78 protein-coding genes and 1 tRNA gene are annotated in these 87,500 nt (G+C 61.4%); 39 read left to right on the top strand and 40 right to left on the bottom strand.

Annotation, left to right across the window (positions count from 1 at the left end; genetic code table 11):
• Positions 1-184: 184 nt before the first annotated feature.
• A complete protein-coding gene (tyrS, locus tag AC07VG_RS30820; RefSeq protein WP_495022400.1) occupies positions 185-1,384 on the bottom strand; it encodes a tyrosine--tRNA ligase in 1,200 nt (399 codons plus the stop codon).
• A gap of 209 nt (positions 1,385-1,593) precedes the next feature.
• On the opposite strand from tyrS, the gene AC07VG_RS30815 reads away from it, so the two are divergent.
• On the top strand, positions 1,594-3,006 hold the full coding sequence (locus AC07VG_RS30815) for a peptidoglycan DD-metalloendopeptidase family protein (RefSeq protein WP_495003425.1): 1,413 nt from the start codon (positions 1,594-1,596) through the stop codon (positions 3,004-3,006).
• A 6-nt stretch (positions 3,007-3,012) separates the two neighbouring features.
• Entirely contained in the window at positions 3,013-4,101 is a 1,089-nt protein-coding gene (locus tag AC07VG_RS30810) for an anhydro-N-acetylmuramic acid kinase (protein ID WP_495003424.1), read from the top strand.
• A gap of 55 nt (positions 4,102-4,156) precedes the next feature.
• Here the strand turns inward: AC07VG_RS30810 and erpA are convergent, their stop codons facing one another.
• Positions 4,157-4,507, bottom strand: coding sequence for an iron-sulfur cluster insertion protein ErpA (gene erpA, locus AC07VG_RS30805; protein ID WP_007906865.1), 351 nt, complete (start codon positions 4,505-4,507; stop codon positions 4,157-4,159).
• Positions 4,508-4,744: 237 nt separating this feature from the next.
• Positions 4,745-5,779: an N-acetyl-gamma-glutamyl-phosphate reductase gene (gene argC, locus AC07VG_RS30800; RefSeq protein WP_495003423.1), complete on the bottom strand. Its 1,035-nt coding sequence runs from the start codon at positions 5,777-5,779 to the stop codon at positions 4,745-4,747.
• Between the two features lie 134 nt (positions 5,780-5,913).
• Here argC and hemJ point away from each other — a divergent pair, with 134 nt between their 5' ends.
• The 6 genes from hemJ to coq7 all read left to right on the top strand — a co-directional run bounded on the left by hemJ (position 5,914) and on the right by coq7 (position 10,500).
• The gene (hemJ, locus tag AC07VG_RS30795) at positions 5,914-6,342 is read left to right on the top strand and encodes a protoporphyrinogen oxidase HemJ (RefSeq protein WP_495003422.1); all 429 of its coding nucleotides are present in this window, start codon (positions 5,914-5,916) and stop codon (positions 6,340-6,342) included.
• 35 nt (positions 6,343-6,377) lie between these two features.
• Positions 6,378-7,349, top strand: a complete 972-nt coding sequence (locus tag AC07VG_RS30790) for an NAD(P)H-dependent flavin oxidoreductase (protein WP_495003421.1) — start codon at positions 6,378-6,380, stop codon at positions 7,347-7,349.
• A gap of 57 nt (positions 7,350-7,406) precedes the next feature.
• Positions 7,407-8,372: a DUF805 domain-containing protein gene (locus AC07VG_RS30785; protein ID WP_495003420.1), complete on the top strand. Its 966-nt coding sequence runs from the start codon at positions 7,407-7,409 to the stop codon at positions 8,370-8,372.
• Positions 8,373-8,432: 60 nt separating this feature from the next.
• Positions 8,433-9,221 carry an SDR family NAD(P)-dependent oxidoreductase gene (locus AC07VG_RS30780; RefSeq protein ID WP_495003419.1) on the top strand — a complete coding sequence of 263 codons (789 nt, stop codon included), beginning with the start codon at positions 8,433-8,435 and terminating at the stop codon, positions 9,219-9,221.
• Between the two features lie 63 nt (positions 9,222-9,284).
• The gene (locus tag AC07VG_RS30775; RefSeq protein WP_495003418.1) at positions 9,285-9,623 is read left to right on the top strand and encodes a histidine triad nucleotide-binding protein; all 339 of its coding nucleotides are present in this window, start codon (positions 9,285-9,287) and stop codon (positions 9,621-9,623) included.
• A gap of 229 nt (positions 9,624-9,852) precedes the next feature.
• The gene (gene coq7, locus AC07VG_RS30770; protein WP_495003417.1) at positions 9,853-10,500 is read left to right on the top strand and encodes a 2-polyprenyl-3-methyl-6-methoxy-1,4-benzoquinone monooxygenase; all 648 of its coding nucleotides are present in this window, start codon (positions 9,853-9,855) and stop codon (positions 10,498-10,500) included.
• A gap of 76 nt (positions 10,501-10,576) precedes the next feature.
• Here the strand turns inward: coq7 and speD are convergent, their stop codons facing one another.
• Complete coding sequence (gene speD, locus AC07VG_RS30765) at positions 10,577-11,371, bottom strand: adenosylmethionine decarboxylase (RefSeq protein ID WP_495022399.1); 795 nt, start codon at positions 11,369-11,371, stop codon at positions 10,577-10,579.
• A 242-nt stretch (positions 11,372-11,613) separates the two neighbouring features.
• Positions 11,614-12,036 carry an OsmC family protein gene (locus AC07VG_RS30760; protein WP_121135108.1) on the bottom strand — a complete coding sequence of 141 codons (423 nt, stop codon included), beginning with the start codon at positions 12,034-12,036 and terminating at the stop codon, positions 11,614-11,616.
• A gap of 221 nt (positions 12,037-12,257) precedes the next feature.
• Here AC07VG_RS30760 and crp point away from each other — a divergent pair, with 221 nt between their 5' ends.
• On the top strand, positions 12,258-12,908 hold the full coding sequence (crp, locus tag AC07VG_RS30755) for a cAMP-activated global transcriptional regulator CRP (RefSeq protein ID WP_495003415.1): 651 nt from the start codon (positions 12,258-12,260) through the stop codon (positions 12,906-12,908).
• Here the strand turns inward: crp and AC07VG_RS30750 are convergent.
• The 14 genes from AC07VG_RS30750 to AC07VG_RS30685 all read right to left on the bottom strand — a co-directional run bounded on the left by AC07VG_RS30750 (position 12,905) and on the right by AC07VG_RS30685 (position 28,784).
• Entirely contained in the window at positions 12,905-13,606 is a 702-nt protein-coding gene (locus tag AC07VG_RS30750) for a lipoate--protein ligase family protein (RefSeq protein ID WP_495003414.1), read from the bottom strand. The genes crp and AC07VG_RS30750 overlap by 4 nt on opposite strands.
• Before the next feature lie 27 nt (positions 13,607-13,633).
• Positions 13,634-14,473: an indole-3-glycerol phosphate synthase TrpC gene (trpC, locus tag AC07VG_RS30745; RefSeq protein ID WP_495003413.1), complete on the bottom strand. Its 840-nt coding sequence runs from the start codon at positions 14,471-14,473 to the stop codon at positions 13,634-13,636.
• Positions 14,470-15,519: an anthranilate phosphoribosyltransferase gene (trpD, locus tag AC07VG_RS30740; protein WP_495003412.1), complete on the bottom strand. Its 1,050-nt coding sequence runs from the start codon at positions 15,517-15,519 to the stop codon at positions 14,470-14,472. Before trpD ends, trpC begins: the two co-directional genes overlap by 4 nt.
• Before the next feature lie 9 nt (positions 15,520-15,528).
• Complete coding sequence (locus AC07VG_RS30735) at positions 15,529-16,122, bottom strand: aminodeoxychorismate/anthranilate synthase component II (protein ID WP_495003411.1); 594 nt, start codon at positions 16,120-16,122, stop codon at positions 15,529-15,531.
• Between the two features lie 13 nt (positions 16,123-16,135).
• Positions 16,136-17,623, bottom strand: coding sequence for an anthranilate synthase component I (gene trpE, locus AC07VG_RS30730; protein WP_495022398.1), 1,488 nt, complete (start codon positions 17,621-17,623; stop codon positions 16,136-16,138).
• Positions 17,624-17,693: 70 nt separating this feature from the next.
• A complete protein-coding gene (locus AC07VG_RS30725; protein WP_495003409.1) occupies positions 17,694-18,512 on the bottom strand; it encodes a phosphoglycolate phosphatase in 819 nt (272 codons plus the stop codon).
• Positions 18,509-19,183: a ribulose-phosphate 3-epimerase gene (gene rpe / locus AC07VG_RS30720; protein WP_495022397.1), complete on the bottom strand. Its 675-nt coding sequence runs from the start codon at positions 19,181-19,183 to the stop codon at positions 18,509-18,511. Before rpe ends, AC07VG_RS30725 begins: the two co-directional genes overlap by 4 nt.
• A gap of 117 nt (positions 19,184-19,300) precedes the next feature.
• Positions 19,301-20,449: an iron-containing alcohol dehydrogenase gene (locus tag AC07VG_RS30715; protein ID WP_495003407.1), complete on the bottom strand. Its 1,149-nt coding sequence runs from the start codon at positions 20,447-20,449 to the stop codon at positions 19,301-19,303.
• Positions 20,450-20,679: 230 nt separating this feature from the next.
• The gene (locus tag AC07VG_RS30710; RefSeq protein ID WP_191489633.1) at positions 20,680-21,504 is read right to left on the bottom strand and encodes an ABC transporter permease; all 825 of its coding nucleotides are present in this window, start codon (positions 21,502-21,504) and stop codon (positions 20,680-20,682) included.
• A 12-nt stretch (positions 21,505-21,516) separates the two neighbouring features.
• Positions 21,517-22,764 (bottom strand): ABC transporter permease, encoded by a 1,248-nt coding sequence (locus AC07VG_RS30705; protein ID WP_248795378.1) that lies wholly within the window; start codon positions 22,762-22,764, stop codon positions 21,517-21,519.
• Positions 22,765-23,022: 258 nt separating this feature from the next.
• Complete coding sequence (locus AC07VG_RS30700; RefSeq protein ID WP_495003406.1) at positions 23,023-24,063, bottom strand: ABC transporter substrate-binding protein; 1,041 nt, start codon at positions 24,061-24,063, stop codon at positions 23,023-23,025.
• A gap of 69 nt (positions 24,064-24,132) precedes the next feature.
• Positions 24,133-25,257, bottom strand: coding sequence for an ABC transporter ATP-binding protein (locus AC07VG_RS30695; RefSeq protein WP_495003405.1), 1,125 nt, complete (start codon positions 25,255-25,257; stop codon positions 24,133-24,135).
• 353 nt (positions 25,258-25,610) lie between these two features.
• Positions 25,611-26,240, bottom strand: a complete 630-nt coding sequence (locus AC07VG_RS30690) for a response regulator (protein WP_495003404.1) — start codon at positions 26,238-26,240, stop codon at positions 25,611-25,613.
• A gap of 150 nt (positions 26,241-26,390) precedes the next feature.
• Positions 26,391-28,784, bottom strand: a complete 2,394-nt coding sequence (locus tag AC07VG_RS30685) for a PAS domain-containing sensor histidine kinase (RefSeq protein ID WP_495003403.1) — start codon at positions 28,782-28,784, stop codon at positions 26,391-26,393.
• Positions 28,785-28,856: 72 nt separating this feature from the next.
• On the opposite strand from AC07VG_RS30685, the gene AC07VG_RS30680 reads away from it, so the two are divergent.
• Positions 28,857-29,846: an alpha/beta hydrolase family protein gene (locus tag AC07VG_RS30680; RefSeq protein ID WP_495003402.1), complete on the top strand. Its 990-nt coding sequence runs from the start codon at positions 28,857-28,859 to the stop codon at positions 29,844-29,846.
• A 176-nt stretch (positions 29,847-30,022) separates the two neighbouring features.
• Here the strand turns inward: AC07VG_RS30680 and AC07VG_RS30675 are convergent, their stop codons facing one another.
• The 3 genes from AC07VG_RS30675 to AC07VG_RS30665 are packed head-to-tail and all read right to left on the bottom strand — an operon-like array spanning position 30,023 to position 32,489.
• The gene (locus AC07VG_RS30675; protein ID WP_495003401.1) at positions 30,023-30,790 is read right to left on the bottom strand and encodes a TerB family tellurite resistance protein; all 768 of its coding nucleotides are present in this window, start codon (positions 30,788-30,790) and stop codon (positions 30,023-30,025) included.
• A 2-nt stretch (positions 30,791-30,792) separates the two neighbouring features.
• The gene (gene murU, locus AC07VG_RS30670; RefSeq protein ID WP_495022396.1) at positions 30,793-31,467 is read right to left on the bottom strand and encodes an N-acetylmuramate alpha-1-phosphate uridylyltransferase MurU; all 675 of its coding nucleotides are present in this window, start codon (positions 31,465-31,467) and stop codon (positions 30,793-30,795) included.
• On the bottom strand, positions 31,464-32,489 hold the full coding sequence (locus AC07VG_RS30665; protein ID WP_495003399.1) for an aminoglycoside phosphotransferase family protein: 1,026 nt from the start codon (positions 32,487-32,489) through the stop codon (positions 31,464-31,466). Before AC07VG_RS30665 ends, murU begins: the two co-directional genes overlap by 4 nt.
• 130 nt (positions 32,490-32,619) lie before the next feature.
• Here AC07VG_RS30665 and AC07VG_RS30660 point away from each other — a divergent pair, with 130 nt between their 5' ends.
• The 11 genes from AC07VG_RS30660 (at position 32,620) to AC07VG_RS30610 (ending at position 46,755) form a co-directional block, all read left to right on the top strand.
• Positions 32,620-35,430 (top strand): LPS-assembly protein LptD, encoded by a 2,811-nt coding sequence (locus AC07VG_RS30660; protein WP_495022395.1) that lies wholly within the window; start codon positions 32,620-32,622, stop codon positions 35,428-35,430.
• Entirely contained in the window at positions 35,411-36,727 is a 1,317-nt protein-coding gene (locus AC07VG_RS30655; protein ID WP_495003397.1) for a peptidylprolyl isomerase, read from the top strand. Before AC07VG_RS30660 ends, AC07VG_RS30655 begins: the two co-directional genes overlap by 20 nt.
• Complete coding sequence (gene pdxA / locus AC07VG_RS30650; RefSeq protein ID WP_495003396.1) at positions 36,724-37,713, top strand: 4-hydroxythreonine-4-phosphate dehydrogenase PdxA; 990 nt, start codon at positions 36,724-36,726, stop codon at positions 37,711-37,713. The genes AC07VG_RS30655 and pdxA overlap by 4 nt, the downstream gene beginning before the upstream one ends.
• A complete protein-coding gene (rsmA, locus tag AC07VG_RS30645; RefSeq protein WP_495003395.1) occupies positions 37,710-38,528 on the top strand; it encodes a 16S rRNA (adenine(1518)-N(6)/adenine(1519)-N(6))-dimethyltransferase RsmA in 819 nt (272 codons plus the stop codon). The genes pdxA and rsmA overlap by 4 nt, the downstream gene beginning before the upstream one ends.
• Positions 38,529-38,635: 107 nt before the next feature.
• Positions 38,636-39,016, top strand: a complete 381-nt coding sequence (gene apaG, locus AC07VG_RS30640; RefSeq protein ID WP_495003394.1) for a Co2+/Mg2+ efflux facilitator ApaG/CorD — start codon at positions 38,636-38,638, stop codon at positions 39,014-39,016.
• Positions 39,016-39,891, top strand: coding sequence for a symmetrical bis(5'-nucleosyl)-tetraphosphatase (locus AC07VG_RS30635; RefSeq protein ID WP_495003393.1), 876 nt, complete (start codon positions 39,016-39,018; stop codon positions 39,889-39,891). Before apaG ends, AC07VG_RS30635 begins: the two co-directional genes overlap by 1 nt.
• 35 nt (positions 39,892-39,926) lie before the next feature.
• Positions 39,927-40,256: a thiosulfate sulfurtransferase GlpE gene (glpE, locus tag AC07VG_RS30630; RefSeq protein WP_495022394.1), complete on the top strand. Its 330-nt coding sequence runs from the start codon at positions 39,927-39,929 to the stop codon at positions 40,254-40,256.
• Between the two features lie 302 nt (positions 40,257-40,558).
• The gene (locus AC07VG_RS30625; RefSeq protein WP_248803894.1) at positions 40,559-42,481 is read left to right on the top strand and encodes a PrkA family serine protein kinase; all 1,923 of its coding nucleotides are present in this window, start codon (positions 40,559-40,561) and stop codon (positions 42,479-42,481) included.
• Positions 42,482-42,621: 140 nt separating this feature from the next.
• Entirely contained in the window at positions 42,622-43,893 is a 1,272-nt protein-coding gene (locus tag AC07VG_RS30620; protein ID WP_495003391.1) for a YeaH/YhbH family protein, read from the top strand.
• Positions 43,890-45,461 carry a SpoVR family protein gene (locus tag AC07VG_RS30615; RefSeq protein WP_495003390.1) on the top strand — a complete coding sequence of 524 codons (1,572 nt, stop codon included), beginning with the start codon at positions 43,890-43,892 and terminating at the stop codon, positions 45,459-45,461. The genes AC07VG_RS30620 and AC07VG_RS30615 overlap by 4 nt, the downstream gene beginning before the upstream one ends.
• A gap of 64 nt (positions 45,462-45,525) precedes the next feature.
• A complete protein-coding gene (locus AC07VG_RS30610; RefSeq protein ID WP_495022393.1) occupies positions 45,526-46,755 on the top strand; it encodes a multifunctional CCA addition/repair protein in 1,230 nt (409 codons plus the stop codon).
• A gap of 117 nt (positions 46,756-46,872) precedes the next feature.
• Here the strand turns inward: AC07VG_RS30610 and folK are convergent, their stop codons facing one another.
• Positions 46,873-47,391, bottom strand: a complete 519-nt coding sequence (folK, locus tag AC07VG_RS30605; RefSeq protein ID WP_495022392.1) for a 2-amino-4-hydroxy-6-hydroxymethyldihydropteridine diphosphokinase — start codon at positions 47,389-47,391, stop codon at positions 46,873-46,875.
• A complete protein-coding gene (gene folB, locus AC07VG_RS30600; protein WP_121135137.1) occupies positions 47,382-47,735 on the bottom strand; it encodes a dihydroneopterin aldolase in 354 nt (117 codons plus the stop codon). The genes folK and folB overlap by 10 nt, the downstream gene beginning before the upstream one ends.
• A 74-nt stretch (positions 47,736-47,809) precedes the next feature.
• On the opposite strand from folB, the gene plsY reads away from it, so the two are divergent.
• On the top strand, positions 47,810-48,379 hold the full coding sequence (plsY, locus tag AC07VG_RS30595) for a glycerol-3-phosphate 1-O-acyltransferase PlsY (RefSeq protein ID WP_121135138.1): 570 nt from the start codon (positions 47,810-47,812) through the stop codon (positions 48,377-48,379).
• 46 nt (positions 48,380-48,425) lie between these two features.
• Here plsY and tsaD read toward each other — a convergent pair whose 3' ends face one another.
• On the bottom strand, positions 48,426-49,451 hold the full coding sequence (tsaD, locus tag AC07VG_RS30590; protein WP_495003387.1) for a tRNA (adenosine(37)-N6)-threonylcarbamoyltransferase complex transferase subunit TsaD: 1,026 nt from the start codon (positions 49,449-49,451) through the stop codon (positions 48,426-48,428).
• 198 nt (positions 49,452-49,649) lie between these two features.
• Here tsaD and rpsU point away from each other — a divergent pair, with 198 nt between their 5' ends.
• The 8 genes from rpsU (at position 49,650) to AC07VG_RS30550 (ending at position 60,230) form a co-directional block, all read left to right on the top strand.
• Positions 49,650-49,865 carry a 30S ribosomal protein S21 gene (gene rpsU, locus AC07VG_RS30585; protein ID WP_002551877.1) on the top strand — a complete coding sequence of 72 codons (216 nt, stop codon included), beginning with the start codon at positions 49,650-49,652 and terminating at the stop codon, positions 49,863-49,865.
• Between the two features lie 241 nt (positions 49,866-50,106).
• The gene (gene dnaG, locus AC07VG_RS30580) at positions 50,107-52,071 is read left to right on the top strand and encodes a DNA primase (protein WP_495022391.1); all 1,965 of its coding nucleotides are present in this window, start codon (positions 50,107-50,109) and stop codon (positions 52,069-52,071) included.
• A gap of 67 nt (positions 52,072-52,138) precedes the next feature.
• Positions 52,139-53,986, top strand: a complete 1,848-nt coding sequence (gene rpoD, locus AC07VG_RS30575) for an RNA polymerase sigma factor RpoD (RefSeq protein WP_495003385.1) — start codon at positions 52,139-52,141, stop codon at positions 53,984-53,986.
• Positions 53,987-54,094: 108 nt separating this feature from the next.
• The gene (locus tag AC07VG_RS30570; protein ID WP_495003384.1) at positions 54,095-57,835 is read left to right on the top strand and encodes a bifunctional diguanylate cyclase/phosphodiesterase; all 3,741 of its coding nucleotides are present in this window, start codon (positions 54,095-54,097) and stop codon (positions 57,833-57,835) included.
• A gap of 15 nt (positions 57,836-57,850) precedes the next feature.
• Positions 57,851-57,927: transfer RNA gene (locus AC07VG_RS30565), tRNA-Ile, on the top strand.
• A gap of 544 nt (positions 57,928-58,471) precedes the next feature.
• A complete protein-coding gene (locus AC07VG_RS30560) occupies positions 58,472-58,750 on the top strand; it encodes a metal/formaldehyde-sensitive transcriptional repressor (protein WP_495003383.1) in 279 nt (92 codons plus the stop codon).
• A 7-nt stretch (positions 58,751-58,757) separates the two neighbouring features.
• On the top strand, positions 58,758-60,038 hold the full coding sequence (dmeF, locus tag AC07VG_RS30555; protein ID WP_495022390.1) for a CDF family Co(II)/Ni(II) efflux transporter DmeF: 1,281 nt from the start codon (positions 58,758-58,760) through the stop codon (positions 60,036-60,038).
• A 3-nt stretch (positions 60,039-60,041) separates the two neighbouring features.
• Positions 60,042-60,230 (top strand): DUF1289 domain-containing protein, encoded by a 189-nt coding sequence (locus AC07VG_RS30550; RefSeq protein ID WP_495003381.1) that lies wholly within the window; start codon positions 60,042-60,044, stop codon positions 60,228-60,230.
• A gap of 102 nt (positions 60,231-60,332) precedes the next feature.
• On the opposite strand, the gene AC07VG_RS30545 is transcribed toward AC07VG_RS30550, so the two are convergent.
• Entirely contained in the window at positions 60,333-60,584 is a 252-nt protein-coding gene (locus AC07VG_RS30545) for a helix-turn-helix transcriptional regulator (RefSeq protein ID WP_495003380.1), read from the bottom strand.
• Positions 60,585-60,781: 197 nt separating this feature from the next.
• On the opposite strand from AC07VG_RS30545, the gene AC07VG_RS30540 reads away from it, so the two are divergent.
• The 4 genes from AC07VG_RS30540 (at position 60,782) to AC07VG_RS30525 (ending at position 65,238) form a co-directional block, all read left to right on the top strand.
• The gene (locus AC07VG_RS30540; RefSeq protein WP_495003379.1) at positions 60,782-61,933 is read left to right on the top strand and encodes a Fic family protein; all 1,152 of its coding nucleotides are present in this window, start codon (positions 60,782-60,784) and stop codon (positions 61,931-61,933) included.
• 39 nt (positions 61,934-61,972) lie between these two features.
• Positions 61,973-62,434, top strand: a complete 462-nt coding sequence (locus tag AC07VG_RS30535; protein WP_100938519.1) for an Lrp/AsnC family transcriptional regulator — start codon at positions 61,973-61,975, stop codon at positions 62,432-62,434.
• A gap of 313 nt (positions 62,435-62,747) precedes the next feature.
• Entirely contained in the window at positions 62,748-64,430 is a 1,683-nt protein-coding gene (locus tag AC07VG_RS30530) for a flavin monoamine oxidase family protein (RefSeq protein ID WP_495003378.1), read from the top strand.
• A gap of 13 nt (positions 64,431-64,443) precedes the next feature.
• Positions 64,444-65,238 (top strand): carbon-nitrogen hydrolase family protein, encoded by a 795-nt coding sequence (locus tag AC07VG_RS30525; RefSeq protein WP_495003377.1) that lies wholly within the window; start codon positions 64,444-64,446, stop codon positions 65,236-65,238.
• A gap of 248 nt (positions 65,239-65,486) precedes the next feature.
• On the opposite strand, the gene AC07VG_RS30520 is transcribed toward AC07VG_RS30525, so the two are convergent.
• The 4 genes from AC07VG_RS30520 to AC07VG_RS30505 all read right to left on the bottom strand — a co-directional run bounded on the left by AC07VG_RS30520 (position 65,487) and on the right by AC07VG_RS30505 (position 68,348).
• The gene (locus AC07VG_RS30520) at positions 65,487-65,807 is read right to left on the bottom strand and encodes a helix-turn-helix domain-containing protein (protein WP_495003376.1); all 321 of its coding nucleotides are present in this window, start codon (positions 65,805-65,807) and stop codon (positions 65,487-65,489) included.
• On the bottom strand, positions 65,791-66,156 hold the full coding sequence (locus AC07VG_RS30515) for a type II toxin-antitoxin system RelE/ParE family toxin (protein WP_495003375.1): 366 nt from the start codon (positions 66,154-66,156) through the stop codon (positions 65,791-65,793). The genes AC07VG_RS30520 and AC07VG_RS30515 overlap by 17 nt, the downstream gene beginning before the upstream one ends.
• Positions 66,157-66,375: 219 nt before the next feature.
• Positions 66,376-67,653 (bottom strand): aspartate aminotransferase family protein, encoded by a 1,278-nt coding sequence (locus AC07VG_RS30510; protein WP_495003374.1) that lies wholly within the window; start codon positions 67,651-67,653, stop codon positions 66,376-66,378.
• On the bottom strand, positions 67,650-68,348 hold the full coding sequence (locus AC07VG_RS30505; RefSeq protein ID WP_495003373.1) for an MOSC domain-containing protein: 699 nt from the start codon (positions 68,346-68,348) through the stop codon (positions 67,650-67,652). The genes AC07VG_RS30510 and AC07VG_RS30505 overlap by 4 nt, the downstream gene beginning before the upstream one ends.
• A 101-nt stretch (positions 68,349-68,449) precedes the next feature.
• Between AC07VG_RS30505 and AC07VG_RS30500 the strand changes: the two genes are divergently transcribed.
• A complete protein-coding gene (locus tag AC07VG_RS30500; protein WP_495003372.1) occupies positions 68,450-69,373 on the top strand; it encodes a LysR family transcriptional regulator in 924 nt (307 codons plus the stop codon).
• Positions 69,374-69,605: 232 nt separating this feature from the next.
• Here AC07VG_RS30500 and AC07VG_RS30495 read toward each other — a convergent pair whose 3' ends face one another.
• The 10 genes from AC07VG_RS30495 to bioB all read right to left on the bottom strand — a co-directional run bounded on the left by AC07VG_RS30495 (position 69,606) and on the right by bioB (position 82,338).
• Positions 69,606-71,384, bottom strand: coding sequence for an acyl-CoA dehydrogenase C-terminal domain-containing protein (locus tag AC07VG_RS30495; protein ID WP_495003371.1), 1,779 nt, complete (start codon positions 71,382-71,384; stop codon positions 69,606-69,608).
• A gap of 299 nt (positions 71,385-71,683) precedes the next feature.
• Positions 71,684-73,480: an acyl-CoA dehydrogenase C-terminal domain-containing protein gene (locus tag AC07VG_RS30490; RefSeq protein WP_495003370.1), complete on the bottom strand. Its 1,797-nt coding sequence runs from the start codon at positions 73,478-73,480 to the stop codon at positions 71,684-71,686.
• An 89-nt stretch (positions 73,481-73,569) separates the two neighbouring features.
• Entirely contained in the window at positions 73,570-74,862 is a 1,293-nt protein-coding gene (locus AC07VG_RS30485; protein ID WP_495003369.1) for a GGDEF domain-containing protein, read from the bottom strand.
• 228 nt (positions 74,863-75,090) lie between these two features.
• Entirely contained in the window at positions 75,091-76,896 is a 1,806-nt protein-coding gene (locus AC07VG_RS30480) for a phenylacyl-CoA dehydrogenase (RefSeq protein WP_495003368.1), read from the bottom strand.
• A 394-nt stretch (positions 76,897-77,290) separates the two neighbouring features.
• Positions 77,291-77,584, bottom strand: coding sequence for a pyrroloquinoline quinone biosynthesis protein PqqE (locus AC07VG_RS30475; protein ID WP_495003367.1), 294 nt, complete (start codon positions 77,582-77,584; stop codon positions 77,291-77,293).
• A 151-nt stretch (positions 77,585-77,735) separates the two neighbouring features.
• Positions 77,736-78,416 (bottom strand): dethiobiotin synthase, encoded by a 681-nt coding sequence (gene bioD / locus AC07VG_RS30470; RefSeq protein ID WP_495003366.1) that lies wholly within the window; start codon positions 78,414-78,416, stop codon positions 77,736-77,738.
• Positions 78,413-79,225: a malonyl-ACP O-methyltransferase BioC gene (gene bioC / locus AC07VG_RS30465; RefSeq protein ID WP_495003365.1), complete on the bottom strand. Its 813-nt coding sequence runs from the start codon at positions 79,223-79,225 to the stop codon at positions 78,413-78,415. The genes bioD and bioC overlap by 4 nt, the downstream gene beginning before the upstream one ends.
• On the bottom strand, positions 79,218-79,949 hold the full coding sequence (locus AC07VG_RS30460) for an alpha/beta fold hydrolase (protein WP_495003364.1): 732 nt from the start codon (positions 79,947-79,949) through the stop codon (positions 79,218-79,220). Before AC07VG_RS30460 ends, bioC begins: the two co-directional genes overlap by 8 nt.
• On the bottom strand, positions 79,942-81,132 hold the full coding sequence (gene bioF / locus AC07VG_RS30455; protein ID WP_495003363.1) for an 8-amino-7-oxononanoate synthase: 1,191 nt from the start codon (positions 81,130-81,132) through the stop codon (positions 79,942-79,944). Before bioF ends, AC07VG_RS30460 begins: the two co-directional genes overlap by 8 nt.
• Positions 81,133-81,282: 150 nt before the next feature.
• Positions 81,283-82,338 carry a biotin synthase BioB gene (gene bioB / locus AC07VG_RS30450; protein ID WP_495003362.1) on the bottom strand — a complete coding sequence of 352 codons (1,056 nt, stop codon included), beginning with the start codon at positions 82,336-82,338 and terminating at the stop codon, positions 81,283-81,285.
• Positions 82,339-82,432: 94 nt separating this feature from the next.
• Between bioB and AC07VG_RS30445 the strand changes: the two genes are divergently transcribed.
• The 4 genes from AC07VG_RS30445 to AC07VG_RS30430 all read left to right on the top strand — a co-directional run bounded on the left by AC07VG_RS30445 (position 82,433) and on the right by AC07VG_RS30430 (position 87,380).
• Entirely contained in the window at positions 82,433-83,170 is a 738-nt protein-coding gene (locus AC07VG_RS30445) for a double zinc ribbon domain-containing protein (RefSeq protein ID WP_495003361.1), read from the top strand.
• A 207-nt stretch (positions 83,171-83,377) separates the two neighbouring features.
• On the top strand, positions 83,378-84,142 hold the full coding sequence (locus tag AC07VG_RS30440; RefSeq protein WP_495003360.1) for a TOBE domain-containing protein: 765 nt from the start codon (positions 83,378-83,380) through the stop codon (positions 84,140-84,142).
• 159 nt (positions 84,143-84,301) lie between these two features.
• On the top strand, positions 84,302-86,203 hold the full coding sequence (locus AC07VG_RS30435; RefSeq protein WP_495003359.1) for a PhoX family protein: 1,902 nt from the start codon (positions 84,302-84,304) through the stop codon (positions 86,201-86,203).
• Between the two features lie 202 nt (positions 86,204-86,405).
• A complete protein-coding gene (locus AC07VG_RS30430; protein WP_495003358.1) occupies positions 86,406-87,380 on the top strand; it encodes a serine/threonine protein kinase in 975 nt (324 codons plus the stop codon).
• Positions 87,381-87,500: the final 120 nt, after the last annotated feature.

Raw genomic sequence — 87,500 nt, 5'->3', positions numbered from 1 at the left:
GTAACTCATTGAATCTCAAAGGCTTTTCCGTTTCGACTGCGCCGGAAGTGGGGCGAATTATAGAGCCACAGGATTTCCCGTCAACGCTTATTTTCACTTTTCTGTCATAAGGGTCAAAAGCAGCGCAAAAACGACTATGGGAGCCTGCGGCTCCCATAGTTTGCTTTCTATCTATAAGACAGCGTTACTCGGCCTTGAGGGTGATCCGGGCAAACGCCTTCTTCCCCGCCTGGCAAACATGAGTAGCGCCCAGCTTGTATATAAAGGCGCGATCAACAACCTCACCATCTATACGCACGCCACCGGAACCCAGCAGATCCCGGGCAACCGCCGAGTTCTTCACCAGACCGGCCTTATTCAGGACCGCAGCGATCGGCATGTCTTCAGCCGCGCTGATTTCAATCTCAGGCAGATCATCCGGCAGCTCGCCATCCTTCATCCGATTGCCCGCCGCACGGTGAGCACTGGCCGCAGCCTCTTCACCATGGAAACGCGCGACGATTTCCTCAGCCAGCAGGATCTTGATATCGCGCGGATTCGCACCCGCCTCGACATCCTTGCGCAGCTGATTGATCTCATCCATCGAACGGAAGCTCAGCAGCTCGAAGTAGCGCCACATCAAGGCATCCGGGATCGACACCAGCTTGCCGTACATGACACCCGGCGCCTCCTGGATTCCCACATAGTTGCCCAGGGACTTGGACATCTTCTTCACACCATCCAGCCCTTCGAGCAACGGCATGGTGAGAATGCACTGAGCCTCCTGCCCATAAGCACGTTGCAGCTCACGCCCCATCAACAGGTTGAACTTCTGGTCGGTACCGCCCAGCTCGACATCCGCGCGCAGCGCAACCGAGTCATAACCCTGCACCAGCGGATAGAGGAACTCATGGATGGCGATCGGCTGATTGGTGGTATAGCGCTTGTCGAAGTCGTCGCGCTCGAGCATGCGCGCCACGGTGTACTGCGACGTCAGGCGAATGAAGTCCGCCGGCCCCATCTGATCCATCCAGGTGGAGTTGAACGCGACCTCGGTCTTGGCCGGATCGAGGATCTTGAACACCTGGGTCTTGTAGGTCTCGGCATTATCGAGCACCTGCTCACGCGTCAGCGGCGGACGCGTGGCGCTCTTGCCGCTCGGGTCACCGATCATGCCGGTGAAATCGCCGATCAGGAAGATCACCTGATGCCCCAGCTCCTGGAACTGGCGCAGCTTGTTAATAAGGACTGTGTGGCCCAGGTGCAGATCCGGCGCTGTCGGGTCGAAGCCGGCCTTGATACGCAACGGCTGGCCGCGCTTGAGCTTCTCGACCAATTCGGACTCGACCAACACCTCTTCCGCACCACGCTTGATCAGCGCGAGCTGCTCTTCAACCGACTTCATAACCAACCTGCAAGGCTCAGATTCAAAGGGAACCAACCATACAAGATCGCCGCCCAAATACAAGTTTTGCCCGGCATACGGGCACGAAACGCCCGTCCGCACATGACAGACTTGCTTCAGAGATGATTTGGTTATATTTTATACAGTTATTTCATCTTCATCATGTCATTCATCTTTTCCAATTCATCTTCTTCAAAGTCAAATTACCTATGACCACAGAGCCGACTAAAGCGCCCCCGCTTTATCCGAAGACCCACCTGCTGGCCGCAAGTGGTATCGCCGCCCTTCTCAGCCTGGCGCTACTGGTATTTCCTTCCAGTGACGTAGAGGCCAAGAAGACAACGCTGAACCTGGAGCTGGAAACCCCAGCGGATCAACTGACACAAGACAAAGACGCTGTCGAACTCGATCAAGCCACAAATGAAGGCAATCCATCGCCTTTCGCCCAGATCGACAACAGCGCCGAAGACACTCACGAGACCGCCAAGACCGCACCCGCCCCCGAGGAAAAGAAGGCCCCCAGCCATCGGGAAGTCACCGTAGCCCGGGGCGATACCCTTTCCACGCTGTTCGAGAAGGTCGGGCTGCCGGCTGCTTCAGTACATGAGGTCTTGGCCAGCGATAAACAAGCCAAGCAGTTTTCCCAGCTCAAGCATGGTCAGGTCCTGGAGTTCGAGCTGACGCCCGACGGCCAACTGAACAACCTGCACAGCAAGGTCAGCGACGTTGAGACCATCACCCTGACCAAGGGCTCGAAAGGTTTCACCTTCAAGCGCGTGGTTACCCAGCCGGTGGTCAGTTCAGCCTATGTGCACGGCGTGATCAATAGCTCGCTGTCACTCTCCGCCCAACGCGCCGGCATGCCCCACAGCCTGACCCGCGAAATGGCCCATGTGTTCGGCTACGACATCGACTTCGCCCAGGACATTCGCCCCGGCGACGAATTCGAAGTGATCTACGAACAGAAAGTGCTCAATGGCAAGACTATCGGCACCGGCAATATCCTCTCCGCGCGCTTCACCAACCGCGGCAAGACCTACACCGCGGTGCGCTACACCAACAAGCAGGGCAACAGCAGCTACTACACGGCTGACGGCAACAGCATGCGCAAGGCCTTTATCCGCACCCCCGTGGATTTCGCCCGTATCAGCTCGCGCTTTTCCATGGGCCGCAAACACCCGATCCTGAACAAGATCCGCGCCCACAAAGGCGTCGACTATGCCGCCCCGCGCGGTACGCCGATCAAGGCCGCCGGCGACGGAAAAGTGCTGTTGGCCGGTCGTCGCGGCGGCTATGGCAACACCGTGATCATCCAGCACGGCAATACCTACCGGACCCTGTACGGCCACATGCAAGGTTTTGCCAAGGGCATCCAGACCGGCAGCACCGTCAAGCAGGGCCAGGTGATTGGCTATATCGGCACCACCGGGCTATCGACTGGCCCGCACCTGCACTACGAATTCCAGGTCAATGGCGTACATGTCGACCCCCTGGGCCAGAAGCTGCCCATGGCCGACCCGATCGCCAAGTCCGAACGTGCCCGTTTCCTGCAACAGAGCCAGCCACTGATGGCACGCATGAACCAGGAAAAATCCAGCAAAGTCGCCTCGGCCAAACGGTAAACCACGATGCTCTACATAGGTGTGATGTCCGGCACCAGTCTTGATGGGCTGGACATTGCCCTGGTAGCGCTCGACGGCTCCATCCGGCTGCAGGCCAGCCACTACATTCCCATGCCCGAAGCCTTGCGCGCCGAGCTGCTTGGCCTGTGCGCCAGCGGCCCCGACGAAATTGCCCGCACCGCCATCGCCGAGCAGAACTGGGTGACCCTGGCCGCCCAGGGCATCAATACGCTGCTGGAGCAACAGCAACTCGGCCCCGAGTCGATTCGCGCCATCGGCAGCCACGGCCAGACCATCCGCCACGAGCCGGCACGCGGCTTTACCGTGCAGATCGGCAACCCGGCCTTATTGGCCGAACTGACCGGCATCACTGTCGTCGGCGACTTCCGCCGTCGCGATGTGGCCGCCGGCGGCCAGGGCGCGCCACTGGTTCCGGCGTTCCATGAAGCACTTTTCGAAGAGCGCGAAGGCCATCGCGCCGTGCTGAATGTCGGCGGCTTCAGCAATCTGAGCCTGATCGAGCCGGGCCAGGCGGTATCCGGCTTCGACTGCGGCCCCGGCAACGTACTGCTCGATGCCTGGATCCAGGATCAACGCAACGAGCCCTACGACCGCGATGGCCGATGGGCGGCCAGCGGTCAGGTCGAGCCCCGACTACTGCAGGCACTGCTCAGCGATCCGTTCTTCCAGACCAAGGGCCCGAAAAGCACCGGTCGCGAGGTCTTCAACCTGACCTGGCTGAAGCGACACCTGAGTCGCCTGCCCAGCCTGGCGGCCGAAGATATTCAGGCCACCCTGCTCGAACTCAGCGCACGAACCATCGTCGAGTCGCTGACTGGCGCCCAGGAGAACACGGAAGAATTGCTGGTTTGTGGCGGCGGCGCCCATAACGCGACACTCATGGTTCGACTCGGCCAACTGCTGCCCGCCACCCGGGTTGCCAGCACCGCCAGCCATGGTGTGGACCCCGACTGGGTGGAAGCCATGGCCTTCGCCTGGCTGGCCCGATGCTGCCTTGACGGCATCGCCGCCAATCGCCCCAGCGTCACCGGTGCCCGCGGCCTGCGGGTGCTGGGCGCGATCTACCCGGCCTGAGACACAGCAAAACGCCGCGAAATTCGCGGCGTTGAGGGTAAAACACACTCTACGATCAGATCGAGAACGACGACCCGCAACCACAGGTGGTGGTGGCATTCGGGTTCTTGATCACGAACCGCGAGCCTTCCAGACCTTCCTGGTAATCCACCTCGGCGCCTGCCAGGTACTGGAAGCTCATCGGATCAACCACCAGGCTGACGCCTTCGCGCTCAACGATGGTGTCATCATCGGCCACTTCCTCATCGAAGGTGAAGCCGTACTGAAACCCTGAACAACCGCCACCCGTAACGAATACGCGCAGCTTCAAGCGATCATTGCCCTCTTCATCGACCAGGCTCTTCACCTTGTGCGCGGCACCGTGGGTGAATTGCAAAGCCGTGGGGGTGAAGGATTCGACGCTCATGCTGACTATCTCCCGGCGCTACGCCGCCATAATGCGTGATGACGGGCATTATCCGCTTCTCCTAGAAAAGCGGTCAACTATTGTTGTTACGATATATCAACCAACATCACCTCATACCATGGCGGTAGGAGCGAGCTTGCTCGCGAGGGTCGTTAATGATGACGCGGGACATCTGACGCCCCGCACCGCCTGGGCTACCATCGCGAGCAAGCTCGCTCCTACAAGGGGATCGATGCCTTACGGCAGCATGCCCGCATGGGACAGGCCCAGACGCTCGTCCAGGCCGAACAGGATGTTCAGGTTCTGCACCGCCTGGCCCGAAGCGCCCTTGACCAGGTTGTCGATCACCGACAACACCACCACCAGATCGCCATCCTGCGGACGGTGCACGGCAATCCGGCAGACGTTGGCGCCACGCACGCTACGGGTTTCCGGATGGCTGCCGGCCGGCATTACATCGACGAATGGCTCGTTGGCATAACGCTTCTCGAACAGCGCCTGCAGATCCACCGAACGGTCGACCACGGTCGCGTAAAGCGTGGAATGGATACCCCGGATCATCGGCGTGAGGTGCGGCACGAAGGTCAGGCCCACATCCTGGCCCGCCGCACGGCGCAGCCCCTGGCGAATTTCCGGCAGGTGACGATGGCCCTTGACCGCATAGGCCTTCAGGCTTTCGGAGGTTTCCGAGTACAGCGAACCGACGCTGGCACCGCGACCGGCACCGCTGACGCCGGACTTGCAGTCGGCGATCAGCCGCGTGGTATCCGCCAGGCCCGCCTCAAGCAGCGGCAGGAAACCCAGCTGGGTTGCGGTCGGATAGCAACCCGGCACGGCAATCAGACGGGCTTGCTTGATCTGCTCGCGGTTCACTTCCGGCAGACCGTAGACCGCCTCTTCCAGCAACGCTGGCGCACCGTGCGGCTGGCCATACCACTTGGCCCACTCTTCGGCGTCCTGCAGACGGAAATCGGCGGACAGGTCGATGACCTTGGTGCCGGCGGACAGCAGCTCACCGGCCAGGGCATGGGCCACACCATGGGGCGTGGCGAAGAACACCACGTCGCAGGCGCCGAGGGTCTTGATGTCCGGCACGCTGAAGGCCAGGCCGTCGTAGTGACCGCGCAGGTTCGGGTACATATCGGCCACGGCCAGACCGGCCTCGGATCGCGAAGTGATGACTGCCACTTCTGCCTGCGGATGCTGCGCCAACAGACGCAGCAATTCGACACCGGTGTAACCCGTGCCGCCGACGATACCGACCTTGACCATGACCTGCCCTCAACGAAACCACTGGAAAGCCCACGATAATAGGGGCCACGCGCGCCTGCGACAACCGTCAAGGTGACGTGCGGGCGCTCAAGCCTCTACTATTCGGCCTACCGTGAACCTGGGAATCACCAAAAATGCTCTACTTGTGGGTCAAAGCCTTGCATATCGTCAGTGTCATCTGCTGGTTTGCCGGCCTGTTCTATCTACCGCGCCTGTTCGTCTACCATGCCCAGAGCGAGGACAGCGTCAGCAAAGAGCGCTTCAGCGTCATGGAGCGCAAGCTGTATCGCGGGATCATGGGCCCGGCGATGATCGCCACGCTGATCTTCGGCGGCTGGCTGATCGCCCTCAACCCAAGCGTCTTCAGCCAAGGCGCCTGGATCCACGCCAAGCTGACCCTGGTGGTGCTGCTGATCGGCTATCACCATATGTGCGGCGCCCAGGTGAAACGTTTTGCCCGTGGCGAAAACACCCGCAGTCATGTCTTTTATCGCTGGTTCAATGAAGTGCCGGTTCTGCTATTGCTGGCTATTGTCATTCTGGTCGTTGTCCGACCGTTCTAGCCACAAGTCACTCACCCCTGATCGGAGCACTCTCCATGTCGCTGCCCGCCCTGCTCGAACAACGCCTGCGCTTGCCCGTGGTGGCCGCGCCGATGTTCCTGATTTCCAACCCGCAGCTGGTGCTCGCCTGCTGCCGCAATGGGGTGGTGGGCAGCTTCCCGGCCCTGAACCAACGCGAGAGCAGCGGCTTCAAGGCCTGGCTCGAGGAAATCGAAGCGGGCCTGGCGACCCTCGACAATCCGGCGCCTTATGCCGTCAACCTGATCGTGCACCACAGCAATCCGCGGCTGCAGGCGGATCTGCAGATCTGTATCGAGCACAAGGTGCCAATCGTCATCACCAGCCTGGGCGCGGTCAAGGAGCTGGTGGATGCCGTGCACAGCTACGGCGGCCTGGTGTTCCACGACGTGACCACCCGCCGCCATGCCGAAAAAGCCGCCGAGGCAGGTGTCGACGGGTTGATTGCCGTGGCGGCCGGTGCGGGCGGCCATGCCGGCACCTGGAGCCCGTTCGCCCTGATCGGCGAAATCCGCCAGTTCTTCGACAAGACCCTGCTGCTGGCTGGTTGCCTGAACCACGGTCACGAAATTCTCGCCGCCCAGGTGCTCGGCGCGGATCTGGCCTACTTCGGCACACGATTTATCGGAACCTCGGAAAGTCATGCGCCTGACGCTTATAAAGAGATGCTGCTCACATCCCAGGCGGCCGATATCGTGCACACTGCGGCGGTATCCGGCGTGCCCGCGAGCTTTATGCGCCAGAGCCTGGAAAACGCCGGCTTCGACCTCGCCGCGCTGCAAGGCAAGGGCGAAGTGAACTTCGGCTCCAAGCTCAAGCCGCTCAGTGACGAGGCCAAGGCCTGGAAAACCGTCTGGTCGGCCGGCCAGGGGGTCGGTGAGATCGGTGACCTGCCCAGCGTCGACCAATTGGTCGCCCGGCTCGATGCCGAGTACCGCAAGGCCCAGGCACTGGCCGCGGAGTTGCCTAGGCACTGGCCGAGACCGTAACATCCGTGTTGCAGGCTTAACCTGCAACGCCAATGACTTGTGACAAGGACGCCCTTCATGAGCGAAAACCGCTTCAAAATCGTGTTCGACGGCGCCTTGCAGGCCGGTGTGGACAAAACCACCGCCCAGTTCAACCTGGCCGCGCTGTTCAAGACCGACGTCGCTTCGCTGGAACGCTTGTTCAGCGGCCAGCCTGTCGCCCTGAAACGCGACCTTTCGGCCGCCGAGGCCGAGTCCTATCTGCAAGCCTTGCGCAAGACCGGCATCGAAGCCCGCCTGGAAGCCGAGTCGGCGGCCGTCGAACTGAGCCTGGCGGATATCGATGATCTGCCGGCCAGTACCGCACCAGCAGACAGCGCCACTGACCAATCACCCTATGCGCCACCGCAAGCCCGGGTCGGCGACGCCCTCCCCACCTTTGGCCAACTCCAGGCGTTCACCACCCGCGGGCGTATCGGTCGGCTGCGCTATCTGGCCTGGAGCATCGTACTGATGTTCGTGACCCTGCCGGTGGCCGGAGCAATCTTCGCCATCGCCATGGGCACCGCGGCAGCTTCCCTGAATACGGCGATCACCATCGGCGTTGTACTCGGCGGCGCGGCCCTGATCGCCTTCGTGGTCTTTTCCATCCAGATCGCCGTACAGCGCTTGCACGATATCGGCTGGTCCGGCTGGCTCTGGCTACTGACCCTGGTCCCCTTCGTGGGCAGCCTGTTCCCCCTCGTGCTGATGTTCTGCCCTGGCAATAGCGGCGCCAACCAATACGGCGCCCCACCACCACCCAACAGCACCGCGGTCAAGGCCCTGGCCGTGCTCTCGGTCGTCTTCGGGGTCATCGTTGGCGTCGTTGCCGTGACCGGCGGCCTGGCCAACCTGGAAAAAAACTACAACAACGAATCGGCCGGTTATTCCGAAAGTGGTGACGCCGTCAGCACCGACGAGGCCGACAGCCCCAGCGATGCGGCAGCGGCAGCCGAATCCGCCCCACCCGCTGTAGACTATGACAAAGATGAAAAAGAATAACCGTTTCTGAGCCTGCGACCCTCTGTCCCAAGGCTCGGAGCCGGTGTGATGGAGAACTGCATGACCCGTTACGCCCTGATCACCGGCGCCTCCAGCGGCATTGGCCTGGCTCTGGCCGAAGCCCTGGCGCGCCGTGGCCGCAGCCTGATTCTGCTGGCCCGCCAGCGTGATCAGCTGGAAACCATTGCCTTGGAACTGACCCAGCGCTTCGGCGTCGAAGTGCTGTTTCGCGCCTGTGACCTGAGCGAGCCGCTGCGCCTTTCCGGCTTTCTGCTGGAACTGGAAGAAGGTGAGCGGCAGATCGACCTGCTGGTCAACTGCGCCGGCCTCGGCACTTGCGGCCCCTTCCTGGCCCAGGATTGGGGGACGGAGCAGGACCTGATCGAAGTCAACATCCTCGCCCTGACCCGACTTTGTCATACCCTGGGCAATCTCATGGCGATACAGGGTGGCGGGCAGATCCTCAATGTGGCGTCGATGGCCGCCTTTCACCCGGCGCCCTGGATGAGCAGCTATCATGCGAGCAAGGCCTACGTGCTGCACTTCTCCGAAGGCCTGCGCGAAGAGCTTAAGAAATCAGGTATCAAGGTCTCGGTGCTCTGCCCGGGGCTGACCCGCACTGCGTTCTTCCACACGGCACAACTGGCAGTCGAAAAGCTTTCACGCAGCCGGCTGATGATGAGCCCCGAAGAAGTGGCGCTATATGCCGTGCGCGCCCTGGACAAGAACCGCGCAGTGATCATTCCTGGCTGGCGTAATCGCTGGCTGGCCCGTGCCCCGCGCCTGATGCCGCGCTGGGCGATGTGCAAGCTCGCCGGTGTCGTTACCAAGACCTATTGCCCGCGCTGAAACTTGAACTCACGGTCGTGTCCGTACAGACTCTGGCCCGAACCACTCAACGGAGAAACAGCTGTGGATACTCTGTTCACCAAGATCATCAACAGAGAAATACCCGCGAAAATCATCTACGAGGATGACCAGGTCCTGGCCTTCCACGATATCGCCCCACAGGCGCCGGTGCATTTCCTGGTTATTCCGAAAAAGCCGGTACGCACGCTCAATGACCTGACCGAAGACGACAAGGCCCTGGCCGGGCATATGCTGTTCACCGCCCAGCGCCTGGCCCTGGAGCTGGGCTGCGAAAAAGGCTTTCGCGTGGTGATGAACTGCAATGAAGAAGGCGGGCAAACCGTCTATCACATTCATATGCATGTGCTGGGTCAGCGCCAGATGCACTGGCCACCGGGCTGATACCCCCAGCCCCCTAATGTAGGAGCGAGCTTGCTCGCGATGGACGTCAATGATAACGCGCAAGGCCGCCCCGCGATGCCTGGGCGACCATCGCGAGCAAGCTCGCGCCTACAGGTTCAACAACAGCGCCGGCAAGATTGTGTTCCTCATCTCGGCGCCATGACCCAACGCAAACCTTCTTCCCTCGATTGCGGTAAACTGCAGGCCGAGATTTTTCCCGGAGGTCAGCATGACTACCCAACGTCACTACTCGCCGATTGACCGTCTTCTGCTGCAAGCCGATACCGCGATGCGCACCTTGCTGCCGTTCAGCGGCCAGCCCTACCGTCCCTCGCCGGCAATCGTGCAGCCCGACGCGCCGATGAGCGAAGACGACAGCCGTCACGTCGCCGGCCTGATGCGCATCAACCATACCGGGGAAGTCTGTGCCCAGGCGCTCTATCAGGGCCAGGCCCTGACCGCCAAGCTGCCCCACGTGCGTGCCGCGATGGAAAAGGCCGCCGAAGAAGAAATCGACCACCTGGCCTGGTGCGAACAACGCATCCGCCAGTTGGGCAGCCATCCCAGCGTGCTAAATCCACTGTTCTACAGTCTGTCCTTCGGCATCGGTGCCGCCGCCGGGCTGATCAGCGACAAGATCAGCCTGGGCTTTGTCGCCGCTACCGAAGACCAGGTGTGCAAACACCTGAACGAACACTTGGAACAGTTGCCAGCCGAAGACGAAAAGTCCCGGGCGATTCTCCAACAGATGCGCATCGACGAAGAACAACACGCCGAGTCCGCGCTGGACGCCGGCGGTTTCCGTTTCCCGGCACCGCTGAAGTTCGGCATGAGCCTGCTGGCCAAGGTCATGACCAAGAGCACCTACCGCATCTGAGCCACCGCGGCTCCGCCAGGGAGCAGGTAAAAAGAAGGGCGCCACTGGGGCGCCCTTCTTTATTTGGCCGGGAAACTTACGTTGGCATATTGCGCGCGTAGAAGATCTCCAGCATTTCGTGTTTCACCCGCTCGCTCACCTGCGCACGCTGCTGCGCCGACAGGTTGCTGGTAGCGTCGCCGAACAGGTAGTTGTCCAGTTCGAACTCCTTGAGCAGCATCTTGGTATGGAACATGTTCTCCTGGTACACGTTCACGTCCGTCATCTGATAGCTCTTGCGGCTGTCTTCCGAGAGATAATTCTGGATCGAGTTGATCTCATGGTCGATGAAGTGCTTCTTGCCTTCGACATCACGAGTGAAACCCCGCACGCGATAATCGACCGTGACGATGTCCGAGTCGAACTGGTGGATCAGGTAGTTGAGGGCTTTGAGCGGTGAAATGACGCCGCACGTCGACACATCGATGTCCACACGGAACGTCGCGATACCGTCGACCGGATGGATTTCCGGATAGGTATGCACCGTGATATGGCTCTTGTCGAGGTGAGCCAGGATGGTCTCGGGCAACGGGCCCGGCGATTCTTCGATCTGACTGTCGGTCGGGGTCACCGGCTGTTCGGAGATCAGGATCGTGACACTGGCACCTTGAGGATCGTAATCCTGACGCGCGATGTTCAGGATGTTGGCACCAATGATATCCACTACTTCCGTGAGGATCTGCGTCAGGCGTTCCGCGTCGTATTCCTGGTTGATGTACTCGACGTAAGCCTGCTGGTCCTGCGGGGTTTCCGCATAGCAGATGTCATAGATGTTGAAGCTCAAGGTCTTGGTCAGGTTATTGAACCCGTGGAGCTTGAGTTTGCTTTTCACCGTTAAAAACTCTCTATATCGATGCGGCACCGCCGCGTGATCAAGCATGCCCGTCAGTTGTGAACGACACAGCTGCGTAGGACGGTTAACACCTCTTCGCGATGGCGATTTTGGTTGTCTGTTCGGGTCCGTGGTCGCAGGTTTGCTGCTGGCCAGGCGCCCTGAAAAAAGTGGCGCATTATGCAGACCTGAACGACTGATCACCAGAGTCTGCATGGACTTTATGATAGTTGAATGTCGACTCAGCCGAGTTCGATGATCTCGTAGTCATGGCTGATGGCAACGCCAGCGGCACCGAGCATGATCGAAGCCGAGCAGTATTTCTCCGCCGACAGCTCGATCGCCCGCTTGACCTGGGCTTCCTTCAGGCCACGGCCCTTGACCACGAAATGCAGGTGGATCTTGGTGAACACCTTGGGATCCTCAGTGGCACGCTCGGCCTCGAGAAAGGCTTCGCAGCTTTCAACCGGCTGACGGGACTTCTTCAGGATGCTGACCACGTCGAAGTTGCTGCAACCACCCAGGCCCAACAGCAGCATTTCCATGGGGCGAACGCCCAGGTTACGGCCACCGCTTTCCGGCGGACCGTCCATGACCACCACATGCCCGCTACCGGACTCTCCGAGGAACATGGCTTCGCCAGCCCATTGGATGCGTGCCTTCATCACCTAGACTCCACTGCTGAAAAAAGGGAGCCAGCTTAGCACAGCAGCTCGCCCTGGCAGGAAACCGGCAACGGGCGACGACTGGTTAGTCAGCCCCATAAATTCCCCATTTTCCACACAATGCCTCTGCTATGCTGGCGCCAAATCACTGGCGTTCTGCCAGCCTTGCAGCTATGCCTAAAAAAACAAACCACACCGCGCAGTCTTTTCGGGATACAACCATGGTTGCTCTGGCTTCCGCTTCCGCCCCCAAGATCAAGAACCTCGACAAACTGCTGATGCATTGTCAGCGCCGCCGGTACCAGGCCAAGAGCAATATCATTTGTGCCGGTGATCGCTCGCAAACTCTGTTTTTCATCATCAAGGGCTCGGTCACGATCCTGATCGAAGATGACGATGGACGGGAAATGATCATCGCCTACCTCAATGCTGGGGATTTTTTCGGCGAACTCGGCTTGTTCGAGCAGGCTGGCCTGGAGCAGGAGCGTAGCGCCTGGGTGCGCGCCAAGATCGAGTGCGAAGTCGCGGAGATCAGCTACTGCAAGTTCCGCGAACTGGCCCAGCAAGACCCGGATATTCTCTACGCCCTCAGCGGCCAGATTGCCCAGCGCCTGCGCAACACCACACGCAAGGTCGGTGACCTGGCGTTCTTCGACGTCACCGGTCGTGTTGCCCGTTGCCTGCTGGAACTGTGCAAGCAACCCGATGCCATGACCCACCCCGACGGCATGCAGATCAAGATCACCCGTCAGGAAATCGGCCGGATCGTCGGTTGCTCGCGGGAAATGGTCGGGCGCGTGCTCAAGGATCTGGAAGAGCAGAACCTGGTACACGTCAAAGGCAAGACCATGGTGGTGTTCGGCACCCGTTAAGGGTGGAAGATGTCCTGCAACAGCTGTTGGTACAGCTCGCTGAGCCGCTCAAGGAATAGCGGCGCGGTGTACACCTCATGCAAGGCGACATGGCTTTGCGCCCGAACCCGGGCATCCAACTGGCAGGCCTGGTTGAAGCGATTGACCGCTGCCACCATCGAGCCGCGCTCGTTATCGATCAACATCGCGCCATGCACCAGGCCCACGGGCCGAGTACCACCCTGGCTCTGACGCCAGCGCTGGGCGGTGCCGACCATCTTTCGGCCATTGAGATTGACGTTGAAGCGGCCGTCGCAAAACGCACCGTCGATTTCGCCCAGGGATGAAACGCCGCCCAGCTCATCGAGCGCAGCGCAGATCGGCTGGCACAGGCGCCGATAGCCAGTCTCGATACGAGTCTGGTCACCTTCGTGACGGGGCGGGGCATACACCAGGGCGATATTCACGGTGGCGCCGGACTGCGGCACCGGCTCACCGCCGGTTTCACGCAGCAATACCGGCCAGCCGCTGGCCGCCAGGGCGTCGCAAGCGGTGTCGAAACCCGGCAACCGATTCAAACGCCGAGGCATGACCAGGGCGCGGTCGCTGGGCTGCCAGAACAACAGCCCCCAATCCTGCTCACCGGCACAGACCGCGGCCAGCAAATCCTGCTCGGCACGCAGGCCGGCTTCGACGGTAAGGGCAATGGGCAGCGACATCGAGGTCATCCTAATCACGAGCCACGCTTAGTCGAGGGTCGAGCCACTGATTGCCGGCGCACCACGCTCCGGGAAAAACAGCCGCTGCAATTCATCGCCCGGGCTGTCCGCACGCATGAATGCCTCGCCCACCAGGAACGAATAGACCTCGCTGATTTCCATCAGCTCGACGTCCGCCCGGTTGAGGATACCGCTCTCGGTAATCACCAGACGATCACGAGGAACGATCGGCAACAGGTCGAGGGTGGTTTCCAGGCTGACCTCAAAAGTATGCAGGTTGCGGTTGTTGATACCGATCAGCGGCGTATCCAGTACCCTCAACGCCCGCTCCAGTTCGGCGGCGTCATGGGACTCCACCAGCACATCGAGACCGACACCCTTGGCCACCGCGGCCAATTCAGCCATCAGCCCATCGTCCAGCGCCGCGACGATCAGCAGGATGCAATCGGCGCCGAGGGCACGGGCTTCGACGATTTGATACGGGTCGACCATGAAATCCTTGCGGATCACCGGCAGCTTGCACGCCGCGCGCGCCTGCTGCAGGTAGAGGTCGGCGCCCTGGAAATAGTCGACATCGGTCAACACCGACAGGCAGGTCGCCCCGCCCTTTTCGTAGCTGCGGGCGATATCGGCCGGAATGAAGTTCTCGCGGATCACGCCCTTGCTCGGCGAAGCCTTCTTGATTTCGGCAATCACCGCCGGCTGCTTCTGCTTCGCCCGCGCGATCAGCGCCTGGGCGAAACCGCGCGGCGCGTCGGCGATCCGAGCCATGGCCTCAAGCTCGGCCAGACTCACGCGGGCGCTGCGCTCGGCCACTTCCTCGGCCTTGCGGGCGAGGATCTTCTCCAGCACGGTTGGCACACTCATCCTTCATTCTCCTGCTTGAATACGGCGGTGAACGCGCCCAGTTCTTCGAGTTTTTCCCGGGCGAGACCGGTGTGCAGCGCATCGTGAGCCAACGCAACACCTTCTTTGAGGCTGCTGGCATGGTCGGCGGCATACAGCGCGGCACCGGCATTGAGCACGATCATTTCCGCGGCTTTCTGGCCGTTCTCGGTCTTGCGACGCCCCAGGGCGTCACGGATCAGTTCCAGGGATGCCGCCGGACTCTCGACCACCAAGCCAAACAGACTCTGGCTTTTTATACCCAAGTCTTCAGGCTGGACCCAGTATTCAGTTATTGCACCATCTTTCAGCTCCGCCACGAAGGTCGGTGCGGCAAGGCTGAATTCATCCAGGCCATCCTGGGAATGCACCACCAGCACATGCTTGCTGCCCAGGCGCTGCAGCACTTCGGCCAAGGGCCGGCACAAGGCCTGGTTGAACACCCCAACCACCTGGTGTTTCACACCGGCCGGATTCGTAAGCGGGCCGAGCATGTTGAACAGGGTGCGCAGGCCCAGGTCACGGCGCGGCGCGGCGGCATACTTCATTGCACGGTGGTGGGTCTGGGCGAACATGAAGCCGATCCCGACATTGTCGATGCAGCGCGCCACCTGGACCGGCGTCAGGTTCAGGTAGATACCGGCGGCTTCGAGCAGGTCGGCGCTGCCGCTTTTACCCGACACCGCACGGTTGCCGTGCTTGGCCACGGTGCAGCCGGCAGCGGCCACGACAAAGGCGGACGCCGTGGACACGTTGAAAATATTCGCGCCGTCACCGCCGGTGCCGACCACATCGACCACACCGTCGAGGGTCTTGAGTTCGACCTTGTCGGCCAACTCGCGCATCACCGAGACCGCGCCGACGATTTCGTCGATGCTTTCGCTCTTCATGCGCATGGCCATCATAAAGGCGCCGATCTGCGCCTCGGTGCATTGCCCGGTCATGATTTCACGCATGACATCGCGCATTTCGTCAGTGCTCAGGTCCAGATGGCCGACGATACGGCCCAGGGCGGTCTTGATATCCATGAAAACTCCTTAGCGCGTGCCGCCGGTCTGTTTGAGAAAGTTGGCGAACAGCTCGTGGCCCTGCTCGGAGAGAATCGACTCGGGGTGGAATTGCACCCCTTCAATGTTCAGGGTCTTGTGGCGCAAGCCCATGATCTCGTCGACCGAGCCGTCTTCCAACTGGGTCCAGGCGGTCAGCTCCAGGCAGTCCGGCAAGGTTTCGCGCTTGACGATCAGGGAGTGATAGCGGGTCACGGTCAAGGGCAGGTTGAGGCCGGCGAACACGCCCTTGCCTTCATGGAACAGCGGGCTGGTCTTGCCGTGCATCACCTGGCGGGCCCGCACCACATCGCCGCCAAAGGCCTGGCCGATGGATTGATGGCCGAGGCAGACGCCGAGGATCGGCAGCTTGCCGGCGAAGTACTTGATCGCCTCAAGGGAAATACCCGCCTCGGTCGGCGTGCAAGGGCCTGGCGAGACCACGATGCGTTCCGGCTTGAGGGCTTCGATTTCGGCCACGCTCAATTCGTCGTTACGCACGACCTTGACGTCCGCGCCCAACTCACCGAGGTATTGCACGACGTTGTAGGTAAACGAGTCGTAGTTATCGATCATCAGCAACATGACAAAAAGCTCCTCAGGCGTCGGACGCGGGGGTTTGTTCAGCGAGGGCGACCGCACGGAACATCGCACGGCGCTTGTTCAGCGTTTCTTCCCACTCCAGCGCCGGCACCGAGTCGGCGACGATGCCGCCACCGGCCTGCACATGCAGCTCGCCGTCCTTGATCACCGCGGTGCGAATGGCGATCGCGGTGTCCATGTTGCCGTTCCAGGCGTAGTAGCCGACCGCGCCGCCATACACACCGCGCTTGACCGGTTCCAGCTCATCGATGATTTCCATGGCGCGGATCTTCGGCGCGCCGGACAAGGTGCCCGCCGGCAGGATCGCGCGCAAGGCGTCCATCGAGGTCAGACCGCTCTTCAATTGCCCGGTGACGTTGGAAACGATGTGCATCACATTCGAGTAACGCTCGATCACCATCTTCTCGGTCAGCTTCACCGAACCGATCTCGGACACCCGACCGGTGTCGTTACGGCCCAGGTCGATAAGCATCAGGTGCTCGGCGATTTCCTTGGCATCGGACAGCAGGTCATCTTCCAGTGCCCGATCGGCCTCCTCGGTAGCGCCACGCGGACGGGTACCGGCGATGGGGCGCACGGTGATCAGGTTGTCTTCGACCCGCACCAGCACTTCCGGCGAACTGCCAACCACATGGAAGTCACCGAAATTGAAGAAGTACATGTACGGCGTCGGGTTGAAGCAACGCAGCGCCCGATACAGGTCGATGGGCGCGGCCTTGAAGTCGATGGACATGCGCTGCGACGGCACGACCTGCATGCAGTCACCGGCGAGGATGTATTCCTTGATGGTATCGACCGCCCGCTCATAGTCACCCTGGGTGAAGCTCGAACGGAACAGCGGGTCGGCGGCCGGCGGTCGATCGAGCTCCAGGCCGCGACGCGGAGTGATCGGCTGGCGCAGTTGCTCAAGCAGTTCCTGCAGGCGCGCCTGGCCTTGTTCGTAGGCGTTGTCCTGGGATGGATCGGCGAGGACGATGGCGTGCATCTTGCCCGCCAGGTTGTCGAAGACCACCACGGCATCGGAAACCATCAACAGGATATCCGGCACGCCCAGCGGGTCCGGGTTCGGGCACTTGCCCAGACGCTTCTCCACATAGCGCACGCAGTCATAACCGAAGTACCCCACCAACCCACCGTTGAAACGCGGCAGCCCGGCGATGGTCGGCACGTTGTAGCGCGCCTTGAAGGTTTCGACGAAGGCCAGCGGATCCTCGGTTTCGCAGCGCTCGATCTCGACGCCGTCGTGAGTGACGCTGACCTGGTGGTCATGCACCCGTAGCACGGTGCGACATGGCAGGCCGATGATCGAATAACGGCCCCATTTCTCGCCGCCCTGCACCGACTCCAGCAGGTAGGAGTTGGGCTGATCGGCCAGTTTCAGGTAGATCGACAACGGGGTATCGAAGTCGGCCAGGGTTTCGCAGGCAAGCGGAATGCGGTTGTAGCCGGCAGCGGCCAAACGCAGGAATTCTTCGCGGGTCATGATATGCCTCGTGGCTTGAGGGTCGAACAGTCAGGTATGCAAACGCGCCGGATAACCGGCCAGGATCAAGTCAGGCGCGCCAACGCCAGCGGGCCAGGGCCTTGATGACTTTCATCCAGAGTTTGCGAGTGACCACCACGATGGCGTTTCCAGGAGGGGATTGAACACAGTCCGCCGACATTAGCTCAGCGCCAGCTTCCAGGCAACCGGGAATCAGCGCGCGCAGATCGTCGATGACCAGCGCCGGCTCTTCTTCGGCGATCGGCCGGCCATGGTTGTAGCCATAGCTGAGGGCCACGCAGGTAACGCCGGCGGCCTTGGCGGCCTGCACATCACTGCGCGAGTCGCCGATGAACAGGCACTGCGAGGCCGGGATACCGGTCATTTTCATCACATGGAACAGCGCCGCCGGGTCGGGCTTGCGCTGCGGCAGGGTATCGCCGCCGATGATCAAGCGAAAAAACCGCCCCAGTTTCATTTCATCGAGCAAGGGTGCGACGAACTGTTCCGGCTTGTTGGTAATCAGGGCCATTTCCATGCCCTGCTTCTGCATCCAGCTCAGGGTTTCCTCGACACCGGGATAGACCTGGGTCAGCTCATGGCCACCGGAATAGGCCTCCATGAAGATCGCCAATGCCTGCTCGGCTTCGCCGTCATCGACCCCCGAATGATCGAGGCCACCGGCCAGCGCCCGGCGCACCAATACCTGCACGCCATTGCCGACCCACTCGCGAACCCCGTGCAGCCCGACCACCGGACGCCCCAGGGCAAGCAGCATTTTATCCACCGCCAAGGCCAGGTCGGGCACCGAGTCCACCAGTGTCCCATCCAGATCGAACATGACCAGCCTGGGCAGACGGCCCGGAAAAAGCTGCTCGAACACCGTCATGATCGAACCAGCGCCAGCTCGGCGCGCATTTTCTCGATGACTTCACGGTAGTCCGGCGCATTGAAGATCGCTGAACCGGCGACAAAGGTGTCGGCACCGGCCGCGGCAATTTCGCGGATGTTGTTGACGTTCACGCCGCCGTCGATTTCCAGGCGGATATCGCGGCCCGAGGCATTGATCAGCGCCCGCGCTTCACGCAGCTTGTCGAGGGTGCCGGGGATGAACTTCTGCCCGCCAAAACCCGGGTTGACGCTCATCAGCAGGATCATGTCGACCTTGTCCATCACGTACTTGAGCACGTCCAGGGGCGTGGCCGGGTTGAACACCAGGCCGGCCTTGCAACCGCCTTCGCGGATCATTTGCAGGGAGCGGTCGACGTGCAGGGTAGCTTCCGGGTGGAAGGTGATGTAGGTCGCCCCGGCCTCGATGAAGTCGCCGATGATACGGTCCACCGGGCTGACCATCAGGTGCGCATCGATGGGCGCGGTGATGCCGTACTTGCGCAACGCCGTGCAGACCATAGGGCCGATGGTCAGGTTGGGTACATAGTGGTTGTCCATGACATCGAAGTGCACGATGTCGGCTCCGGCAGCGAGCACGTTGTCCACTTCCTCGCCCAGGCGGGCGAAATCGGCGGAGAGAATCGACGGAGCAATGGCGAAGGGCTGCATGACGCACCTTTTTTGAGCAGAATCACGATGGCGGGCATTGTATACCGCCCGCTTTGCCCCGCCCACCGTGACCGCGACGATTGGCCGTGGAAGCCCAGAATGCTTGAGCTAACGCCGTCAATAAGCCGCGCGATAGATCTTTTCGATATCTATCGCACTCAGGCGACGGGGGTTGTTGCGCATCAACCGCTCGGTGTTCGACGCCTCTTCGGCCATGCTCGGGATCGCGTCCAGGGGTACGCCGAAGCTGGAGAGGCCAGCGGGAATTTCCACGGCGGCGCATAAATCGGTCATGGCGGCGACGGCCTTGTCGGCGGCTTCGATCAGGCTCAAACCGGTCACATTGACGCCCATGGCGACGGCAATCTCCTGCATGCGTTCAACACAGGCGATCTTGTTCCAGTTCATGACATAGGGCAGCAACAGGGCATTGCTGACCCCATGAGCGATATTGAAGCGCCCACCCAACGGGTAGGCCAAGGCATGTACGGCACCGACGCCGGCATTGCCGAAGGCCATTCCGGCCATCAGGCTGGCGGTGGCCATTTCTTCACGGGCCTGGAGGTTGGAGGGGTTGGCGTAGGCTTTGGGCAGCGCCGTGGCAATCAGCTTGATCGCACCAATGGCCAGAGCATCGGTAATCGGCGAGGCATTGAGTGACAGGTAGGCTTCAATCGCGTGGACCATGGCATCCACACCACTGGCGGCAGTCACGCTGCGCGGACAGGTCAGGGTCATCTGCGGGCTGACCAGCGCCACGTCCGGCAGCAGGTAGTCGCTGACGATGCCCTTTTTCAGCTGGGCCTGCTTGTCGGAAAGAATGGCGACATTGGTCACCTCGGAGCCGGTGCCCGCGGTGGTGGGAATCGCGATCAGCGGTGGTCCTTTGCGTGGCACCTGGTCGCTGCCGAACAGGTCCTCCAGGGCCCCGTGATAACCGGCGTAGGCACCGACGCTTTTGGCGATGTCGATGGCGCTGCCACCGCCCAGGCCGATCAGGCCGTCATGCCCACCTTCGCGGTAGACCCGCATGCAGTCCTCGACAATGGCGATTTCCGGGTCGGGTAGCACACGGTCGAAGATTTGATAATTGCGCCCACCCAGGTGGGCCAGTGCCAGTTCGACAGTCCCTGATTTGACCAGTGCCGCATCGGTCACGATCAACGGATGGTCGACATTCAGCCGGGTCAGCTCATCGGCCAATTGCTCGATGGCGCCACGGCCGGTGATCAGTTTATGGGCGATCTTGAATGAGGAAATGCTCATGCTCGCAGCCTTCTTGTCGTGATGATCAGGGCACGGGCAAGCATAACCGGGATTGGCTTTCCGCTGTCATGCGGAAGATGAATTCAGGTTGTGAATAGGAAAGGCGCGCCCATGAACGCCACGAACCTTGTAGGAGCTGGCTTGCCAGCGATGGCGTCAGTGAAGCTTGCATCGCAATCGCCGGCAAGCCAGCTCCTACAGGGTTTAGCCGCACAATCCAGGCGTCCGTCTTATACCTGGGTGGTGCGCATTTTCTCGCTACGCCCGCGCAACCACTCCAGGGTCAGCAGCAGGATCACCGAGAAGGCAATCAGCAAGGTCGCCGCCGCGGCGATGGTCGGGCTGAGGTTCTCGCGGATGCCACTGAACATCTGCCGGGGCAGGGTCGCTTGTTCGGGACCGGCGAGGAACAGCGTCACCACCACTTCATCGAAGGAAGTCGCAAAGGCAAACAGGGCTCCGGAAATCACCCCCGGCGCGATCAGCGGCAGGGTCACCCGACGGAACGCTGTCAGTGGCGACGCGCCCAAGCTGGCGGCGGCGCGCACCAGGTTGTGATTGAAACCCTGCAAGGTCGCCGACACAGTGATGATCACAAACGGCACACCTAACACCGCATGCACCACGATCAGCGAAAAGAAGCTGTTGCCCAGCCCCAGGGGGGCGAAGAACAGGTAGCTGGCGACACCGATGATCACCACCGGCACCACCATGGGCGAGATCACCAGGGCCATCACCAGCGGCTTGCCCGGGAAATCGCCGCGGGTCAGGCCGATCGCCGCCAGGGTCCCGAAGACCATCGCCAGCGCCGTGGCCGCCGGGGCGACGATGATGCTGTTGCGCAAGGCCCGCATCCATTCCGCCGAGGCAAAGAAGTCCTGGTACCAGTGCAACGAGAAGCCCTGCAGCGGATAGACCAGGAAACTGCCCGAGTTGAACGACAGCGGGATGATCACCAGCACCGGCAGGATCAGGAACAGCAGGATCAGCCCGCACAGAATACGCGAACTGTAGAACCAGACCCGCTCGACGGGCGACATGTAGGGGCTCAGCATTTCTTATTCTCCTTAGCTCAGGCGCAGGCGACTGGCACCCACCAACCGGCTGTAAATCAAGTACAGGACCACGGTCGCCAGCAGCAGCAGGCCACCCAGTGCGGTCGCCATGCCCCAGTTGATGCTGGTGTTGGTGTAGAAGGCCACGAAGTAGCTGACCATCTGGTCGTTAGGGCTACCGAGCAACGCCGGGGTGATGTAGTAACCAATCGCCAGGATGAACACCAGCAGGCACCCGGCGCCGACGCCGGCGTAGGTCTGCGGGAAATACACCCGCCAGAAGCTGGCGAACGGATGACAGCCCAGGGAAATCGCGGCGCGCATATAGGTCGGCGAAATGCCTTTCATCACGCTGTAGATCGGCAGGATCATGAACGGCAGCAGGATGTGCACCATGGAGATGTAGACGCCGGTGCGGTTGAACACCAGCTCGAGGGGCTTGTCGATCACGCCCATGGCCATCAGCGCGCTGTTGATCAGGCCACCGGACTGCAACAGCACGATCCAGGCCGCAACCCGCACCAGGATCGAGGTCCAGAACGGCAGCAGGACGAGGATCATCAACAGGTTGCTTTGCCGTGACGGCAGGTTCGCCAGCAGGTAGGCCAGCGGGTAGGCCAGCACCAGGCAGATGGCGGTGATCACCAGGCCCATCCAGAAGGTGCGGGCAAAGATGTCGAGGTAGATCGCCTGGTCCGGCGTGGCCGGGGCCAGTTCGCCAAGGTCGTCGATCCGATGGTCGACGGCCGCCAGCAGGTAATAAGGGGTGATGCTGCTGGTATTGCGCCGGATCGCCTGCCAGTACGCCGGATCGCCCCAACGTTCGTCGAGGGCTTCCAGGGCTTCTTTATAGGAGGCTGGTTCGGTCTTGAACGGCAAGGCCCGCGCGGTCTTGGTCAACAGGCTGCGATAGCCGGCCAGTTCCATGTTCAGACGCTTGGACAGATCGCCCAGGGTCTGATTTTTGCGGGCGTCGCCGAGGTCTTCGCTCAAGGCCTTGTAGACCGGTTCGCCGGGCAGGCTCTTGCCGTCCCAGGCAGCGACGGCGGCCACGGTGCGCGGCATGGCGCCGACCACTTCCGGGTTACCGACACTTTTATAGAGCAGCGCCACGATGGGCACCAGGAACACCAGCAACAGAAACAGCACCAGCGGTGCAATCAAGGCCTGGGCCTTCCAGCGGTTGACCCGCTCGGCACGCGCCAGGCGCTGCTTCAAGGTGGGACTGGTGACCTCGTTCAGAGGAACGGTGAGGGCCATGGCGAACTCCGGAATTCTTTTATTGTTACAGAAGGCAGCGCCGCGTTTCCGGACGCCCCTCCTGTTCTTCTGAAACACACAAACCCAACGGGCTCAACGCGGTCCCTTGTGGGAGCCGGCTTGCCGGCGATGACGGCCGGTCAGACGATGCAAGACTCACAGGCCTCATCGCTGGCAAGCCAGCTCCTACAGGTTACGCGGCGCCTGCAAGACCGAGGCCCCACAGGTTATGCCGCGTCGGGCTTGGGACGTGCCGTATTACTTGGCAGCCCAGGCGTTGAAACGCTGCTCCAGCTGCTCACCGTTATCCGCCCAGAAGGCCACGTCGATCTGCACCTGGTTGGCGATGTTTTCCGGGGTGGTCGGCATATCTTTCAGAATGGCCTTGTCGAGCAACGGTACCGCCTGGGTGTTGGCCGGGCCGTAGGCGATGTTTTCCGAGTAGACCTTCTGCTGCTGCGGCATCACCGAGAAGGCGATGAATTTTTTCGCCGCTTCAAGACGCTCGCCCTTCAGGCCTTTTGGAATTGCCCAGGCGTCGAAGTCATAGACGCCGCCGTTCCAGACCACTTTCAGGTTGCTTTCTTTCTGTACCGCGGCGATCCGACCGTTGTAGGCCGAGCTCATCACCACGTCACCGGAAGCGAGGTACTGCGGCGGCTGCGCGCCGGCTTCCCACCACTGGATATTCGGCTTCAGCTCGTCGAGCTTCTTGAACGCACGGTCCTGGCCATCCTTGCCGGCCAGCACCTTGTAGACGTCTTTCGGCGCCACGCCGTCAGCCATCAGGGCGAATTCCAGGGTGTACTTGGCACCCTTGCGCAGGCCACGCTTGCCCGGGAATTTCTTGGTGTCCCAGAAATCGGCCCAACTGGTCGGTGCGGTTTTCACTTTGTCGGCGTTGTAGGCCAGAACCGTCGACCAGACGAAGAAGCCAACACCACAAGGCTGGATCGCACCCTTGACGTAGTCTTCGCCCTTGCCGAACAGCGCCGGGTCGAGGGGTTCGAACATGTCTTCGTCGCAACCGCGGGACAGCTCGGGCGATTCGACTTCCACCAGGTCCCAGGACACGCTCTTGGTGTCGACCATGGCCTTGACCTTGGCCATCTCACCGTTGTACTCGCCGGCAACGATCTTGCCCTTGCCCGCCGCCTCCCACGGCGCATAGAACGCCTTGACCTGTGCGGCCTTGTTCGCGCCACCAAAGGACACCACGGTCAGGTCGGTCGCCGCCATGGCATTTGCCGCGCACATCAGCCCAAGGGTCAGGGCGCTGAATTTCAGGGATTTAAGCATTTATTCTTCTCTCCACAGTGCAGGTTGGTGAAGCACGGGGCGATGGATTCGCCTCTTGGGTTACCGCGGTCAGCTGGCGTCCAGTAACGGATCGAGCGCGCGAACGTGCTCCACCTGCCAGCCGATAGGTACGACGTCGCCGACCGCCAGGGCTGGGTCCAGCTCGGCAATCGGCTGTTTCACGAAAAAGTCGGTCTTGCCGCAGACTTCCAGGCGCACGCGCACGTGATCGCCCAGGTAGATGAACTCGGCCACCCGGCCCGAGAAGCGGTTCACGCAGGACTCGCTGGAGCCGTTGAGGCTGATGCGTTCCGGACGGATCGACAGGGTCACCGGCTCGCCGGTCTTACCGACGTTTACCGCCAGTGCCTCGACCTTCTCGCCACGGCCGAGCTCGACCACGCAGCGATCGCCGGTGTGACTGTGCAGGCGGCCGTTGAGGCGGTTGTTCTCGCCGATGAAGTTGGCGACAAAGGTGTTCTTCGGTTCTTCGTAGAGGGTCCGTGGCGGCGCGATCTGCTGGATCTCGCCCTGGTGGAACACCGCCACGCGGTCGGACATGGTCAGGGCTTCGCCCTGGTCGTGGGTCACGTAGACCACGGTCACACCGAGGCGCTGGTGCAGGTGCTTGATTTCCATCTGCATGTGTTCACGCAACTGTTTGTCCAGCGCACCGAGGGGCTCGTCCATCAGCACCAGCTGGGGTTCGAACACCAGGGCCCGGGCCAACGCGACCCGCTGCTGCTGGCCACCGGACAACTGCGCCGGGTAGCGCTGGGCGAACTTGTCGAGCTGGACCATGCCCAGTACCCGCTTGACCCGCTCGCTGACGTCGGTCTTGCTCAAGCCGCGCACGGTCAGTGGGAACGCCAGGTTCTCGGCGACGGTCATGTGCGGGAACAGGGCATAGTTCTGGAACACCATGCCGATGTCGCGTTTGTGTGGCGGGACATTGTTGATGGAGCGGCCAGCCAGCAGGATCTCGCCAGCGGTCGGGGTTTCGAACCCGGCCAGCATCATCAGGCTGGTGGTCTTGCCAGAGCCGGAAGGCCCGAGCAGGGTCAGGAATTCGCCCTTGCGAATGTCCAGGTTGAGGTCTTTGACGATCAGGTTCTCACCGTCGTAGCTTTTTTGTACGCCACGAAAGCTGACCAGTACATCGTTCGCCCCAGCGCTTGAATCAACCTCGCTCATACCCTCACCTTTTTGTTTTGGACTGCCGTGGGGCTAAGCCTAGTGAAGGCTTGCGGCAGCGCAAATCGGGGGGCGGGAGAGATTGGCCTCAGCCGCCTGGAAGATTTGGGGTAGGGATTGCCCTACAAGGATGGCGGGATTGGATAAGCCCGCGGGCGGTTCCCGACGGCGAGGCCCGGAACAGGGTCAGCAGACAACCCGAATCTGTCGCAAATGGATATGTGCGCGGATTTTTTGTAGGAGCGAGCTTGCTCGCGATGGTGGTACAGACCCCGCGGGGTATCTATCAGGTACCTCGCGTTATCCTTGGCGCCCATCGCGAGCAAGCTCGCACCTACAGAGGGTCCGCGGGCTCAGAGCAGCTTGTGCTCCATCGCGTATTTCACCAGTTCGGCCAGGGAAGTGATGTTGAGTTTCTGCATCAAGCGCGCCTTGTGGGTGCTGATGGTCTTGCTGCTCAAGGCCAGTTGCTGGGCGATGTCGTTGACGTTGGCGCCCTGGGCCAGGCGCTCGAAGACCGAGAACTCACGCTCCGAGAGCAAGGCGTGCAATGGCCGCGAATCGGTCAGGCCGACTTCGAAGACCATCCGGTCGGCCAGGTCCGGATCAATGTAGCGACCGCCGGCCGCGACCTTGCGGATGGCCGTCAGCAACAACGCCGGATCGCTGTCCTTGGTGGCGTAGCCGGCGGCACCGACCTTGAGCGCACGCGCCGCCATCTGCGCTTCGTCGTGCATGGATAGCACCAGGATTGCCGGTGGATTGTTCAACGCGCGAATCCGCGGGATCGCCTCCAGGCCATTGACGCCGGGCATGGAGATATCCAGCAGGACCACTTCGCAAGGCGTCTGGCGCAGGACTTCAAGCAGTTGTTCGCCATTGCTGGCCTCACCCACCACGGACAGATCCTTGGCCAGACCGATCAACTGCTTGATGCCCTCGCGGACAATCGTGTGGTCTTCGGCTACCAGTACGCGAATCACATTTATCTCCAGGTTGAGTCAGTTGAACCGCTATCGCTGCAGTGCGGCGTCCCGACAAGCCAGCTCCTACAGGGTATCGGCTGTATGCAAGATCGCCATTTGACGCGAACACTGTGGGAGCTGGCTTGCCAGCGATGGGGCCATCAAAGCCTACACATCCAACGGCACCCGTGCGCTAAGGGTCGTCCCCTCGCCCACCACGCTTTCCAGCCGCAACGTGCCGCCGAGCATCAACACTCGCTCACGCATACCAACCACCCCAAAGGAGGTCGGCCTACCGATCGCGGGAACGAATCCTACGCCATCATCACTGATGGTCAGGCATAAATCCTCGCCCTCAATAGCCAGGGTCAGTTCAACAGTATGCGCCTGGGCATGACGCATGACATTGGTCAGTGCTTCCTGGAGGACACGGAACAGGCCAATGGCTTTCGCATCGCTGAGGGCCGGCAAATGCTCCGGCACTTGCACCAGGCAGGGAATCTGGGTCCGCGCCTCGAACCGCCGGGCCTGCCACTCGATGGCCGAGGCAATCCCGGCATCGAGAATCGGCGGGCGCAAGGCCGTCGCCACATCCCGGACCAGCTGGAACAACTGGGCAATCAGCTTTTTCATGCTGTTGAGCCGATCATTCAAGCCGGGATCGAGCTGGGCATAAGCCAGCTCGCACATGGAAGTTTCCAGCTTGAGCACGGTCAGCATCTGACCCAACTCGTCGTGAACTTCCCGGGCGATGCGGGCCTTTTCCTCTTCGCGAACGCTTTCCAGATGGGCCGACAGCTCGCGCAACTGTTCACGGGACGCGGCCAGTTCCAACTCGATACGCTTGCTTTCGCTGATATCCCAGACAATACCGTCCCAAACCACGCTGCCATCCTCCAGCCGACGGGTGATGGCCTTGATCTCGGCCCAGCGTTGCTGACCTTCGCGCGTCATGATCCGCCCCTGCCAGGACCAGTCGCTGTCTGAATCAAGCGCCCGATCCTGGATCTGGTGGTAGCTGGCCCGGTCATCCGGATGCACCAGGCTGCGCAAGCCGATGTCCTGCCGGCGCAGGGTCGCCGGGGCATAACCGACCAGGCTCTCGCTGCCTTCGCTGATGTAGGGAAAATGCAGCGCGCCGGTCAGCGGTACACGTTCCAGACGAAACACCAGGCCCGGCACATTGGCGGCGATCGCCTTCAAGCGCGCTTCGCTTTCCTGCACCGCCGCCAGCGCGCGACGGCGCTCGGTGACGTCGTTGAGGTAGACCACCAGATATTCGCCCTCGCGAAAGCGCAGGAAGCTCAAGGACACATCGGCCGGCAGAATGCTGCCATCGGCGCGAACACACTGGGTTTCCAGGCTTTGCGGCCCGTCCTCGCTGGCCCGGGCGCGCCGCCACAGGTTCAGCCAACGGTCCATGTGCAGGTTCGGCTCGAAGTCGATCAGGGGCCGGTCGAACAACCCGCCCGGCGGATAGCCGAGCATCTCTTCCGCCGCCCGGTTGGCATAACGGACATGGCTGTCCCAGTTGACCCAGAGAATCCCCACCGTGCTCTGGTCGATGGAGAACTGGGTCAGGCGCAGGGCTTCTTCGCTCGCCTCACGCCGGGCGAGGGCTTCCCGGGCCGCAAGCAACTCATGCTCCAGGCTGTGCTGCTGGCGACGCAACCAGAAGACAATGGCCAGGCCGGCCAGCAGCAGCACCGCCAACAGCAGGCAGAGGTTCTGCCAGAAGCCCGGCGACTCGGCCAGGCGCGGATACTTCGGTTGCAGCCAGCGCGCATGCAATTGTTCCAGATCCCGTGCGGGGATGGCGTGCAGGGCCTTTTCCACGACAGCAGCCAGTTCCGGCCAGTCACGCCGCGTCGCGACCCGCAACAGCTGCGGCAAACCGATATCGCCGACCACCGCCAATCCGGCGAACTCTTCTTCATTGGACAGGCGGCTGAGCTGCGCTTCATCGATCACCGCATAACGGGCCTGCTGGCTCACCAACAATTGCAGGGCCTGGCGCTCCAGCGGCACGCCCTGCAGATTGAGATTGGGGTAGGTGTTACGCAGGTAATCGGCGACCGTACTGGGCATGCGCACGGCCACGCGGGTGTGGCTGTCGAGCTTTTCCAGCTCCACGACGCCGGCACCGTTGCGTTCACCCACCACCAGTTGCGGTACGCGCATGTAAGGGTCGGAGAACAGCCACAGGCGCAACCCCGCCGGGGTCTGGGTCAGCCCCGGCGCCAGGTCGATCTCGCCCTCGTGCAAGGCTTTTTCCAGTTGTGCCTGATCGGGAAAGTTACGCCAGGTCAGCTCGATATCGAGGCTCTTGGCAACCCAGGCCATGAGTTCCACATTGGCCCCGGACAAGCGCTGCAGCCGACGGTCGTATTGTGCATACGGCGCCTGCAGAACCAGGCCGACCCGCAGTTCGCGGTGCTGGTCGAGCCACTCGCGCTGTTCGCCGGACAAGCCAATCCCCTGCCCATGGGCAGCAGGTGCCGCCCAGGCAATCAAGGGAAAATACAAACAGCCGATAACCCACAGGCAGCAAAATCGTATCATCCGACGCTCACACACTGACAAATGCTGACCAACCCATTAGGCTGCCAGGATGACTCTGGCCTGGAAAATCCGATGCCCCTTCTCTACCGCCTGGCACTGCCTGCGCTGTGCCTGTCGCTGATACTACCTTGTACCGCGCCCGTCATGGCCGCCGAGCCGACACCAGCTCCGGCGCAGAAGCCCGCCGACAAGCCGGTGGAGCGCCAGCCCCTGCTCGAGCGTAGCCAGGAAGACGCGACCGCGCTGGAGCGCCAATTGCCCCAGCAGGAACAACAGCAACTGCAAGCCGGCGGCGACAGCTTCCTGGCCTTGTGGAAACCGGCCAACACGCCTTCGCCCATGGGCGCCGTGATCCTGATTCCCGGTGCCGGCGAAAGCGCTGACTGGCCCCAGGCAATCGGTCCGTTGCGGCGCAAGTTCCCGGATGCCCAGTGGAGCAGCCTGAGCCTGACCCTACCGGACCTGCAAAGCGATGCGATCCAGCCGCGGGTGGCCGAAGCGCCCAAGGCACCGGCAGCAACCACCAGCAATAGCAAGGACGCCAGCACCACGGCCAAGCCCATCGAACAGGCGGCCAGCGCCGAAGCCGAGGTGGTCGACCAGGCCGCCGCGCAAACCGCTGAAGATCAGTTGAAGGCCGATGCCGACCGGATCTTCGCACGAATCGATGCAGCCATTGCCTACGCCAAGCAGCAAAATGCCCGCAACGTGGTCCTCTTGGGTCATGGCACCGGCGCTTACTGGGCCGCCCGTTACATGAGCGAGAAGCCCTCGCCGCAGATCCAGAGACTGCTCCTGGTGGCCGCGCAGACGCCGACCACCGCCCCACAGAGCCTGGCCCAGATCACGCCAGGGCTGAAGCTGGCGACGGCGGACTTCTTCTACCAGGACCGGCCGCTGGATCGCAAAGCCGCGCTGGAACGGTTGCAGGCCAGCAAGCGACAGAAAACCTCGAGCTACAACCAGATTGCCCTGAAAACCCTGCCGGGCAATGCCGGGCAGGAGCAATTGTTCAGGCGTATTCGCGGCTGGTTGAACCCCCAGGATGTCGGCGGTCTCTAAGACCTGTAGAAACCGTCTTGCCCCTGCCGCGCAACTGCGGCCAACGCGGTCACTGTGGGCTGGCTTGGCGGCGATGAGGCCCTTGAGCCTTGCGGCGCCTATCCGAATGCCAGCGCCAGCAAGCCGGCGCCCACAGGTGCGATGTTTTTCCGTAAAGACGGCGGCCTCTCCCGGAGCTAACGAAAATCCCTTCGCTCGCGAATCAACACATAGGCATTGTGCAGGTCACGGGTTTTCTCCGTGGCCTCGCGCACTTGCAATGGCGTCGCCCCACTGCCCGCGACCTTGTCAGGATGATGGCGACTGAGCAGGCGTCGATAAGCCCGCTTGATTTGCGCGGGCTCACTGTTGGCCGCCACGCCCAGTAGCACCAGCGCCTCCTCGTAAGTCCCGGTCGTGCTCGACAGCACCTTGCGCCCCGGCTCGTAGTCATTGGCCAGGGCTTGGACCTGATGGCTCGTCCAGCCCAGCCATTTGCCCCAGAGCATGATCAGCTCACGCTCCTTCACCCCGACCCGACCATCGGCCCAGACCATCCGCCAGCACGCCCGCAAAACGCCTTCGGCGGCATGAGGTTGCGCCTTCAGATGGTTCAGGTAGCCGTGCAGGCGATCACGCCCCGACTTGCCGCGGTTGAACGCGGCAATCGCCCGCCGTCGCGCCGCATCGTGCATGTCCAGTTGGCGCATTTCCTCACGCGCCTGCAGGATATGTCCGTCGACCACCTGCCCATCACTCTTGGCCAGTCGGCCCAGCAAGACAAACAGCAATTCGTCGTTGCGCAGCGCCGGCTTGCCCCCCAGGCGTTCACGCAAATGGGCAAAGCTATGCAACTGCAAGCGCCGATCCAGCGCCTGACCGAGTAACGCGCCCAGCATGGCCCCCGGAATACTGGCGATGGCAAAACCCGCCCCGGCTCCAATCAGAGTCCCTGGCCACAACATAATCAGTGTCTCTCTTTCAACAGTTGTTCGACTTGCGCCAGGCGCTCCACGGTGCCGACATCCACCCAGTGTCCGCGCATATGCTCGCCACTCACCAACCCCCGCGCCATTGCCTCGCGCCACAGCGGCGCGATCTTGAAGGCGCCATCCGAGCAGGCGGCAAACAGCTTCGGGTGCAGGACCGAAATACCGCTGTAGGTCAGTTTCTCGCCCAGCGCCCCACCGTCATGCAGTTGGCCGTCGAGCAGGTTGAAGTCGCCCCCGGCCGGGTGATGCGGCGGATTGTCAACCATGACCAGGTGCGCCAGACCGGCGATCGGCCGACGCAACGCGGCAAAATCATAGTCGGTCCAGATATCGCCATTGACCACCAGGAAGGGCTCCGCCCCCAACAGCGGCAACGCCCGAAAAATACCACCACCGGTTTCCAACGGCTCGCCCTCGGGCGAATAGGCGATGCTCAGGCCATAGCGCGAGCCGTCGCCCAGGTAGTCCTCGATCTGCTCGCCCAGCCAGGCGTGGTTGATCACCACCTCCTTGAAACCGGCAGCCGCCAGCGCGTGCAGGTGATAGTCGATCAGCGGCGTACCGTTGGCCCGGATCAATGGCTTGGGGGTGTGCAAGGTCAACGGACGCATCCGCTCGCCTTTGCCGGCGGCCAGGATCATCGCCTTCATAGCACGGCCCCCACCGGCTGACGCAGGCTGGTCAGCAACTCACCCAGCTCGGCCAGCTCAGGGCGACGCGCGACCACAGCTTCTATATAAGCGAAGAAGCGCGGCACGTCCGCCAGGTAACGTGGCTTACCGTCGCGATGGCAGATCCGCGCAAAGATCCCGATCACTTTCAGATGACGTTGCACGCCCATCAGATCGCTGGCCCGGAGGAACGCCTCGAAGTCACCCTGTACCGCGATACCAACGTCAGCCGCCCGCTGCCAGTAGTCCTGCAGCCAGCCGCGCACCCGGGCTTCGGGCCAACTGAGGAAGGCGTCCTTGAACAGGCAGGTAATGTCGTAGGTCACCGGCCCGTAGACCGCGTCCTGGAAATCCAGCACGCCGGGATTGGGCTCGCTGGCCATCAGGTTACGCGGCATATAGTCACGGTGGACCAGCACTTTCGGCTGGGCCAGGGCACTGTCGATCAACAGGCTGCTGACCCGTTGCCACATGGCCAGTTGCGCCGGATCGAAAGTGCGACCCAACTCATGCCCCACGTACCACTCGGGAAACAGCTCCAGCTCACGGCGCAGCAAAGCCACGTCATAACTCGGCAGTTCGCTGTCCATTGGCAGTTGCTGGAAAGCCAGCAAGGCATCGATGGCATCGGCGAACAACGCATCGGCATTGTCGCTGTCGATCACATCCAGATAGGTCTGGTTGCCCAGGTCGTTGAGCAAAAGAAAACCGTTTTCCAGATCCTGTGCGTGAATTTTCGGCACGTTAATTCCGGATTTCGCCAGCAAATGGGCGATATCCACAAAGGGTTTGCAGTTTTCCCGGGGTGGCGGAGCGTCCATCACGATCAGACTACGGCCCTCGCCCTCCCAGCGGAAATAGCGCCGAAAACTCGCGTCACTACTGGCCGGAGTCAACGTGGCCGGGGGGATGACGCCCCAGCCTTCGGCCAGAAAAAGCGTTTCCAACTGCCGATCCAGCCAAACTTTCAGGTGTTGCAAGCGTACATCTTGATCAGGCATTACATGGGTCTCCGACGACGCTAGCCGTCAAGCGGGTGTTGCTTTATTATCCAGCATCTTTTTCTGACCATCGATAGGCGTGTGACCCCCACCGCGGGCAGATGGCACGCAGGAAGCCCGGACTAATAAGATGGCATTGAAATCCCCCGCGTTTCGTAAAAAATTCCCGTTGCTGGTTACCGGCGGTTTGCTGGCTCTGCAACCTCTTGCCACCCCCTTCGCGGTCGCCGCGGAACAGTATGACTGTTCTGTCTCTGCTTCCGGCTCCTGGGATTGCGCGCCCAAGACCACCACGGCCCAGCTGCCGCCACGTCCCGTGCATGACGGCAATGCCGAGGCTGTGGGCGGCGATGCCACGGCGGACAGCGGTTCCAGCGGCGAGAAGGCTGCCGGACCGGTGCTGGTCACCGAGGCCAAGGGTCGCGGCCTGAAGTCGCGCAGTGCCGACTACAGTCACCTCGACTGGGTCCCGCGTGACAAGCTGACTGCCGCGCAGTTGGCCGAAGCAGGTCCTTATTGCTCTGGTTCCTATATCGAACCCATTCGTCCTGGCATGAATGACACGACGAATAAAAGTGATGCACCGACCTTTATCGGCGCCAAAGCCTCGCGTTATGAACAAGACAAGCAAGTCGCCACGCTGGCCGGCGACGTTGTCATGCGCCAGGGCAGCATGCAGGTCGAGGCCGACGAAGCCAGCCTGTACCAGGCCGAAAACCGTGGAGAGCTGAACGGCAACGTGCGCGTTCGCGACCAGGGCGCCCTGCTGGTCGGTGACCATGCCGAAGTGCAGCTGGACACGGGCGAGTCCAAGGTCGACAACGCCGAATACGTGATGCACAAGTCGCATATCCGCGGTAGCGCGCTGTACGCCAAACGTGCCGAGAACGCGATCATCCGTCTCAAGGACGGTACGTACACCAGCTGCGAACCAAGCAGCAACGCCTGGCAGCTCAAGGGTAATAACATCACCCTGAACCCGGCGACCGGTTTCGGTACGGCAACCAACGTGACCTTGCGGGTCAAGGACATTCCAGTCCTCTATACCCCGTATATCTACTTCCCGATCGACGATCGTCGCCAGTCCGGCTTCCTGCCGCCGAGTTTCTCCAGCGACAGTACTTCAGGCTTCAACCTGACCACGCCTTACTACTTCAACCTGGCACCGAACTACGATGCCACGTTGTATCCGCACTACATGAGCAAGCGCGGCATGTTGACCGAAGGCGAGTTCCGCTACCTGACCAAGTCCACCGAAGGGCAGTTCGGCGGTGCGTTCCTGAGCGACGAGAGCAACGATCGCGCCCTGCAATCGGACTCTACGAAAGATCGCTACATGGTCAACTGGCAGCACAAGGGCGGGCTGGATTCGCGTGTACTGACCACCGTCGACTACACCAAAATCAGCGACCCGTACTACTTCCAGGATCTGCAGAGCAACCAGGTCGGCGTCAGAAGCGTCGACTATGTGAATCAACAGGCAACGACGAGCTATCGCGGTGACGACTTCACCGCCCAGCTGAACGTGCAGGCTTATGAGTTGGCGAGCGTGGCCGTTATCACGCCGTATAACCGCCTGCCACAGGTCACCTTCAACGGCAACCTGCCTTATCATCCGGAAGGCCTCAATTTCACCTACGAAACTGAAGCCACTCGCTTCGAGCGGAGTCTGGAAACCGGCACCTTCGCTGACAAGGATGGCGTCACCGCGCCACGCCTGGACACCAACGTCATCGGCCTGGCCCGTTCCAACGGCGACCGTTTGAACCTCAAGCCGGGGGTCAACCTGCCACTCAACTGGACGTACGGTTTTGTCACACCGTCGCTCAAGTACCAGTACACCCAGTACGAACTGGATCTGGGCTCGCAGGGCAAGGCTGATATCGTGAATGCCCAGTTCGCTGCGGCCCAGGCTGGCACGAATTACGTCGGCGGAACCTTCAGCAGCTCACAAAGCCGGGGCGTTCCCATCGCCAGCGTCGACAGCGGCCTGTACTTCGACCGCAACACCGAGCTGTTCGGCACCAACTATCGCCAGACCCTGGAACCGCGCCTGTTCTATCTCTATGTTCCAGAGAAGAACCAGCAAGACATTCCCGTGTTCGATACCGGCGAATACAGCTTCAACTATGCCTCGTTGTTCCGCGAAAACCGTTTCTCCGGCAGCGACCGCGTCGGTGACGAGAACAAGCTGTCCCTGGGCGTCACCAGCCGCTGGATCGAAGACAACGGTTTCGAACGTCAGCGCGTAAGTATTGGCCAGGCGTACTACTTCAAGGATCGTACCGTGCAGTTGCCGGGGGTTGATTTCACGACCCGCGCCGACGCCAAGACCAATGTCTCGCCATACGCCCTGGAATACGCCTACAACTTCAACCGTGACTGGCGTGCAACCGCCGACTACAACTGGGATCCGGTCAGCCACCAGCCGCGTTCCGGCAGTGCGATGTTCCACTACCAGCCTGAAGACAACCCGAACAAGGTGGTCAACGCCGGCTATCGCTATCGCAACGACCAGGTGATCTACAACCAGAACACCGGCCAATGGCAGTTCGGCGGCGACTACGGCACCCCAGGTACCGCGAACTTCGTGAAGGACTACTACAAGATCGAGCAGCACGACTTCTCGGTCATCTGGCCGGTCGTGCCTCAGTGGAACGTCATCAGCCGCTGGCAGTACGACTACAACCGCAACCGTACGCTGGAAGCCTTCGGTGGCTTCGAGTACGACAACTGCTGCTGGAAAATGCGCCTGATCAACCGCTACTGGGTCCAGTATGACGAGTTCAGCCAACAAGCTCCGCAAAACGAACGAGGCGACCACGGCATCTTCCTTCAGTTTGTCCTGAAGGGCCTGGGTGGCGTCATGGGCAACAAGGTCGAGAGCTTCCTCGACAAAGGCATCCAAGGTTATCGTGAACGTGAAGATCAAGCTTTCTGATTGTCTGCGCCCGCTGATGCTGGGCGCGCTGGTCCTGAGCGCGGCGGTTCACGCCGCCGTGCGGCCCCTCGACAACGTCGTGGCCATCGTCGACAACGATGTGATCATGCAGAGCCAACTGGACCAGCGCGTCCACGAGGTTCAGCAGACCATCGCCAAACGTGGCGGCGGCGTGCCACCCACCAGCGTCCTCGACCAACAGGTCCTGGACCGCTTGATCGTCGAAAACCTGCAACTGCAGATCGGCGAACGCTCGGGTATTCGCATCAGCGATGATGAGTTGAACCAGGCCATCGGCACCATTGCCCAGCGCAACAACATGAGCATCGATCAATTCCGCGCTGCCCTGACGCACGACGGCCTCTCTTATGAGGACGCCCGTGACCAGGTTCGCCGGGAAATGATCATCAGCCGTGTGCGTCAGCGCCGTGTCGCCGAGCGCGTCCAGGTGTCGGAACAGGAAGTGAAGAACTTCCTCGCCTCGGACCTGGGCAAGATGCAGCTCTCCGAAGAGCTGCACCTGGCCAATATCCTGATTTCGACCCCGGACAGCGCCAGCTCGCAAGCCATCCAGGCCGCGGCGGCCCAGGCCCAGGACGTCTACCGGCAGCTCAAGCAAGGCGCTGACTTCGGTCAGTTGGCCATTGCCCGCTCCGGCAGCGACAACGCCCTGGAAGGCGGCGACATGGGCTGGCGCAAGCCGGCCCAGTTGCCACCTCCGTTCGACCGCATGCTCAACAGCATGGCGGTTGGCGACATCAGCGAACCGGCACGCACCCCAGGTGGTTTCATCATCCTGAAGGTCCTGGAGAAGCGCGGTGGCGAGACGCAGATGCGTGACGAAGTGCATGTCCGTCACATCCTGATCAAACCCAACGCCATTCGCAGCGAAGCCGAAACCCAAGCCCTGGCACAGAAGCTCTACGAGCGGATCTCCAACGGCGAAGATTTCGCCACCCTGGCCAAGAGCTTCTCGGAAGACCCGGGCTCGGCGCTCAACGGCGGCGACCTGAACTGGGTCGACCCGAACGCACTGGTACCGGAATTCCGCGAAGTGATGGCAAAGACCCCGCAAGGCGTCCTGTCCAAACCGTTCAAGAGCCAATACGGCTGGCACGTACTGGAAGTCCTTGGCCGTCGCGCCACCGACAGCACTACCCAGGCTCGCGAACAACAAGCCATGACCGTGCTGCGTAACCGCAAATACGATGAAGAGCTGCAAACCTGGCTGCGTCAGATCCGCGACGAAGCCTACGTTGAAATCAAGCTCCCTGGCGCGGAACAGGCGCCAAAGTGAAACCGCGGCGTTTCGCATTGACACCCGGCGAGCCGGCGGGCATTGGTCCAGACCTTTGCCTGCTGCTCGCCTCGCAGTCCCAGCCCTACCCCCTGATCGCCATTACCAGTCGTGACCTGCTCCGTGAGCGGGCCACGCAACTGGGTGTGGCGATCGATCTGCTGCCTGTGGCGCCGGGCCAATGGCCTGATCAACCGGCAGCGGCGGGCAGCCTGTACGTCTGGGACACCCCGCTGGCAACCCCGGTTGTTGCCGGGCAACTGAACCAGGCCAATGCCGCCTTTGTCCTGGAAACCCTGACCCGGGCCGGCCAAGGCTGCCTGGACGGCGACTTCGCCGGCATGATCACCGCCCCGGTGCACAAAGGCGTGATCAACGACTCCGGGATCGCCTTTTCCGGCCACACCGAATTCCTCGCTGACCTGACCCACACCGCCCAGGTGGTGATGATGCTGGCAACCCGAGGACTGCGCGTGGCCCTGGTGACCACCCACCTGCCCCTGCGGCAAGTCGCCGATGCGATTACCCCGGAGCGCCTGGAGCGGGTCACCCGCATCCTGCATGGCGACCTACGGGAAAAGTTCGGCATCGCCCACCCGCGTATCCTGGTTTGCGGGCTCAACCCCCATGCCGGCGAAGGGGGGCACCTGGGCCACGAAGAAATCGACATCATCGAACCGACATTGGAGCGCCTGCGCGGCGAGAGCATGGACCTGCGTGGCCCGCTGCCTGCCGACACTCTGTTTACCCCCAAATATCTGGAGCACTGCGACGCGGTGCTGGCGATGTACCACGACCAGGGCCTGCCCGTGCTGAAATACAAAGGTTTCGGTGCCGCAGTCAACGTGACCCTGGGCTTGCCGATCATCCGCACTTCGGTCGACCACGGCACTGCCCTGGACCTGGCCGGCAGCGGCAACATCGACACCGGCAGCCTGCAAGTCGCCCTGGAAACCGCCTACCAGATGGCCGAGACCCGTTTATGACCGAGCAATACCAACACCGGGCGCGCAAGCGCTTCGGGCAAAACTTCCTGCACGACGCCGGCGTGATCGACCGCATCCTGCGCGCCATCCATGCCAAGGCCGAAGACCGCCTGCTGGAAATCGGCCCGGGCCAGGGCGCCTTGACCGAAGGCCTGCTCAACAGTGGCGCACAACTGGATGTCGTCGAACTGGACAAGGATCTGATCCCGATCCTCAACCAGCAATTCGGTAGCCGGCCGAATTTCAACCTGCACCAGGGCGACGCGCTGAAGTTCGACTTCACCAGTCTGAACCCGGCGCCCAACAGCCTGCGGGTGGTCGGCAACCTGCCCTACAACATCTCCACGCCGCTGATCTTCCACCTGCTGCACAACGCCAGCCTGATTCGCGACATGCACTTCATGCTGCAAAAGGAAGTGGTCGAGCGCTTGGCCGCGGGCCCTGGCGGCGGCGACTGGGGTCGTCTGTCGATCATGGTCCAGTACCATTGCCGCGTGGAACACCTGTTCAATGTCGGCCCTGGGGCCTTCAACCCACCACCCAAGGTCGATTCGGCCATCGTGCGCCTGGTGCCCCACGCCGTCCTGCCCCACCCAGCCAAGGATCACCGCCTGCTGGAGCGCGTCGTTCGCGAAGCCTTCAACCAGCGCCGCAAAACCTTGCGCAACACCCTCAAGTTGCTGCTCAGCAATGCCGAGATCGAAGCCGCCGGTGTCGATGGCAGCCTGCGCCCGGAACAACTCGACCTGGCCGCCTTCGTGCGCCTGGCCGACAAACTCAGTGAGCAGGCCGTCACCGTCGCCGACGTCGATTGATCTCACGGGTAGCCGGCCAGCGTGCATGTCTGGCCTACTACCCGGGACTTGACCTAGACTGGGCTTCGTCCAGCGTCTCTTGCGCTTCAGCTTCCAAGGCCTCTTGCATGTCCGATCCTCGTTATCAGGTCGACGTCAGCGTCGTCACCCGCTTCCTTGCAGAACAATCGCAACCCGAGCAGAACCGCTTTGCCTTCGCCTACACCATCACGGTGCAGAACAACGGCGAACTGCCTGCCAGGTTGATGTCGCGGCACTGGGTGATCACCGATGGCGACGGTCATGTGGAAGAAGTCCGCGGCGCCGGCGTCGTCGGCCAGCAACCGCTGATCGAAGCCGGCCAGAGCCACACCTACAGCAGCGGCACGGTGATGACGACGAAAGTCGGCAACATGCAGGGCAGTTACCAGATGGTGGCCGAGGACGGCAAGCACTTCGACGCCGTGATCGCGCCCTTCCGCCTGGCCGTGCCCGGGGCCCTGCACTGATGGCGGTGTATGCCGTCGGCGACCTGCAAGGCTGCCTGGAACCGCTCAAATGCCTGCTCGAACGCGTCAGGTTCGACCCGGCCCAGGATAAACTGTGGCTGGTGGGCGACCTGGTCAACCGGGGCCCGCAATCCCTGGAGACCCTGCGTTTTCTCTACCGCATGCGCGAGTCGCTGGTCTGTGTGCTGGGCAACCATGACCTGCACCTGCTTGCCGTCGGCCACAATGTCGAGCGGCTGAAAAAAAGCGATACGCTACGCGAGATTCTCGACGCCCCGGATCGCGCCGAACTGCTGGACTGGTTGCGCCGCCAGAAGCTGCTGCACCACGACGCAGAGCGCAATGTGGCCCTGGTCCACGCCGGCATTCCACCCCAGTGGACGCTGAAGAAAGCGCTCAAATATGCCGCGGAAGTGGAAACCGCCTTGCGCGACGACAACCTGCTGACGCCCTTCCTCGACGGCATGTACGGCAACGAACCGAACAAATGGGATAGCGATCTGCAGGGCGTGACCCGCTTGCGGGTGATCACCAACTATTTCACCCGGATGCGTTTCTGCACCGCCGACGGTAAGCTCGACCTCAAGGGCAAGGAAGGCGCCGACACCGCCCCCCGCGGCTACGCCCCCTGGTTCAGCTACAAGGGGCGCAAGACCCAGGACCTGAAGATCATCTTCGGCCACTGGGCCGCCCTTGAAGGCCAATGCGACGAACCCGGCATCTTCGCCCTCGATACCGGTTGTGTCTGGGGCGGTGCCATGACCCTGATGAACGTCGACACCGGCGAACGCCTGGGTTGCCAATGCGATGCCCTGGGTGGCGTCGCTCCGCCACCGACCCTGGCCGAGCGCTTCCGGGCCTGGCTATATCGCTAGACTGTACGACCTACCTGCCCCAGATGGAGCCCATCATGACCGAGTTCAAACGTATCCCCCCCGAACAAGCCCAGGCCCTGCGCGAGCACGGCGCCGTGGTCGTCGACGTCCGCGACCCACAGGCTTTCGCCCTGAATCACATCAGCCGCGCCCGGCATCTGGACAACCTCAACATCGCCGATTTCATTCGCGCCGCCGACCTCGACGCACCGTTGGTGGTGTGCTGCTACCACGGCAATTCGAGCCAGAGCGCGGCCGCCTACCTGGTCAGCCAAGGCTTCAGCGACGTCTACAGCCTGGACGGCGGCTTTGAGCTGTGGCGCACGACCTATCCGTCAGAAATTGCTCAAGATATTTCCGAATAATTTTTTTCCTTTGCTGAAGCCCGCAGGATTCGCGGGCTAGAGCCTTTCCTGACGAACGGTCAGGTGTAACTAATTGCTCATCTTGACTTGACCCCGCCGATTCCGAACTATCCTTAAGCGCAGGCCATCCAAATCAGGGGAGAGCCGGTACACCGGCGTACGGGTCATCGGTAGTAATTTTCAAAGTGAGCGTCGCTTTGAAGGTGTTCTGGGGGGTAAACGGCAACGGCTTTTTGCGGTTGCATGCCAGCACTGGACTGATTGATCCGGCACCGGCTCCACGTATCGAGCGAGGTGACGTCATGAGCATTTTCAGCCATTTCCAACAACGCTTCGAATCCACACGGCAAGAAGAACTCACGCTGCAGGAGTACCTCGAACTGTGCAAAAAGGATCGCAGCGCTTACGCGTCAGCAGCGGAACGGCTGCTACTGGCAATCGGCGAACCCGAACTGCTGGATACGTCCACCAACTCACGGTTGTCGCGCATCTTCTCGAACAAGGTGATCCGGCGCTATCCGGCCTTTGAAGACTTCCACGGGATGGAAGAATGCATCGACCAGATCGTTTCGTATTTCCGCCACGCCGCCCAAGGCCTGGAAGAGAAGAAACAAATCCTCTATCTGCTCGGCCCGGTGGGTGGCGGTAAATCGTCCCTGGCCGAAAAGCTGAAACAGCTGATCGAGAAAGTCCCCTTCTATGCCATCAAGGGCTCGCCGGTCTTCGAATCACCCCTTGGGCTGTTCAACGCCACCGAAGATGGCGCGATTCTGGAGGAAGACTTCGGGATTCCCCGACGCTATCTGAACACCATCATGTCGCCCTGGGCCACCAAGCGCCTGGCCGAGTTCGGCGGTGACATCAGCCAGTTCCGGGTGGTCAAGCTCTACCCCTCGATCCTCAACCAGATCGCCGTGGCCAAGACCGAACCTGGCGACGAAAACAACCAGGACATCTCTGCCCTCGTGGGCAAGGTCGATATCCGCAAGCTCGAAGAGTTTCCACAGAACGACGCCGACGCCTACAGCTACTCGGGCGCCCTGTGCCGGGCCAACCAGGGCCTGATGGAATTCGTGGAAATGTTCAAGGCACCGATCAAGGTGCTGCACCCGCTGCTGACCGCCACCCAGGAAGGCAACTACAACAGTACCGAAGGCCTGGGCGCGATTCCGTTCACCGGCATCCTGCTGGCCCACTCCAACGAATCGGAGTGGCACACCTTCCGCAACAACAAGAACAACGAAGCCTTCATCGATCGGATCTACATCGTCAAGGTCCCGTATTGCCTGCGGGTCAGCGACGAAGTGAAGATCTACGACAAACTCTTGTTCAACAGCTCCCTGGCCAAGGCCCACTGCGCGCCCGACACCCTGAAGATGCTTGCCCAGTTCACCGTGCTCTCGCGCCTCAAGGAGCCGGAGAACTCGAACATCTACTCGAAAATGCGGGTCTATGACGGCGAAAATCTCAAGGACACCGATCCGAAGGCCAAATCGATCCAGGAATACCGCGACAGCGCCGGTGTCGACGAAGGCATGAATGGCCTCTCGACCCGCTTTGCCTTCAAAATCCTCTCGAAAGTCTTCAACTTCGATCCTCACGAGATTGCCGCCAACCCGGTGCACCTGCTCTACGTACTGGAGCAGCAGATCGAACAGGAACAGTTCCAGGCCGAAACCCGCGAACGCTACCTGCGCTTCCTCAAGGAGTACCTGGCACCGCGCTATATCGAGTTCATCGGCAAGGAAATCCAGACCGCGTACCTGGAGTCCTACAGCGAGTACGGCCAGAACATCTTCGACCGCTACGTGCTGTATGCGGATTTCTGGATTCAGGACCAGGAATACCGCGACCCGGAAACCGGCGAGATCCTCAACCGCGTAGCCCTGAACGAAGAGCTGGAGAAAATCGAAAAACCGGCGGGCATCAGCAATCCGAAGGATTTCCGCAACGAAATCGTCAACTTCGTCCTGCGCGCCCGAGCCAACAACAACGGCAAGAATCCGACCTGGCTCAGCTACGAGAAGCTGCGGGTGGTGATCGAGAAGAAAATGTTCTCCAACACCGAGGATCTGCTGCCGGTCATCAGCTTCAACGCCAAAGCCAGCAAAGAGGATCAACAGAAGCACAACGACTTCGTCACCCGCATGGTCGAACGTGGCTACACCGACAAACAGGTACGACTGCTCTCCGAGTGGTATCTGCGCGTCAGAAAATCGCAGTAGTAACGGCAGCTGCAAGCGGCACGCGACAAGCCGCAGGCGCGTTTACCGACGTGCTTGCGGTGCAGGAGCTGACCGCTTGTCTTTAAGCTTCCAGCTTGGTGCTTGAAGCTTGTAACTTGAAGCTGTCCGGAGGGCTCCTCATGAGCTATGTGATCGACCGACGTCTCAATGGCAAGAACAAGAGTACGGTGAACCGTCAGCGCTTCCTGCGGCGCTACCGTGACCATATCAAAAAGGCTGTCGAGGAAGCCGTGAGCCGGCGCTCCATCACCGACATGGAACACGGCGAGCAAATCAGCATCCCCGGCCGCGACATTGATGAGCCCGTGCTGCACCACGGTCGTGGCGGCAAGCAAACCGTGGTTCATCCCGGCAACAAGGAGTTCACCAGCGGCGAGCACATCCCTCGGCCTCCCGGCGGCGGCGGCGGTCGCGGCCCGGGCAAGGCCGGCAACTCGGGCGAAGGGATGGACGAGTTTGTCTTCCAGATCACCCAGGAAGAGTTTCTCGAGTTCATGTTCGAGGACCTGGAGCTGCCGAACCTGGTCAAACGCAACCTCACCGGCACCGACACCTTCAAGACCGTCCGCGCCGGGATCAGCAACGAGGGCAACCCCTCACGTATCAACATCATCCGCACCTTGCGTTCGGCCCACGCTCGGCGGATCGCCCTGTCCGGCAGCAGCCGGGCCAAACTCAAGGAAGCCAAGGACGAACTGGAGCGCCTGAAACGCGAAGAGCCGGACAACTTCGGCGATATCCAGGAAATCGAGGCGGAAATCGAGAAACTCAGTGCGCGCATCCATCGCATTCCCTTCCTCGACACCTTCGACCTCAAGTACAACCTGCTGATCAAGCAGCCCAACCCCAGCTCCAAGGCGGTGATGTTCTGCCTGATGGACGTGTCCGGCTCCATGACTCAGGCGACCAAGGACATCGCCAAACGCTTCTTCATCCTGCTGTACCTGTTCCTCAAACGGAACTACGACAAGATCGAAGTGGTATTCATCCGCCATCACACCAGCGCCCGGGAAGTCGACGAAGAAGAGTTCTTCTACTCGCGGGAAACCGGCGGCACCATTGTTTCCAGTGCGTTGAAGCTGATGCAGGAAATCATGGCCGAACGCTACCCGACCAACGAGTGGAACATCTACGCCGCCCAGGCTTCCGACGGCGACAACTGGAACGATGACTCACCGATCTGCCGCGATATCCTGATCAACCAGATCATGCCGTTCGTGCAGTACTACACTTACGTAGAGATCACCCCCCGCGAACACCAGGCCCTGTGGTACGAATACGAGCGCATCAGCGAAGCGTTCAGCGATACGTTTGCCCAGCAGCAGCTGGTGTCGGCCGGTGATATCTACCCGGTCTTCCGTGAACTCTTCCAGCGCAGGTTAGTGACATGACCGCCAGAGAGCAGAAACAACAGAAGCGCCAGCCCATCTCCACCGGATCGGAGTGGACCTTTGAACTGATCCAAGCCTACGACCGCGAAATCAGCCGTATCGCCAACCGTTATGCCCTGGATACCTACCCCAACCAGATCGAGGTCATCACCGCCGAGCAGATGATGGACGCCTACGCCTCCGTCGGCATGCCGCTGGGTTATCACCACTGGTCCTATGGCAAGCACTTCCTCAGCACGGAAAAATCCTATAGCCGCGGCCAGATGGGCCTGGCCTACGAGATCGTGATCAACTCCGACCCATGCATCGCCTACCTGATGGAAGAAAACACCATCTGCATGCAGGCGCTGGTGGTGGCTCATGCCTGCTATGGCCATAACAGCTTCTTCAAGGGCAATTACCTGTTCCGCACCTGGACCGATGCCAGCTCGATCATCGACTACCTGGTCTTCGCCAAGCAGTACATCATGCAATGCGAGGAGCGCCACGGCATCGATGCGGTCGAAGACCTGCTCGACTCCTGCCACGCCCTGATGAACTACGGTGTCGACCGCTACAAACGGCCCTACCCGATTTCCGCCGAAGAGGAACGCCGGCGGCAGAAGGACCGCGAAGAACACCTGCAAAAGCAGATCAACGACCTGTGGCGCACCATTCCCAAGGGCGCGGACAAGTTCAGCGACAAGGACAACGCGCGCTTCCCCTCCGAACCTCAGGAGAACATCCTTTACTTCATCGAAAAGCACGCGCCGTTGCTGGAGCCTTGGCAGCGGGAAATCGTCCGGATCGTGCGCAAGATCGCCCAGTACTTCTACCCGCAACGCCAGACCCAGGTGATGAACGAAGGCTGGGCAACGTTCTGGCACTACACCCTGATGAACGATCTCTACGACGAAGGGCTGGTCACCGACGGCTTCATGATGGAGTTCCTGACCTCCCACACCAGCGTGGTGTTCCAACCCGGTTTCGACAGCCCCTACTACAGCGGCATCAACCCCTACGCCCTGGGGTTTGCCATGTACCGCGATATCCGCCGGATCTGCGAATCCCCCACGGAAGAAGACCGCCGCTGGTTCCCGGAACTGGCCGGCAGCGACTGGCTCTCGAGCATCAAGTTCGCCATGAGCAGCTTCAAAGACGAGAGTTTCATCCTGCAGTACCTGTCACCGAAAGTGATTCGCGACCTCAAACTGTTCAGCATCCTCGATGACGACCAGCGCGACGACCTGCTGGTGCCGGCCATTCATGACGAAGGCGGCTACCAGACCATCCGTGAAACCCTGGCCGCCCAGTACAACCTGGGTAACCGCGAACCCAACGTACAGATCTGGAGCATCGACCGCCGCGGCGACCGTTCGCTGACCCTGCGTCACCAGCAACACGACCGCAAACCCCTGGGCGACTCCACCGAGGAAGTGCTCAAGCACCTGCACCGCCTCTGGGGCTTCGATATTCATTTGGAGACACTGCAAGGCGACCAGGTCATGAAAACCCATCACGTCCCACCCAAGGGCGAGCACAGCGAAGGGGAATACGGTCGACTGGACCTGGCCGTGATTCATCTCTGAACAGCACCCTGACCTCCGCTGACGCGATCCACAGGTTATCCTGTCGTGCCAACGGAGGTTTTTCATGCAGATTTATAAAGTCGGCGGCGCGGTTCGCGATCGCCTGCTGGGTCAGCCGGTTACCGATATCGACTGGGTGGTGGTGGGCGCCAGCGCCGAAGACATGCTCGCCAAGGGTTTTCGTCCGGTCGGCGCGGACTTTCCGGTTTTTCTTCACCCCTCGAGTGGCGAGGAATACGCCCTGGCCCGGACCGAACGCAAGAGCGGACGCGGTTATGGCGGGTTCATTTTCCACGCCAGCCCCGAGGTCACCCTGGAAGAAGACCTGATCCGCCGGGACCTGACCATCAACGCCATGGCTGAAGACGAGCACGGCAACCTGACCGACCCCTACCACGGCCAAGCCGATCTCGATGCCCGTCTTTTGCGCCACGTATCCCCCGCGTTTGCCGAAGATCCACTCCGGGTCCTGCGCGTTGCCCGCTTTGCCGCGCGGTATGCCGCCATGGGTTTCAAGGTGGTCCCCGAAACCCTGGCGCTGATGCGCCAACTGGCCGAATCGGGCGAACTGCAAGCGCTGACGCCGGAGCGCGGCTGGAAGGAAATCTCCCGCGCACTGATGGAAGACCAGCCCCAGGTGTTCATCCAGGTACTGCGCGACTGCGGCGCGCTCGCCGTGCTGTTTCCGGAGGTCGACGCGCTATTCGGAGTACCGCAACCTGAAGCCCATCACCCTGAAATAGACAGCGGCGTGCATACCTTGAACGTCCTGGAGCAAGCGGCGCGCCACCAGCAGCCCTTGACCGTGCGCTGGGCCTGCCTGCTGCACGACCTCGGCAAGGGGCTGACACCTGAAAGTGAATGGCCGAAGCACATTGCCCACGAGTTCAAGGGACTGAAGCTGATCAAGGCGGTGAACGAACGCTACAAAGTGCCGCGCGACTGCCAGGAACTGGCGTTGCTGGTGGGCGAATACCACACCCATGGTCATCGCGCCCTGGAGCTCAAGGCCTCGACCTTGCTGGAGTTGCTGCAGAGTTTTGATGTCTATCGACGACCGCAGCGTTTCGAGGAATTTATCGCCGCCTGCGAGATGGATGCGCGGGGACGCCTGGGATTGGAGGAGCGGACTTATCCACAGGCGGATTATTTACGGGGGGCGGCGGCGGTCGCCAAGGCGGTCGCGGTTCAACCGTTGCTGGAGAAAGGCTTCAAGGGACCGGAGTTGGGTGAAGCCCTCAAGCGCGAGCGCCTGAAAGCCCTCAAGGCCTACAAGGAGAAAGGTATTGGCTGAAACACGAATCCTGTGGGAGCCGGCTTGCCGGCGATGACGGCCGAACAATCGCTGCAGGGCTTGCGGGCCTCATCGCCAGCAAGCTGGCTCCCACAATGACCGCGCTGACCGTATGCCCTACAACAGATCCGGGGGCGTCAGTTGCCCCCCACGCCACTCAAACGCCACGGGGGCCAGCACCTGATCGATCCGCGCCTCTTCCCACAACGTCGAGAAAGTTTTCCCCGCCTCGGGATGGAGCCGATCCGGCGCAATCAACGCCAACGGCCACAACACAAAGGCATTCTTGAGAATTTCCGCCCGCGGCAGGATCAGCCCGTCGAAATTTCCGACCCATTCACCATACAACAGCACATCGATATCCAGCGGCAGCCCCTTGCGCTCCGGGGCATAGCGGCCATTGTCGGCCTCGATGAACTTCAAGCGGCGATCCAGCTCCAGCAACGGCAGGTCGGTAAACGCCGACACCACCAGGTTGAAGAACGGCCCGCTCTTAATACCCACCGGCTGGCTTTCGAACACCGCCGAACAGCGGATATCCACCAGAAAAGTAGCCAATGCGTCCAACCCGGCACGCAAGTGAGTTTCGCGCTCGATATTGCTGCCGAGCCCGAGATAAACCTGAGTTAGCGACATCCGCGCTCGATCTCCACGCCCACGCCCTTGGCCGCCGCAACGGCCCCCGGCTTGGTCAGTTTGAGGTGCAACCAGGGAATCTGGAACTCGCTCATCAGTACCTGAGCCAGGCGCTCGGCGAAGGTTTCCACCAGCTGGAACTGCGACTGCTCGGCAAACAGCTGGATACGCGAGGAAACGCTCGCATAATCGAGGGCCAGGCTCAGATCGTCACCGGCCGCCGCCGGGCGGTTGTCCCAGGCAAAACTGAGATCAAGGCGCAGGCACTGACGGATGCCGCGCTCCCAGTCATAGGCACCGATAACGGTGTCGACTTCCAGGCCCTCGATAAACACTCTGTCCAAGCACTTCTCTCCGCAGCACGACAAGGGCGCAATGCGCCGTTAGAATCAGGGCGTCCCCGCCCGGAATAGTTAGCATGTTTTGGTTACTGGCGATCCTCGCCTACCTGCTCGGCTCTCTGTCCTTCGCCATTTTGCTCAGCCGCCTCACGGGAAATCCCGACCCGCGAATGAGTGGCTCGGGCAATGCCGGCGCGACCAACATGCTGCGCCTGGCCGGCAAGAAGCTGGCCATCCTGACCTTGCTCGGCGACCTCTGCAAAGGCCTGCTGCCGGTGCTGATCGCCGGCGTTGCCGGACTCTCGCTCCAGCAGCAAGCCTGGGTCGGACTCTGCGCCGTCCTCGGCCATCTGTTCCCGTTGTACTTCCGCTTTCGCGGCGGCAAAGGCGTCGCCACGGCCGCCGGCATGCTGCTGGGGCTGTATCCCCCCGCGGCCCTGCTAGCCCTGCTGACCTGGCTGCTGACCTTCTACCTCACCCGCACCAGCTCGCTGGCCGCCTTAATCGCCACCCCGCTGACCCTGCCGCTGCTGGCCTGGCAGGAGCCAGCCGCCTTGCTGCCGATGAGCGTGGTGACCGGACTGATCGTCTGGCGTCATCGCGGCAATCTACGCGACCTTTTCGCAGGGCGCGAACGACATTTCTGACCCTGATCGTGAAGGTGGCTCACATGCCACCTTGCACCGATCCCATTCAAATCGCCGACAACTGCTCCATCGGCCAACGTGCCTGCACGCTGATCGCCAAGCTTTCCTTCTGCCCGGCCTGCAGACGCTGGCACCCGGCAAACGCAATCATCGCGCCATTATCGGTGCAGAACTCAGGACGGGCATAGAACACATCGCCCCTCATCTCGCCGAGCATTTTTTCCAGCGAAGCCCGCAGGGACTTGTTGGCACTGACGCCCCCGGCGATCACCAGGCGCTTCATACCCGCCTGCTTCAACGCACGCTTGCACTTGATGGTCAAAGTCTCCACCACCGCCTGCTGGAAGGCCAGCGAGATGTCGCAACGGGTTTGCTCGCCGTCGTCTCCAGCGCCGCTGCACTGCTGCCAGGTATTCAGGGCAAAGGTTTTCAAACCGCTGAAACTGAAATCCAGCCCCGGGCGATCGCACATCGGCCGCGGGAAAACAAAACGCCCCGCCACGCCCTGCTCGGCCAGGCGGGCGATTTCCGGCCCCCCCGGGTAATTGAGCCCCATCATCTTCGCCGTCTTGTCGAAGGCTTCGCCGGCCGCATCGTCCAGGGTTTCCCCCAGCAACGCGTATTGGCCGATGCCATCCACGCGAACCAGCTGGGTGTGCCCGCCGGAGACCAACAACGCGACGAACGGAAACTCCGGAGGCTGTGCCTCCAGCATCGGTGCCAGTAAATGACCTTCCATGTGATGCACGCCCAGGGCCGGTATATCCCAGGCAAAAGCCAGGGCCTGGGCGCACGAAGCCCCGACCAGCAAGGCCCCGACCAGGCCGGGACCGGCGGTGTAGGCAATCGCATCGATCTCGGTCGGCGCGCAGTCGGCCTCGGCCAGGACCTGGCGGATCAACGGCAGCATGCGCTTGACGTGATCGCGGGAGGCCAGCTCCGGCACCACGCCACCATAGGCGCGGTGCAGGTCGATCTGACTGAACAGCGCATCGGCGAGAAGCCCGCGCTCACTGTCGTACAGCGCGACGCCGGTTTCGTCGCAGGAGGTTTCTAATCCCAGTACTAGCATGGGTTTGCGCCTTGTAGAGGCTAGATTCGAAGGCGCGCATAATAGTCGTCACTCCAGGCCCCTACCAGCGGTTTTCGATCAGAGGCTTTGCATTCCGCGTCATGAGGGGTTAACATCCGCAACCCTTAAAAACCGACGATCTCCAGTGCGATTTTGCCTGAGGACGTTGACCCCGGTAATGAATGAAGGTAGCTCTGGATGCCAGCCGTCAAAGTTAAAGAGAACGAACCCTTCGACGTAGCTCTGCGTCGTTTCAAGCGCTCCTGCGAAAAAGCCGGTGTTCTGGCTGAAGTTCGTAGCCGCGAATTTTACGAGAAGCCGACTTCGGAGCGTAAGCGCAAGGCAGCAGCTGCTGTCAAACGCCACGCCAAGAAAGTTCAGCGCGAACAGCGCCGCGCCGTTCGTCTGTACTAATACACAGACGTTCGTTGCAAGCTTCTGCCAAGCCCGGCCCTCAGCCGGGCTAATGGCATTTGCGGATATCGCTTGATGCTTCACCGTCGAAGCCGCCGATGCGACCCAGACGAACCTGCTTGACCCCGTCAGACCTGGCACTTGCCAGCGGTGCGCGTCTTTCTGACGAGCCTTCCAAGGCTAACGACGAGCACACCCTTTCCGTTCCAGCTATCGAGCACTCTGCGATGATGAGAACGCCATGGCCGGGCTAATCCCCCAAAGTTTTATTGACGACCTACTCAACCGCACCGACATCGTCGACGTGGTGAGTTCGCGCGTGCAACTGAAAAAAGCCGGCAAAAACTACACCGCCTGCTGCCCGTTCCACAAGGAAAAGACACCGTCCTTCAGCGTCAGCCCGGACAAGCAGTTCTACTACTGCTTTGGCTGCGGCGCTGGCGGCAACGCCCTCGGCTTCCTCATGGACCACGACAACCTGGATTTCCCCCAGGCGATCGAGGACCTGGCCAAAGCCGCCGGCATGGAAATACCCCGCGAAGAAAGCGGACACGCGCGCAAGCCGCGCCAGCCGACCGATTCGCCGCTCTACCCGCTCCTGACCGCGGCCGCCGATTTTTACCGCCAGGCGCTGAAAAGTCACCCCTCCCGCAAGGCGGCGGTGGACTACCTCAAGGGCCGCGGCCTGACCGGCGAGATCGCCCGGGATTTCGGCCTGGGTTTCGCCCCGCCAGGCTGGGACAACCTGTTCAAGCACCTGGCCAGCGACACCCTGCAGCAGAAAGCCATGATCGACGCCGGCCTGCTGATCGAGAACGCCGAAACCGGCAAGCGCTATGACCGTTTCCGCGACCGCGTGATGTTCCCCATCCGCGACAGCCGTGGCCGGATCATCGCTTTCGGCGGCCGGGTGCTGGGCGACGACAAGCCGAAATACCTGAACTCCCCGGAAACCCCGGTGTTTCACAAGGGCCAGGAACTTTACGGCCTGTTCGAAGCGCGCAAGAACAACCGCAACCTCGATGAAATCATCGTCGTCGAAGGCTATATGGACGTCATCGCCCTGGCCCAGCAAGGCCTGCGCAATGCCGTCGCGACCCTGGGCACCGCCACCAGCGAAGAACACCTCAAGCGCCTGTTTCGCGTAGTACCCAACGTATTGTTCTGCTTCGACGGCGACCAGGCCGGGCGCAATGCCGCCTGGCGCGCACTGGAAGCAACCCTGGGCAGCCTGCAGGACGGCCGCCGCGCGCGCTTCCTGTTCCTGCCCGAAGGCGAAGACCCGGACACCCTGATTCGCGCCGAAGGCACCGATGCCTTCCGCGCCCGGATCAACCAGCACGCGCAGCCGCTGGCGGATTATTTCTTCCAGCAACTGACCGAAGAGGCCGACCCGCGCTCGCTGGAGGGCAAGGCGCACATGGCGACCCTCGCCGCGCCACTGATCGACAAGGTACCGGGCGCCAACCTGCGCACCTTGATGCGTCAGCGCCTGACCCAGATCACCGGCCTGACCCACGAAACCGTCAGCCAATTGGTGCACAGCGCACCGAGCGAAGCGCCACCGGCCTACGATCCGGGCATCGACTACGACGCCATGCCCGATTATTCGGACTATCATGCGCCCCAGCAGGAGGCCTACGCGCCCCAGCAGGAGTGGACGCCGAAAAAACCCGGTGCGGGCGGCAAGAAGTGGGACAAGAAGCCCTGGGACAGGAACGGCAAGCGCGGCGGCGACCGCGACGAGCCCCGCGGCCCACGGATCCCGGCCGCCGTCGAGCCACCGACGCTCACCGCCTTGCGCACCCTGGTCCATCACCCGCAACTGGCCGGCAAGGTCGAGACCGCTGGTCACCTCGCGGACGAAGAAAACACCCATGCACAGCTGCTCGTGGCCTTGCTCGAAGCCGTGCAAAAGAATCCTGGGCTAAGCTCATTTCAACTGATTGCGCGTTGGCACGGCACCGACCAGGGTCGATTACTCACCCGTTTGGCGGAAAAGGAGTGGCTGATTGAAGGAGAGAACCTTGAACAACAGTTTTTCGACACCATAACCAGCTTGTCAGCCCGTCAAACCGAGCGAAAGCTGGAACAACTCATCAGGAAGTCGCGACAGGGCGATTTGAGCGCTGAAGACAAAATTCAGCTGCTTGATCTACTAAAACGCAATCTTCCTGCATCAAACCCGACCTCAACTGGCGCGTGAGGTCATAGCTCGGGTATAATCCTCGGCTTGTTTTTTGCCCGCCAAGACCTTCAGTGGATAGGGTGTTATGTCCGGAAAAGCGCAACAGCAGTCTCGCCTCAAAGAGTTGATCAGCCGTGGTCGTGAGCAGGGTTACCTGACTTACGCGGAGGTCAACGACCACCTGCCGGAGGATATTTCAGATCCGGAACAGGTGGAAGACATCATCCGCATGATCAACGACATGGGGATCAACGTATTCGAGAGTGCTCCGGATGCGGATGCCCTTTTGTTGGCCGAAGCCGATACCGACGAAGCCGCTGCCGAAGAAGCAGCGGCTGCGTTGGCGGCCGTGGAAACCGACATCGGTCGCACTACTGACCCGGTGCGCATGTACATGCGCGAAATGGGTACGGTAGAGCTGCTCACACGTGAAGGCGAAATCGAAATCGCCAAACGTATCGAAGAGGGCATCCGTGAAGTGATGGGCGCAATCGCGCACTTCCCCGGCACGGTTGATCACATCCTCAGCGAATACAATCGCGTCACCAGCGAAGGCGGTCGGCTGTCCGACGTCCTGAGCGGCTACATCGACCCGGACGACGGCATTGCGCCGCCAGCCGCCGAAGTACCGCCGCCTGTCGATGCCAAGGCGGTGAAAGCCGACGACGACACCGACGACGAAGAAGCTGAAGCCAGCGACGACGAAGAAGAAGCCGAAAGCGGTCCCGATCCTGTCGTTGCCGCACAGCGCTTCGGCGCCGTGGCCGAGCAGATGGAAATCACTCGCAAGGCCCTGAAAAAGCACGGTCGCAACAACAAGGCGACAATTGCCGAACTGTTGGTCCTGGCCGAGCTGTTCATGCCGATCAAACTGGTGCCGAAGCAATTCGAAGGCCTGGTCGAGCGTGTTCGTGGTGCCCTGGATCGCCTGCGTCAGCAAGAGCGTGCCATCATGCAGCTGTGCGTGCGTGATGCGCGCATGCCGCGTGCCGACTTCCTGCGCCAGTTCCCGGGCAACGAAATCGACGAAAGCTGGACCGATGCCCTGGCCAAAGGCAAGAGCAAATACGCCGAAGCCATTGGTCGCTTACAGGCCGATATCGTTCGTTGCCAGCAGAAGCTGACCGCGCTCGAGACCGAAACCGGCCTGACCATCGCCGAGATCAAGGACATCAACCGTCGCATGTCGATCGGCGAGGCCAAGGCCCGCCGCGCGAAGAAAGAGATGGTTGAAGCGAACTTGCGTCTGGTGATCTCCATCGCCAAGAAGTACACCAACCGTGGCTTGCAATTCCTCGACCTGATCCAGGAAGGCAACATCGGCCTGATGAAGGCGGTGGACAAGTTCGAATACCGTCGTGGCTACAAGTTCTCGACCTATGCCACCTGGTGGATCCGTCAGGCGATCACTCGCTCGATCGCCGACCAGGCCCGCACCATCCGTATTCCGGTGCACATGATCGAGACTATCAACAAGCTCAACCGTATTTCCCGGCAGATGTTGCAGGAAATGGGTCGTGAACCGACGCCGGAAGAGCTGGGCGAACGCATGGAAATGCCTGAGGACAAAATCCGCAAGGTATTGAAGATCGCTAAAGAGCCGATCTCCATGGAAACCCCGATCGGTGATGACGAAGACTCCCATCTGGGTGACTTCATCGAAGACTCGACCATGCAGTCGCCAATCGATGTCGCCACCGTTGAGAGCCTTAAAGAAGCGACTCGCGAAGTTCTCTCTGGCCTCACTGCCCGTGAAGCCAAGGTTCTGCGCATGCGCTTCGGCATCGACATGAACACCGACCACACCCTTGAGGAAGTCGGTAAGCAGTTCGATGTCACCCGTGAGCGGATTCGCCAGATCGAAGCCAAGGCGCTGCGCAAGCTGCGCCATCCGACGCGAAGCGAGCATCTACGCTCCTTCCTCGACGAGTAACACCAAAACCCCCGGCTCGCCGGGGGTTTTGCTTTGTGCAGATTCCCTTTTCTCCGCCCGCCGCCCGTCTACACTCGAATCATCCCTCCGAGCCATAACGAGATCGTTATGCCCAGACTGTCGGCCCTGCTTCTGTTTTCGCTGCTCATCTGGACCGCAACGGCTGGCGCGTTGAATCTTACCGATGATGAGCGTGACTGGCTGAAAGCCCACCCGCAACTGCGCCTGGGTGTCGATGCCTCGTGGCCGCCCTTTGAGTTCAGAGGCGAAGGCGGCGCCTATCAGGGGCTCGCGGCCGATTACATCCACCTGATCGAAGACCGTCTGGACATCAAGCTCACCCCCATCGAGCCGGTGAGCTGGACCGAAGTGCTGCAACTGGCGAAGACAGGCCAGGTCGACCTGCTGCCCGGCATCATGTCGACCCCGGAACGCCAGACCTACCTGTCCTTTACCCGTCCTTACCTGGATTTCCCGATCGTTATCCTGGCCCACGAAGGCGGCGCCAAACCCCATAACATGAAAGAGCTCTACGGCCTGAAGATCGCCGTGGTGGAGAACTACGCCCCCCACGAGCTGCTGCGCAGCCATCACCCGGACCTCAACCTCGTGGCCCTGCCCAATGTCAGTTCGGCCCTACAGGCCCTGGCCACTGACGAAGTCGATGCGGTCATCGGCGATCTCGCCTCCAGTGTCTGGAGCCTGCGCCAGCTCAAGCTCGAAGGGCTCTACGTCAGCGGCGAAACGCCCTATCGCTACCAATTGGCGATGGCCGTGCCGCAGGATCAGAAAATCTTCGTAGGGATTCTCGACAAGGTGATGGCCGACATGAGCGTCGCCGAGACCGAGGCGATCCAGAAGCGCTGGGTGGGTAACGTCCTGGTCGCCCCCTCATTTTGGACCGACCTGCTGCTCTACGGCCTGCCCGGTGTCCTGTTGCTGGTCAGCGTTCTGGTCGTGGTCATCCGCATCAACCGCCGCCTGAGTTCGGAAATTTCCCGGCGCGAGGCCCTCGAGCAGGAACTGCGCAGCAGCGAATACCATTACCGCGGCTTGGTGGAGAGCCTCTCGGCCATCGCCTGGGAAGCGCGCATGGATTACACCTACACCTATGTCTCGCCCCATGCCGAAGCCTTGCTCGGGTACCCGCTGGCCCATTGGCTGATCCCCGGCTTCTGGCGCAGCATCACCCACCCTGCCGACCTGACCCGTGCCCAGATCTTCTGTGACAAGGAGATCATCGAAGGCCGCGACCACACGCTCGACTATCGGGTGATCAGCGCCGATGGTCGTACGCTCTGGGTGCGCGATCTGGTCAGCCTGATCGAACATGACCATGAGCCGCTGATACGCGGGCTGATGATCGACATCAGCGAAACCAAGCGCACCGAAGAAGCCTTGCGCCTGTCCGAGCAGAAATTCGCCTCGGTCTTCCGGCAGTGCCCGGACATCCTGGTTATCGCCCGCCTGTCCGACGGCCACCTGCTGGAAGTCAACACGGCCTTCGAGGAACAGATCGGCCTGAACGCCAGGGACGTGATCGGGCATACCGCCAGCGAGCTCAACATCTGGGGCATCGACGGTGTCGGCTCGGGGCTGTTGCAGCGTCTGCAGGGCGGCAGTATCCGCAATCTGGAGATGCCCTTCAGGCGCAGCAATGGCCAATTGTTTACCGGGCTGATTTCCGCCGAGCCTTTCGAGCTCGACACCACCCCGGCCCTGGTGGTGGTGGTCAGGGACATCAGCCAGCTCAAGCAAACCCAGCAACAACTGCAGACCTCCGAAGAAAAGTTCGCCAAGGCTTTCCACGCCTCGCCCGATGGCTTGCTGCTGAGCCGGCAAAGCGACGGCCTGCTGCTGGAGATCAACGACGGCTTCAGCCACCTCACCGGCTACAACGCCGCCACCTCGCTGGACCGTTCGACCCTTGACCTGGGCATCTGGGTCAACCTGAACGAACGCAAGCACATGCTCGAACTGATGCAGCGCGATGGTTTCGTCCGTGACTTCAGCTGCCATATCCGCCGCAACGACGGGCAGATCCGCCTGTGCGAAGTCTCCAGCCGACCACTGCCGATCGGTGGCGAGGACTGCATGCTGACCATCGCCCGGGACATCACCGAACGCCACCTCATGCAGGAAAAACTGCAACAAGCCGCCACCGTCTTCGAAAGTACCGCCGAGGGCGTACTGATCACCGACATCCAGCAACACATCAGCGCGGTTAATCGGGCCTTCAGCGAAATCACCGGCTACAGCGAAACCGAAGCCCTGGGCCACACCCCGCGCCTGCTTGCCTCCGGCCAGCATGACAGCGCCTTCTATGCGGCCATGTGGCACCAACTGACCGCCGAAGGCCATTGGCAAGGCGAGATCTGCAACCGGCGCAAGAACGGCGAGCTCTACCCCAGTTGGCTGACCATCAGTGCCGTGCGTAACCGCGAGAACATCACTACCCACTTCGTTGCCGTGTTCGCCGATATCTCCAGCCTGAAACATGCCCAGGCGCGCCTGGACTACCAGGCCCACCACGACCCGTTGACCGGCCTGCCCAACCGCACCCTGTTTGAAAACCGCCTGCTGGCGGCCCTGAACAACCAGGCCGAAAACGGCGGCCAGGGCGCGGTGCTGTTTCTCGACCTCGACCGGTTCAAACACATCAACGACAGCCTCGGGCATCCGGTCGGTGATCTGTTGCTCAAGGGCATTGCCGCCAGGCTCAAGGAGCAGTTGCGGGATATCGACACCGTGGCCCGATTGGGCGGCGACGAGTTCATCATCCTGCTGCCGGGCCTGCAGCAGGCCAGCGACGCCACGCACCTGGCCAACAAACTGCTGGGTTGCTTCAGCGCACCGTTCCAGGCCGGTGAGCACGAGTTTTTCATCAGTGCGAGCATCGGCACCAGCCTCTACCCCAAGGACGGCAACGACGTCGCCACCCTGGTCAAGAACGCCGATGCGGCGATGTACCGTTCCAAGGCCAAGGGCCGTAACCGGGTCGAAAGCTACACCCGCGACCTCACGGCCCAGGCCAGCGAACGCGTGGCCCTGGAGCACGAACTGCGCCGGGCCATCGAGCGCCAGGAGCTGCACCTGCTCTACCAGCCGAAGATCAGTCTCGCCAGCGGTCACCTGGTGGGGGCCGAAGCCTTGATTCGCTGGCAACACCCGACCCTGGGCGAGGTACCACCGGAGCATTTCATTCCGTTGGCCGAAGAGAACGGCATGATCCTGCAGATTGGTGACTGGGTGCTGGAGCGCGCCTGCCGACAGATGCAGCGCTGGAACAGGAGCCATGGCGACTTCGGCCCACTCTCGGTCAACCTCGCCGGCGCGCAGTTGCGCCAACCGCACCTGCTCGCACGGGTCGAGCAGTTGCTCCGGGATTACCGGCTCGAGCCCGGCTGCCTGCAGTTGGAGATCACCGAAAACTTCATCATGAGCCAGGCCGAGGAAGCCCTGGAGGTCCTGCACCAACTCAAGCGCCTGGGGGTGCAACTGGCCATTGATGACTTCGGCACCGGCTATTCGTCACTGAGCTACCTCAAGCGCCTGCCATTGGATGTGCTGAAAATCGACCAATCGTTCGTGCGCGGTTTGCCGGACGATCCCCACGATGCGGCCATCGTCCGCGCCATCATCGCCTTGGGGCGCAGCATGCAGTTCACGGTGATTGCCGAGGGTGTGGAGAACCAGGCGCAGCAGAATTTTCTGGCCGTCGAGGGTTGCGAACAGATCCAGGGCTACATCGTCAGCCTGCCGCTGGCCGCCGAAGAATTCGCCGCGACCTTCCTTCATATGAGGCTTTCGGAGTTTTCGGATAGCACCGGCGAGAAACCATCGCTATAATTCGCGGCCTACTGAGGGCCTATAGCTCAGTTGGTTAGAGCAGAGGACTCATAATCCTTTGGTCCACGGTTCAAGTCCGTGTGGGCCCACCACCTTGAAAGCCGCGCAGTGCGCGGCTTTTGTCGTTTTGCTTGCTATCGAACTCCTAGCCAGAAAACTGAAAAAAGCGGCTTTCCGTCCACAAAACGTCCAAACTTGGGAAAATGTCAGGGAATCCGCTTGATGTAACACCTCAACACCCACCCCTCGAAGGGACCTCCATCGGCGACGACCGACACAAAAATCCATGACCGCCGGCTATCGTCCAGGACCTGGACAGGGTTCCAGATAGCAATATTTGTACAATCAACCCGTCCTTTGAAGGAAAAACGCCGCTCAGCCCGAAATGGGAAAGCGGCGTTTTTCTTGAGCTTCGCCGTAGAGCAGAAAGTGAAAAGCTTTCGACCATTCGGCTCCGTTACGCCCTCCTCAATCGCAGCGTCGACAGATCAGCCTTTGTTGCCGGGAATGCCCCTCTGAACCCCACTCAAGTTTTTTACGTCTGTCGGAAATCAGAGCGCTATAGCATGCCTATGCTAGGATGATTTGACATGTACTATACCCCCCTATAGTATATTTTGATCTCAAGGTGCAATCATGAGTCACACCATCCAGGACAAGAAAAAGCTATTGAATCGCGTCAGTCGTATTCGTGGGCAGCTCGAAGCGATCGAGCGTGCACTGCACGAGGAGCGTGAGTGCATCGAGGTGCTCCAGCAAATCACCAGTTGCCGGGGTGCCATGAACGGTCTCCTGACTGTGGTGTTGGAGGACCATATCCGCACGCATTTGGTTGATGCGGACTTTGCTGACGGCAAGGAGCCGAATGATGCCAAAGAGCAACTGATCGAAATCATCCACAGTTATTTCAAGTGAACTCAATATGAATAAGCTGTATGAGGCACCATTTAATGTCGGTCATGACCACGTTTTCCTGGGCGTCGGCCATGAAAAAAATGAGCGCAAGACGTGGGCTGTGATTGCCCTGTGCACGGCCATGATGTTGGCCGAGATCATCGGCGGGAACCTGTATGGCTCACTGGCATTGGTTGCGGATGGCTTGCATATGTCCACACACGCCGGGGCTATGTTGATTGCTGCACTCGCTTACACCTACGCGCGCAAATACGCTAGTGACCGGCGGTTCGTGTTTGGCACTGGCAAACTGGGTGATCTGGCGGGCTTCACCAGCGCCATCATTCTCGCGATGATCGCCTTACTGATAGGCTACGAAGCGGTTTCCCGCTTCCTGTCGCCAGTCCCCATCCATTTCAGCGAAGCCATTCCCATCGCCGTCGTTGGCTTAGCCGTGAACATTGCCAGTGCCTGGCTGCTCAGCGGTGCGGATCATGGGCATGACCACGGACATAGCCATGGGCACAGTCATGGGCACGCCGAAGGTGATGAACATGACGATCATCCTGAAGAGATGCAGCGTGTTGTCACTGCTGAGGGCGTGTTCGAACTGTCGATCTTCGAAGAGGGTGTTCCACCAGTATTTCGCCTTTCCTGTGAAGGCTCAGGTCCCTTGCTCTCACCAGGCGATGTTACGGTGACGACGATCCGCCAGGACGGTTCGCGGCAGGTATTCAATTTTGTACAGAAAGCTGGCTTTCTGGAATCCACCAGCGACATTCCGGAGCCGCATGGTTTCCAGGTAGCCGTTGCCCTGCCATCAGGTGAACAGATCGTCGAATTCACGGAGCATGCTCACGACGACCATGACGTGGACAGCAGCGACCACAATATGAGAGCGGCTTACATTCACGTGATTGCGGACGCCGCTGTGTCAGTGATGGCCATCATCGGCCTGCTGTTGGCCCAAGCATTTGGCTGGTTGTGGATGGACCCACTGGCTGGGATCGTTGGGGCATTGGTGATCGCCAACTGGTCCTACGGACTGATACGCCAGACCGGTGCGATCCTGGTAGATGCGAGTGCAGACACTCGAATTGAAAGCAAGATCAGGACGGTCATCGACAAAGCCGGTGACAAGCTGGCGGATCTGCATGTTTGGCGACTCGGCCCTGGGCATCTCGGAGCGGTGGTTTCGGTGGTCACAGGCGAGCCAAAACGGACCGCACAATTTTACCACCAGCATCTCGCCCAATTTAAGGGGCTGTCCCATCTCACAGTGGAAGTGCGTCCAGAAGCTGAGGTCTGAGCAATGGCTCTCAAATCCCCTTGCACCGAAGTCTGTAAATTCGATGGCAAGACCACTCTCTGCGTAGGCTGCCTGCGCACCCTGGAGGAAATTCGCGGCTGGAAGAAAATGACGGATCATCGTCGTCATCAGGTAATCAACGAGCGTTCAAAGCGGTTAGCGAAATTGCAACGAGAAGAGATTTCCCGATAGGCCAGATGTCGCTTTTTGGCCGATTGCTGCCTGAGCACTCGTGTACCTGGTCAGGATTCGTACCCGCCCGGAAAGGCATCGCAACTTGCAGTACGGTTGTCATCAGTCGAACACTCTCTGTATTTCATCCAGCGTGGGCATTACCGCCGGCACCACGGCGAACTCACAGTCCATAGCGCCCAGGGCTCGCGCATAGGCGACCATACCCACTGACAGATCACCCTTCTCGATGGCGATGACCTTCTGTCGGGTGATGCCAGCCAAGGTAGCGAGTCGGGCTTGAGTCAACCCGCGACTCAGACGACGCTGCCGGACCTGCTCGCCAAGACGCGTTGTGATAAGGGCATAATCCATGTTCTGTATACGCGACAAACTATATTAAATGTAACGTATACCGAACCTCTGAAAAATCAAAGCAGATATGCCGCTCAACCCAAGTGCAGCCTGCAAGCGTCTCCCAGCTAGACGATGAGCCGAATAAATCGCACAATCGGCTCACCATATGAGCCGAATAAGCCTTTTATTCGGCTCACGCTCATGCGGAGTCCTCTATGATCGATCTGCCTCACTGGATCTGGCAACAGCCCGACTGGCCTCATTTCACCTGGCAGGAAAAGGCCCTGACGCCGCTGCTGCTGGAATGCGGACACGCCCAGGGACGCTTGCTCGGCATGGCCGCAGCCATCGGCGAGGACAGCAGCGCGCAGAACGAACTGGATGCCTTGCTGCAAAACATCATCACATCATCGGCCATAGAAGGAGAGCCGTTGAATGTCGGCTCTGTCAGGTCCTCACTGGCAAGACGCCTGGGGCTGAGTGCCGACCAATCCGCCAGTCCACGTAGCGAGGGCCTGGCGGAACTGCTGCTGGACGCAACGCAACACCACCAATCGCCGTTGAGCCTTGAGCGCCTGCTGTATTGGCACACACTGCTTTTCCAGCCTGACGAAAGCCCTCTGGCACCGAAAATCCGTATCGGCATGCTGCGCGGTAACGAGCCGATGCAGGTGGTCTCCGGACGTCTGGATCGACCTGTCGTGCATTTCGAGGCACCACCGCGGGCCGGGCTCGACGAAGAGCTGATGGCGTTTATCCACTGGTTCAACGCCAGTCAGGCCGACACGGCACTCGACCCACTGCTGCGTGCCGGCGTTGCGCATTTCTGGTTCGTGACCTTGCATCCATTCGATGATGGTAATGGTCGCCTGACCCGTACCCTCACTGATCTGGCACTGGCGCAAGGCGAGCAACAAGCGATTCGGTTCTATGCGATGTCCGCGAGCATTCTCGAAGACCGGAAGGGCTATTACGAAATACTCGAGTCCAGCCAGAAGGACTCGCTGGATATCACCCCTTGGCTGCAATGGTTCCTGAAAACTCTGTTGCGCAGCCTGGAACAGGCCCAGGCCAACATCGACCGGGTGCTGGTCAAGGCAAGGTATTGGCAGCAGCACCGCCATCTTCAACTCTCGCCGGAACAACTCAAAGTTATCAACAGGCTGCTCGATGGTGGTGAGAGAGGTTTTGAGGGTGGCATCAATGCTGCGCAATACCAGGCAGTCGCCAAAGTCAGTAAGGCGACGGCAACCCGTCATCTGGCGGATCTTCTGGAGAAAGGCTGCCTCTATCGCCTTCCCGGAGGCGGACGCAGTACCCGCTATCAGATTCCCGGCTTGCAACCGGCGGCCACTTCAAGCCTGTAACATCACCCAACTCTCGACACCCGCCACCGGAGCCCGACCTTGTCCGACACCCGCCCTCCCGCGCTCGACGAAATCGACCGTCAGTTGATTTCCGCCCTGCAGATCAATGCCCGTGAAAGCGTGGCGATGCTGGCGCGGCAGTTGGGGATCGCGCGCACCACGGTTACCTCGCGGCTGGCTCGCTTGGAAAAGGCCAAGGTCATTACCGGTTATGGCGTGCGTCTGGGTCAGCGGGTGGTCGATGGCGGTTTGCAGGCCTATGTCGGAATCACGGTCCAACCGCGTTCGGGCAAGGATGTGGTGCGGCGCCTCAGCGCCATGGCACAGATCCAGCAACTCTGCGCAGTGAGCGGTGAGTTCGACTACGTCGCCTGGCTGCGCAGCGATTCGCCGGAACAGCTGGATCAGTTGCTCGACCAGATCGGCAGTGTCGAAGGGGTGGAGAAAACCACTACCTCGATCATTCTCAGTAGCAAGGTGGATCGGGGGCAGCCGGTTTAGCGCCGCCTTGTAGAGACCGCCTCGCCCTGGACTCGCAACGCCAGTCAACACGGTCATTGTAGGAGCCAGCTTGCTGGCGATGAGGCCCTTAAGTCTTGCGGCGAACGTTCGGACGTCATCGCCAGCAAGCTGTCTCCTACAGGTTCTCGTCGATTCGAATAATATTGTCGTCATAACGTATTATTTCCAGTCAAAACGACGACACTTTGCGTCTTATTAACGCACTCCCCGCTCCCTACAATGGCCTCAGTCTTTTCCTATCTATACTCCAGCCGGACACACCGCCCGGCCCGAGTCGCCAGCAAGGTCAGCCATGAACAAGAACAATCGCCATCCTGCCGACGGTAAAAAACCCATCACCATCTTCGGCCCGGACTTCCCGTTTGCCTTCGATGACTGGATCGAGCACCCGGCCGGACTGGGCAGCATCCCGGCGGAAAATCACGGCGCCGAAGTGGCGATTGTCGGTGCCGGGATCGCCGGGCTGGTGGCCGCCTATGAACTGATGAAACTGGGCCTCAAGCCGGTCGTCTACGAAGCCTCGAAAATGGGCGGGCGCCTGCGCTCCCAGGCCTTCGAAGGCACCGAAGGCATCATCGCCGAGTTGGGCGGCATGCGTTTCCCGGTCTCGTCCACGGCGTTCTACCACTACGTCGACAAGCTCGGCCTGGAGACCAAACCCTTCCCCAACCCACTGACCCCGGCCTCAGGCAGCACGGTGATCGATCTCGAAGGCGAAACCTACTACGCAGAGAAACTCGCCGACCTGCCGGCCCTGTTCCAGGAAGTGGCCGACGCCTGGGCCGATGCCCTGGAAGACGGCTCGCGCTTCGGTGATATCCAGCAGGCCATTCGCGACCGCGACGTGCCGCGTCTGAAAGAACTCTGGAACACCTTGGTGCCGCTATGGGACGACCGCACCTTCTACGACTTCGTCGCCACCTCCAAAGCCTTCGCCAAGCTGTCGTTCCAGCACCGCGAAGTGTTCGGCCAGGTCGGCTTCGGCACCGGCGGCTGGGACTCGGACTTCCCCAACTCGATGCTGGAAATCTTCCGCGTGGTAATGACCAATTGCGACGACCACCAGCACCTGGTGGTCGGCGGCGTGGAGCAGGTGCCGCTGGGGATCTGGCGTCATGTACCGCAGCGCTGCGCCCATTGGCCGGCCGACACCAGCCTGAGCACTCTGCACCACGGCGCACCACGCACCGGCGTCAAGCGCATTGCCCGTGCTGCCGACGGCCAGTTCGCGGTCACCGACAACTGGGGCGATACCCGTCACTACGCCGCCGTCCTGACCACCTGCCAGAGCTGGCTGCTGACCACCCAGATCGAATGCGAGGAATCGCTGTTTTCCCAGAAAATGTGGATGGCCCTGGATCGCACACGTTACATGCAGTCCTCGAAGACCTTTGTCATGGTTGACCGCCCGTTCTGGAAGGACAAGGATCCGGAAACCGGTCGCGACCTGATGAGCATGACCCTCACCGATCGCCTGACCCGCGGCACCTATCTGTTCGACAACGGTGACGACAAGCCGGGCGTGATCTGCCTGTCGTACTCGTGGATGAGCGACGCCCTGAAAATGCTCCCGCAGCCCATCGACAAGCGGGTGAAGCTGGCCTTGGACGCGCTGAAGAAGATCTACCCGAAAGTGGATATCGCCGCACGCATCATCGGCGATCCGATCACCGTGTCCTGGGAAGCCGACCCACATTTCCTCGGGGCCTTCAAAGGCGCCCTGCCCGGCCACTACCGCTATAACCAGCGGATGTACGCGCACTTCATGCAGGCCGATATGCCCGCCGCACATCGCGGCATCTTCATTGCCGGTGACGATGTGTCCTGGACCCCGGCCTGGGTCGAAGGCGCGGTACAGACTTCGCTCAACGCCGTGTGGGGCATCATGAGCCACTTCGGTGGACGTACCCACGCCGAGAACCCGGGACCGGGCGATGTCTTCAATGACATTGGTCCAATCGCCCTGGCCGACTGAAAGGAACGCGCTTGTGCAGATCGCTCTCTATCAATGCCCGCCGCAACCACTGGATGTCGCGGGCAACCTGCAACGCTTGCAACGTCTGACCGTCGAGGCCCGTGGCGTGGACGTGCTGGTGCTCCCGGAGATGTTCCTGACCGGCTACAACATCGGTGCCGAAGCGGTCGGCGCCCTGGCCGAAGCCCACGACGGCGCCAGCGCACAACATATTGCCGCCCTCGCCCGGGCGGCGAACATGGCCATCGTCTATGGCTACCCGGAGCGCGCCGAGGATGGCCAGATCTACAACGCGGTGCAGTTGATCGACGCCCACGGCCAGAGCCTGTGCAACTACCGCAAGACCCACCTCTACGGTGACCTTGATCATTCGATGTTCAGTGCCGGCCCCGACCACTTTCCGGTGGTGGAACTGGGCGGCTGGAAACTCGGACTGTTGATCTGCTACGACGTCGAATTCCCGGAAAACACCCGTCGCCTGGCCCTGCACGGGGCGGAGGTGATCCTGGTGCCTACGGCCAATATGGTGCCGTTCGACTTCGTCGCCGATGTCACCATTCGGGCCCGGGCCTTCGAGAACCAGTGTTTTGTGGCGTACGCCAACTACTGCGGTCATGAGGGCGATATCCAGTACTGCGGCCAGAGCAGCATCGCCGCACCGGACGGCAGCCGCCTGGCCCGCGCCGGCCTGGATGAGACCTTGATCGTCGCCACCCTGGACCGTTCGCTGATGCAGGCCTCACGGGCCAACAATCGCTATCTGCTGGACCGCCGTCCGGCGCTCTATACGGACCTGAGCCGGGACTGAGCGAGCGTTATCCGCTAAAATGGGCGTTCCTCTTCCCCGGAAACGCCCATGTCCCTGCCGACCTCACCCGACCCCGAAGGTCCCGCGTCCTCGAACGAATCCGCGGAGCCAGTACCCACGCAGCCTTCCAGTCCCCTTGTGTCGCCCACTGAGCCCGCCGAGCGCGCCGGGCTGATTCGCGGACAAACCAGCGCCCACCGCGGGCTGCGCACCTTTGCCCAGGACCGCTCACGCAATCGCCGCGAACGCTAGGCCAATATCTGCAAGCCGTATTTCTGCACGATGCTCAATAATTTGAGTGCCATGCCGCTGGGTTGCTTGTCGCCCGCCTCCCACTGCTTCACGGTCGAGGCACTGGTGTTCAGGTAACGGGCGAAAACCGGTTGACTGACATGGTTACGCTCACGCAGTTGCTTGATCTGTTCCGGCTCGATTTCATCCGGGACCTGCGCCAGGCAGGACTCATCGAACTCACGCATGGTCGCCTTGCTGATCGCCCCAATGGCCTGCAACGCGCTGGCCGACTCATGAATCGACTCCAGTGCCTCGCTTTTAAATGTCTTGGTCATGACCTATCTCCACAAATTCTTTCATTTCCAGTAGCTGTTGGACCTGTTGCTCACTAAGCCCCTCATAGGCTTTGGCCAACGCCTTGAAGGCACTGAGCTCCTGCGCCGTGATATTGCTCTGATCGCTTTTGGCGAATAGAAACTGGAAGACCCAGTAACAACGCCCCCTCGCCAATACAATGGAGCGATGACGGTTCTCGTTGAGCCGCTTCTTCCAGACCCCGCCGCCCAGATTGTCCGCCTGACCACTGATGGCTTCCTTCATCGCGGCGACTAGCGCTGCATCGGTAATCAGTGCCTTTCTCGCATCGACGCTGAAGCGCCGGGTTTTGAAAAACCTGTATGGCATGGAAATCCTTCTCCAAAAACATACCACTGAGTGGTATATAAGTTCAAGCCCGTCACACACCTCGTTGTTCGAGCTCCTGAAGGGTGTCCTCGTGTAAGACAGCACGCGTTGAACGCCGCCCACAAAAAAACACCCCGTGCCAAAAGAGTCAGGCACAGGGTGATGCGTTATACCGCGAGACGGTTCGGGAATTCGTCGGGGAAAAGGCGCTGGTCAATGTCAGACGGCAATACCCTTGCGGCACTGGACCTGGGCGGTCCGCACTCGGGAAAAGGCATGGGCCAGGCGCAGCAGCATCGCGTCGATATCGCTCTTGCTGACGTTCAGTGCCGGAGAAAATCGCAGGCAGTCGGCGTTCGGCGCATCGAGCAGTAGCCCTTCCTGCAACGCCGCCTTGACAACCGCATCCGCCGACTCGTCACCCAGGGTCAAGCCCCAGAGCAAGCCGGTACCGCGCAACTCTCCCAGGGCATAACGCTGGGCCAGACGTGTCAACCCATCCCGCAGGTACTGCCCGGTTTCGCGGACACGGGGGAGGAAATCACCGCCAAGCAGCGTCTCCAACACCGCCAGCCCGGCACAGCACATCATGGCATTGCCGTGGTGACTGCCACTGACTTCACCTGGCGCGAAGCAACAAGCCTTGCCCCGTGCCAGCAGGGCGGCCAGCGGCACACCGCCGCCCAGGCCTTTGCCCAGGGTGATGATGTCCGCTTTCACACCGTACTGTTGCTCGACCAGCAAGGTACCGCAGCGCCCCATGCCGGTCTGCACTTCATCCAGAATCAGCAGGATGCCCAACTCACGGCATAACCGCTCGACCCCCTTGAGATAATGCCCCGTCGCCGGAATCACCCCTGCGGTACTCTGGATCGGTTCCAGCATGATCGCGACGGTCTTGGCATCCACGGCCGCATGCAAGGCCGACAAGTCATTGAACGGCACCTGACTGAAACCCGGCAGTGGCGGCTCGAATCGATTGTCAAAAGCATCTGACGCCGCCAGGGCGCCGAAACCACTACCGTGGCAAGCATCACTCACAGAGATGATCCGAGACGCGCCACCGCGATGCAGTTGCCCCCATTTGCGCGCCAGCTTGATCGCGCCGTCGCAGGCTTCGGAGCCGCTGTTGAAAAAATGCACCTGATCGCAGCCGGTGCTTTCACACAGTCGCTGGGCCAGATTCAATTGACCCTGGTTGTGCAGTCCGCCACCAACGTTGATCAAGCCATGGGCCTGGTCGGACAAAGCCCGGGCCAGCACGCCGGGACTGTGGCCAAGACTGTTGCTCCCAGCACCCTGGCTGAAATCCAGATAAGCCTGGCCCTGCGCATCCCACACCGAGGAGCCCTGCCCGCGAACGAACACCGGAGCAGGACGCTCGACAGCCGTCATCAGGTATTCATGGGTGACACTGTCACGCCGGGTGGATTGTCGGTACTCGGCCGTCAGGTCATCGAGACTCGGTGGCGTGCGGCGCAAGCTGAACAGGTTCATGCGCGCAAACCTTCCAGCGGCAGGCCGAGCAGCCGCGACGACCAGTCCTCCACCCGCCCACTGCGCAGGCGCTTGATCGCCGTGTCGCGCCAGCGCGAGGACAGCGCCGGACAATCCACCAACTTCTTCAGGCCTGCGTGTTCCAGAGGCTCCTGATAGAAAGCATGCAGTGCCCAGGCCACGGTCAGGCCGGGATAACTGCGTTGAATCAGTTCGAACGGTTGATCGGCGCTGACAAAACCCGACTTGAGCACCCGGTAGAACCAACCGCAGCGCCCCGTGTCCTGCGCCTGCTGTGGTAGCTCCGGGAGCATTCCGAGGCGGCTCAGGCGATAGCAGGCCGAACGCGGTTGGCTGACCTGCAACAACGCGCCGCCCCAACGAAACAGATCGCCCAGGCAGACCTGCTCCTCGGTCAGACCCCGCGTCGACAAATTCTCGCCAAAGGCCGGTGCGGCCCAGTCGAACTGTGGATAACGTTTGCGCCAGTAGGCGTAGTGCTCGGCGGGGTAGTGATGCAACGCCCGCTCAGGCCCGGTATGAAAGCGCGGGTCGCCGTGCTCATCACTGCCCAGGCCCTGCGGCCACAACCAGAGCCGGTTGGCAACCCGATGTTTATCCGTATCCCCCACCAGACCCTGGCCGAGATTTTTTGCCTTGCCTATGTAAACACCGTCCACGTAAACAGTATTCATCGCACTCTATGGCCCTGTAAGCCTTATGATTGGGGTTAGACTAGGCTTCTCCGGCACCCGCAGCCATTTCGTTTTTCGAGCATTTTCGATAAGTACAGCTTATGGATTTCAAGCAACTGCGTTATTTCGTCGCGGTGTATGAAGAGGGCCATGTCGGCCGGGCCGCCGAACGCCTGTCGATCTCGCAACCGGCCCTCTCGCAGCAGATCCGCCAGCTCGAACACAACCTGGATGTGGGCCTGTTCGAACGCAGCAGCAAGCGCCTGCTGCCAACCCTCGCCGCCCATACCCTCTACAACCATGCATTGCCGCTGCTCGATGGCCTGCAACGGGCCCGCGACGACCTGCGCAACTTCCAGGGCCAGGCCCTGCGAACCCTGGCCATCGGCGTGCTGCAGACCGTGCACACCAGCCTGGTGCCGCAGATGCTGGAACGGGTGCGCAAGGCCCAGCCGCACCTGGTGGTGCAGATCTACGAATTGACCGGCATGGAGATCGAACGGCGCCTGCTCAATGGTTCGCTGGATATCGGCATCAGCTATCTGCCGCCACGCCAACCCGGCTTGCACGGGGTGCTGTTGTACGAAGACGAACTGCAACTGGTGATTCCCAGCGATCATCCCTTGCGCGAATTCAAGAAGGTCTCCTTGAGCCAGGCCGCCGAACTGCCGATGTTGCTGCTGGGCGAGGAGTTCCAGATCCGCCAGATCTGGCAGGGACAACTGGCCAATCTGGGGCGACGCCCTCAGGTTCAAGCCGAGCTGAACAATATGGCCGGCATCCTCGACAGCCTGCCGCACACACGGCTGGCGACGGTGTTACCAGGCCGCTCACGGCATGAACATGACGACGACCTGCTGCTCTGGAAGCCGCTGACCGAACCGCGGGTTGCCTTGAAAGTGGGACTGGTGTGCCGCGATATGCAGCGCCAACAGGCAACGCTGGAGTTATTGCGCAACTTGCTCGAAGACGTGACGAACCGCTCGGGCGGGCATTCGCCGGTGGTACGCGAAGGACTGAACTGACCGCTACTTTTTCGCGGGAAAAAGAAAACCCCGCCGAGGCGGGGCTTTGCAGACTGTTTCCCTGACATCCCTTTCACTCCACCGTCCTGGCAGAATCCTACGTGTCCCTGTTGTTGCTTTTGAGCTTCCTGCTCGACGTCCTTGGTGCAAAGATTATCGCTGGATCCAATCTGGCGATAGGGGCAAAGAGCAGCGCGTTATGTAAGTAAATGCTTACAAGGCATCCGAAGAATCAAAATTGCTCGGCATCCAGTAGGAACAACGACTCGCTCCCGGCTTTTACCGAGGCCGTCAGCGAGTGAATACGCGGCAACAGACGTGCGAAATAGAACCGCGCCGTGCCCATTTTGCTTGCGTAGAACGTCTCCTGACTCTCCTTGCCCAACGCCGCCTTGGCCATCAGTGCCCACATGTAGGCATAGGCGGTGTAACCGAAGGCTTGCAGGTATTCGACAGATGCCGCACCGATCTCGTCCGGGTTGCTCCTGGCACGTTCCAGGACCCAAGCCGTCAGGTCATCGAGGTTGTCCACGGCAGCGCCCAGCGGCTGGGTGAACTCGGCCAACCCGGCGTCGGCGGTGTTGATGAAATGACGAATCTCTTCGGCGAACAGCTGGTAATAGGCGCCGCCGTTGCCGACGATTTTGCGCCCCACCAGGTCCAGGGCCTGGATGCCGTTGGTACCCTCGTAGATCTGGGTGATACGCACATCGCGCACCAGTTGTTCCTGTCCCCACTCGCGGATGTAACCATGGCCGCCGAACACCTGCTGGCCGTGCACGGTGGTTTCCAGGCCCAGGTCGGTCAGGAACGCCTTGGCCACCGGGGTCAACAAGGCCACCAGGCCATCCGCGCGTTCGCGGGTGCTGGCGTCTTCACTGAACTTGGCGGTGTCCAACTGCATCGCCACGTAGGTGGAAAATGCCCGACCGCCTTCGTTCGAGGCTTTCATGGTCAACAGCATGCGCCGCACATCGGGATGCACGATGATCGGGTCGGCGACCTTGTCCTTGGCCTTCGGCCCGGTCGGCGAACGGCTTTGCAGGCGATCACGGGCGTATTCGACAGCGTTCTGGTACGAGCGCTCACCCGACGCCAAGCCCTGGATACCCACACCCAGGCGCTCGTAGTTCATCATGGTGAACATCGCGGCCAAGCCCTTGTTCGGCTCGCCAATCAGGTAACCCACGGCTTCATCGAAATTCATCACGCAGGTCGCGGAAGCCTGGATGCCCATCTTGTGCTCGATGGAACCACAGCTCACCGGGTTGCGCGCGCCGAGGCTGCCGTCGGCATTGACCCTGAACTTCGGCACCAGGAACAGCGAGATCCCCTTGGGACCGGCCGGGGCGTCTGGCAGCTTGGCCAGCACCAGGTGAATGATGTTCTCGGTCAGGTCGTGCTCACCGCCGGTGATGAAAATCTTCGTCCCGCTGACCTTATAGGAGCCATCTGCCTGCGGCTCGGCCTTGGTGCGGATAATCCCCAGGTCGGTACCGGCGTGGGGTTCGGTCAGGCACATGGAACCGGCCCAGACACCCGCATACATGTTCGGCAGGTAAGCGGCTTTCAGCTCTTCGCTGGCATGGGTGTTGATCGAGACACAGGCACCAGCCGTCAGCATCGGGTAGAGACCGAACGCAAGGCTGGAGGAATTGATCATTTCTTCGACCTGGGCCGACACCGCCTTGGGCATGCCCATGCCGCCGAAGTCCGGATCACCGCCAACACCGACCCAACCGCCTTCGGCGTAGGTCTGGTAGGCCTGCGGGAAACCGGCCGGGGTGAACACCGCGCCGTTGTCCCAGCGGCAGCCTTCCTCATCGCCGCCACGGCTCAGCGGCGCGATGCTCTTGGCGGTGACCTTGCCGGCCTCTTCGAGAATCGCTTCGACGGTTTCGGCGTCGACGGTCTCGGCCAGGGCAGGCAATTGAGCCCAGAGTTTCGCGACCTCGAACACTTCGTTGAGGACGAAGCGCATATCGCGCAGGGGCGCTTTGTAGTCAGCCATGGCAAACCTCGCAAGATCTAAACGATAGGCCCCGGATGGGGCCGATTTTCTAAGGTCTGAGTTTACCCGAACAACTTTTGCGACACATAGGGTCTATGTGTGACTTTTTTGTTATTTTTGGTCATAAATATATCCGGGGCATGCGCTGTCTGTGCCGACGCCTTCGCGGCGGTGCGGCGATCCGACAAGCTCCGCTCCCACAATGGGATCTGTGCCGGGCACAAGTTTCGTGCACGGCAGAAAATTTAATGTGGGAGCGGAGCTTGCCCGCGAAGAGGCCCTCGAGATCACCCAACCCATTAAAGAGAAAACAACTCCGCTGGCAGGCGCATCAAACACTCACTCCCCGCCTCAACCGCCGCCCGATGGGCAGTCGTGCGCGGCAGCAGGCGCTTGAAATAGAACTCGCAGGTCGCCAGCTTGCCCTGGCAATACTCGGCGTCACCGCTACCCTCCTCCAACTGCGCCTGGGCCACCAACGCCATGCGCAGCCAGAGGTAGGCGAGGATGATGTAACCGCTGTACATCAGATAATCCAACGCCGCGGCCCCCACTTCATCCGGGTTCTTCATCGCCGCCACGCCAACCTGGGTAGTCAGCTCACCCCACTGCTGGTTCAAGCCGTCCAGTTGCGCCACATAACCCTTGAGCTGCGGATGCCCGGCATTCGCCTGGCAGAACTTGTGCACGATCCTGGTAAAGCCACGCAACAACTTGCCTTGACTGCCGAGCACCTTGCGCCCCAGCAGATCCAGCGCCTGAATGCCGTTGGTGCCCTCATAGATCGGCGCGATCCGGCAATCACGGACCAACTGTTCCATGCCCCACTCACGAATGAAGCCGTGACCACCGAACACCTGCATCCCATGGTTGGTCACCTCAAGACCGGTCTCGGTCATGAAGGCCTTGCAGATCGGCGTCAGGAAGGCCAGCAGGTCCTCGGCCTCCTGGCGCTGGCTCGCATCGCCGCCCAGGTGAGCGACATCCAGCCACTGCGCGGTGAAGTAGGTCAGCGCCCGGTTGCCTTCGTTGAAGGCCTTCATGGTCAGCAGCATGCGCCGCACATCGGGATGGACGATGATCGGGTCAGCAACCTTGTCCGGCGCCTTGGGACCGGTGAGTGCGCGCATCTGCAGGCGATCGTTGGCGTAGCGGACCGCACCCTGGAAACTCGTCTCCCCCAGGCACAGGCCCTGCATCCCGGTGCCAAGCCGGGCATGGTTCATCATGGTGAACATGCAGTTCAGGCCCTTGTTGGCCTCGCCAATCAGAAAGCCCCTGGCGTCGTCGAAGTTCAGCACGCAGGTCGCGGAAGCCTTGATCCCCATCTTGTGCTCGATGGAACCACAGCGCACGGCATTGCGCTCACCCGCATCGCCGGCGGCATTAGCCAGGAACTTGGGCACTATAAACAGGGAAATGCCCTTGGTCCCCGCCGGGGCGTCCGGCAGCTTGGCCAGCACCAGGTGCACGATGTTCTCGCTCATATCGTGCTCGCCAGCGGAGATGAAAATCTTGCTGCCGCTGATCGCATAGCTACCGTCGGCCTGGGGCACGGCGCGGGTCTTGATAAGCCCCAGATCAGTGCCGCAGTGAGCCTCTGTCAGGCACATGGTGCCGGTCCAGCGACCCTCGGTCAGTTTGCTCAGGTAGGTGTTCTTCTGTTCCTCGGTGCCGTGGGCATGGATCGCCGACATGGCGCCGTGGGTCAGACCCGGGTACATGCCCCAGGAGGTATTGCTGGAACCGATCATCTCGCTGATCACCAACCCCAGGGACAGTGGCAGGCCTTGCCCGCCATAGGCTGGGTCCGCCGCCAGGCCATGCCAGCCGCCTTCGACATACTGGGCAAAGGCCTGCTTGAAGCCCTGGGGCGTGGTCACCACACCGTTGTCGAAATGGCAGCCTTCTTCATCGCCGGAGCGGTTCAGCGGCGACAACACCTGCTCGCAGAACTTCGCCCCCTCTTCCAGGATCGCGCCGACCATGTCGGGGCTGGCATCGGTGGCGCCAAGGGCGAGGTAGTGGGCGTGGAAATCGAAAACATGGTCGATCAGAAAGCGCATGTCACGTAGCGGGGCTTTGTACTCAGGCATGGTCGTTTCTCCGGCAGCAGATGCCTCAAGCTACTGCCCTGCCCGGTCCCGGACAATCACCGTCCAACCGCTGAATGCTCCACCATCACTCAGCCGACAGCTTCGCCCGTGCGGATCGCGCCACGCCGGCTCTGCCCCGCCGCGACCACGCAGTTACGCCCCGCGCCCTTGGCGGCATAGAGCGCCTGGTCGGCGGACTTGAGCACTTCTTCCGGGGTGCGCTGCTCCGGCTGACGCTCGGCGACACCGATACTCACGGTCACCGACACACTGGTAGCGCCACTGCCGGCCCGGCGCTGACGACCTTGCTGGTCGTCCTGGGGGCGGTTGTCCTGGTTGCGCAACTGGATATGGTAGTTGGCGATCACTTCGCGAATGACCTCCAGGTGCGGCATGCACTCCTCCAGGCTTTTGCCGGCGAACACCACCGCGAACTCTTCACCGCCGTAGCGATAGGCACGACCGCCGCCGCTGACCTTCGCCAGCTTGCTGGCCACCAGGCGCAGCACCTGGTCGCCAACGTCGTGACCGTGGGTGTCGTTGAATTTCTTGAAGTGGTCGACGTCGGTCATCGCCAGCACATAGTTGCGCCCCAGGCGCTGCATGCGCTCGTTCAGCGCGCGACGTCCCGGCAAGCCCGTGAGCTCGTCGCGGAAGGCCATCTGATAAGCCTCGTGAGCCACCGCCGCGGCAATCATTAACATCACCTGGCTGCACATGATGTTCAAGGTGAACGGCAGAATGAAGGTCTTGGGCAACATCCAGAACAGCCCGAGCAGCCCGGTCAGTTGCGCCGCGTGCAGGGGGCGTGGATTGCGCCAGTACTGCACCGTGAGCAACACAAAGGACGCGAAGAACACCGGGTAGGACAACTGGATCAGGCTCATCCAGGCGCCGTGCAGCGCCGGCCAGCGGATTTCCGCCAACCAGTCGAGCAAGCTTTGCGGATAACTCTGCTCCAGGCCCAGTGCCACGCTGCCCACCGCCAACAGCACGGCGAACCGCGCGACCATGTCCTGGAACAGGTGCGTGCGCTCCTGCCAGGCGGCATACACACCAAACAGCAGGGGCAATAACAGGCAACACAGGTGGAAGACCACCGCGGCGTCCTCACGGACCTTGCCGTGATCCCGGTAATAATCGGTCTGGGTGGAGAGCAGGAAATAGGCGATGTACACCGTCACCATCAGGAACAGTTCGCGCTGGCGTCGGTACACCGCGCAGTAGGACCCGCCCAGCAGCAAAACCAGGGTCGGCAGCACATTGAACAGCGAGGTGAAGAAGACGTTGAGTTCCTTGACGTAGGCAGCCGCGAGCCCCGCAAGCAACAACAGGAGAGAGGGTAAAAAATGACCAACATGGACAGCGGAAGAACGCGGCAAGGGTAAAGCTCCGACCGGCAACGCAATAAATGGCATTGTGCCTGTATTGTAAGATCTAAAGTACGGCAATGTGATATCAGTCACAAATGCCACCTCTTTAACGGCAGCGCAACGATTCTTCTTAGCGATTTAGTCGGGAATTTTTTCTCTGCGCATCGCCACGGGTGGCACGCAAAAAAGCCGCTTCCCCCGAAGGCGAAGCGGCTTTTGCAGTGAACTCAGTGCGGCTTAGTAGCCCAGGCTGAAGTTCTCTTCTTTCATGTCCATCAGGTTGTTCGCGCCCGACAGCATGGTTGCCACGTGAGTGCGGGTACGCGGCAGGATCCGCTGGAAGTAGAAGCGCGCGGTCTGCAGCTTGGCGGTGTAGAAACCTTCCTCGCTGGTACCGGAGGCCAGTTTCTCGGCCGCCAGGCGCGCCATGTCGGCCCAGAAGTAAGCCAGGCAGGCATAACCGGAGTACATCAGGTAGTCCACCGAAGCGGCGCCGACCTCTTCACGGTCCTTCATCGCGGCCATGCCGACTTTCATGGTCAGCTCGCCCCATTCCTTGTTGATGGCCGCCAGCGGTGCGACGAACTCGCTGACCGCTTCGTTGCCTTCGTTGGCCTGGCAGAACTTGTGGACGATCTTGGTGAAGCCCTTCAGCGCTTCGCCCTGGGTCATCAGCACCTTGCGACCCAGCAGATCCAGTGCCTGGATCCCGGTGGTGCCTTCGTACAGCATCGAAATGCGGCTGTCGCGAACGTTCTGCTCCATGCCCCACTCGGCGATAAAGCCGTGGCCGCCATAGATCTGCACGCCATGGTTGGCGGCTTCGAAGCCGACTTCGGTCATGAACGCCTTGGCAATCGGGGTCATGAACGCCAGCAGTGCATCGGCTTTCTTCTTCTCTTCTTCATCCTGGCCGTACTTGACGATGTCGACCTGCTTGGCGGTGAAGTAGACCATCGCCCGGTTGCCTTCGGCGAAGGCCTTCATGGTCAGCAGCATGCGACGCACGTCAGGGTGCACGATGATCGGGTCGGCGGCTTTGTCCGGCGCTTTCGGGCCAGTCAGGGAACGCATCTGCAGACGCTCGCGCGCATATTTCAGACCGCCCTGGAAACCGATCTCGGCGTGGGCCAGGCCTTGCAGCGCGGTCCCCAGGCGAGCGGTGTTCATGAAGGTGAACATGCAGTTCAGGCCCTTGTTCGGCGGGCCGATCAGGAAGCCGGTGGCGGCGTCGAAGTTCATCACGCAGGTGGCGTTACCGTGGATGCCCATCTTGTGTTCCAGGGAACCGCAGGACACCGCGTTGCGCTCACCCACGCTACCGTCGGTGTTCGGCAGGAACTTGGGCACGATAAACAGCGAAATACCCTTGGTACCGGCCGGCGCATCCGGCAGGCGTGCCAGGACGATATGGACGATGTTGTCGGCCATATCGTGTTCACCGGCCGAAATGAAGATCTTGGTGCCACTGACCTTGTAGGAACCGTCGGCTTGAGGCTCGGCCTTGGTCCGCAGCATGCCCAGGTCGGTACCGCAGTGCGGTTCGGTCAGGCACATGGTGCCGGTCCATTCGCCGGAAACCAGCTTGGTCAGGTAGGCCTTTTGTTGCTCAGGGGTACCGTGTTCGGAAATGGTGTTCATCGCGCCATGGGACAGGCCCGGGTACATGCCCCACGACCAGTTGGCTTCGCCGACCATTTCGCTGACCGCCAGGCCCAGGGACTCCGGCAGGCCTTGGCCGCCGTGTTCGACGTCGTGGGCCAGGCTTGGCCAGCCACCTTCGACGAACTGCTTGTAGGCTTCCTTGAAACCGCTGGGTGTCTTAACGCCGGACTCGCTCCAGGTGCAACCTTCGGTGTCGCCAACCCGGTTCAACGGGGCCAGTACCTGCTCACAAAACTTGGCGCCTTCCTCGAGGATGGCGTCAACCATGTCCGGGGTAGCGTCCTGGCATGCCGGCAGGCTCTGATAGTGCGCTTCGTAACCGAGCAACTCGTCACGGACGAAGCGAATATCACGCAAGGGGGCCTTGTAGTCAGGCATAGCGATAAACCTCTGCTGATGAATCCTGGAATGAGCGACCGCGTCGATTTGCCACGCCGGTCAAACGGTTGTTTGAAACATACGTTTGCGCTCAATCCTTGTCAAGTATCGTTCATAGTCCATTCGTCATACATGGGTGAACGGTGCGCAGGAAAAGGCCGACAGCCTTGAAGGGCAGCCAGGGGCGTGTAGTAGAAAGAATAGTCGAGGGTGAGAAAGGGTTATGCGGGGGCGGGACTAAAGCCGAACAGCTGAAAACACCGCAAATCCTGTAGGAGCTAGCTTGCCAGCGATGAGGCCTGCAAGTCTCGCATCGACTTACCGACCGCCATCGCCAGCAAGCCGGCGCCTACAAAAGGACCGCGTTTCAATTCTGATAGGGTGGTGCGCGCCCTCAGGCGTAGGTATCGATCAAGGTACCCAGCGCCTGGTCCGAGGCCTTGGCCACCTTGGCGCCCAACTCGACCTGAAGCTTGCCCTGGGACATGTCCACCATGGTGCTCGACAGATCTTGCTGGCTGCGGTCCACCGACAACAGCCGGTTGACCTGGGTGTCGGACGACTGGCTCTTCAGCGAGCGCTCGGCAATGGTATCGGCAACCTGACTGGCCGACTGATCGACACGATTCTGCCCGGACCGAATAGTGCTCAGACCGGCATAAACAGCGGTATTTCCTGAGATTTCCATGGGCAGACTCGACTGGATACAGAATCAACAGCCTGCATTTAAGCAGACCTGTCAAAGAAACACCCGTCAAAAACAATAATGGCAAATTGCCTGTTGATAGCCAGAGTCTTCGGCAAGCACCGAGCAACCCGCAGACACCGCAGTGCGGCATCTAATCCAGCAGGTCCAATTGCAGGTACTGCGCCACGGCTCCAGCAGTCGCCGCCTTGAGCCTCGGCACCCGCCCCAGGCAAGGCGCAGGCAGGCGTTCGGCGAGAGTCGCGAGGTTCTCTTCCAGGCGCGAAGTCTTCGGCTCGATGATATTGGCGACCCAGCCGGCCAGTTGCAGCCCGTCCCGGTCGATGGCTTCGGCGGTCAGCAGGGCATGGCTGATGCACCCCAGGCGCACCCCCACCACCAGGATCACCGGCAAGAGCAATTCCCGCGCCAGATCCGACAGACTGGCCTGGTCCGCCAACGGCACCCGCCAGCCGCCAGCGCCTTCTATCAGGGTAAAGTCGGCCTGCTTGGCCAACACCCGTTGCATCGGTCCCAGCAAGGACTGCACGGTCAGCTTCACCCCGGCCTCGCGTGCGGCCAGATGTGGGGCAATCGCCGGTTCGAAGGCCATCGGATTGACCTCGGCATAGGTCAGCGGCAGCGAACATTCGGCCAGCAACGCCAGGGCATCGGTGTTGCGCAGCCCCTCGGGCGTCACCTCGCAGCCGGACGCCACCGGTTTGCCCGCCGCGGTACTCAGGCCAGCCTGACGGGCCGCGTGCAGCAAGCCCGCGGCAATCGTGGTCTTGCCCACGTCGGTGTCGGTACCGGCAATGAAATAGGCAACACTCATAGCGGTTTCTCCAGAATCGCGTAGACCACCTGATAGGTCGCCGGCAAACCTTCGGCCTGGCGAAACTGTTCATAGGCCTGCATCAACCTGAGAATCCGCGCCCGTCCGGTCAAACCACCCGGACGGCCGGGATTGAGGTTATGCGCGCCCAGCGCCTTGAGCTCATGGGTCAGGCTGCGCACATCCGGGTAGTGCAACACCTGCGGTCGGCTTTCCAGGCTGACCACGCGCAAGCCGCTGTCCCGGCACAACTGCTGATAGTCGCTGAACAGCCGGAAGCGGTTGACGTGCACCAGACCATCCACCGCCCGCCAACTTTCCCGCAGTTCGTGCAGGGTGCCGACACACAGGCTGGCAAAGGCCATCACGCCGCCCGGCCGCAGTACGCGGTGGGCCTCGCCGAGTACTGCGGCGAAATCGGCACACCATTGTACCGCCAGACTGGAGAACACCAGGTCGCAGCTACCGGCCTGCAATGGCAGGCGCTCAGCGTCCCCGGCAACAAAGTGCCGGGCACCGCCGAGCGGGCGGGCGTGTTCCAGCATGCCTTGAGCGATATCCAGCGCCACGCCTTCGCCCTGCTCGAAGCGAACGCCCAGGGCCCGACTGAAGTAGCCGGTGCCACAACCCATGTCGAGCCATCGGGACGGACTCAACTCGGTGGGCAGGCGTCCGAGCAATTCATGACCGACATCGCGCTGCAACTGGGCGACGCTGTCATAGCTGGCCGCCGCACGGGAAAACGAGGCAGCAACCTGACGCTTGTCGGGCAGGCCGCCCGGCAAGGCAGGGTGGGAAAGATCAGTCATCACCGGACTCATGCAAAAAGGCCTGGATAGCCCCGGCCACTCCATGGGGGTCGTCCAGCAGAAAAGCGTGGCCGGCCTGTTCGATCAGGCCGACTTCGATATCCGGCAGCAACGCCAGTAAATTACTGGCGGCCTCGGCCGGCACCAGGCCATCCTGGCCGGCGAACAAGTGCAGTTGCGGACCGCGATAGGCTTGCAGGGCCTGGCGGGTATCCAGTTGCGCCAGCACCTCCAACCCGCTCAACAGGGTCGCCGGTGCCGTGTGCGGCGCACCAGCCAGAAGCAGTCGAGCCTGCCCGCGCGGGTCAGCCGCCCCTTGGGCACAGAGCAGGCTGAAGCGCTTGAGGGTCATTTGCGGATCGGCGCGACAGCCGGCCAGGAACAGGTCGAAGGTATCGTTCGCCATTGCCCCGGACCAGCCATCACTGACCACGAAACAGGGGTTGCTCGCCAGCGTCAGCAGGCCGCAGCAACGCTCGCCGCGCCGCGCCGCCAGCGCCGAGGCGAGCATGCCGCCGAGGGACCAGCCACCCAGCCAGGCATTGTCCGGCAGGGTCGCATCCAGTTCGTCGAGCCACTCGTCGGGGTCACCGGAAGCCAGTTCCGGCAAGGGCTCGATTTCCACCCGCAGGTGCTCATCCAGCCCGCGCAAGGCGGCGGCCAGGGGCTCCAGCGGCGAGATGCCGAGGCCCCAACCGGGCAACAGAATCAGACGATCACGCATGGTTTGGCTCCAACGGCGCAAAGGGACCCAACACGCTGAAACACGCGGCCAGCCCCTCTAACAATAGCTGCACCTGCGCCTCGCTGTGGGCCGCGGACAGGGTCACCCGCAGCCGGGCACTGCCCGCCGGGACGGTCGGCGGACGAATCGCCGTCACCATCAGCCCGCGCTCACGCAACAGCTGCGAAAAGCGCAGCGCCCGGCCGCTGTCGCCGATCAGGATCGGCTGGATCGGGGTGAAGCTGTCCATCAAGGTCAGGCCGATTTGCTCCGCGCCCTGGCGGAACTGGCGAATCAGCCCATTCAGGTGCTCGCGCCGCCAGTGTTCGCTGCGTAACAGTTCCAGACTCTTCAACGTCGCACAGGCCAGGGCCGGCGGTTGGCTGGTGGTGTAGATGTAGGGCCGAGCGAACTGGATCAGGCTTTCGATCAACTCCTCACTGCCGGCGACAAAAGCACCCGCCGTGCCGAAGGCCTTGCCCAGGGTGCCGACCAGCACCGGCACGTCCTCCTGGCTCAGGCCGAAATGCTCGACAATGCCGCCACCGTTGGCCCCCAGCGGGCCGAAACCGTGGGCGTCATCGACCATCAGCCAAGCGCCTTTGGCCCGGGTTTCACGGGCCAGGGCTGGCAAGTCGGCGAGATCGCCGTCCATGCTGAAGACCCCGTCGGTAACCACCAGGGTATTGCCGGTGGCTTTTTCCAGGCGCTTGGCGAGGCTGGCGGCGTCGTTGTGCAGGTAACGATTGAAGCGCGCCCCCGAGAGCAACCCGGCATCCAGCAGCGACGCATGGTTGAGACGGTCCTCCAGCACCGTGTCGCCCTGCCCCACCAAGGCCGTGACCGCACCGAGGTTGGCCATATAGCCGGTGGTGAACAACAGCGCACGTGGCCGGCCGGTAAGATCGGCCAGGGCCTCTTCCAGGGCTTGGTGCGGTCCACTGTGGCCGATCACCAGGTGCGAGGCACCGCCGCCGACACCCCAGCGCGCCGCGCCGGCCTGCCAGGCTTCGATGACCTGCGGATGATTGGCCAGGCCCAGGTAGTCGTTGTTACAGAAGGCCAGCAAGGGCTGGCCATCGACCACCACCTGCGGGCCCTGCGGACTCTCCAGCAGCGGGCGCCGGCGATAGAGGTTTTCGGCCTGTCGGGCGGACAGCCGGGCACAGAGATCGAAGGACATTGGAGCCTCGCAAAGGCGATCCGAGGAACACCGCCCGAACCTGTGGGAACAGGATTTATCCGCGAAGCTTTTGGCGATCTTGAGGACGCCTTCGCGGATGAACCCCGCTCCCACAAAGCCGAGCGGTGTCCTGGGTGAAAACGGTGTGGATCAAACAGCGGCGTTGTAGAACTGCTCGCTGCTCTTTTGCTCCACCAGCGCCTGCTCGATGGCCGCCTGGTGCACTTCGTCAGCGTGCTCTTCGCGGGCTTCCGGCAGGATGCCCAGACGCGCGAACAACTGCATGTCCTTGTCGGCCTGCGGGTTGGCGGTGGTCAGCAATTTATCGCCGTAGAAGATCGAGTTGGCACCGGCGAAAAACGCCAGGGCCTGCATCTGATCGTTCATCGCCTCACGGCCCGCCGACAGGCGGACGTGGGATTGCGGCATCAGGATCCGCGCCACCGCGAGCATGCGGATGAAATCGAACGGATCGACGTCATCGGCATTTTCCAGCGGCGTGCCGGCGACCTTCACCAGCATGTTGATCGGCACCGACTCCGGGTGTTCCGGCAGGTTCGCCAGCTGGATCAGCAACCCGGCGCGGTCGTCGAGGGACTCGCCCATGCCGAGGATCCCGCCGGAGCAGATCTTCATCCCGGCATCGCGGACATAGGCCAGGGTCTGCAGGCGCTCGCCGTAGGTGCGGGTGGTGATGATGCTGCCGTAGAACTCCGGCGAGGTGTCGAGGTTGTGGTTGTAGTAGTCCAGGCCGGCATCGGCCAGGGCGGCGGTCTGGTCCTGGTCGAGCTTACCCAGGGTCATGCAGGTTTCCAGGCCCATGGCCTTCACCCCTTTGACCATCTCCAGCACGTAAGGCATGTCCTTGGCCGACGGATGTTTCCACGCCGCGCCCATGCAGAAGCGGGTCGAACCGATGGCCTTGGCCCGCGCGGCCTCCTCCAGCACCTTCTGCACTTCCATCAGTTTTTCTTTTTCCAGCCCGGTGTTGTAGTGACCGGACTGCGGGCAATACTTGCAGTCTTCCGGGCAGGCGCCGGTCTTGATCGACAGCAGGGTCGACACTTGCACACGGTTGGCGTCGAAGTGCGCGCGGTGCACGGTCTGGGCCTGGAACAGCAGGTCGTTGAACGGCTGGACGAACAGAGCCTTGACCTCGGCCAAAGACCAATCGTGACGCAAAGTGGCGGTGATGCTGGCGCTCATCGGCGGAGTTCCTTGTTTTATGCTGGGCAAGCGGCTGGGGCAAAGGAATACCCACAGACGCGACACGGATGCTCGGCATATTTAAGGAAGACTCATGCGCTGTCAACCACGATACGCAGGACCGGTTTACATCTGGTTAAAAAACAAACAAACCTGTTTGTTATGCGATGAAGCCACCGACACCCCTCACCCGATCTGTACGCCCTGCGAGAGCGAGCTGCCCTGGTTGATGGCGGCCTGCCAGGTCTGTGCCCTGCCGTTGCCAGCGATGGGGCTGACCTGCGGGCAGTGCTTCAAGCAGCCGCCGACCTTCGAGCAGGTGATTGCGCCCTGGACCTATCGCTTCCCGCTGGACAGCCTGATCACCCGTTTCAAGCACCAGAGCCAATGGCCGCTGGGGCGACTGCTGGGTGAATTGCTGGCCCAGGCGTTGCGTGAACGCTTTGACGATGGCTTGCCGCGACCAGACCTGTTGCTGCCGGTGCCCATGGCGACCCGGCGTCTGCGTCAACGGGGTTATAACCAGGCGGCGATGCTGGCGAACTGGTTGAGCCAGAACCTGGAAATCTCCGCAGATGAACACCGTTTGCAGCGTGTTCAGGACACCATCGCGCAACAGGAACTGGACGCCAGGGCCCGCCGACGCAACCTGCTGAATGCCTTTGCCCTGGCGCCTGGCTCGGAGGTCGAAGGTCTGCACCTGGCGCTGGTAGACGATGTACTGACCACTGGTGCCACCGCCGAAAGCCTGGCCCGCTTGCTGATGAAGGCGGGGGCACGCCGGGTCGATGTCTATTGCCTGGCGCGGACACCGAGCCCGGAAAATCGCTAGCCGTCTCAAAGACACCACGGAACCTGTAGAGCCTGGCTTGCCAGCGAATAGGCCCTTGAGCCTTGCGGCGATCTTGCGAACGCCATCGCCAGCAAGCTGGCTCCTACAGAAATCGCGTTCGGCTTGAGTTAACAAGTCTCGGCGGCTTGACGTCGAAAGCACCGAGAGGCACCTTGCCCAATACCCCCGCCGCCCGAAGTCCGCGCCATGTCCCTGCCCGTCCTGCTGACCCAACACATCGTCCGCCGCCCGCAGCGCATCGCCCTGCTGCAACATATCGCCGAACAGGGCTCGATCACCCGCGCCGCGAAAAGTGCCGGCCTGAGCTACAAGGCCGCCTGGGATGCCATCGACGAGTTGAACAACCTGGCGCAAAAGCCCCTGGTGGAACGCAGCGTCGGTGGCAAGGGCGGCGGTGGCGCCAAGCTGTCGACTGAAGGCGAACGGGTGCTGCGTCTTTATCAACGCCTGCAAACCATCCAGGCCCAGGTCCTCGAAGCCGCCGAAGACAGCGGCGACCTCGACCTGCTCGGCCGCCTGATGCTGCGCACCAGCGCCCGCAACCAACTTCACGGCACGGTGCAGGACATCACCCGCCACGGCCGCAACGACCTGGTGCGCCTAGCTTTGGCCGGTGGGCTCACGCTCCAGGCGCAGATCACCCACGACAGCACCCTGCGCCTGGAGCTGGAGAGCGGTACCGAAGTGGTCGCCCTGATCAAGGCCGGGTGGCTGGAATTAAGTGCCATCGGCGCTACCGAAAAATCCGGACACAATTCTCTGAGCGGTCAAATCGAGGCCATTTCCGAGGACGAAGACGGCCCTTCGGAGGTCAGGATCGCGCTGCCGAACGGACAAACTCTCTGTGCACTGGCACCACCGGAGCAAATAAAAAATCTCGGCCTGGGGGTCGGAAGCCCGGTGCAGACGGTGTTTGCGCCGTCCCTGGTGATTCTGGGCACACCGTTATGACGCCATCGCCAGCAAGCCGTCTCCTACAGAAGAGCGCATACCCCCTGTAGGAGCCAGCTTGCTGGCGATCGATCGCGCAGCGATCCCCCCGCTTTTCCTGCAACAAATCCGTCACAACGCCTTACTAAGGTGAGCCCCTGACCCGCAGGGAGCCTGATCATGAACCTCTTAGAAGAAAACCAACCCACCGACCTGGAACAGATGGTCGGCCTCAGCCGTCGTGGCTTTATCAGTGCCGGCGCCTTGTGCGGCGCGGCGATGTTCCTCGGCGGCAACCTGCTGACTCGCAGCGTGATGGCTGCCAGCGTCAGCGCCGCTTCCGGCCAACTGCTGGGTTTCGACAGCATCGCCGCCGCCACCAGTGACACCCTGACCTTGCCGCCCGGCTATACCTCTTCGGTGCTGATCAGTTGGGGCCAACCGCTGACCAAGAACGGCCCGGCCTTCGACCCTAGCGGCAACGGCACCGCCCAGGCCCAGGAAGTGCAGTTCGGCGACAACAACGACGGCATGAGCCTGTTCCCCTTCCCCGGCGACGACAACCGCGCGCTGATGGCGATCAACAACGAATACACCAACTACCGCTACCTCTACCCCCACGGCGGCCAGCCGCAATCCCTCGAAGATGTGCGCAAGGCCCAGGCCAGCGAAGGCGTGTCGGTGATCGAAATACAGCGCAAGGACGATCAATGGCACTTCGTCCAGGGTTCGCCCTACAACCGACGGATCCACGGCAATACACCGATCCGCTTCGGTGGTCCGGCAGCCGGCCATCCCTGGCTGCAGACCAAAGCCGACAAGCGGGGCCGCAAAGTCCTCGGCACTTTCCAGAACTGCGCCAATGGCAAGACACCCTGGGGCACCTACCTGACCTGCGAAGAGAACTTCACCGACTGTTTCGGCAGCGGCAATACCGAACAGAAATTCGATGCCGCGCAAAAGCGCTATGGCGTCGTCGCCACCAGCAAAGAGATCAACTGGCACGCCCACGATTCGCGCTTCGACATGGCCCTGAATCCCAACGAGCTGAACCGTCACGGTTGGGTGGTGGAAATCGACCCGTTCGATCCGCAGTCGACACCGGTGAAACGCACCGCCCTGGGCCGTTTCAAGCACGAAAACGCGGCGCTGGCCGAAACCCGCGACGGCCGTGCCGTGGTCTATATGGGCGACGATGAACGTGGCGAGTTTATCTACAAGTTCATCAGTCGCGACCCGATCAACCACAAGCACCCCAAGGCCAACCGCGACCTGCTGGATCACGGCACCTTGTATGTCGCGCGATTCGACAACGGCGACGGCAACCCGGACCGACCGAAGGGCGCTGGCGAATGGGTAGAACTGAGCTTCGGCAAGAACGGCATCGACGCCGGCAGCGGTTTCGCCAGCCAGGCCGAAGTGCTGATCCATGCTCGTCTGGCCGCCAGCGTGGTCAAGGCCACGCGCATGGACCGTCCGGAGTGGATCGTCGTCAGTCCCATTGACGGCCAGGTCTATTGCACCCTGACCAACAACGCCAAGCGTGGTGAAGAGGGTCAGCCGGTGGGCGGGCCGAACCCGCGGGAGAAGAATCTCTACGGGCAGATCCTGCGCTGGCAGGCCGCGGGCAATGATCATGGCGCCAACACCTTTGGCTGGGACCTGTTCGTGGTCGCGGGCAACCCTGCCGCACACCCCGGCACGGCCAAGGCCGGCTCATCCAATATCACTCCGCAGAATATGTTCAACAGCCCCGACGGCCTGGGCTTTGACCAGGCCGGCCGCCTGTGGATCCTCAGCGATGGCGACTACAGCAACGCCGGGGATTTTGCCGGCATGGGCAACAACCAGATGCTCTGCGCCGATCCGGCCAGCGGCGAGATCCGCCGCTTCATGGTCGGCCCGGTGGGCTGCGAAGTGACCGGCATCAGCTTCTCCCCGGACCAGAAGACCTTGTTCGTCGGCATCCAGCATCCCGGTGAGGCCGGTAACTCGACCTTCCCCGAACATTTGCCGAACGGCAAGCCACGCTCCTCGGTGATGGCGATCCGGCGGGACGATGGCGGGATCATCGGCGCCTGACGATCCCTCTTCGCGGGCAAGCTCCGCTCCCACAAGGTTTCTGTCGTATGCGGTATCCAGGCTTGACTCAAATACTGTGGGAGCGGAGCTTGTCGGATCGCCGCACCGCCGCGAAGAGGCCAGAACAGCCGACACCTTTCTACGCCCCGGTGCGCTAACATGCTTGGCCGGACGCGGCCGCCTGCCGCCCGCAGGAGTCAACATGTCCCACCCGTTTGAAACACTCACCCCCGACCTGGTGCTCGACGCCGTGGAAAGCATCGGCTTTCTCAGTGACGCCCGGGTCATGGCGCTCAACAGCTACGAAAACCGTGTCTATCAGGTGGGCATCGAAGACAGCGAACCGCTGATCGCCAAGTTCTACCGCCCCCAGCGCTGGACCAACGAGGCCATTCTCGAGGAACACAGCTTCACCTTTGAGCTGGCCGACTGCGACGTGCCGGTCGTCGCGCCGATGATCCACAACGGCGCAAGCCTGTTCGAACACGCCGATTTTCGCTTCACTCTGTTCCCCCGGCGTGGCGGCCGGGCACCGGAGCCGGGCAATCTCGACCAACTCTATCGCCTTGGGCAACTGCTCGGCCGCCTGCACGCCGTGGGCGCCACCCGTCCGTTCGAACACCGCGAAGCGCTGGGCGTGAAGAACTTCGGCGACGACTCGCTGACCACCCTGCTGGAAGGCAACTTCATTCCCCGCAGCCTGCTGCCGGCCTATGAGTCCGTGGCCCGCGACCTGCTCAAGCGGGTCAAACAGGTCTACGCCGAGACCCCGCACCAGAACATCCGCATTCACGGCGATTGCCACCCCGGCAACATGATGTGCCGCGACGAGATGTTCCACATCGTCGACCTCGACGACTGCCGCATGGGCCCTGCAGTGCAGGACCTGTGGATGATGCTCGCCGGCGATCGCCAGGAATGCCTCGGCCAACTGTCGGAACTGATGGATGGCTACCGAGAGTTCCACGACTTCGATCCCCGCGAACTGGCGCTGATCGAACCCCTGCGCGCCCTGCGCCTGATGCACTACAGCGCCTGGCTGGCCCGCCGTTGGGACGACCCGGCGTTTCCCCACAGCTTCCCGTGGTTCGGCAGCGAGCGTTACTGGGGCGACCAGGTCCTGGCCTTGCGCGAACAACTTTCAGCGCTGAATGAAGAACCGCTGAAATTATTCTGACGGTTGTGGCAGGATTTGCTGACAATGGCGCCTGAAAAGACGCCATCGCTGGCAAGCCAGCTCCTTGTATCTCGACTAACGCTCCGTCAGGAGCGATAGTTCTCGACTGATCATCGAGGG

This window comes from Pseudomonas sp. GW821-FHT03C07 (genome assembly GCF_059420925.1).
This window is presented reverse-complemented; position numbering and strand designations above follow the sequence as displayed.

Excerpts from the sequence above, each read along its gene's own strand:
- AC07VG_RS30685 (WP_495003403.1), bottom strand. The coding sequence starts at position 28,784 with ATGATACGATTTTGCTGCCTGTGGGTTATCGGCTGTTTGTATTTTCCC.
- AC07VG_RS30615 (WP_495003390.1), top strand. The coding sequence starts at position 43,890 with ATGACCGCCAGAGAGCAGAAACAACAGAAGCGCCAGCCCATCTCCACC.
- trpC (WP_495003413.1), bottom strand. The coding sequence starts at position 14,473 with ATGAGTGTGCCAACCGTGCTGGAGAAGATCCTCGCCCGCAAGGCCGAG.
- dnaG (WP_495022391.1), top strand. The coding sequence starts at position 50,107 with ATGGCCGGGCTAATCCCCCAAAGTTTTATTGACGACCTACTCAACCGC.
- AC07VG_RS30440 (WP_495003360.1), top strand. The coding sequence starts at position 83,378 with ATGTCCCTGCCCGTCCTGCTGACCCAACACATCGTCCGCCGCCCGCAG.
- trpE (WP_495022398.1), bottom strand. The coding sequence starts at position 17,623 with ATGACCCGCGAAGAATTCCTGCGTTTGGCCGCTGCCGGCTACAACCGC.
- AC07VG_RS30695 (WP_495003405.1), bottom strand. The coding sequence starts at position 25,257 with ATGAGCGAGGTTGATTCAAGCGCTGGGGCGAACGATGTACTGGTCAGC.
- AC07VG_RS30460 (WP_495003364.1), bottom strand. The coding sequence starts at position 79,949 with ATGCGTGATCGTCTGATTCTGTTGCCCGGTTGGGGCCTCGGCATCTCG.
- AC07VG_RS30625 (WP_248803894.1), top strand. The coding sequence starts at position 40,559 with ATGAGCATTTTCAGCCATTTCCAACAACGCTTCGAATCCACACGGCAA.
- bioB (WP_495003362.1), bottom strand. The coding sequence starts at position 82,338 with ATGAGCGCCAGCATCACCGCCACTTTGCGTCACGATTGGTCTTTGGCC.
- AC07VG_RS30815 (WP_495003425.1), top strand. The coding sequence starts at position 1,594 with ATGACCACAGAGCCGACTAAAGCGCCCCCGCTTTATCCGAAGACCCAC.
- rpe (WP_495022397.1), bottom strand. The coding sequence starts at position 19,183 with ATGCAGCCCTTCGCCATTGCTCCGTCGATTCTCTCCGCCGATTTCGCC.
- AC07VG_RS30620 (WP_495003391.1), top strand. The coding sequence starts at position 42,622 with ATGAGCTATGTGATCGACCGACGTCTCAATGGCAAGAACAAGAGTACG.
- bioD (WP_495003366.1), bottom strand. The coding sequence starts at position 78,416 with ATGAGTGTTGCCTATTTCATTGCCGGTACCGACACCGACGTGGGCAAG.
- AC07VG_RS30700 (WP_495003406.1), bottom strand. The coding sequence starts at position 24,063 with ATGCTTAAATCCCTGAAATTCAGCGCCCTGACCCTTGGGCTGATGTGC.
- AC07VG_RS30510 (WP_495003374.1), bottom strand. The coding sequence starts at position 67,653 with ATGAACCTGTTCAGCTTGCGCCGCACGCCACCGAGTCTCGATGACCTG.
- AC07VG_RS30635 (WP_495003393.1), top strand. The coding sequence starts at position 39,016 with ATGGCGGTGTATGCCGTCGGCGACCTGCAAGGCTGCCTGGAACCGCTC.
- AC07VG_RS30785 (WP_495003420.1), top strand. The coding sequence starts at position 7,407 with ATGAGCGAAAACCGCTTCAAAATCGTGTTCGACGGCGCCTTGCAGGCC.
- AC07VG_RS30435 (WP_495003359.1), top strand. The coding sequence starts at position 84,302 with ATGAACCTCTTAGAAGAAAACCAACCCACCGACCTGGAACAGATGGTC.
- AC07VG_RS30495 (WP_495003371.1), bottom strand. The coding sequence starts at position 71,384 with ATGGCTGACTACAAAGCGCCCCTGCGCGATATGCGCTTCGTCCTCAAC.
- AC07VG_RS30480 (WP_495003368.1), bottom strand. The coding sequence starts at position 76,896 with ATGCCTGACTACAAGGCCCCCTTGCGTGATATTCGCTTCGTCCGTGAC.
- bioF (WP_495003363.1), bottom strand. The coding sequence starts at position 81,132 with ATGTCCTTCGATCTCTGTGCCCGGCTGTCCGCCCGACAGGCCGAAAAC.
- AC07VG_RS30560 (WP_495003383.1), top strand. The coding sequence starts at position 58,472 with ATGAGTCACACCATCCAGGACAAGAAAAAGCTATTGAATCGCGTCAGT.
- tyrS (WP_495022400.1), bottom strand. The coding sequence starts at position 1,384 with ATGAAGTCGGTTGAAGAGCAGCTCGCGCTGATCAAGCGTGGTGCGGAA.
- murU (WP_495022396.1), bottom strand. The coding sequence starts at position 31,467 with ATGAAGGCGATGATCCTGGCCGCCGGCAAAGGCGAGCGGATGCGTCCG.
- erpA (WP_007906865.1), bottom strand. The coding sequence starts at position 4,507 with ATGAGCGTCGAATCCTTCACCCCCACGGCTTTGCAATTCACCCACGGT.
- AC07VG_RS30500 (WP_495003372.1), top strand. The coding sequence starts at position 68,450 with ATGGATTTCAAGCAACTGCGTTATTTCGTCGCGGTGTATGAAGAGGGC.
- argC (WP_495003423.1), bottom strand. The coding sequence starts at position 5,779 with ATGGTCAAGGTCGGTATCGTCGGCGGCACGGGTTACACCGGTGTCGAA.
- AC07VG_RS30715 (WP_495003407.1), bottom strand. The coding sequence starts at position 20,449 with ATGAGCATTTCCTCATTCAAGATCGCCCATAAACTGATCACCGGCCGT.
- AC07VG_RS30430 (WP_495003358.1), top strand. The coding sequence starts at position 86,406 with ATGTCCCACCCGTTTGAAACACTCACCCCCGACCTGGTGCTCGACGCC.
- AC07VG_RS30610 (WP_495022393.1), top strand. The coding sequence starts at position 45,526 with ATGCAGATTTATAAAGTCGGCGGCGCGGTTCGCGATCGCCTGCTGGGT.
- apaG (WP_495003394.1), top strand. The coding sequence starts at position 38,636 with ATGTCCGATCCTCGTTATCAGGTCGACGTCAGCGTCGTCACCCGCTTC.
- AC07VG_RS30490 (WP_495003370.1), bottom strand. The coding sequence starts at position 73,480 with ATGCCTGAGTACAAAGCCCCGCTACGTGACATGCGCTTTCTGATCGAC.
- rsmA (WP_495003395.1), top strand. The coding sequence starts at position 37,710 with ATGACCGAGCAATACCAACACCGGGCGCGCAAGCGCTTCGGGCAAAAC.
- AC07VG_RS30790 (WP_495003421.1), top strand. The coding sequence starts at position 6,378 with ATGTCGCTGCCCGCCCTGCTCGAACAACGCCTGCGCTTGCCCGTGGTG.
- AC07VG_RS30550 (WP_495003381.1), top strand. The coding sequence starts at position 60,042 with ATGGCTCTCAAATCCCCTTGCACCGAAGTCTGTAAATTCGATGGCAAG.
- bioC (WP_495003365.1), bottom strand. The coding sequence starts at position 79,225 with ATGACTGATCTTTCCCACCCTGCCTTGCCGGGCGGCCTGCCCGACAAG.
- AC07VG_RS30710 (WP_191489633.1), bottom strand. The coding sequence starts at position 21,504 with ATGCTGAGCCCCTACATGTCGCCCGTCGAGCGGGTCTGGTTCTACAGT.
- rpoD (WP_495003385.1), top strand. The coding sequence starts at position 52,139 with ATGTCCGGAAAAGCGCAACAGCAGTCTCGCCTCAAAGAGTTGATCAGC.
- folK (WP_495022392.1), bottom strand. The coding sequence starts at position 47,391 with ATGTCGCTAACTCAGGTTTATCTCGGGCTCGGCAGCAATATCGAGCGC.
- AC07VG_RS30810 (WP_495003424.1), top strand. The coding sequence starts at position 3,013 with ATGCTCTACATAGGTGTGATGTCCGGCACCAGTCTTGATGGGCTGGAC.
- AC07VG_RS30445 (WP_495003361.1), top strand. The coding sequence starts at position 82,433 with ATGCGCTGTCAACCACGATACGCAGGACCGGTTTACATCTGGTTAAAA.
- tsaD (WP_495003387.1), bottom strand. The coding sequence starts at position 49,451 with ATGCTAGTACTGGGATTAGAAACCTCCTGCGACGAAACCGGCGTCGCG.
- AC07VG_RS30520 (WP_495003376.1), bottom strand. The coding sequence starts at position 65,807 with ATGACCAAGACATTTAAAAGCGAGGCACTGGAGTCGATTCATGAGTCG.
- glpE (WP_495022394.1), top strand. The coding sequence starts at position 39,927 with ATGACCGAGTTCAAACGTATCCCCCCCGAACAAGCCCAGGCCCTGCGC.
- rpsU (WP_002551877.1), top strand. The coding sequence starts at position 49,650 with ATGCCAGCCGTCAAAGTTAAAGAGAACGAACCCTTCGACGTAGCTCTG.
- hemJ (WP_495003422.1), top strand. The coding sequence starts at position 5,914 with ATGCTCTACTTGTGGGTCAAAGCCTTGCATATCGTCAGTGTCATCTGC.
- AC07VG_RS30540 (WP_495003379.1), top strand. The coding sequence starts at position 60,782 with ATGATCGATCTGCCTCACTGGATCTGGCAACAGCCCGACTGGCCTCAT.
- AC07VG_RS30750 (WP_495003414.1), bottom strand. The coding sequence starts at position 13,606 with ATGTCGCTGCCCATTGCCCTTACCGTCGAAGCCGGCCTGCGTGCCGAG.
- AC07VG_RS30705 (WP_248795378.1), bottom strand. The coding sequence starts at position 22,764 with ATGGCCCTCACCGTTCCTCTGAACGAGGTCACCAGTCCCACCTTGAAG.
- AC07VG_RS30760 (WP_121135108.1), bottom strand. The coding sequence starts at position 12,036 with ATGAAGGCACGCATCCAATGGGCTGGCGAAGCCATGTTCCTCGGAGAG.
- AC07VG_RS30725 (WP_495003409.1), bottom strand. The coding sequence starts at position 18,512 with ATGACGGTGTTCGAGCAGCTTTTTCCGGGCCGTCTGCCCAGGCTGGTC.
- AC07VG_RS30780 (WP_495003419.1), top strand. The coding sequence starts at position 8,433 with ATGACCCGTTACGCCCTGATCACCGGCGCCTCCAGCGGCATTGGCCTG.
- AC07VG_RS30505 (WP_495003373.1), bottom strand. The coding sequence starts at position 68,348 with ATGAATACTGTTTACGTGGACGGTGTTTACATAGGCAAGGCAAAAAAT.
- AC07VG_RS30735 (WP_495003411.1), bottom strand. The coding sequence starts at position 16,122 with ATGTTGCTGATGATCGATAACTACGACTCGTTTACCTACAACGTCGTG.
- AC07VG_RS30570 (WP_495003384.1), top strand. The coding sequence starts at position 54,095 with ATGCCCAGACTGTCGGCCCTGCTTCTGTTTTCGCTGCTCATCTGGACC.
- trpD (WP_495003412.1), bottom strand. The coding sequence starts at position 15,519 with ATGGATATCAAGACCGCCCTGGGCCGTATCGTCGGCCATCTGGACCTG.
- plsY (WP_121135138.1), top strand. The coding sequence starts at position 47,810 with ATGTTTTGGTTACTGGCGATCCTCGCCTACCTGCTCGGCTCTCTGTCC.
- AC07VG_RS30665 (WP_495003399.1), bottom strand. The coding sequence starts at position 32,489 with ATGCCTGATCAAGATGTACGCTTGCAACACCTGAAAGTTTGGCTGGAT.
- AC07VG_RS30680 (WP_495003402.1), top strand. The coding sequence starts at position 28,857 with ATGCCCCTTCTCTACCGCCTGGCACTGCCTGCGCTGTGCCTGTCGCTG.
- AC07VG_RS30660 (WP_495022395.1), top strand. The coding sequence starts at position 32,620 with ATGGCATTGAAATCCCCCGCGTTTCGTAAAAAATTCCCGTTGCTGGTT.
- AC07VG_RS30515 (WP_495003375.1), bottom strand. The coding sequence starts at position 66,156 with ATGCCATACAGGTTTTTCAAAACCCGGCGCTTCAGCGTCGATGCGAGA.
- AC07VG_RS30475 (WP_495003367.1), bottom strand. The coding sequence starts at position 77,584 with ATGGAAATCTCAGGAAATACCGCTGTTTATGCCGGTCTGAGCACTATT.
- coq7 (WP_495003417.1), top strand. The coding sequence starts at position 9,853 with ATGACTACCCAACGTCACTACTCGCCGATTGACCGTCTTCTGCTGCAA.
- AC07VG_RS30545 (WP_495003380.1), bottom strand. The coding sequence starts at position 60,584 with ATGGATTATGCCCTTATCACAACGCGTCTTGGCGAGCAGGTCCGGCAG.
- crp (WP_495003415.1), top strand. The coding sequence starts at position 12,258 with ATGGTTGCTCTGGCTTCCGCTTCCGCCCCCAAGATCAAGAACCTCGAC.
- dmeF (WP_495022390.1), top strand. The coding sequence starts at position 58,758 with ATGAATAAGCTGTATGAGGCACCATTTAATGTCGGTCATGACCACGTT.
- AC07VG_RS30675 (WP_495003401.1), bottom strand. The coding sequence starts at position 30,790 with ATGTTGTGGCCAGGGACTCTGATTGGAGCCGGGGCGGGTTTTGCCATC.
- AC07VG_RS30530 (WP_495003378.1), top strand. The coding sequence starts at position 62,748 with ATGAACAAGAACAATCGCCATCCTGCCGACGGTAAAAAACCCATCACC.